This window comes from Geodermatophilus sp. SYSU D00698 (assembly GCF_054050335.1).
Genome location: NZ_JBJGZD010000019.1, coordinates 1 through 103713, shown reverse-complemented (window position 1 = coordinate 103713; position 103713 = coordinate 1). Strand labels below are relative to the sequence as shown.

Here is a 103713-nt window from a genome sequence, read left to right as displayed (position 1 = left end):
CCGGAGACGTCCTGCGTGCGGTCGCGCAGCAGGCCCAGCGGCTGGGGCACCGCGGCGGGGGCGCCCCCCCCCCCCGCCCCCCCCGCGCGACGGTAGCCACGACCGAACCCCCGCGCCTCGAAGATCACCTGAGCCGGGGTGGCCAGCTCGAGGGGGAAGACGAGGCCGGTGACCATCACCGCGCCGGGGACCTCGGTGAAACCGCGCAGGAGCCCGTCCACCCACCATGGGTGCACGAGAGCGTCGTCATCGGTGTACGCGACGATCCTCGTCCGCGCCTCCAGGAGTGCCCGGTTCCGCGCCCAGTCGAGCCCGGCGCGCGGCTCGCGGACGTACCGGGCGAACGGGAAGCGCTCCACCACCTGCCTGGTGCTCTCGTCGCGGGAGGCGTTGTCGATCACGAGCACCTCCGCCACAGGGGTGCTCAGCTCGCCGATGGAATGCAACGTGTGCGCCAGGTCCCCGGGTCGGTCCCGGGTGCACACGGCCACGGTGACGTCAGCACCGCTGAGAGCCGCAGCCGGACGGCCCGGAGCCGCTCCTCGACCGGGATGCCCGACCTCCCGCAGGGCGACCTCTGCCAGGCGCGGCAGGACGTCGTCCGGGTCGCCAGGGACGGTCAGCTCAGCCACGGGCGCCCCGCCGGCCCACACGAGCGCGTGGACGCCCTCAGGAGCGACGGCGGGAGGCGTCAGCTGCCGGTGCGGCGTGACCTGCCGTGTGTCCAGGTCGACGCTGACGACCGTCAGGGTCCGGAAGTAGCGGCCCCGGGGGCCCGTGCGCATGCGCGGGTTGGTCGGCCCCGGGAGCCACCGACGCGCCGTCCGGCGAAGGCCCATGAGACCGCCGGTCAGGCGGGCACGACAGCGGCCGGCGGTTCCGGCCCCTCGATGCGGCCGAACCGCCCGCCGCCGAGGTCCTGAGCCCGGACGTGGTCGATGGCGACGCTCACCGAGGTGACGCCTACACCGGCGAGCAGCTCGAGGCCCAGGAGGAACTCGGCGCGCCTCGTCGCCCCGGACTCCACCACGACGAGCGCGTTTCCGGCGAGCTTGGCGGCCACGGCGGACTCCGACCGCTCGACCAGCGGAGGACAGGCGAGGACGACGTGGTCGAAGGGCTCCTTCAACGCCTCGAGCAGCTTCCGCATGGCGGGCGTGCTCATCCGCTGCGCCGACGAGGCGTCCACCCGGCCCGCCGGGACCTCGAAGACCTTCTCGCCGGGGACCAGCGTCACGACGTCGTCGACCGTGGCCGTGCCGCCCAGCACGTCCGCCACACCAGGAGCAGACGGTCCCGCGTCCGCGCGGCGGCCGGACCGATCACGACGCCCGTCGTCGGCGCGGAGGTCGACGTCGACGACGACGACGTTCGAGCCGATCTCGGCGAAGGCTGCAGCAAGCTGCCGGGCGACGCCCTGGGCGTCGGAGGCCCCGGTCACGCCGGTCACCGCGATGGTCTCCCGCACGTCGGAGCCGAACAGCAGGTTGGCCCGCAGCTGCCGGAACGCCTCTAGCCGCGCGTCGGTCCGCGCCACGTGCCGGGACCGCTTCTGCGGGGCGGGCATCGAGGTGAGGGTGACCAGTCGGGGCGACGGCGGCAGGTCGGTCGTGGACCGGATCCGGGTGGACAGCGCGTCGGCCACCACGACCGCGGCCACGCCGAGGACCAGCCCGACGGCGATGCCGATGAGCAGGTTGTTGCGGGGGCGAGGTGCCTCCGGCGCCTCCGGCGTCTCGGCACCCTGGACCACGGTCAGGCGCACCGGCGACGTGGGGCCCAGAGCGTCGAGCAGCGGGGCCTCCGTGGTCAGGGCGGTGGCCACCGCGTCGGCCCGCGCGACGACGGCGTTGGGGTCGCTGCCCGAGGCACCGACGTCGATGAGCGAGGTCCCCTCCCGAGGTGTGGCGCTCACGGAGGCGCGGAGGTCGTCGGCATCGGTCCCGTCCCCGAGTCCAGCTGCGGCACGCTCGAGGACCGTCCTGGTCTCGGCGAGATCCGCATACGTGAGCGCGCGCTGGGTGGCGAACGACTGCCCGGTCGAGAGGTCCGTTGGGCTCTCGTCACCGCTCACGGAGACGTAGACCGTCGCCTGAGCCGTGTAGACGGGAGTCGTCGCGAGCGTGAACGCCAGGCCGGCCAGGGCACCGAGCACGGTGAGGGCCGCGATCACCCACCAGCCGCGTCGCAGGACCCGCAGGTAGTCCTGCAGCGTCACGCCACCACGTCCTGCGGGAGAGGGGGCTCTGTGGGGATCCGCGCCCCGTACACGGTCACAGCGCCCAGCATTCGTCCGAGACGCTAACAGAGCATCACCCCGACGGGCGGGATGACGGGGTCAGGTCCAGACCCGGACCCAGTCGACGTAGGTGTCCGCCACACCGCCGATCGGGGCGAGGTCGACCGGCCACCCGCCGCCGAGGGCCAGGTCGAGGAGGAAGAAGAACGGCTCGGTGGTGCGGGTCAGCGAGTCCGCGGACGCCACGACCTGGCCGTCGATGGTGAAGGTCGCGCCGTCCGGGGTGATGCGTGCGCCGTAGGTGTGCCAGGCGATCGCCCAGTCGGTGAAGCCGTTCGGGCTGGTGCAGGACGGTGCGCCGGTCCCCGGCTCCCCGGCCTCCTCGCTCCCCCAGTCGTGCACCGTGTGGCAGCTGCCGAGCGTGTCGTGCCCGTACAGCTCCACCGCGTCCACCTCCGTGGAGGTGTCGCTGGGCCGGGCGGCGCTCTCCGCGTCCAGCATCCAGAAGGCCGGCCAGGTGCCGGGACCGGGCGCGCCCAGGATGCGCGCCTCGAAGTAGCCGTACTGCGCGATGAACCCGGCGCCGTCGACGTCGGTCGAGGCGAGCAGGCCGGCGACGTTGTCGGTGCCGTCCCGGTCCCCGGCTCCCTGCGCGGGCTGGGTGCGGATGCGCAGGTACTGCTCGTCGAGGGTCGTGAGGGTGCCGTCGTCGGAGGCCGGGTCGGCGAAGGGGGCGTCGCCGAACTGGCCGCTGCTGGAGGCGTCGGGCTTGACGGCGGCGTAGTCGGCGCCGGCGCCGGTCGCGCTCACCGACAGCGGCCGGTCGAACTCCTCGGCCCACTGCAGGGTCATGCCCTCCGGAGCGACGCTGTCCGGGGTGAGGTCCCGGCCGGCCCGGTTGTAGAGCTGCACGTACAGCGACGTGGGGAGGTCCTCGTCGGTCGCGGCACCGTCCGGCACGGGGTCCACCCGCACCGTCACGGGCCCGCGGGGTGCCGAGGCGAGGTCCAGGGGGAGCACGGCGAGACCGTCCTCGTCCGCTGTCGCGCTCGCCACCACGTCGACCGCGTTGGTCCCGGTGCCGGAGACGCCGGTCCAGACGCGCGCCTCGACGGTCGTGCCGGGGTCCGCGGCGACCACGACGTCGGTCCGACCGTCCACGGCCGAACCGACGGCGGGGCAGACCAGGCCCAGCCGCCCGCTCGCGGCCTCACCGACGGGCTCCGCCTCCGTGTCGCACCGCTCCACCGCGGGGGGAGTGGCCGCGTAGGCGACCCCGTCCTGCGGCCAGCGTGGCGGGGTCGTGCCGGCGTCGTACACCGCCAGCTCGCGCAGGCCCACCGGGGCGTCCCCGTCGGGCCGGTCGAGCTCCAGGCGCACGCCGCTCACCATCCGCGGCGCCACGGCGATCGTCGTCGCCTCTCCCCCGCCCCGGGCGATCGCCGGCACGCGCACGGCACTGCCGTCGTCGAAGCGCAGGACGCCGCTGAGCGACTCACCCCCTGGTGCTGACGGACCGAACACCTGGACGCTCGCGATCTCCCGCGGCGAGTTCCACGACAGCGAGACCCAAGGTGCGTCGTCGTCCGCATCCGCGGTCCACTCCTCCCCCGTGTCCCCGTCGGCCGGCGTCCCGTCCGTCAGGGCCTCCACCGGCCGGTCCGCAGGAGTGGAGGCGGTGGCGACCACAGCTCGATCGGCGCCGCGTCGAGGTGGATCGTCGGCCGACCCGTCCACGGAGAGACCGGCCAGGGCCACGGAGGTGGCGCCGTCCGGCACGCCGGCGATCGTCACCCGCACCCGGGACGCCGTGCGCTCGGGGAAGGTGACGGAGGCATCGCCCTCGTCGTCGGTGGTGACCAGCAGCGAGGCGCCGCCGTCGAAGGTCAGGAGAGCGCTCGCGGGCCCGGTCTCCCCTCCACCCGGCCCGAGGACCTCGACGTGGTCGAGAGACGTCGGCTCGGGGTACGTGAGCTCGACCCAGGCCCCGACGGTCTCGGAATCGGTGCGCCAGTACACGTCCCGTTCGGCGTCGTCGTCCCCGGGGTCAGGGGCACCGGCCACCAGGGCCGAGGGATCGGTTCCCGAGGAGGCGGTGACGCGAGGAGGATCGGCCCCGCGGACGACGACCAGGACGACGGCCGCCACGGCGGCCACGACCGCGACGGCGGACAGGACGAGGACCTGCTTCCTCGACGGCACGGGACCTCACCATGACTTCGACCGGACCGGGCCAGGAGTGGCGGCGTCCGAGGGGTTCGACGACCTCCGGCAGTGACGCTACCCGTCCCCGCCGGGTGCGCCCCGGTCACGGGACCGGTGGTCCCCGCGCGGCGATCGGCGCGTCCTGCGAGCATGGGCGCTCGACTCGGAAGCTGGAGGTGACGTGCGGGACCTCCGCGACGTGCCCCGCGCGGTGCGCGCCCGGAAGGAGCGTCTGCAGTGGACCGCGCGTGATCGGCTCGCCGGCGTCGGACGCCGCGTGGCCGAGGGCACGGTCGCCCTGACCTTCGACGACGGCCCGCACCCGTCGTCGACCCCGCTCGTCCTGGACCTGCTGGGTGAACTCGGGGTGCGGGCCACCTTCTTCTGCGTCGGCCGCAACGTCCGGGCACACCCGGACCTCGTGCGCCGCGTCGTCGCGGAGGGACACCAGGTGGGCTCGCACAGCTGCACGCACCCGCATCCGGCGGGCGTCCGCCTCGGCGCCCTGGCCGAGGAGTACCGCTCCGGTCGGTCGGCCGTGGCCGAGGTGCTGGGCCGCGACGTCGCCCTGTTCCGGCCTCCGAACGGCCATCTGACCCTCACCAGTGCGTCCATGGTGCGGTGCCAGGGTCTGGCGCCGTGGCTGTGGACCGTCGATCCGCAGGACTGGCGTCCCGGCGTCACCGCCGGGGACATCGCCGGCATCGCGGGGGCGGCGGGCAGTGGGGACGTGGTGCTCCTGCACGACTGGGTGGAGAAGCCCACGGACGTCCGCGCTCTGGACAGGTCTGCGACCATCCGGGCGCTACCCGCGGTCGTGCGGGCTGTACGCACGCGGGGACTCGAGTTCAGGTCGCTGCCATGACGCCCGGGGAGAGGGAGGACGTGACTGCGGCGCCTCCAGGTGCGACGGGGGCACCCCGGGTCTCCGTCATCTGCATCTTCTACAACGGCGAGCAGTTCCTCGACGAGGCGATCCGCAGCGTCATGGCGCAGAGCACAGGCGACTTCGAGTTCCTGCTGTGCGACGACGGCTCGACCGACGGCAGCACGTCCATGGCCCTCGGGTGGCAGGCCCGCCACCCGGGGCAGGTCCGCTACCTGCAGCACCCCGACCACGCGAACCGGGGGATGAGTGCGACGCGGAACCTCGGCCTCGACGCGGCGCGTGGAGAGTTCATCGCCTTCATCGACGCCGACGACGTCTGGCGCCCGGAGAAGCTGACCGAGCAGATGGCGATCATGGACGCTCACCCGGGACTGGGGATGGTCTGCGGGACGGTGAACTACTGGTGGTCCTGGGCCGGCGGGGAGGACGTCCTCGTCCCGACCGGTCACGTCCGCAATCGCGTCGTCCCACCGCCGGAGGCCTCTCTCGCGCTGTACCCGCTGGGAACGGCGTCGGCTCCCTGTCCGTCGGACATGCTCCTTCGACGTGAAGCCGTGCAGTCGGTGGGCGGCTTCGAGGCGCACTTCACCGGCGCCCGGCAGATGTACGAGGACCAGGGGTTCCTCGGCAAGCTCTACCTCTCCTGGCCTGTCTGGTTCTCCGACGCCGTCTGGCTCGACTACCGCCAGCACCCGGACAGCTCCGTCGCCAGCGTGACTCGAGCGGGGCGCTACCACGAGGTCCGCCAGTACTACCTCGACTGGTTCGAGCGCCATCTGGACAGCAGGGCCGAGCCGGCCCCTCCCGCGGTCAGAGCCGCACTGGCCCGAGCCCTACGGCCCTACCGGAGACCGGTCCTCCATGCTCTCGCCGCCGCACCTGCTCGCCTCACACGACTACCGCGCGCGGCGATGAGGCGTGCGCGAGCAGCCCTTCGGGGACACCAGTAGCGCCTCAGTCAAGACGCCGAACGCGATAGGGGAGCCCCAGGACGAGGACACGGTCGCGGTGATAGCCCTCTTCCCCGTGCAGGGTGAAGGAGACGGCAGTGATCTCGTAGTGGACGTCCTCGTGCTCCGTCCCCAGCCACACCCCCACCGTGTAGTCACCGATCGCGAGGATGGGAGGCACCTCGAGTACGGCCTCGTGCCGACCGGGTGGGAACCTGACCTCCTGGGAGTGGCTGAGCACCTCGTCGAAGACGCGGACACCGTGTTGGTTGGTCAGGATCACCGCCAGGTCCAGACCGGCCAACATCTCCTCCATCTCGAAACGGACGACGATCCGGAAGGGCTCGTCCCTGAGGAGAGGCCGAGCGATCCCGTCGAGTGCGACGACCTGGACCTGCAGGAGCCGTCCCACGTCGCCACCCGGTCCCAGTTGGCCACCACCAGCTGAGGCGACCCCGGAGGTGAGGTAGTCCCGCACGATGGGCGTAGTCGGGCCCTGGTCCTTGATCCGGCCCGCCTCCAACCAGATGGCACGGCTGCACAACTTGCTCAGGGCAGCCAGGTCGTGACTGACGAAGAGGACCGTGCGCCCCTCGGCCTCCGCCTCCGACATGCGGTTCATGCACTTCCGCTGGAACTCTGCGTCCCCGACCGCGAGGACCTCGTCCACGACCAGGACGTCGGGCTCCAGGTGCGCGGCCACCGCAAAGGCCAGCCGCAGGTACATCCCACTGGAGTAGCGCTTCACCGGGGTGTCGAGGAAACGCTCGACACCCGAGAAGTCGACGATCTCGTCGAAGCGACGGGCCGTCTCCGCGCGGCTCATGCCGAGGACTGCGGCATTGAGGAAGACGTTCTCCCGCCCCGTCAACTCGGGGTGGAAGCCGGTGCCCACCTCCAGTAGCGCCGCCACCCGACCGCGGGTCCGCGCCTCCCCGGTGGTGGGCGCGGTGATCCGCATCAGGACCTTGAGCAGCGTGCTCTTGCCGGCTCCGTTGCGGCCGACGATCCCGACGGCCTCTCCGTCCGCCACGGTGAAGCTCACGTCGCGGAGCGACCACAGCTCCCGGCTCTCGTCCCGTCGCCGGCGCACTGCCGCGACCAGGGTCTCGCGCAGGTTGCGCTGCTCCCCCAGCAGGTAGCGCTTGCTGACCCGGTCGACCTGGACCCTGTCCACGTCAGATCACGTCCGCGAAGGCCCGGGAGGCCCGCAGGAAGTACCGGACCCCCAGGACGGCGAGTACGAGCGAGACCGCGGCCGACAACGCCACGACGGCTCCGGGCCAGGGCCCGCCGACGAGCACGAAGCGACCGAGCTCGAGGACGCCGACGACCGGGTTGAGCGCGTACGCGTAGCGGGCGAGCCCTTCGAGGGACGCGGCCGAGTAGGCGACCGGACTCAGGAACAGCAGGACCTGGAGAGCGGTCGGGACGACCTCCCGGGCATCGCGGTAGCGGACGTTGACCGCCGCCAGGAAACAGGTGGGGCCGAGCGCCGTGAGGGCCAGGAGCAGCAGCCACACGGGGAACAGCAGCAGTCCCGCCGTCGGGACGACTCCGAGGACCACGCAGACGACAGCGAGGAGGAGCAGCCCGACGAGGAGGTCGACGAGGGGCGGCAGCAGGGAGGCCAGCGGTGCGGTCAGGCGCGGGAAGTAGACCTTGGTCACCAGCGACGTGTTGCCCACGAGCACCTCGCTTCCGCGCCCGATGCACTGGGAGACGTACGTCCAGCCGAGCAGACCGGCCAGCGCGAAGGCCACGTACGGGATCCCCGAGGTGCCGACCCCCGCCAGGCGGTCGAACACGAGCGTGAACGCCGCCACCGTCACGAGGGGTTGCAGGACCACCCAGGCGGCACCCAGGACGGCCTGCTTGTACCGGACCCGGAGATCTCGCAGAGCGAAGAAGCCGATGATCTCGCGGGCACGCCACAGCTCGCCCCAGTCGACGAGACGCCCGTGGGCGGCGTTGACCGTCCACGCCGGTCGCGGGTCGGCGGACACGTCCGCGCACGCTACCCACCGCGCGTGCTGCAGACGCGCAAGCACTCGACCTCCCACCCGGGAGGGGTGGGACCTCGTCCACGACAGGGTGCGCCCCCGTCCTCGCTGTTAGCGTCCGGGGTCGCGACGGCGTTGGGGGGACGCGGACGATGACCGAGGCTCAGGGGCCGCCTTACGCCCGCGTCGTGCACGTCGACGTCGACGCGACTCCACGGCCCACGACCGGATTGCCGTCCGGCACCCGCGCGCTGGTCGTGCTGTGGGCCGGGGACCGCCCTGTCGGCCAGGTCCTCGTCGGTCCGGACGAGGACGGTGACGCGGCGCTGCAGCGGGCGCTGGCCTCCCCCCGCCCCGAACCGTCCGCCGTGGCCGGCGCCACCCCGGCCACCTGCACCGTCGTCATCTGCACGCGGGACCGGCCCGGGGACCTCGAGCGGTGCCTCACCAGCCTCCCGCGTCAGACCCGTCCGCCCGACGAGGTCATCGTCGTCGACAACGCGTCCCGGGGGACGGCCACCCGCGAGGTCGCCGAGCGGGCCGGCGTCCGGTACGTGCGCGAGGACCGACCGGGACTCGACGTCGCGCGGAACACCGGGCTCCTCGCGGCCGGCTCGGAGGTCGTCGCCTACACCGACGACGACACGGAGTTGCACCCCCGCTGGCTCGAGCACCTCGTCGCCGCCTTCGACCGGGACGACGTCCTCGGGGTGACCGGACTGGTCCTGCCCGCTGTCCTGGACAGCGAGGCGCAGTGGGAGTTCGAGACCCGGTGGGGCTTCGGGAAGGGGTTCTCCCGGGTCGACTTCGGGCCGGAGTTCCACCGTCGGACGCGGGCGTACGGCATGCCGGCCTGGGACGTCGGCGCCGGCGCCAACATGGCCTTCCGCCGGTCGGTCGTCGGCGCCGTCGGACTGTTCGACGAACGCCTCGACGTCGGTGCCGCGGGGTGTTCAGGGGACTCGGAGTACTGGTACCGGATCGTCGCCGCCGGCTGGACGTGCCGTTACGAGCCCTCCGCTGTCGTCTTCCACCACCACCGCCGCGAGATGCCCGCGTTCCGCAGCCAGGTCTTCCACTACATGCGCGGGCACGTCGTCGCACTCCTGGTGCAGTACGAGCGCACCCGGGAGGTCGGGAACCTCCGTCGCGCCTTCCTGCACCTGCCCGTCTGGTACCTGCGCGGGCTGGCGGTGCGGCTCCTCCGCCCGGCGAAGGCCAGCCCGACCTGGGTGCAGGAAGTGCTGGGTTCAGCGTCGGGCGTGGCGTACTACCTGTGGGTCACGTTCCTCCGCCGGCTCGTGCCAGGAGCCCGGAGCCCCGGCGCATGACCGTCCCGGAGCGCGACCGCCCCACCGTGACCGTCGTCGTCACGACGTACCAGCACGCACACCTCCTCGGTGCGGCCCTCGAGAGCATCGCCGCGCAGACCCGACGGGCCGACGAGGTGGTCGTGGTCGACGACGGATCCACCGACGACCCGGGATCCGTCGTGGCGCAGTGGCCGGGGACGACGTTCATCCGGCAGGAGAACCGCGGCTTGTCAGCCGCCCGCAACACCGGCCTGCACGCGGCGACGTCGTCCCACGTGCTCTTCCTCGACGCGGACGACCTGCTGACCCCCGTGGCCGTCGCCGCCGGCCTGCACTCCGCGGGGCGGCACCCCGGCGCCGCGTTCGTGTACGGAGCGCACCGGCGGGTGGACGCCGCTGGAGCGCCCCTGGGCGAGCGGCGCTACAGCCCGGCCGGCCCCGATCCCCGGGCCACGTTCCTGCGCGGCAACGCCGTCGCGATGCACGCCACCGCGCTCTACCGGCGCGAGGTCCTCGTCGCCGCCGGCGGCTTCGACGAGCGGTTGACGCGGTGCGAGGACTACGACGTCTACCTCAGGCTCGCCGTCGACCACGAGGTCGCCTCACACCCCGTCGAGACGGCCCTGTACCGGTGGCACGGCGGCAACATGTCCATCCACGGGGCGACGATGCTCGCCACGGTCCTCGAGGTCCACGCCCGCCACCGGCCCGGTCCCGAGGAGCCGGCGCACCTGCTGCGGGCGTGGGAGGAGGGACGGCGTACCTGGCGGACCTACTACGCGCAGGAGGTCCTGTCCCGCCGCGACCTGTCCCGGCCGGCCGCAGCCCTGGCCGCGGCGCGGTTGTCCCCACGCACCGTCGGCCGCGCGGTGGTCCGCACCGTAGTCCGCCGTGCCGCTCCACGACTGCCCGTCACCGTGCACGACACGATCGCCCGGCACGTCCCGGCCCTGCGCCTGCGGCCCCGCGGGCCCGTCCGCCTGGGCGACCTGGACCGTCCCCACCCGGTCAGTCTCGACTTCGGCTGGGACCGCGGGACGCCCGTCGACCGGTTCTACGTCGAGCGGTTCCTCGAGCAGTCGAGAGAGGACGTCGCCGGGCGCGTGCTCGAGGTGGGCGACGACGCGTACTCCCGCCGCTTCGGCGGCGACCGCGTCGAGGTGCAGGACGTCCTGCACGTGCACGCAGGCAACCCGGTCGCGACGATCGTGGGCGACCTCAGCGCGGCCGGCGTCCTCCCTGAGTCCGTCTTCGACTGCATCGTCCTGACGCAGACGCTGCACCTCGTCTACGACCTGCGGACAGCCGTCGAGCGGCTGCACGCCGCCCTGCGTCCGGGCGGCGTCCTGCTGCTCACCGTCCCGGGCATCAGCCAGATCGATCGTGGGGAGTGGGGCGGACAGTGGTACTGGGCGCTGACCCCGGCCGCGGCGCGCCGCCTCCTGGGCGACGTCTTCGGTGACGAGCTGGTGGCCGTCGAGGGGCACGGCAACGCCTTCGCCGCGGTGGCCTTCCTGCAGGGCCTGGCCGTGGAGGAGGTCGGCACCGACCGCCTCCTGCCGCACGATCCGGCCTATCCGGTCGTGGTGACCGCGCGTGCGCAGCGCGCGCCCGGGGAGGACGGGCACGCGCGGTGACCGACGTCAGGAACGGGCTGCTCACCGGCGTCCTCGTGCGGCGGACGCTGACGACCGTCGCGCTGGCCGACGTCGTCCTGCTGCTGCTCACGGGCGTACACGAGGAGCTCAAGGCCGACCAGCCGCTGGTCAAGCCGCTGGTGCTGTTCTCGCTCGTCCAGGAGGCGACCGTCGGCGCCTGGTGGTCGTCGGCCGTGCTCGCCGCGGCTGGAACGGGCTTCGTCCTGCTGGCGGTGACGCGCTGCTGGGGGCAGCAGCGGGTCCCACGGGTCGCCGTGCCGGCTGCCGGCGGCCTGCTGCTCCTCGGACTGTCGGTGGACGAGGTGGCCAGCGTCCACGAGCGGATGCTCATCGCCGACACCGCAGGGGCGAACCGGGCCTTCGAAGGAGCCGGACCCTGGGTCGTCCCCGCTTTGCCGCTGCTGGCGCTCGTCGTCTGCGGCATCCGTCACCTGAGCGGCCGCGCAGTGCGACCCGCCACGTGGCTGAGCTGGTCCGGGACGCTGTGCCTGTCCACGATCCTCCTGCAGGAGGAGCTCGAGTTCTCACTCGACTTCGACGCCGCCCGCCCCACCTGGCTGACCCTCCTGGAGGAGGGAACGGAGCTGCTGGGGTCGCTGCTCCTGCTCGCCGGCGCGCTCGTGCTGCTCCGGGCCCTGCCGGCAGAGGCCTTGGCGACGCTGGCCCGGGGCGCCCGACGGCAGCGGCTCGGCCTCGCGGCCCTCGGTGCGACGCTGCTGGTGCTCGGCGCCGTCACGGCCGACCTCCTCGTGGACCGGTCGACCGCGGAGGACCAGCTGGGGCTGCCGCAGTACTGGACGGGCAGCGTCGCGACGGGCGCGCTGGCGGCGTCGGTCCTCGGCTGGGCCCACCGCTCGACCTCCCGCTCGCGCGCCGCGGACGCCCTGGCGCTGGTAGCCGTCCTGCTGGCGGTCCTCCACGGCATGGGCGGCTTCACATGGGTGCAGCGGCTGGCCGGGACCGACCTGCCCGCACGGCTGGCGATGGGATCGCTCCTGCTGCTACCGGCCCTGCTCCTCGCTGGGCATGCACTGGTCCCAGCCCTGTCGACCGTGCTCGCTGCGGCCCTGACCGTCACCGGTCAAGGCGCAGCGTCGGCGATCGAGGTCGTCGCCTTGTGTCTCAGCGCCGTCGCTTGGACGTGGGCGACGGGCACGCAGGAGGAGCAACGGGTCGTGGAGTCCCCTGACCCGTGACGACCGGGTCAGGATCCTCCCCGGGTCCTGAACCAGTCGACCGTGCGCGCCAGCCCCTCCTCCACCGGTACCGCCGGCTCCCAGCCGAGCACCTCCCGCGCCAGGGTGATGTCGGGCTGCCGGACCGTCGGGTCGTCCTGTGGACGCTCGATGAACTCGACGGCGGACGTCGAGCCGGTCACCTCCACGACCAACTTCGCCAGGTCCAGGACCGACATCTCCCCCGGGTTGCCGATGTTCATCGGGCCGGGGTGGTCCGACCGGAGCAGCCGGACGATGCCCTCGACCAGGTCGTCGACGTAGCAGACGGAGCGCGTCTGGCTGCCGTCGCCGGCCACGGTCAGAGGTTCCCCAGCCAGCGCCTGACGGATGAAGGTGGGGATGGCGCGACCGTCGTTCGGCCGCATCCGCGGACCGAAGGTGTTGAAGATCCGGACGATCGCGGTGTCCACGCCGTGGTAGGTGCGATAGGCCGTCGTCAGCGCCTCGGCATACCGCTTGGCCTCGTCGTACACGCCACGGGGTCCCACCGGGTTGACGTGCCCCCAGTAGCTCTCCGGCTGCGGGTGCACCTGGGGATCGCCGTACGTCTCGCTGGTCGATGCGAGGAGGAAGCGGGCGCTCTTCGCCCGGGCGAGGCCCAGCGCGTGGAGCGTGCCGGCGCTGCCCACCTTCAGCGTCTCGATCGGCAGCCGCAGGTAGTCGATGGGCGAGGCAGGGCTGGCGAAGTGCAGGACGGCGTCGACCGGGCCCACCACGTGCACGAAGTTGGTGACGTCGTACTTGACCAGCCGGAAGCCATCCCGGGTGAGCAGGTGATCGACGTTCTCCGGATTCCCGGTGACCAGGTTGTCGAGGGCCAGCACCTCGCACCCGTCGTCGAGCAGCCGCTCGCACAGGTGGGACCCCAGGAAACCGGCACCTCCGGTCACGACGACACGCGTCATTGCACGCTCCCCGTCCGCGTGGACGACCCGCCGGTCGACCGATCCGCCCCATTGTCAGAAGTCAGCAGGTCACGGGCAACATCGTTCGCCGACGTCCGCCCCGACCGAGAGGGACGGGCTAGCCTGCAACGCATGCCACGGGGGCGCTGGCTGGTCACGGGTGGGGCCGGCTACATCGGTTCGCACGTCGTTCGGGCGTTGCTCCGATCGGGACGGGACGCCGTCGTCGTCGACGACCTCTCCACCGGCACCACCGGACGGGTGCCGCCGGAGGTGGACCTGGAGCCGATCAGTGTCCTCGACTCCGCGGCGCTCACCTCGCTGCTGGAGCGGGTCCGTCCGGTCGGCGTCGTACACCTGGCCGGGAAGAAGTCGCCCACCGAGTCCGTCGCCGATCCCCTGCTCTACGCCCGGGAGAACGCAGGCGGGGTTGTCAGCCTCCTCAACGCGCTGCGGGCGACGGGCGGGACACGCGTCGTCTTCTCGTCCAGCTGTTCGGTGTACGGAACCCCGGATCTCGACATCGTCGGCGAGGACGCCCAGACCGTGCCGGAGAGCCCCTACGGCGAGTCCAAGCTCTACGGCGAGCGGGTGCTGAATGCCGCCGCGGCCGCGTACGGCTTGGGCGTGGTGAACCTGCGCTACTTCAACGTCGTCGGAGCGGCCGCGGCCGAGCTGCGCGACACCGGCGCCTACAACCTGGTACCGCTGGTCTTCAGGGCGCTGCAGAGAGGCGAACGGCCGCGGGTCTTCGGCGGGGACTACCCGACTCCCGACGGCACCTGCGTGCGAGACTACGTCGACGTCCGCGACCTCGCCGATGCCCACGTCCGCGCAGCTGAGGTCCTCGAGGAGGACCTGCGGACCGCCACGTACAACGTCGGCCGCGGTCAGGGCAGCAGCGTGCTCGAGGTCCTCGACGTCGTCCGCACCGTCACCGGCCGGCCGCTCGAGCACGACGTCGTCGAGCGCCGGCCGGGCGACCCGGCGCGCATCGTGGGCAGCGTCGAGAGGATCGCGCACGAGCTCGGCTGGCGCGCCCAGCACGATCTGACGGACATGGTCGCCAGCGCCTGGGCGGCCGACCGGCCGTCTCCGGTCGACCGGTCGTGACCGGACCTGGCACCCCCGTCGGCGCCGTGCCGGCACCGGACGTCCGCCTGCACCGCCTGACCGGACTGCGGGCAGTCGCTGCGTTCGCCGTCTTCGCCTTCCACGCGCGGCAGGTGTTCTTCGAGGACGGACCGGCCGACTGGCTCGCCCGGTACGTCATGGCGTCCGGCTTCACCGGTGTGGCCTTCTTCTTCGTACTCAGCGGGTTCGTGCTGACCTGGTCGCATCGCCCCGGGGACAGCGCACCGGCCTTCTACCGTCGCCGGTTCGCCCGGGTGGCACCCGCGTACTGGGCAGCGTGCATCGTGGGTGCCGCTGTCGCGGCGACGGAGCAGGACGACCGGCGGATCGCAGCGGTGGTCGAGTCACTGCCGTCCCTGGCCGCGGTGCAGGCGTGGATCCCGGACCGGGCCGTGTTCTTCGGCGGGAACGCGGTCGGTTGGACCATCTCCTGCGAGGCCTTCTTCTATCTGCTGTTCCCGGTGCTCGTCGTCCTCCTGCCGCGCACCCCGACGCGCCGCCTGCTCGCAGCATTGGTCCTGCTCGTCCTCACCGCCACCCCCGCCCTAATCTGGCTCGCGGCCACCGGTGAGGTCCCCGAGTACCTGGGCATCGTCCCGGTCCAGCGTCTCACCGAGTTCCTGCTGGGCATGGTCGCTGCCGCGGCGCTGCGCACGGGATGGCGGCCGCCAGTCCGGTTCGGCACCGCCGCTCTACTCGCCGCTCTGTCCTACCTCGCCGTGGCGGTCATCCCCTACGCATACCTCGTCGTCGCAGGGCCCTACGCGCTCCTGGTTGCCGCCGCCGCCGCACGGGACCTGGAGGGAGGCCGACCTGGCGTCGGAGGGAGGTGGGGCAGACGCCTCGGCGAGTGGTCGTTCGCCTTCTACCTCGTGCACCAGATCGCTCTCCGCGCCGTCGCCCCACAGATCCTGTTCGTCCGTGAGGCTCCGGAGCTCGCGTTGCTCGCGACGGTCGGGTGCTTCCTGCTCGCCCTCGTCGGCTCCATCGCGCTCTACCGGATCGTCGAGGCACCGCTGGAGCGACGGCTACGGGGCACCCGTCCCCGACCGGAGATGGTCGACGCCGAGGGCCGCAGGGACGCCGACCCGGACGACGTCGCACCGCCGGCGAGAGCCTGACCTCCTCACTCGTGCGCCAGAGCCCCGGTGACGGCCGCGCCCGCTCGTGACCAGTTCAGTCGTGCGGCGGCTCGAGGGTGCGGGCGACACAGGCGTTGGCCAGCGCGTCGCCGCTGAGCTGCGGGAACGCGCCGGCGCACCAGGCCCGGACGTCGTCGCCGCTGCCGAAGCCGGCGTCGACGATCGTGATCCAGAACAGGTCGCCGTTGGCCGCGGCGGACCGCCGGCCGAAGTCGAAGCTGGTCAGCACGTGCACCTGCGAGTCGGCGGCCAGCGAGAGGAGCGACCGGCTCTCGGCGAGGATGTCGACGGCGAAGAACTGGTGGCTGCCGGTCGCGGTGGTCTGCAGCGGGTCGGTGATGCCGACGTTCTTCGACGCCACCTGCGCCACCCACCGGCCGTCGAGCGCCAGGGACGCCCGCGACTCCTCGCGCAGCGACTCCAGCTCCGCCAGCGCCTGCTCCTCCGGCGACGCCGTCGGTGTCGCCGGGGCCGGGGCCGGAGCACTCGAGGGCGCCGCACCGCCGTGCTCGATGCCCTTGTCCACCCCCTCAGCGGGGTCCACCGGCTCCGACGCCGCCACCGGCGGAGACGGCGCGTCGTCCCCGGCCAGGCCGGACCAGGCCGCCACCCCTCCCCCGACCACCAGCGAGGCGGCCAGGACGCCGATCAGCACCCCGCGGCCCCGGCCACCACGCGACGCGGGCGCGGGCGGCGGGGGTCCCCATCCTGCCGGGGCCCCGCGCTTGGTCAGGTCGACCGGCGGCTGCACCACCGGCACCGGCCCTGACGGCGGGGGTAGGCCGCGGCCGTCCCACGACGAGGGGACCGGCACGCCCACGGGCGGCCAGACGTCGGTCACCGGCCCGCGCGGCACCGGCGGCGGGCCGGGCGACCACACCGGCGTCGTCGCCTCCGGCCACCCGGGGTCCGCACCCCGCTCGAGGTCCTCTCGCGCCACCAGGCCTCCCCCCGCACCGGTGCCAGAGACGTCACGGAACCGGCGCGTCTCGGCCCGCGCAGGGTAGCCGCCCGATCGGGTGAACGGGGTCCGTCTCAGCCGGCCTCTACCGGACCGGTCCCGGCCCGCCGCCGGCGCAGCCACAGGACGCCCAGGACGGCCAGCAGGCCCGCGACGACCACCACGAGGGGCGACCCGGCCCGCGCCGCCCACGCCGACAGCCCCGGCACCGAGGCACCCACTCCCACCTGAAGCGCGGTGGTGGGCACGAGAGCCAGCGCGCTGCCCGCCGCGTAGGCCCGGAACCGCACGGCGGACAGTCCCGCCGCGTGGCTCACCACGGCGAACGGCGCCACCGGCAGCACCCGCGCGACGAGGACGGCGAGGAGGCCCCGGCCGGCCACCGCGCGGTCGGCGGCGGCCAGCCGCGGCCCGGCCAGTCGCACCGCGGTCGCGCGTCCCAGGGACCGGGACAGGGCGAAGGCGGTCAGCGCGCCGAGCAGCCCACCGGCATAGGCCACGGCCGCGCCGACCCAGAACCCGAGGACGACGCCGAGCAGCACGCACAGCGCCGACCGGGGCACCGGGCCGACCAGCAGGGCCCCCTTCGCGAGAGCCAGCAGGACGAGCCCCGCCACACCGGCGCCCTCGACCCAGCGGCGCACCGCGGCGACGTCCGGGAGATCCACGGTCAGCGCGAGGACCGTCGCGACGGCGAGGACGGCGAGCAGCGCGCCCGCCCGCACCCACGCCGTCCGCACCCGCCCATGGTGCCGCGCCGGGCCGTCGCCCCGGGTCTGCACACTGGGGGGACCGCCCGCCACCCCCGTCCGAGGAGCCCGATGCGCCCGCCCGCCTGGCCCCGCCCGGCCGTCCTGCTCGCGCTCCTCTGCCTGGTCCTCGCCGCCTGCTCGGGCTCCCCGGACACCAGCGCGGAGCCGAGCCGCAGCCCGTCGAGCACCAGCCCCGCGCCGGCGGAGACGACCGAGCCGACGACGCCGTCCGCGGACCCGGTCGCCCAGCAGGTGGACGCCGCGCTGGCCGGCATGGACCGCCGGGCGCAGGTGGCGCAGCTGTTCGTCGTCGGCGTGCGGCTGGAGGACCTCTCCCCCGGCGACGCCCTGGTCGCCGACGGCGTGGGCGGCGTCTTCCTCGCCGGCCGCTCTCAAGCCGCGGCGGCCGACATCGCCGCCGTCACCGGGCGCTGGACGGACTCCGCGCCCGGGCCGCGGCCCTGGGTCGCCGTCGACCAGGAGGGCGGGCAGGTGCAGTCTCTCCAGGGCCCCGGCTTCGACCGGCTGCCGCCCGCGGCCGAGCAGGGGCAGCTCCCGCCCGAGCAGCTCGCCGCCCTCGCGGGCACGCTCGGCGCCCAGCTCGCGGCGGCCGGGATCAACCTGGACCTCGCGCCGGTGGCCGACGTCGTCCCGGCCGGCACCGAGGCCGCGAACGACCCGATCGGCGCCTTCGGCCGCCAGTACGGCAACACCGCGGCCGACGTCGTCCCCGACGTGCGCGCCGTCGTCGACGGGCTGGCCGCCCACGGCGTCACCGCGACGCTCAAGCACTTCCCCGGCCTCGGGCTGGTCGACGCCAACACCGACGAGGCCGCCGGCGTCACCGACGACGTGACCACCGCGAACAGCGAGCAGGTGGCCGCGTTCGGCGAGCTCGCGCGCTCCGACGCCGACCCGTTCGTGATGCTCTCCTCGGCCACCTACCCCCGGCTGGACCCCGGCGCGCCGGCCACCTTCTCGCGGCAGGTGGTCACGACGCTGCTGCGCGGGTTCCTCGGCTTCGACGGCGTGGTGATCACCGACGACGTCGGCGCGGCGACGGCGTTCGAGGACGTGCCGCCCGGCGATCGCGCCGTCCGCTCCCTCGAGGCCGGCGGCACGCTCGTGCTCACCGTGACCGAGGACGTCTACCCGGAGATGCTCGACGCCGTCCTCGCCCGCGCCGAGGCCGACCCGGAGTTCTCGGTCACCGTCGACGCCGCCGTCCGCACCGCACTGACCGCGAAGGCCGAGGCCGGCCTGCTGGGCTGACCGGACGGGCGCTCACGAGGCCCGGCGTCCCCTCGGCGGGGCCTGGTCGTCATCGTCGTCGCGGACCGACCGGTCCTCCCGGGACTCCCGCCGGTCGGCCGAGCGGATCACCTGACCGACCACCACCGCGACGGTGATCGCGAGGACGGCCCAGACCACCAGCGCCCACACCCACCACGGCACGTCTCCCCCAGCCGACGGACGGCCCCCGTGGCCATGCGGGATGACTACCCGCGGAGCACGTGGCAACGCACTCGGTCGCGACGCACGCCTGACGCGCCTCCCGTGATCTCCACCGGACGCGTTGCTCACAACAGGATAGGCCGGGTACACATGATGCGGACCGCGTCTCCAACCACCGGGACGGGATCGCCCGTGCAGCGGGCACACGACCGGGAAGGCGGCAGTGGGGGACCCAGGCAGGACCGGGCGGCTCGGCAGCACCCCGGAGCAGCGGCACATCGACGAGATCGCCTCGGCCCTGCGCGGTGAACTGGCGATGCAGGCCGCCGGCATCGGCACCTTCGACTGGGACCTCCGCACCGGCGTCCTCGACTGGGACGAGCGCCTCGTGGCGCTGTTCGGGTACGACGGCGCGGGCTTCGACCGCAGCATCGAGGGCTTCACCGCCCGGCTGCACCCGGACGACCGCGACGAGGTTATGGCCGCGCTGCAGGCCGCCGTCGACGAGTGCGGCGACTTCAGCGCTCTCTACCGCATCGCCCTGCCCAGCGGCGTCACCCGCTGGATCTCCGCCCAGGGCCGCGCCCTGAGCGGACCGCACGGGGGAGCCACCCGGCTGCTCGGTGCCGCCTACGACGTCACCGACCAGCGCGGCGAGTCCCTCGGCGTCGCCCAGGTCCTCGAGGCCATGCCGGCCGGCTTCTACTCGCTCGACCCCGACTGGCGCTTCACCCACGTCAACGCCGAGGCCGAGCGGCTGCTGGGCCGCCGTCGCGAGGACCTGCTCGGTGAGGACATCTGGGCGGCCTTCCCCGCCGCCGTGAGCTCGGTGTTCGAGGAGAGCTACCGGCGCGCGGTGGAGACCCGTCAGCCGGTGTCCTTCGACGCCTACTACCCCGCCCCGCTCGACGGCTGGTACGAGCTGCGCGCCTGGCCGACCGCGGAGGGCCTGTCGGTCTACTTCATCGAGGTCACCGACCGGGTCCGCGCCCAGGGGGAGCTCCGCCGCGCCGCGGAGCGGACGCTCACCGTGGCGCGCATCAGCACCGAGCTCGCCGGGTCGATGGACGCCGAGGTCGCCACCGGCCAGGTGCCCCGCATGGTCGTCCCCGCGCTCGCCGACGCGTGCATCGTCAGCGTCCTCGACGAGCACGGCCACACCCGGGGCGTCAGCTCCTGGCACGCCGACGAGGCGTCGCGGGAGCTGCTGCAGGACTACGCCCGGTCCCGCGCGGCCGCGCTGCCCGGCATCCCCGCGGTGAGCCGGATGCTCAGCAGCGGCGAGCCGCTCCTGCTGTCCGGCGAGGAGGCCCTCGCCACCACTCTGGAAGGCGAGCCGCGCAGGCTGCTGTCCCGGCTGGCGCCCAGCGCGGCGGTGGCCCTGCCCCTGCGGGGCCGCGGCCACACCCTGGGCCTGCTCTCGCTGCTCTACACCGACGGCCGCGTCCCGACCGCGGACGAGGTCGCCACCCTCCGCGACGTCGCCGAGCGTCTCGGGATGGCCCTCGACAACGCCCGCCTCTACGGCGCCCAGCGGCACCTGGCCCTGCAGCTGCAGCGCTCCATGCTCACCGCGCCGCCCGAGCCGGACCACGCCGAGATCGTCGTCCGGTACTTCCCCGCCGCCGAGGCGGCCGCCGTCGGCGGCGACTGGTACGACGCATTCCTGCAGGCCGACGGCGCCACCACGCTGGTCATCGGCGACGTCGCCGGCCACGACGCCGCCGCGGCCGCGACGATGGGCCAGCTGCGCAGCCTGGTCCGCGGCATCGCCGTCGCCACCGGCGCCGGGCCGGCCGCGGTGCTACGCGACCTGGACCGCGCCATGGAGCTGCTGCGGTTCGGCACCCTCGCCACCGCCGCCGTCGCCCGCCTCGAGCAGACGCCCGGGGAGGTCGGGGGCGGCACCACCCGGATGCGCTGGTCCAACGCCGGGCACACCCCGCCCATCGTGCTCACGGCCGACGGCGAGGTGCGCGTGCTGGCGCCCGAGCGGGCCGACGTGCTGCTCGGCGTGGACCCGGAGCGGCCGCGCACCGAGTCCGTCGTCGAGCTCGACCGCGGCACGACCGTGCTGCTCTACACCGACGGCCTGGTCGAGCGGCGCGACGCCGACCTCGACGCCGGCACCGCCCGGCTCACCGCCGCCCTGGCGGAGCTCGGCGACCGGCCGCTGCAGGAGCTGTGCGACCTGCTGGTCGAGCACATGGTCGACGGCCACCCGGACGACGACGTCGCGCTGGTCGCCGTCCGCCTGCACCCGCAGGACCGGCCCCGGCCCGCCGTCGCCGGACCCAACGACGTGCCCGGTGCCGTACCCCCGGACCCGGCCACGCCCGCCTGACCTGCCGCTCTAGTGTCGGTCCGGTGATCGTCGTGACCGCCGCGGGCGGACCCACCGGCACCGCGGTCGTCCGGGCGCTGCGGGCGCGCGGCGAGCGGGTGCGCGCCGTCGTCGCCACCCCGCGGCCGCGGCCGGAGCTCGAGGCGCTGGGCGCGGAGGTCGTCGCCGCCGACCTCGCCGGGGACCCGGCACCGGCACTGGCCGGCGCCGACGGCCTGTACCTGGCCTGGCCCAACTTCGACCCGCGCGAGGCCGACGGCGCGCCCGCCGTGCTGCGCGCCGCCGCGCGGGCCGGGGCGGCGCGGCTGGTCTACCACTCGGTGCTCCGGCCGCAGGTCCGGTCGATGCCGCACCACGCCGCCAAGGACCGCGTCGAGGAGGCGCTCGACGACGCCGTCGCCGGGACCGGCGCCCGCTGGCGGGTGCTGCAGCCGTGCGCCTACGCCGACAACCTCGACGCGCAGGTGGCCGCCGCGGCGGAGACCGGCGAGCTGCGCAGCCCGTGGGGCCTGGAGCGGGCGCAGTCCTTCGTCGACCTGCGCGACGTCGCCGAGGCCGCCGCCGTGCTGCTCACGGGGGACGGTCTGGACAGCGGCACCTTCGAGGCGGCCGGCCCCGAGGAGCTCACCGCGCCCGACGTCGCCCGGCTCGTGGGCGAGCACCTCGGCCGGGAGGTCACCGCCGTCGACGCCGCCCCGCCCGAGGACGACGGCTCCTACGCCCGCCGCTGCCTGACGACGATGTTCGCCGAGTACCGCGCGCACGGGTTCACCGGCAGCCCGCGGGTGCTCACCGCGCTGCTCGGCCGCCCGCCGCGCACGTTCGCCGAGCACCTCCGCGGGTAGCCCCGCGGCGGCGGTCAGCGGGTGACCGTCGGCGCGTGGCCGTTCTGCCGGGCGGCCAGCCGCTCGCGCTGCGGGACGACGGTGTACTTGGGGTCCCGCGCGCTGGCCATCCCCGCCTCGAAGACGCCGAAGCGGGTGAGCAGCGAGCCGGCCGCCAGCAGCAGCCCGGACACCACCGCACCGGCCCGACGGCGCCCGGCGACGACGGTCAGCGCCGCGCCCGCAGCCGTGCACGCCCTCGCCGCGCGCAGCAGCGTCCCGGGCCGGCCCTCGTGGTACGGCTCGCTGACGATCCCGTGGTCGGTCTCCACCCGGTGCATCACGGCCAGCTCGATCGCCGCGCCGGCCACCGCGGTCCGCCGCGACGGACCGGCCTCGGCCACCGGCGTGAACACCATGGTCATCCCACCGCCGGCCGCCATTGCCGAGCCGCCGAAGACGAACGGCAGCTGCCGGTGCGCCGCGTGCCAGGACGGCACCGCGGTGTTGGCCAGCAGCACCCCGGTGTAGGTGGCCAGCGGCCCGCCGAACAGCGCCGACACCACGCCACCGAAGCGCTTGAGCCGCGGGAACCAGCCCAGCAGCTCGACCGCCGCCGTCGCCCCGGCCGCCGCGCCGAACGGCGCGAGGATGTAGGAGCCGACCGACAGCGGCGAGGTCGGCTTGAACACCCGCAGCATGTGCAGGAACCGCTCGGGCCGGCCCAGGTCGTGGATGAGGAAGACCACCGACGCGATCGCACCGCCGCCGGCGGTGTACCGGCCGACCCGGGTCAGCACCGGCCGGCCGGTGACGTCGGCGACCGCCGCCAGGATCGACGACGACCCCGCCATGCCGCCGAGGAACAGGTACAGCGGCACGTCCGGCGACTTCCACACCGGCGGCTTGATGATCGGGCGGCCGTAGTAGGAGGTGAACGTGGCGTCGTCCACCATGGCGACCTCGCCACCACCGCCGCGCCGCCCGCCTCTGCGCCGCCGCTTGCCCCGGGCCTCCGCCGCCGGGCCGTCGGCCCGCCGCCAGCCCGCACCCGGTGTCGTGAGCCCCTCCGTCACCGGGGCCTCCGCCCGACGAACGACGAGATGACGACGCCGGCGATCATCGCCGCGCCGGCCGCCGCCGCGCGCCACATCGCCGGCAGGTCACGGGTGGTGACCACCGGGTCCGGCGGCAGGCCGTAGACCTCCGGCTCGTCGAGCAGCAGGAAGAACGCGCCCGCGCCGCCGACGCCGTCGTCCTCGTCCCGGCCGTAGAGCCGCGCGGTCTCCACGCCCTGCGCCTTCAGCGTGGCGAGGCGGGCGTCGGCGCGGGCCTGCAGCTCGTCGAGGTTGCCGAACTGGATCGACTGGGTCGGGCACGCGGTGGCGCACGCCGGCTGCAGCCCGTCGGTGAGCCGGTCGTAGCACATCGTGCACTTGAAGGCCCGGCCGTCGCCCTTGCGGGTCTGGATGACGCCGTACGGGCAGCCGATGACGCAGTAGCCGCAGCCGTTGCAGATGTCGCCCTGGACGACGACGGTGCCGAACTCGGTCCGGAACAGCGCCCCGGTCGGGCAGACGTCCAGGCAGCCGGCGTGCGTGCAGTGCTTGCAGACGTCGGAGCTCATCAGCCACCGGATCTGCTTGTCGGTGCCGCTCTGCCCGGTCTGCGGGTCGAACTCGCTCAGCGCCTCGGCGTTGAGCACGCTCGACTGCTGGACGTGCGCCAGGCTCTCGTCCGGGCGCCCCGCCACCGGCGAGGGCCCGGAGTCCCGCCGGTCGTCCCCCGGGCGGCCGAAGGTCGGCATCGGGAGGTCGACGGTGCGGGACTGCTCGATGAACGCCACGTGCCGCCAGGAGTTGGCGCCCAGCTGACCGGTGTTGTCGTAGGACATCCCGGACAGCCCGATGACGTCGCGCACGCCGTGCGAGTCGTCCATCGGCAGCGTGTTCCACTCCTTGCACGCCACCTCGCACGCCTTGCAGCCGATGCACACCGAGGTGTCGGTGAAGAAGCCCACCCGCGCCGGGTGGTCCGGGTCGTAGCCGGCCTGCCCGGTGACGTCCGGCACCGGCCCGTAGAGCCGGTTCTCCGGGTCGCGCCCGGTGAACGCCGCGCTCGCCGAGCTGATCGGGGTCATGCCGGCCTCCTCACTGCTGGGATCCCTCGCCGGCCTCGGCGGCGACCGGGTCACGGCCGTTGAGCCCGACCCGACCGGACGCCACGCCCGCGCGCCGCCGGTAGCCCTCCACGAACTCGATCAGCTCGGGACCGCGCGGGCGCCGTCCCGGGACGATGTCGGCGGTGCTGACCTTGTCCTCCTGGATGTGCGTGTTCGGGTCGAGCACGATGCCGAGCAGGTCGTTGGCCGAGTCGCCGGTGGAGATGCCGCTGTAGGACCAGTGGTAGGGCATCCCGATCTGGTGCACGACCTGGCCGTTGCGCAGCCGGATCGGCCGCATCCGCTCGGTGACCAGCACCTTCGCCTCGATCGCCGTCCGCGTGCTGACCAGCGTGGCGTACTCGCCGTTGACCAGCCCGCGCAGCGCGGCGAGCTCGGGGCTGACCTCGACGAAGAACTCTGGCTGGAGCTCGGACAGGTAGGGCAGCGTCCGGCTCATCCCGCCGGCCGTGTGGTGCTCGGTGAGCCGGTAGGTGGTCACCTGGAACGGGAAGACCGGGCTCAGCGGCGGGTTCTCCCGGTTCCACGGGCCCTCGATGCGCTCGATCGTCGGGTTCGCCTGCTGCTTGTAGAAGGCGTTCTCGACGACGGACTCCGCCGGCTCGTAGTGCGTCGGCAGCGGCCCGTCGACGACGCCCGCGGGCGCGTACAGCCAGGCCTTCCCGTCCCCCTGCATGATGAACGGGTCGGCGCCGCCGATCGCGTCCTGCGCCCGGGCCCCCTCCGGGGGCACGTAGTCCGGCCGCTTGGTCGCCTCGAAGTCCGGGTTGTCGGCGCCGGTCCAGCGGCCGGCCTCCTCGTCCCACCAGACGAACTTCTTGCGCTCGCTCCACGGCCTGCCGTCGGGGTCGGCCGAGGCGCGGTTGTAGAGGATGCGCCGGTTGTACGGCCACGCCCAGCCCCACTCGGAGGCGACCGGGCCCTGCTCGCGGCCGGGCCTGCGGCGGGCGGACTGGTTGACCTCGTCGGCGTAGACGCCGGAGTAGATCCAGCAGCCGCACGACGTCGACCCGTCGTCCTGGAGCTCCATGTACCCGGAGACGGCGCGCCCGTCGGGCCCGACGCCGTTGATCTCCCGCAGCACGTCCTCGGCGCTGGGCTCCTGGTCGGGACCGTGCGTCGGGTAGTCCCAGGTGAGGTCCAGCAGCGGCCGGTCGCGCGGGTCGGTGGACCCGGCGAGCCGCTCGCGCAGGATGCGGCCGAGGTGGAAGTAGAACCACAGGTCGCTCTTCGCGTCGCCCGGCGGGTCGACGGCCTTGTGCCGCCACTGCAGCAGCCGCTGGGTCTGGGTGAAGGTCCCCTCCTTCTCCGCGTGCGACGCCGCCGGCATGAAGAAGACCTCGGTGGCGATCGTCTCCGGGGCGAGCTCGCCGGTCTCGATCTCCGGCGACTCCTTCCAGAACGTCGCCGACTCGATCATCTGCAGGTCGCGGACGACCAGCCAGTCCAGGTTGGCCAGCCCGAACCGGTTCATCCGGCCGTTGGGGTGGCCGACCGTGGGGTTCTCGCCGACCAGGAAGTAGCCGGAGATCTTCCCCTCGATCATGTCCTTGATCTGGCGGTAGGAGCTGTGGTCGCCGTCGATCAGCGGCATGTAGCCGAAGGCGAAGTCGTTCTCCGGCGTCGCGGCGTCGCCCCACCAGGCCTTGAGCAGGTTGACCATGTAGGTCCGCTTGTTGCCCCAGAAGCCGGCCTTGCCGGCGGCGTCGGCGCAGTACTCGTCGAGGGACTGGTGCTGCATCGCGTGCGGCATCGGCAGGTAACCGGGCAGCAGGTTGTACAGGGTCGGGACGTCGGTCGAGCCCTGGATGCTGGCGTGCCCGCGCAGCGCCAGGATGCCGCCGCCGGGACGGCCGATGTTGCCCAGCAGCGTCTGCAGGATCGAGCAGGTGCGGATGTACTGCGCGCCGACGCTGTGCTGCGTCCAGCCCACCGAGTACACCCACGCCGTCGTCCGGTCGCGCCCGCTGTTCTCGGTCACCCAGCGGGCGACCTGCAGGAACACCTCCGGCTCGATGCCGCAGACCTCGGCCACCATCTCCGGGGTGTAGCGGGCGAAGTGCCGCTTCAGGACCTGGAAGACCGTCCGCGGGTGCTGCAGCGTCTCGTCCCGCTTCGGCTTCGCCGCGATCGGCGGGCCACCGCTGCCGGCCGCCTGCGCCTTGTCGGTCTTCCTGACCTGGGGGTGGTCCTCGAGCTCGTCCTGCGCGGCGGCCCCGGCCGGGTCGTCGGAGCCCGAGTGCGGCGGCTCCTCCGGCTCGTACTGCCAGCTGGACTCGTCGTAGGTGTTGTTCTCCGGGTCGAAACCGGAGAACAGGCCGCCGAGGTCCTCGGCGTCGACGAAGTCCTCGCTCACCAGTGCCGCGGCGTTGGTGTAGGCGACCACGTACTCCGTGAAGTACAGGTCGTTCTCGAGGACGAAGTTGATCAGCCCGCCGAGGAACGCGATGTCCGTGCCGATGCGCAGCGGCACGTGCAGGTCGGCGATCGCGCTGGTCCGGGTGAACCGCGGGTCGACGTGGACGACCTTCGCGCCGCGCGCCTTGGCCTCGCTCACCCACTGGAAACCCACCGGGTGGCACTCGGCCATGTTCGAACCCTCGATGACGATGCAGTCGGAGTTCGCGAGGTCTTCCTGGGAGTTCGTGGCACCGCCACGACCGAACGAGGCACCCAGACCGGGCACCGTGGCGGAGTGCTATATGCGCGCCTGGTTCTCGATCTGGATGGCGCCCAGGGCGCTGTACAGCTTCTTCATGAGGTAGTTCTCCTCGTTGTCGAGGGTCGCCCCTCCGAGGCTCGCCAACCCCATGGTGCGGTTCACGCGCTTGCCGTCGTTCTCGTCCTGCCAGCCCTTGCGCCGGGCCTCGAGGACGCGGTCGGCGATCATGTGCATCGCCGTGTCGAGGTCGAGGTCCTCCCACTCCGTCCCGTACGGCCGGCGGTACTTGACCGTCGTCACGCGGGTCGGGCTGGTGACCAGCGACTTGCTGGCGCTGCCCTTGGGGCAGAGCCGGCCGCGGCTGATCGGCGAGTCCGGGTCGCCCTCGATCTGGACGATCTGCTCGTCCTTCACGAAGATCCGCTGCCCGCAGCCCACGGCGCAGTACGGGCAGACGCTCTGGACGACGCGGTCGGCGGTGGCCGTGCGGCTCACCACGCCCTCCGTCGCCTTGCTCCGCGCGGCCCTGCCGCGTCCGAGCGGATCGGGGCCGGTCAGCTGCCGGAACACCGGCCAGGCGTCGAGCCAGGTCTTCACGCTGTGGACTCTGCCACTCCCGGCGCGATCCGGCGCGTGGAACGCCGCGGTACCGGTCGTGCCGGTACCGCGGCGTCCGGCGGGTCAGCGCACGTGCACGAACTCGCTGTGGCTGAGCAGCAGCCCCTCGGGGCCCGGGGCGTCCGGGTCGGTCAGGCAGAACTGCACGTAGGCCTCGCCCCGCGCCAGCGGGCCGAGACCGGCACGCACCCCGCCGTCCCACGCCGGCTCGGTCTGGTCGACCTCGAAGGTGCCGACGCGGCTCCTGCCGTCGCAGGTGAAGGCGTTGCGGTGGCTGTCGCTCCACGCCGCGGAGACGCCGCTGCTGCCCTCCTGCTCCAGGCGCGGGTCGGCCGTGCGGTCGGCGGTCTGCTTGACCGACACCCACAGGCCGAGGTCCTCGCCGGCGGCGCACCGGTAGCGGACCTGGACCTGCGCCACGGTGCGGTCGCCGCGGTCGACCTGGACGACGCCGACGACGTCGGCCTCGTGGGCGGGCCTCGGCGCCGCGGCGGCGGGGGCGGCGAGGGCGAGGACGGACGTCGCGGCGAGGGCGGTGCCGGCGACGAGGGGGCGCAGACGCACGGGATCTCCAGTGGTCTCGGGAGCGGGACGGCGGCGCAAGATGCCAGACCCCGCGGCACGCGGCCAGGGGTTCGCGCGCGGCGCCGTACCGCCCGGTACCGGGAGGGACTACCGCCCGGCCAGGTACTCGCGCGCCAGCCGGGCCGGCGCCCTGGCCAGCCAGGCCTCGGTGACCAGCTCCCCGAGCTCGGCGACGTCGATCGCGTCCAGCCGCACCAGCACGGCGGCGTACCCGTCGAAGTGCGGCGTCGTCAGGTAGACGGCGGGGTCGTCGGCGACCAGCGCCTGCTTGACGCCCTCGTCGGCGACGGCGGCGCCGAGGACCGGGCCCTCCGGCGCGGCGTCCCCCAGCTGCTCGACGTCGGCGCGGCGCAGCGGGCGCTCCCAGACGAAGGCGCGGTCGCGGACCTTCCACGCCGGCCGGCCGTAGGAGGTGCCCTCCGTGGTCCCGGGCAGCGCGAGGGCCAGGCGCCGCACGTCCGCCCAGGTGGCCACGGACCCGACGCTAGCGCTCCCGGGTCGGCCCGGGGCCGCGCCCGGCGCCCGCTACCCGCGCGGCAGCGCCACGCCGCGGGCGGCCAGCCGCTCCCGCAGGCGGTCCGCCTCCCGTCGTCGGTGCTCGGCGCGCCGGCGCAGCACCGCCACCTGCACGGCGTCGGTGGTGCGCTGCGCCCGCAGCTCGAGCACCGCCGCCGTCTCCAGGTGCAGCGCCATGCGCCGCAGCTCGCCGGACAGCTCCGCCGCCGGCCGTGGCAACCCCGGGTCGGTCCCCGCTGAGGTCATGGGAGGCATGGTGGAACGCATCCGTCCCCGCCGCACCCGGAGCGGCACGCCGGGCCGGCCGCCCCGGACGGGGGACGGCGTCCCCGGACCCGTCGGTCCCCGGGTCGATACTGGCCGCGTGGAGGGTCCCCGGCTGCACTGGATCGGCCACTCGACCGTCCGCGTCGAGCTGGCCGGGTCCACGGTGCTCACCGACCCGGTCCTCACCCGCTCCCTCGGCCCGCTGCGGCGGGTCGCCCCCCTCCCGCCCCCGGCCGCCTGGGCCGGCGCCGATCTGGTCCTGGTCAGCCACCTCCACGCCGACCACCTGCACCTGCCCAGCCTGCGGCTGCTGGCCGACGACGCCCGCGTGGTCGTGCCGCGCGGCGCCGGCGCGTGGCTGCGCTCGCGCGGCGTCCGCTGGGTGGACGAGCTCGCCCCCGGGGAGTCGCTGGTGCACCGCGGGCTGCGGGTCACCGCCGTCCCCGCGGTGCACAGCGGCCACCGCTGGGGCCCCCGCCTGACCCACGGCCCGGAGACGGTCGCCGTCGGGCACCTGCTGGAGGGCGCCGGGTCCAGCGTCTACGCCTGCGGCGACACCGACCTGTTCGAGGGCATGACCCGCATCGGCGACCGTGGGGTCGACGTCGCGCTGGTGCCCGTCTGGGGCTGGGGTCCCACGCTCGGTCCGGGCCACCTCGACCCCGGGCGGGCCGCGGAGGCCGTGGCGCGCGTGCGCCCGCAGGTCGCCGTCCCGGTGCACTGGGGCACCCTCGCCGTCCGCGGCGGCACCACGCTCCCCGGGCTGGCCGGGCGCTACCGCCGGCTGCTGACCGAGCCGCCGCTGGCCTTCGCCGAGGCGGTCGCCGCCCGCCGGCTGCCCACCAGCGTCGTCGTCCCCGAGCCGGGCCGGCCGGTCACGCTCCCCACCGTGGCGGACGCCGCATGAGCACCACCCTCGCCGCCGCCTGGACCGACGGGTCGCTGGGCTATCCCCTGCTGTTCGGCGGCGTGCTGCTCGGGTCGATCGTCCCGGTGGTGCCCACCGGGCCGCTGGTCGGCGCCGCCGCCGCGTTCGCGGTCACCGCGCACGAGCTCAACCTGGTCGCGGTGCTCGTCGTCGCCACCCTCGGCGCCTGGCTCGGCGACGTCACCACCTTCGCCGTCTGCCGGTCCGGCGGGCCGGCCGCGGTGCGCTGGGTCGCGCGGGGACAGCACGCCGACCGCATCGAGGAGGTCCGCGAGCAGTTCCGCCGGCACGGCTGGCAGATCGTCGTCGCCGGGCGGCTGCTGCCCGCCGGGCGCATCCCCGTGCTGCTGGCCGCCGGCGCGCTGGCCTACCCGTGGCGGCGGCTGCTGCCCGCCTCGCTGCTGGCCGCCTCGCTGTGGGCGGTCGCCTACGCGCTGCTCGGCGTGGCCAGCGGCGGGATCTTCGACAGCCCGCTGGTCGCCACGCTGGTGGCCACGCTGCTGGTCCTCGTCGTCGGCGCGGTGCTCAACCTGGTCGGGTCCCGCCGCCGGCGGCACACCGAGCCCGAGCGGCAGCCGGAGGACGAGGGCAGCCCGACGTCGTGCGGCCCCGCGTGAGCCGGCCGGACCAGCGCGGCCGGGTGCTCGGCCGCGGCCGTGCACCGGCCCGGGTGCTGCTCACCTGGCTCCTGACGACGCTCGCCCTCGTCGTCCTCGACCGGTGGCTCGCCGGGTTCGCGATGGCCGCCTGGTGGCAGCCGCCGCTGACCGCGCTGCTGCTCGGCCTGCTCGCCGGCGTGGTCTGGCCGCTGGTCATGCGCGTGGCGCTGCCGCTGGCGCTGTTCACCCTCGGTCTGGGCAGCTTCCTGCTGCTGGGCGCCGGGGTGCTCGCGGTCTCCTTCGCCGTCCCGGGCGTCGTGGTCACCGACCTGGGCACCGCCACCCTGGTCGTCGTCGCCATGGCGGCGGTGACGGCGGTGGTGAGCAGCGCGCTGGCGATCGACGAGGACGAGGTGTTCTTCCGCCGCGCCCGCCGCCGCGCCGGCTCCGCCTCGGCCGCCGGGCCCTGCCCGCCGGGCGTGCTGTTCCTGCAGATCGACGGGCTCGGCGCCGACACCGCCCGGCGCGCGGTCCGCGACGGGTCGATGCCCACCCTGGCCGCGTGGCTGCGGTCGGGCAGCCACGCGCTCACCTCGTGGCACACCGACTGGAGCTCGCAGACCGGCGCCTCGGTCTGCGGCATCCTGCACGGCTCCAACCACGACGTCCTCGGGTTCCGCTACTACGAGAAGGACCGCGACCACGTCGTCGCGGTCTCCCACCCGGCCGACGCCGCCGAGGTGGAGCGGCGGCACTCCGACGGCCGCGGGCTGCTGGCCGGCGGCGGCGCCAGCCGCGGCAACCTGTTCACCGGCGACGCCCCGCACGTCAGCCTGACCATGAGCGCCCTGCCGCTGGTGGTGCCGCGGCGGTCGGGACGGCGGCGCGAGCGGGTGGGCGCCGGCTACTACGCGTACTTCGCCAACCCGGTGAACGCGCTGCGCACGCTCGGCGTCTCGCTCGCCGACGTCTACCGGGAGCTGTCCGCGGCCGCCCGGCAGCGCCGCGCCGACGTGCGGCCCCGGGTCAGCCGCGGCGGCCTCTACCCGCTGGCCCGGCCCGGGACGACGGTCATCGCCCGCGACGTCGTCGTCGCGGCGATCCTCGAGGACATGATGGCCGGCCGCCCGGCCGTCTACGCCGACTTCCTCGGCTACGACGAGGTCGCCCACCACAGCGGCGTCGAGCGCTTCGACACCCTCGAGGTGCTGCGCAGCATCGACCAGCAGGTGGGCCGGCTGGCCCGCGCCGCGGAGCTCGCGCCGCGGCCCTACCACGTGGTGCTGCTGTCCGACCACGGCCAGACCCAGGGCGAGGCCTTCGCGCAGCGGTTCGGCGAGACGATCGAGTCCTTCGTCGGCCGGCACTGCGGCGGCACGCCGGACCCGGCGCGGCGCGGGCCCGAACCGCACGACAGCCGCCGCCCGGCCGAGGGCTGGCAGGTGACCACCGCGCTGGCAGAGGTGGCGTCGGGGCCGGGGTTCATCGCCCGCCGGCTGCGCGAGCGGGTCGAGTCCGCCGGCGCGGGCGAGCACGCGCACCGGACGCCGTCCGGGGAGCCGGGCCGGGTGGCGCGGGTGGCGCCGGGCGTGGTGGTCGTCGTCTCCGGCCACACCGCCGGCGTCTCCTTCCCGGACCTGCCCGGACGGGTGCCGCTGGAGGAGATCGAGCACCACTGGCCCGACCTGCTGCCGGCGCTGGTCGACCACGACGGCGTGGGCTTCGTGCTGGTGCACTCCGAGGAGCACGGGCCGGTCGTCCTCGGCCGCGACGGCCTGCACCGGCTGGCCACGGGCGTCGTCGTCGGCGAGGACCCGCTGGCCGGCTACGGCGAGCACGCGCCCGTGCTGGTGGCGCGGGTGTCCGCGTTCCCGCACTGCCCCGACGTCATGGTCAACAGCCGCTACGACCCGGACACCGACGAGGCCTCGCCCTTCGAGCCGCACGTCGGGTCGCACGGCGGGCTCGGCGGCCCGCAGCAGCGCGGGTTCCTCGCCCACCCCCGGGTCCTGACGCCCCCGGGCGAGATCGTCGGGGCCGAGCACCTGCACCGGGTGCTGCGCGGCTGGCTGACCGAGCTCGGGCACCCGGAGCCCGACGGCGCCGGCGCGCAGGTGGGGCCGGACAGCCCCGCGGCCCTCCGGGACCCCAGCCGCGTCTGACGGCGGAACGCCCGGCTACGGCTCCGTGAACACCTGCCGGGTCCCGTGGCGGCGAGCCGAGGGCCTCCAGGACAGTGGGGCGATGCGACCCGACGCCGCCACCTGGTTCTCCGGCCGCACGTCCGCCGTCCGCTCGGTCGCCGACGTCGACGTCCTCGGCCTGCTGCGGGCCAAGCGCCGCGGCGGCCACCGGGTGAGCCTGGTCCTGCCCGCGCGCGACGAGGAGGCCACCGTCGGCGGGATCGTCGCCGGCCTGGTCGAGCACTGGGTCCGGCTGGTCCCGCTGGTCGACGAGGTGCTCGTCGTCGACTCCGACTCCACCGACCGCACCGCCGAGGTGGCCCGCGCCGCCGGGGCCGACGTCGTCGCGGCCGCGGACGTGCTGCCCGCGCACGGCAGCCGGCCCGGCAAGGGGGAGGCGCTGTGGAAGTCGCTCGCGGCCACCAGCGGCGACCTGCTGGTCTTCCTGGACGCCGACCTCCTCGGCGACGTCACGCACTACGTCCCGGGGCTGCTCGCGCCGCTGGTGACCGATCCGCAGGTCGGCTACGTCAAGGGCTGCTACGCCCGGCCGCTGGAGGTCGACGGCCGCGTCACCCCCGCCGGCGGCGGCCGGGTCACCGAGCTCACCGCGCGCCCCCTGCTCAACGCCCTGTGGCCGGAGCTCGCGGGCTTCGTGCAGCCGCTGGGCGGGGAGTACGCCGGCCGGCGCGAGGCGCTGGAGCAGGTGCCGTTCGTCTCCGGCTACGGCGTGGAGGTGGGCCTGCTGGTCGACCTGCTCGGGCTGCTCGGCCTGCACGGGCTGGCGCAGGTCGACCTGGGCGTGCGCCGGCACACCTCGCAGGACCAGGAGGCGCTGGGCCGGATGGCCGGCCAGGTGGTCTCGGCGGTGCTGGCCCGCAGCGGCCGGTCCGGCGCGGGCGGGCTGCTCACCCAGTTCCGCGCCGACGGCAGCGGCTTCCTGCCGGTCAGCACGCCGGTCGCCGTCGACGAGCGGCCGCCGATGGTGACCGTCCCCGAGTACCGGGCCGCCCGGGCCGGGGCGGTCTGAGGTCCTGCCGGCAGTCGTGCTCTGCCCCGCATCGGGGGCAGAGCACGAAGGGAGCCTCGCGCTCTGGTCCACATCGGGGGCAGAGCACGACCGGGCGCCGATCAGCCGTGGACGAGCAGGCCCCGGATCGTCTCGCCGGCCGCCTGGTCCCGGTAGCCCTGGTTCAGCTCGTCCAGGGGGTACCGCCGGGTGACCAGCCGGCCCAGCTCCAGCCGCCCCTCCTCGGCCATCCGCGCCAGCATCGGGATGTCGCGGAAGGGGTTGCACGAGCCGAACAGCGAGCCCTGCACGCGGTGCTCGAACACCGTGGTCATCTGCCCGTTGAGGTCGACGTGGCCCTCGCGCGGGTGGTCGGCCAGCGCCGTGAGCACCAGCGTGCCGCCCTTGCCGAGGCACGCCGACGCCCCGGCCATCACCTCGGCCGACATCTTCCCGACGGTCACGACCACCACGTCGGCGCCCGTGCCGCGGGACAGCGCGCGGGCCAGCTGCGCGGCCTCCCGGGCGTCGGCCACGGTGTGCGTGGCACCCAGCGTCTCCGCGAACTCCCGCTTCATGGCCACCGGGTCGACGCCGATCACGTGCACCGCGCCCGCGTGCACCGCGCCCTGGACGGCGTTGACGCCGACCCCGCCGAGCCCGACCACCACGACGACGTCACCCGGGCGGGTGCCGCCGGAGTAGACCGCCGACCCCCAGCCGGTGGGCACGCTGCAGGCGAGCAGCGCCGCGGTGTCCAGCGGCAGGTGCGGGTCGATGCGCACGCAGGAGAACTCGCTGAGCACCGTGTGCCGGGCGAACGCGCCGACGATGCAGAACCCGCCGAGGGGCTCGCCGTCCAGCCGGAAGGGATAGGTGCCGGTGGGCAGCTGCCCGATCGCGATGGTGGCGCCCGCGTCGCAGATGTTGGAGCGGCCGGTGGCGCAGTACCGGCAGTGCCCGCAGGCGGGCAGGAAGCTCGTGACGACGTGGTCGCCGGGCGCGACGGAGGTGACGCCTGGCCCGACCGCCAGGACGACGCCGGAGCCCTCGTGGCCGCCGACGATCGGGTACCGCCCGCCGGGGTTGGAGTGGCGCAGGTGCTCGTCGGAGTGGCACAGCCCGGCGTAGGCCATCTCGACGAGGACCTCACCGGGGCCGGGGTCCACGACCTCGAGGTCGACGATCTCGTACTCGGTGCCCGCCTCGCGCAGTACCGCTCCCCTGGTCCTCACCGGTCCCCGGCCCTCCTCTGGCCCGGCACCCGCCCTCGCGGACGCCGTCGTCTCGGCGCCCAGCCAACCCCACGCCGCGGCGGTGCCCCACGCCGGGGTGGCACCCGGTGCCACGTGCGGTTCGTCCACCGCGCCCGGGCGGGGTGCGGCAGGATCGCCGGGTGCCCGCTCCCCGGCCCGCCGCCCCGCCCTCCCCCGGCACCGCGACCGGCGACCCCCGGCCCACCACCCGCTGCCCCGGCTGCGGCTCGGTCCTCGTGCCGCTGCCCGGCGAGCCCGCCGCGCGGCCGGGTGCCTCGGCCGCCTGCACCCGGCTGTTCGAGGAGACCGTGCGCGGGCTCCGGGACGATCCGGCGCCCGACGGCACCGCTCCCCCGGCGCTGGCCCTGGCCGAGGCCGCCTACGGCGCGCAGCACCCCGACCCGGCCGATCCGCCCGCGCTGCGCGCGGCCCTGGCGGCCCTCGGGGTCGGGCCGGCCGACCCGCTCCCGGCCCGCCCGCGGGAGTGGACGACGACGATCGCGGACGTCGCCGCCGACCTCGACGTCATCGACCTGACCGTGCTGGTGGAGACGTGGGCGACGGCCGTGGCCGACGACTGGCGGCACGCCCCGACCGGATGATGTCGTTCCGTTTCGGCGAGATCGGCAACGCAGCGTTGCTACCCTTCGCACCGTGAGTGATCAGTCCCGTCGGGCCCAGAAGAAGGCCCTCACCCGCGCGCACGTGCGCGAGACGGCGCAGCGACTGTTCGCCGACCGCGGCTTCGACGCCGTGACGATCGCCGACGTCGCGGCCGCGGCGGACGTCGCGGTGCAGACGGTCTTCAACCACTTCACGACCAAGGAGGAGCTCTACTGGGCCGACCGAACGCCGTGGGTCGACGGGCCCGCGGCCGCCGTGCGGGAGCGTCCCGCGGGGGTCCCCGCGCTGACCGCGCTGCGCGCGCACCTGGTCGCCTCGGTGGGGCACTACGTCGAGCGGCTGGCCGACCCGACCGGGCGCTGCGCCGTCACCGACCTCGACCGCTCCCCGGCGCTGCAGGCCTCCGAGCGGGAGCTGCACCACACCGCCGAGGCCCGGCTGCGCGAGGCCCTCGTCGAGGCCTGGACCGGCCCCTGCCCCGAGCACCCGGTCCCCGCCGACCCGCGGACGACGGCCGCGGTGGTCGCCGCCACGTGGCTGGCGGTCTCGCGGATCCTGGTCACCCAGCCGCGCTCGCCGATGCCCGCGCCCGAGCAGGCGGCGGAGGTGGCCGCGGCCACGCGCGCGCTGGCGGAGCGGCTGCTCTCCGGCTACGAGGCGGGCCTGGTGAGCTCCGCGACGGCGGACGAGTCCGCCCGCGCCCTGCGCGCCGTCTGACCCGGTCCCGGCCGCCCGGCCGTGGCCGGCCTCAGCGGCGGGCGGGCTCCGCGGCCGGGACCACGATCGGGAGCAGCACGTCGTCGACGACCTGCTCCACGCGGTCGGCGACCATCCCGCCGTCACCGGCCGCGGTGAGCCGCTGCCACCAGAAGGCCTCGAGCACCGAGCGCAGCAGCGCCAGCCGCTCGGCCGGCACCTCCTCGCCCCGTGCCGCCCAGCGCTCGCCCAGGACCTCGACGGCCTCGGTCAGCGGGCGCACCAGGGCGGCCTCGAGCCCGGCGCGCAGGTCCTCGTCGTGCCGGGCGGCACCGACGAGGCTGGCCACGGCCCGCTCCTCGCGGGACAGCGGCCGGCGCCACGAGGCGACCAGCGCGACGAGGTCGGCGTGCAGGGAGCCCTCGTCCTCGGGGACGCGGACCAGCGTGAAGCGGCTGACCGCGGACCTCGCCAGCGCCGCCATCGACGGCCAGCGCCGGTAGATGCCGGCCTTGCCCGCACGGGCCCGGGCCGCGACCCGGTCGCTGTTGAGCCGGCCCCAGCCCTCGTCGGCGAGGATGTCGACGGCGACGGCGACCAGTTGCTCGGACAGCTCGGCGCTCAGCGGGCGGCCGGGGGTGCCGCTCACGAGCCAACTCGTTCGCACGACATCAGGTTGCGCACGGTCTCATCCTGACCTGTCAGTGGAGTGACCACAACGACCGCGGCCGTATCGTCACCCGACCGGACCGTCGGGACCCCGTCTCAGGCGCCCGCGGCGCCCTCGACGTGGACCCGGAGGGTGGCGCCGTCGTCGCTGACCCAGCCCCGGTCGCGGGCCTGCTCGACCATCCGGTCGAAGCGCTCGCCCCAGTCGGCGACGTCGGCGTCGGGCTCGGCGGCGGCCCGCAGCGCGGCGGTGTCGAGCAGGCCGGTCCCGTCGTCCTGCAGCCGTCCGAGGCCCGCCTCGCGCAGCACCTCGTCGGCCTCCTCGTCGGTCACCTGGCCGAGGGCCAGCTGCAGCTTGCTCAGGTCGTCGGTGTCGACCACCCGCACCTCGGGGCGCTCGTCGGCGCCGCCCACCACCTCGACGATCACGGGTCCTCCGTTCACACGTGCCAGGGGAAGCGGGAGAAGTCGGGATCGCGCTTCTCCAGGAAGGCGTCGCGGCCCTCGACGGCCTCCTCGGCCGCGTAGGCCAGCCGGGTGGTCTCCCCGGCGAACAGCTGCTGACCGACCAGGCCGTCGTCGATCAGGTTGAACGAGTACTTGAGCATCCGCTGCGCGGTCGGGCTCTTGGCGACGATCCGCCGGCCCCAGTCCAGCGCGGTGCGCTCCAGCTCGGCGTGCGGGACGACGCGGTTGACCATGCCCATGCGGTGCGCGTCCTCGGCGGAGTACTCCTCGCCGAGGAAGAAGACCTCGCGGGCGAACTTCTGGCCCACCTGGCGGGCGAGGTAGGCCGAGCCGAAGCCGCCGTCGAAGCTGCCGACGTCGGCGTCGGTCTGCTTGAACCGCGCGTGCTCGGCGCTGGCGAGGGTGAGGTCGCTGACCACGTGCAGGCTGTGCCCGCCGCCGGCCGCCCAGCCGGGGACGACGCAGACGACGACCTTCGGCATGAACCGGATCAGCCGCTGCGCCTCCAGCACGTGCAGCCGGCCGCTGCTGCGGCCCACCTCGTGCTCGTAGCCGTGGCGCCCGCGCACCCGCTGGTCGCCGCCCGAGCAGAACGCCCAGCCGCCGTCCTTCGGGCTCGGGCCGTTGCCGGTGAGCAGCACGCAGCCGACGTCGGTGGTCAGCCGGGCGTGCTCGAGCGCGGTGATGAGCTCGTCGACGGTCTGCGGGCGGAACGCGTTGCGCACCTCGGGCCGGTCGAAGGCGATCCGGACGACGCCGGCGTCGACGGCGCGGTGGTAGGTGACGTCGGCGAAGTCGAACCCGTCGACCGGCTGCCACGCGGCGCTGTCGAAGATCTCCGAGACGTCGTCGCGGGCGCTCATGACGTGAACCTATCCGGGCGTCCGCGACCCCGCCTCAGCCGCCGAGCAGACCGCCCAGTCCGCCGGTGACGCCGCCGGTGACGCCGCCGACGACCCCGCCCACGGCGCCCGTGGCACCGCCGACCAGGCCACCGACCGCCTCGGTGCCACCGCCGACCACGCCGCCCACCGTGTCGGTCAGACCGCCGACCACGCCCCCCACGGCGTCGCCGCCGGGGTCCGCCGGGACCGGGGCCGGCGCCGTCGGGACGGGGGCCGGTGCGGCCGGCGCGGGGGGAGCCGGGGCCGCGGGCGCCGTCGTGCCGCCGGACGGGGCCGGGCCGCCCGACGAGCCGGAGCCGGCAGGGGCGCCGCCCGCGGTGCCGGCCGGGGCCGGGGCGGCGGGCGCCGGAGCGGCGGGGACGGCGGGAGCGGGGGCGGCGGGCGCGGCGGCACCGGTCGTCGCGGCCGCGACCGAGCCGGCGATGCCGGTCAGCCCGGCGGAGGGCCCGGTGCCCGCGGTGGCGCGCTGCGACGAGGCCGTGGTGCCGAAGCCCGGGAAGAGGAAGCCGTCGGGCGTGCCGGGGACGCCGAAGGACGGCGTCAGCCGGGCATAGGCCGGGGGCTGCGCGACCGCGTCGCCGCCGGAGTAGACGCCCGTGCCGCGGTCGCCGGCCACGGCTCCCGAGACGTCCGCGCCGGCCGTGGCCATCAGCGGTGAGACGACGATCCCGGTGACGGCGAAGGACATGAGCACGCGCCACCAGAAGCGCTGCCCCGCGGTCTCGGGAGCCGGCTCGGCGGCGGCCGCCGGGTCCCCTGCCACGACGTCCTCCGTTGCGCGGTGCCGCGCGCCCATGGGTCGACCCCTCTCCGTCGAGGTGGTGAGACTGCCCTCACACGTCCGGTACAACGAAGTACCAGCCCGGTGGTTGCGCCGGCCAGCCGAGTCCCGCGCACGGGGGACCCGCCGCCGCTAGCGTCGGACCCGTGCCCGACGGCGCCGCCCTGCGCGTGGGCACCCTCAACCTCGCCTCCGGTCGCGGCGCCGACGGCCGCGCGCTGGCCCCGACCACGCTCGCCGCGGCGGTCGCCGGGTTCGACGTCGACGTGCTCGCCGTCCAGGAGGTCGACGTCGGCCAGCCCCGCTCGGGCGGCACCGACCAGGCCGCGGTGCTCGCCGGCGCGCTGGGCGCGGTCGACTGGCGGCACGCGGCCACGCTCACCGGGACGCCGAGCCCGTTCCGCGGCACGTGGTCCGCCGCCGACCCGCCCGGGCTGCGCGGGCCGGAGCGCGCGGCGGACGGCCCCGCGTACGGCGTCGCGCTGCTGGTCCGCCGCCCGGTGCGGGACTGGGCGGTGCTCGGGCTGGGGTCCGGCCGCGCCCGGCTGCCGCTGCGGGCGCCGGACCCGGCCACCGGCCGGCCGCGGCTGTGGTGGGTGCCGGACGAGCCGCGGGTCGCCGTCGCCGCCTGCCTGGACGGGCTGACCGTGGTGGCCACCCACCTGTCGTTCTCGCCGCCGACGGCGGTGCGGCAGCTGCGCCGGCTGCGGCGCTGGGTGGCGTCCCTGCCCGGGCCGGTGGTCGTCGCCGGCGACCTCAACCTGCCCGGCGGGCTGCCGGCGCGGCTGCTCGGCGCGACCGCACTCGTGCGGGAGGCGAGCTTCCCGGCGCACGGGCCGCGCCTGCAGCTGGACCACCTGCTCGCGCTGGGCCGGGTGACCGCCCGGGACGCCGCCGCCCACCGGCTGGGCGTGGGCGACCACCGGGCACTGACCGTGACGGTCGGCTGAGCTCAGGCGGCGAGCAGCGGCCGCAGCCGGTCCATCGAGGCGGCCAGCCCGGGGTGCAGCGCGACCTGGTGCAACGCGGCCAGCGGCACCCACGCGACGCCGGTGCTCTCGCCGTCGAGCCGCAGCCGCGACGGGTCGAGGTCGCCGACCGGGCGGGCCAGGACGGTCGTGTAGGCCCAGCCGCCGTGGTCGTCGACCGAGCGGGCGCCGAGCACGAGGTCGGCGGCGGCCAGCCCGAGCTCCTCCTCGACCTCCCGCAGCGCGCCCTGCTCGGGCGTCTCGTCCACGTGCAGCGCCCCGCCCGGCGTCCCCCACGTCCCGCCGTGGTGCGACCACAGGGCGCGGTGCTGCAGCAGCAGCTCGGGGCCGTCGCCGCCGTCGCGGTGCACCAGCAGGCCGGCCGCGCCGGCCCGGCCCCAGTGCCGGTGGCCCAGGGAGCAGGTGGTCCAGCCGTCGGTGGGGGTCAGACGGATGGTCGGCACACCGACCAGTGAACCGCAGCCGGGCCGCGGGCCGGGAAACCGCACTGGCAGGATCCGGGAGGACGACCGGCGACGACGACGGAGGCACCCCGCATGGCGACCACGACGACGATGGCCGAGGTCCCGGGCCTCATCGGGCAGGAGCTGGGCACCAGCGACTGGCTCGAGGTCACGCAGGACCGGGTGGACACCTTCGCCGACGCGACCGGCGACCACCAGTGGATCCACGTCGACGTCGAGCGGGCGAGGGCCGAGAGCCCCTTCGGCGGGCCGATCGCGCACGGCTACCTCACGCTGTCGCTGCTCGTGCCGCTGTTCGCGCAGGTCTTCGCGGTCACCGACACCGCCATGGGCGTCAACTACGGCCTGAACAAGGTGCGCTTCCCCTCGCCGGTGCCGGTCGGCTCCCGCGTGCGGCTGACCGCCACCCTCAAGGACGTCGAGCAGGTCGCCGGCGGGCTGCAGCTGACCTTCTCCGCCGTCGTCGAGCGCGAGGGCAGCGAGAAGCCGGCCTGCATCGCCGAGCCGGTCTACCGCTACTACGGCGGCTAGCCACCAGCGCATGCGGATCGCCGTCTTCACCGGCAGCCGGCCCGGGCCGGAGTCGCACCGGAGGGCCGCCGCGCACCTGGCCACGGGCCTGGCCGAGGCCGGCGTCGGGGTCGTCTACGGCGGCGGGCACGTCGGGCTGATGGGTGTCGTCGCCGACGCCGCCCTGGCCGCCGGTGGCGAGGTGGTCGGGGTGATCCCGCAGCACCTCGTCGACGACGAGCTGGCCCACCCCGGCCTGCCGCGGCTGGAGGTCGTGGCCTCCATGCACGAGCGCAAGGCGCGGATGGCCGAGCTCTCCGACGCCTTCGTCGCGCTGCCCGGGGCCGCCGGCACGCTCGAGGAGCTCTTCGAGGCCTGGACCTGGGGGATGCTCGGCCTGCACGCCAAGCCGGTGGTGCTGCTCGACGTCGACGGGTTCTGGCAGCCGCTGCTCGCCCAGCTGGGCCGCATGGCCGACGACGGCTACCTCGAGCGGCGCCGGCTCGACGCGCTCGGCGTGGTCACCGACGCGGCCGGGCTGCTCGCCTTCGTCGAGGGCTACCAGCACCCGCCGCGGAAGTGGGCGCCCACCCCGCCCTAGGACCAGGTCGGAGCGGCGATGCCCTGCGCCTCGGCCTCCAGCTGCCAGGCGCCCTTGCCGTCGATCGACTCGCGGATGACGTCGGCGTGGCCGGCGTGCCGGGCCTGCTCCTCGATCTGGTGCAGGAGCAGCCAGCGGACGGTGAACACGGTGCCCTCGGGCAGCCAGCGCGCGACGCCGTCGGGGACCGCGACCACCCGGTCCAGGTCGCGCTCGGCGCGCACGGCCTCCTCGGTCTCGCGCGCCACCTCCGCCTGCCGGTGCAGCAGGACCTCCACGGTCTCGCCGGGGGCGACGGTGAACCCGGCCATCCACTCGGCCTGCGGATCGCCCTCCACCGCGTGCGGACGGCGCCCGACCCGCCCGGTGAGATTGGCTCGCTCGCCCTGGGTCACGTGCTTGAGCAGCGCGGACAGCGACAGCTCGCTGGCGCTCGGGGTCGCGCGGGCCTGCTCCTCGGTGAGCCCGTACAGGGCGTTGCGCAGCGCGGTGCGCTGGTCGGCCAGCAGGCGCAGCAGCAGCTCGCGCTCGTCGGGTGCGGTCACCCGGCCATCCTGCGCCGGGATCGGGCGGCGGGACAGCGCCCGGCTGGCCGCCGGCCGCGGCGCTGCCTAGCGTCGCCCCCGTGGAGCGCTGGGACGTCGTCGTGGTCGGGGGCGGCCCGGCGGGCGCGGCGGCGGCGCTGGCCGCGCGGCGCGACGGCGCCTCGGTGCTCGTCCTCGACCGGGCCGACTTCCCGCGCGACAAGGTCTGCGGCGACGGCATCGCCCCCGAGGCACTCGACGTGCTCGCCGGGCTGGGCGCCGGCGCCGCCGCGCTGACCGCCGGCTACGCGCCCGCGCCGCGGCTGTCCCTGCGCTCGCCCGGCGGAGCGGCGGCGGAGCGGGCCACGCACCGGCCGTCGTCGGTGGTGCCGCGCGCGGTGTTCGACGCCCGCGTGCTCGCCGCGGCCCTCGACGCGGGGGCGGTGTTCCGGCGGCACGCCGTCCGCCGGGTCGCGCCGGGACCGGACGGCGTCGACGTCGACGGGGTGCTCACCGCCGGGGTGCTGGTCGGGGCCGACGGCGCGGAGTCCGTCGTGCGGCGGGCGCTGGGCCTGCCGCGGAACCCCGACGACCGGATGGCGGTGGCGCTGCGCGGCTACGCGCCCGAGCTGCCCGGCCAGGGCGGCACCCAGGTGCTGGTGACCACCGAGCAGCGCTGGCCTGCCTACGCGTGGTCGTTCCCGCTCGGCGACGGGCGGGCCAACGTCGGCTACGGCGAGCTGGTCTCCGGCGGGGCCACCCGGGCGGCGCTGGTGGAGGGGCTGCACCGGCTGCTGCCCGGGGTCGAGCCCGAGGGGCTGCGGGCGCACCGGCTGCCGCTGTCCACCGGCCGGCCGCGGCAGCCCGACGGGCGGGTGCTGCTGGCCGGCGACGCGGCGTCGCTGGTCAACCCGATGACCGGCGAGGGGATCTTCTACGCGGTGCTGTCCGGGGCGCTGGCCGGGGCGGCCGCGTCGGCGGGGGCGGCCGCGGGCGCGGTGCACCGGAGGGCGCTGCGGCGGCGGCTGGGCGCGCACCACCGGTCGGCGTCGGCGGCGTCGTGGGTCAGCCGGTGGCCCCGGGTGATGGACGCGGCGTTCCGCGCGGCGGCGGGCGACCAGCGGGTGTTCGACGACGTCGTGGCGCTGGGCCTGGCCGACGGCCGGCTCACCGCCCGCACGCTGGCGGCCGCGGCCCGGCACCTGCGCTGAGCCGCCGCTACGCGGGGGCGACCTCGACGCGGCCGCGACCGGCGCGCTTGGCGCGGTACAGGGCCCGGTCGGCGGCGGCGTAGAACTCGCGCATCCCGACCGCGGCGCCGCGGGCGTGCGCCACCCCGACGCTCACCGACATCGCCAGCAGGCTGCCGTCGGGGAGCGCGAGCGGCGTGGACAGCACCGTCCCGAGCACCGACTCGGCGCGGGCGACGGCGACCTCGGCGGTGCACCCGGGCAGCAGGACGGCGAGCTCGTCGCCGCCGAGCCGGGACAGGACGGCGTCGCCGGCGCGGATCTGCCGCCGGATGATCCCGGCGAGGTGGACCAGCGCGTCGTCGCCGACGGGGTGGCCGTGCTGGTCGTTGATCTGCTTGAACGAGTCGACGTCGAGCAGCAGCAGGGCGGTGCCGTCGGCGCCGGCCGGGCCGGTGAGCGCGACGGCGAGCGCATCGTCGAAGACCCGGCGGTTGACCAGGCCGGTGAGGGTGTCCACGGTGGCCTGCTGCTCCAGGGCCTCGACCAGCCGCTCCTGCACCGCACCGGCCCGTTCCAGCATCACGGCGACCACGGCGAGCACGGTGCCGAGGAGGAGGGCGTCGCTGACCGCGTTCTCGACCGGCACCAGGTGCAGCAGCACGGTGGCGTTCGCCGCCACGGCCAGGGCCGTGACCAGCGTGACGGCCGCCCGGCGGAGGTGGGCGGCCGCCCACAGCACCGGGAACGCGAGGAAGGCCTGGGCGCCGGCCGACGGGTCCTCGGTCACGAGGTTCAGCCCCGCGACCAGCAGGACCCCGGTCACCGCGAGCAGGGGGAACACGCCACAGCGGTCGAGCCGCTCGGGCGCGAGACGACGGCACACGACGGCGCTCGCGACGAGGACGGCGACGACGATCCAGCACGCCGCCAGGGTCAGCGGCGAGGCGGCGTTCGCACCGAAACCGTTGACCGCGGCGAGGGCGCCCGCGGAGATGCCCAGCACGAGGACCAGCGAGCGGGCGGCAGCGCGCGGCTGCCGGGCTCTCAGTCCCCGGTGGATGGCCACACCCGCTCTTCGGCAGCAACGGCCCCCGGGATGAGCCGACCCACCCACAGGGGTGAGAGGAACCCGGCGGGGCCGCGGGACGCGCCGGGCACCTCCGCGGGGTCAGTCGCGCCGGTGCGCCTCGGCGGCCGCCGTCCGCACCACCGCCCGGAGCCGGTCGGCCAGGCCGGGCGGGCAGCAGTCGGGGTCGACGAGGACGTCGTCGGCGCCGGCCGTGAGCAGCCGCGCCCGGGTGGCCCGGTCGGCGTCGTCGCAGAGCACGAGGACGGCGGTCCCCGGCACGGCGCCCAGCTCCGCCACCCGGTCGACGGCGTCCCGGCCCCGGCCGGTCACGAGCAGGACGGCGTCGGCCTCCGGCGCGGCCGCCCCCGGCACGACGACGGGGAGGCCGTCGCGCAGCAGGACGCCGCGCAGCGCCCGGCTGCGGGCGTCGTCGGGCGCGGCGAGCAGCACGACGGGCTCCCGGCCCCGCCCCGCGGACCGGTCCCCGGCGGCCTGCAGGACGGCGCCGGCGGCGGCGACCGCGCCGGCCAGGTCCTCGGGCGGCACCGGACGGGCGAGGTGGTGGCCCTGCAGGTGGTCCACGCCGAGCTCGACCAGCCGGGCCGCCTGCACGCCGGTCTCCACGCCCTCGGCGGTGACCTCCAGGCCCAGGCAGTGCGCGAGCGTGACCATGGCCGTGAGGATCGGCTGGTCGTCGGCGCCGTCGCCGATCTGCTGCACGAACGAGCGGTCGATCTTGATGCCGTCGACGGGCAGGGCCTGCAGCCGGCCCAGGGAGGAGTAGCCGGTCCCGAAGTCGTCGATGGCCACCCGGATGCCCGCCGCCCGCAGCTCGTCGAGCTGGCCGACCACCCGGGGCCCGGCCTCGAGGAACACGGTCTCGGTCACCTCGAGCAGCAGCTGCCCGGGGCGCACGCCGGTGCCGGCCAGGACGCCGAGGACCGCCGTCGCGAAGTCCGGCTCCCGCAGCTGCACCGGCGAGACGTTGACCGACACCGACCGGCGCCGGTCCGCCGCCAGCCAGCCGGACAGCCGCAGGCACGCGGTGCGCAGCACCTGCTGGCCGAGCGCGCGCACGAGCCCGCTGCGCTCGGCGACGGGCAGGAACTCCGCCGGCAGCGCCAGGCCGCCGGGGCGCGGCCAGCGCACCAGCGCCTCGACCCGGGTGGCCGCGCGGGTGCGGACGTCGACCAGCGGCTGCAGGTGGACGACGAACCCGTCGTCCTCGAGCGCCTGCCGGAGGCCGGTCTCGACGTCGGCGCGGGCGAGGACCGCCGTCGACATGGTCGGGTCGAAGACCGCGTGCCGCCCCTTGCCGGCCTGCTTGGCGGCGTACATCGCGATGTCGGCCTGCTGCAGCAGCACCTCGGCGGGGACGTGCTCGCCCCCGGCGCTGCGGGCCAGGCCGATGCTGCCGCTGGGCACCAGCTGCCGGTCGCCGAACCGGACCGGGGCGTCGAGGGCGGCGCTGATGCGCCGGGCCACCTGCTCGCCGTGGTCGGCCTCGGCCAGGACGACGGCGAACTCGTCCCCGCCGAGGCGGGCGACCGTGTCCTCGGGCCGGACGCACCGCGTGAGCCGCTCGGCGACCTCGACCAGCAGCCGGTCGCCGGCCTGGTGGCCCAGCACGTCGTTGACGTCCTTGAAGTCGTCGAGGTCGATCAGCAGCACGCTCACGCCGGCGGGCGAGCGCGCCTCGAGGGCGTGGGCCAGCCGGTCGGCGAACAGCGCCCGGTTGGCCAGCCCGGTGAGCGGGTCGGTGAAGGCCAGCCGGCGCAGCTGCTCGGCCTGCGCGGCCAGCTCCGCGGCGGCCCGGGCGGCCGCCAGCTCGGCCGCCTTGCGCTCGGTGACGTCGGTAGCGGTGCCGTGGACGCGCACCTCCGCGCCGTGTGCGTCCCGCTCGACGGCGGCGCGGCAGGCCACCCAGCCGGTGCTGCCGTCGGCGCGCAGCACCCGGTGCTCGAGGCCGTACTCCTCCCGGCCGGCGCGGACGTCGGCGAGCAGCCGCACCAGCTCGGCCCGGTCCTCGGGGTGCACCCGCGCCAGGTAGCCCTCGACGGTGGGCACCAGCGCGTCCGGCGGCACGCCGAAGATGCGGTACATCTCGTCGGACCAGGTCACCGTGTCGGTGACGACGTCCCAGTCCCACCGGCCCAGCCGCGCCACCCGCTGCGCCTCCAGCAGCCGCCGCTCGCTCTCCTGCAGGCGCGCCTCGATCGCCACCCGCTCGCTGATGTCCTGCGCCGTGCCGACCAGGAGCACGGCGTCGCCCGCCTCGTCCCGGGTGACCGACCCGCGGGCGCGCACCCAGATGAGCGCGCCGTCGCCGCAGACGACCCGGTGGTCGAAGTCGAACACCCCGCCCGCGCCGAGCGCGGAGAGGATGGCCTGCTCGGCGCGGCCCCGGTCGTCGGGGTGCACCATCTGCATGCAGAGCTCGAAGGTCGGCGTCACCACGGCGGGGTCGAGCCGGTAGACGGCGAACAGCTCGTCGCTGAAGGTCACCGCGCCGGTGCGGACGTCCCACTCCCAGCTGCCCATCGCGGCCAGCCGCTGCGCCTCGGCGAGCCAGCGCCGGCTGCGGGCCCGCGCGAGGACCGGGTCCTCGGGCGCGGGGTCCTCGGGCGTGGGGTCCTCGGGCGCGGGGTCCTCGGGCGCGGGGTCCTCGGGCGCGGGGTCCTCCGGCGCCACGCCTCCGCTCATGCCACTCCCCGGACCGGTCCGACTCGGATCTCGTGCGGAGGGGCAGGCTAAGGGACGGGAGGGGCGCGCAGCACCCGGTCGGTGCGCGCGAGCGGAGGGCGTGGGATTCGAACCCACGATGGGTTTGACCCCATAGCGGTTTTCAAGACCGCCGCCATCGGCCACTAGGCGAGCCCTCCCCCGAGCTCCTGACCTGCGGACACGTCCGCGGGACGGGAGCTTGGGGTGTTGACGCTACCCGCGCCAGCCACGGGACAGCCACGGGCCGGAGACGATGCGCCACTGTTCGCCACTGCCCGTGTGCTGTTCACCACTTGGTGGGGGATCCGGCCGGATCCGACTGACACGTGCGACGGCGTCCACACGGTGCGCCGCATGAGCAACAGCAAGGGCGCCCTGACGCCCCTCCACAGGCCCCGCCACCTCGTGTGGCTGACCATCGTCGACGTCCTCGCGGACCTCGGCATCGACCGCGGCACGTTCGACAAGTGGCGGAAGCGCGGCGTCGGCCCGCGGATGAAGCAGCTGCCGAACCGCACCTGGCGCATCCGCGGTGACTGGTACGACGCCTGGCTGGCGAACCTGCCCGGCGAGGACCCGTACTTCGACGGCGGCGCGGCGGTGGCCGCGTGAGCCGCCGGCGGGACTGGTCGCCGACCGGCGTCCTCGTCCCCTGCGGCCGGGTCAAGCTGTACCGGCGCACGGTGCCGGCCGACTCCAACCCGGAGAAGGTCATCGTCCGCATCACCGGTCAGCAGGGTGAGCGCAAGGAGTCGTTCCCCACCAAGACCGCTGCGAAGGGCTACTTCAACCGGCTGACGGCCGCCGTCGTCAACGGCGAGGACTTCGATGCTGGCAGCTTCGCTCCGGCCGGCTGGGGTGCACCGGCCCCGGTGCAGGCCCCCTCACCGGGGACCACCGCGCGCTCCGAGACGTGGCTGGAGTACGCCTGCCGCCACATCGACGAGATGGCCCAGGAGGGCAGCAAGGCGAAGACGAAGAAGTCGCGGAACGAAGCGCTCAAGGTGGCGGTGTGGACCCTGGTGGACGACACGCCCGACCACCCCGGCCGGGACGCGCTCAAGGCGTACCTCGAGGTGGAGCTGCAGGCGGTGCGCGTCGACCCGGCGCTGCCGCCGTCAGCGAAGACGGCCGAGCGCGCCAGGGCGCGCGAGGAGCGGCTGGCTGCGCTCGCCGAGCAGGTGTTCGCCCGTCGGGGCGTCTTCCTGCCGCGGGCCGAGGTGCTGGCGGCCGGACGGTGGCTCCGCGAGCACTCCCGGACGGTGGCGAGCACCACGCCTACCGACGCGGACGCGGTGCTCACGGCGTACAAGTTCAAGCTCGACGGCGGTCCCACGGCGGGGACGACCCGCAACCGGATGCGGAACGTCCTCCACAAGGCGCTGGAGGACGCCGTGGTCGCCGGGCTGCTCGACGCCAACCCGATGGACCGGCTCAGCCTGCGCAACTACGCCTCGGCGCGGGTGCGCACCATCGACCGCAACGTCGTGATGGACCCCGTGATGGCCGAGGCGTTCCTCGCTGCCGTCGAGGACCCCTACCTGGCCCTGGTGGCGCTGATGGTGCGCGAGGGGCTCCGCCCCTCCGAGGCAGTCGCGGTCCGCGACTCCTGGCTGACTCTGCCGCGCGACGGCTGGGGCGAGGTCGAGCTGGAGCACGCCGTCGTCGCGACCGGGGGGAAGTGGTCGGAGGAGGAGACGGCCTACGACGAGAACCCGCTGAAGTGGTCCGACCACACCGACAAGCCCGAGACGCGCGTGGTGCCTCTCAGCCCGGAGACTGTCGCGGACCTGCGGGCACACCTGGTCAAGCACGGCGTCGGTGAGGACGGGCGCCTCTTCAGCGCGACCCGCGGTGGCCCGGTCAACCCCTCGCTCATGGGCCGTGTGGTCACCGCGGCGCGCGAGGCCACGTTCGCCGACCCCGCTGGCCCGTTCTACGTGCCGAAGAAGACGCACGCGCTGCGGACCCTGACCGCGTACCTCTGCCGGCACACCGCCGCCAGCCACGCGCTGAACGCCGGCGTCCCCGTCAAGGACGTCGCGGACCGTATGGGGCACGACGTGCCGGTCCTGCTCAAGGTGTACGCGTCCGTCATCGACGCCGACCGGGCCATCGGCAACGAGCGGATGGACGACTACCGGGCGAAGCACCGGGCCGCTGCCCGGAAGCTGGCCGGCTGAGGGGCAGCACTGGCTACTCGGTACTACAGCCGCACCTCGCTGACCGGCGCAGGTGGTGGCCCGCGCTGGGCGGCGACGCCGCGTCGATGGGGCTGTGAGGGTTGTGACGGTCATGAGCCGACTGCTGCCGCGGCGCCCACAGGCACCGTCCGGCCATGACCGCGCTGACCACGAATCCCCATGACCGCGACCCGCTCACCGCGGCCGTCTTCGCCGCGCTGCGCCGTCTGCCGGTGCAGCGCGGCGCCGGCGCGGTCGGCACCCGGCTCGCGGCACTCGATGAGCCGACCGGCGGCCAGACACCGGTCACCGAACTGGCGGGTACGCCTCCGGGAGCTCAGCCGCTTGGTCGCTGACTGCACCGGCGGCCCCCGCGGTCAGCGGCGCGAACAACCGCTCCAGCTCACGCAGCACCGCCGGCGCCAGCCCGTCCTCCACCTGCTCCGCCATCGCGGCTCCCTCCGTCAACCGACACGGTGGGCGCGGGGCAGGCAGGCAGAAGGCCCCGTCCATGCGGACGGGGCCTTCTGCGGCGGGCCGTGGCGTCAGGCTGCCCGGTGCGCGCGTCCCCGACGACCCGCAGGGCTTGCTCGCCGGGTAGCAGCCGCCCGCAGTCCGGCGGGCGACGCGTGCAGGTCGCGGAGCGGGCCACCTCGGCGACCGTGCGCGCTGTTCTCCCTGGTGGGGCCGGGAGTCTGTCGTTACGATCACCGCCCGCCGCCCCACCGGGCGGCTGTGAGCCTAATCGCAGTCCGCCAGAGAGGACCCCCTGTGACCAGAGGTCAGGAGCACGTCAACCGCAGCCACGGGCAGAAGATCCGCCGCACGAACGAGGCCGTCGCTGCGCTCACCGAGGGACACGAGCAGGTGGCTGCGGTCCTCGGCCAGCACGACCGGGACATCAAGTTCCTGAAGGCCCGGGTGGCGGAGTTGGAACGCGAGCGGTCGCGCAAGTAGGTCGCCTCGTCGGCCCACCGCAGAAGGCCCCGACCATGCGGTGGGGGCCTTCTGCGGTGGGCCGTGGTGTCAGGCGGCCCGGTGCGCGCGTCCCTGATGGACCCGCAGACCGTGCTCGCCGCGCAGCAGCCGCCCGCAGTCCGGGCACGCCACGGGCGCTGCTTCGGCGACTCGCTCGTGCACCTGACGCACGTGCGCTGCCAGGTCCAACGAGGACCCGAACACCTTCGGGCAGCCGTACGCGCAGACCTGGGTCCCGGGCCGGCCGTGGGCGGTGGCGACGTGCCGCTTCAGCCCGCCGGCGCTGGTGGTGCGCCTGTCGCAGCCGGACTCCGGGCAGGTGTAGACGGTGACCTGCTGCGCGGGGCGCCGGGAGGTGGACCCGACGACGCCGTGCCGGTGCCGACGGTGCACTCCCAGCGCGGCCGGGGTGGGGAACGAGCTGCCGCACTCCCGGCACGCCCGCGCCGCCGCAGCGGTGAGGTCGATCGGCTCGGTGACGTGCAGAACGCCGACGTGGCGCAGGTGCAGCCGGACCCGGGACGGGTCGAACCCGCGCCCCCGGCCGGTGGCCGGGGCGATCTCGATCCGCTCGACCAGGTCGCCGATCAGCGCGCGCCGCTCCGACTGGGGCATCGCCTCCCACCGGTCGACGAAGTCGACGTCCACCTCGGCGACCGTTGCCGGGACCTCCCGCAGTTGCTCCAGCTCGGCGATCTGGGCGTCCAGCGCCTTGACGTCCCGGCCGATGTCCGCACGCAGAGCCGCCGAGCGCGCGGCGCGCATCTCCTGGCGCAGGTCGGACATCTGCCGCTGCAGCTCGGCCAGCAGTGCCCCGACATCGGTTGCGTCCGCCGACGCCGCCGCGCGGGCGCGCCCGTATGCCTCCCGCAGCGCCTCCTGCCAGCGCGGGTCGGCCGCGATGCCGAGCACGGTCAGCTCGACGAGCCGGTGCAGCCACCGGGCGCTGATCGCGTTGCCCGCGCACCGCCGCGGGTCGGCCTCGGCCAGGTTGTTGCTGGTCCGGCAGGCGTAGGAGGCCGAGTTCGAGGTGACCACGCCCGGTCCGTACATCCGCCGGCCGCACGGCTCGGCGTCGACGCGGTGCGCACGGCAGACGACCAGTCCGGCCAGCAGCGCCTCCGTCGCCGGGCGGCGACCCCCTCGGGGACCAGCCAGGCAGGTCTGCAGCCGGTGCCACCGGTCGTCGGTGACGACCGGTGGGTGCGGCCGGTGCCGCCGGCCGTCGACCTCCAGGATGCGGAACCGCTCCTTGCCGACGCCGACCACATCGAAGCCCTGCAGCATCGGGTTGAGCAGGATGCGCTTGAGCCCGGTGACCGTCCACGCGATCGGCTCGACCGAGCCGTCCGGCAGCCGGCGCGACCCCCGCGGCGAGGGCACCTGCTGCTCGTTGAGCCAGCGGACCACCGCCGCGACCGACCAGCCCAAGTCGACGATCTTGTCGATGGCGGCCCGCAGGTGCGCCACCTCGGCCGGGTCGAGCTCGAGGGTCTTGTAGCCGTGCGCGTCCAGCACCGGCACCCTCTTGCCGTCCGCGGAGGTGGTCATCGCCTTGCGGAAGCCGTAGGTGATCGCGCCGCCGCGCCAGCCGCCGCGCTCCTTCGCCAGCGCCTTGTTCTCCCGGATGCGTGCGCTGGACAGGTCCGAGGACTGCTGGGCCAGCATCGCGAACAGGTGGGTGCTGAGCTGCTGGGTCGGGTCGGCGGTGTCCAGGTTCTGCCCAACGCAGTACAACCGGACCCCTGCCTCCCGCATCTCGCGCAGGGCGACGAGGATGGCCTCCAGGTTGCGGCCGAACCGGTCCATACGGTGAACCAGCACGACGTCGTACTTCGACAGGTCGGCCAGGATCCGGCGCAGCAGTTTGTGCTTCCCGTCCCCGCGCCAGGCCGACACCACCTGCCGGTAGACGTCGCCGCCGTCCTCGGCCAGCCGCAGGTCGCAGACGTAGCTGCCCGGCGGCAGCCCACCCAGGTACTGCCGGTGGGCGTTGTGCTGGACCTCCATGCTCTTGGTGTCCTCGTCGTGCCGGCTGCGCCGCTCCAGCAGCGCGATCCGCACCGGTCGGCCGAGGAACCGGGCCAGCTCGATCAGCGGCACGTACCCGGTCATCGTGCGCTCCGCGGCGATCTGGGTGAACGTGCTCACCGCCGGGCCTCCCGACGGAGCTTCGCCGCCGCCATGCCGGCCCGGGTCCGGCGGGCGTGCTCGGCGCGCTCGTGCTGCCGGTGAACGTCCAGCATCCGGTTGACCAGCACGTCCTGCGAGGACGCCGCAGCGACATCCTCCTGGTCCGCGGACAGCCGACACACCGGCAGCGTCTGGACCGGCGGCACCGTTCGCCGCTGGACCTGACCGACGTCCGCCCGCATCCGCAGCAGCGCGAGCTGGAACCTCGCCTGGGCCTCGCTCTCCACGTGCCCGGGCGTCGCCACCCGGACCCCGTGGGTTGCGAGCACCTCCTGGACCTCCACCAGCCGGGCCAGCCGCCGGGCCAGACGGTCCATGCCGGTGACCACGACGATGTCCGCCGAGCAGACGGTGCTCAGCGCCCGGGCGCTGATCCCCCACGACCGGGACTCCGCGACGACCTGGACCTCGGTCCACCCGTGCTCGTGGGCGGTCTGCCGCATCGAGGCGACCTGCCGGTCGAGGGCCGCGGGGTCCTCGCGGGCGACGCGGGCGTACAGCACGATGTGGTGCGGCTTCGCCGCGGTGATCTTCGACATGGCAGTCTCCTTCGCTCGGTGCCGGAACGGGGGGCACCGTGCGCGCCAGACCGCGGACGGCAATCACCGAGCACAGATCTGCGGCGGAGGACACACCAGTTGGCATTTCCCCACGTGCAGTTGCGGCCTGACCTGCGCAAACGTAGAGTCAGCACGACTTCCGCCTCGCCCCTCGCAGGGCACCGGCGCCGCCCCCAGTGGCGAGGACTCGGGTCGACGGCAAGCCTGACGCGGTGGCGCTTCTCGTCCTCGGACCGGCCTGGTCCACCGATGCCGAGCCGTTGATCGACGCCGGACGGTTCCCACTCGGCGTCGAGACGGCCACCCTCACCAACGCCGCCCGGCTTGTGCCCCTGGTCAACAGCGGTACCGCGCACGCGCGGTACTACCTGCTGCACGCGGCGATCGCGGCCACTGCTCCGGCCCGCGCCGGGGACGCAGCCGGCATCGAGGCCACCCGGATGAAGATCCGGCGTGCCGAGATCGTGCAGGCGGCCGTCGCGGTGCGTCATGCCACCTCGAAGGATCACGTCACCGCGGTTCCCTACCGGGACGCGCACGGCGCGCGGGCCGTCGAGCCGGCCGTGGCCGCGGGACTCGTGGACGTGGGTGCGCTGCTGGACAGCTACTCCCGCGCGCGCAACGGCTTCTTCGCCGCCTACCGCGGCGCCGAGATCGAAGCCGGGCTGCTCGACCCCCGCAACGGCACGGTGCTGCCGGGGCCGGTGCCGCTACCGCTGTCCGAGCTGCCCGGGGTCACCTCCTTGCTTGACGCGGCCGACCAGGACCGCCTCGACGTGGCCGCCATCGACGGGCTCCTTCCCGACGCGTGCCTGTGCCAGGTTCGGCACGGCCCGGAGTTCCGTGTGCTCGACCGGCTGCTGCTCGACGCCGAGCACGGCCCCGGTGGCCGGGGCGTCCCGCCACCGATCCGAGCCGCGCGGCGGCGCACCGCGGCCAGCGCCCGGCTTCTCATGCACGCACTCGACGGTCGGGCCGCCGGTTCGGCGCCGGGCGCCGCGATGGCCGACCTCTGCTACCGCTCAGCCGATGAGCTGACCGCCGTCCTCGGCGACCAGCTCGCCGAGTGGGCCCTTGCCTGGCGAGGCGCGCTGCTGCGCAACGCCAGCGTCACCGCCTGGCGCTGGATGTGGTGGTGGCTCACCGACCAGCTCGCCCAGCAGCCGCGCTCCGAGGATGGGCTGGCCCGCGCTCTCGCGGACGCGCTCGTGGCCGGCGCCGGCGAGGACTGCACCGTGGCCGACCTGCTGCAACGGCTGCCGCAGCATCGCGACGGCGCCCGCCTGCTCGACGTGGAGAACGACCTTCTGCACCCCGACGGGCCGAGCAGCGAGAGCTGGGACCCCTGGGACTACCTGCAGGTCCTCGCGCTCGGCGCCCGCCGGCTGCCCGAGGTCGACGGCCCCGCCCGTCGCCCCTTCCTGGAGCACGGCGAGCTGTCCCCCGCCGTCTTCGGGACGTGGCTCGCCGATCGCCACGACATGCCGCTGTCCCAGCTCGCCGGTGACCTCACCGACCTGTTGCTGCGCCAGGCGGAGAAGATCAGCCAGGCGCGCATCCGGTGGGAGAACAGCCGGCTGCGGATCCCGACCCGGCTGCGGCGCGTCGGCGAGGTCCTGTTCCTCGCCGGCGCCGAAGGCAGCGCCGAACCCGGTCTGCGGCTTGAGCGGCTGCGGCAACTGCTCCAGGAACTGGGCTACCTGACCCAGAACGGTGACCTCCTGACGTGGGGTTCTCCGGCGCAGCAGCGGTGGACCACATGACCCGCCCGCCGCTGCAGGCCCTCACCGCGGGCAGCGGCCCACCGGCTCTGCTGCGGTCCCGCGTCATCCTGCCCGCCGACGAGGTCCTCGTCGTCACCTACAACGCCGACTTGCGCTTCTTCGAGCGGGTTGGGCTGCCCGAGGCCCGCGCGGCCGGGGCCCGCGTCACCGTCATCCGCGACATCGCCGCCGAGCAGGTGTCCGCCGACGCCGTCCGGCACGCCGGCGTGCACTACACCGACGTCCCCGTCCGCTGCCGCTCCGACGGCGAGTTCCATCCCAAGCTGCTCGTCGTCACCGGTCCTGACCGGACCCTGGTCGCCGTGGGCTCCGGCAACGCGAGCACCAGCGGCTGGCACCACAACGGGGAGCTGTGGACCATTCTCGTCGCCGACCCCGACGACTGGCCGACCACCTTCCACGACCTCGCCGGGTGGCTGACCGACCTGCCCCCGCTGCTGTGGATCGACGACTTCGGCCGCGACCGGCTCGCCGCGGTCGCCGCCGCCCTCACCGCCCACCCGGCCACCACGACCGGGCCGCGCCTGCTACACAACCTGCGCACGCCGCTGATCGACCAGCTCCCCGCGCCCACCGGCCCCGTCACCCACCTCACCGTGGCCAGCCCCTTCCTCGACACCCGCGCCCGGGCCTTGCACCGGCTCACCGGCCACCTCGACCCGCAGGCCGCGACTCTCGCGCTCACCGAGAACGCCCAGGCCGACGCCGCCACCCTCGCCGCCTGGGCCGCCCGTCCCGGCGCGGAGATCCGCCCCATCGACGCCGACGGGCGGTACTTCCACGGCAAGCTCGTCCAGTGGAACGACGACCACGGCCGGCACACGCTCACCGGCAGCGCGAACGTCACCGCCGCCGCACTGCTGCGCAGCACCGCACAGCCCCACGGCAACTGCGAGCTGGCACTGCTCAGCGACCTGGCCGCCGACGTGGACCTCACCCCCGACCTGGGTGAGCCGCTGACCGATGCCGACGCCGTGCAGGAGCAGCTCACCGACGAACCACCCCCCTCCGAGCGCGACACCGCCACACCCCGCCTGCTGCGGGTCCTGCTCGACCGGCCACTCGTCCGCGTTACCCTGGTCGCCGACGGGCCGTCCACCGGGTGGGCCCTCAGCACCCGCGACGGTCGCCGCTGGCCTCTCGTCGCCGATCCCGCCGACACCGGGCAGATCCACCAGCTCACCGCAGACGCCGACCTCGCCGCCGGCGCCCTGTGCTGGGTCGAGGCCGAGGGGCACGCCCGGCTTGGGCCGGTCCGGGCCACCGATCCCGACGCCGTCACCTCCCGTCCCGGCCCGCGCAGCCCTCTGGAGGACGCCGGCCTGGACCGCGTACTCGCCGACCGGCGCCTGTCCGAGCGGCTCTTCGAGGCGCTGCTGGCCCTGGCCGCCGCCCGGCCGGCCGCGCTGCCCGCAGATCTCGGCAGGGCCGTCACCGGGACGCTGCGCTGGCGCCGTACCGCCGAGCGGGCCGTCGGCTCCGCCCTCGTCGCCCAGGCCCTCGGCCCGGCACGCCGGCCCGCCGATGCCGCCGATCCCGACGCCGACGCCGACGACAGCGCTGCCGTTACCACCGACCCCGGCGACGCGGTGTCCGAGTACGACGAGAACGACGACGCGAGCCTGCTCGGCGACGACGAGCCCGACGTCGACACCGGGCTGCTCGACCCCCTGCAGCAGGCCACCGACCCGGTCAGCACACTGCTCGCCGACCCCATCACCGCCGCGCGCCTGGCCCGGTCCATCGCGCGCCGCGTCCCCCAGGCCGCCGACTGGGGACCGGTGGCCCTGCTGGGGCTGCTCGACCTGACCCTCATCGTCGCCGCCGCCGGCGGCTGGCCCGACCGCGAGCGCGCGGCCGACGCCGTCGGCGACGTCCTCGACCTCGTCCTCGACGCCCCCGCCGGCGACGACGACGTGCAGGCCGCGTGCGCCGCGGCCACCCTGGTCGCCCTCGCCGTGCTCGCCAGCGTCGTCGACGACTGGGACGACCCCGACGACTCGGCCGCCGCCGCCTACGAGCGGCGCCGACTGCGCGCGCGACTGACCCCAGAGGCCATCGATCCCGACCGGGTCGCCCACTACGCCGCCGACCTCGCCAACGGCCTCGGCCGCCTGCTCACCGTCGACGCCATCCTGGACGCCGCCGAACACCTGCTCACCACCAGCACAGCGGACCGCGTACTCGAGGGCATGCTCCGCCAGGACGACGGCCTCCAGCGGCCGGTCCGACGGCTGCTGCAGGTCGAGGCGCCCCGCAGCCCGTACCCCACCGCGATGCGGCTGCTCAGCCGCATCGCCCACCTGCACCCCATCGCCGTCCTCGCGACCGGGCCCGCCGGCACGGTTCACGCCGCCTGGTCGTCCCAGACGCTGCTCCTTCAGCGCAGCACCCCGACCGGGACGCCGATCAGCGGCAGCCAGCACCGGCTCCCCGTCGGCCCCGGCGCCTACACCACCAGCCCTCCCCCGACCGCCTTGCGCCGGTGGCACGGACCCATCCCCGACGACCTGGCCGCACATCTGCGCAGCCACGAGCTCATCGCCGGCGAGCGGGCGTCCACCCCACTGGCGGCCGCGCGCCCGTCCGGTCCTCCTCCGGACTGACTGGCGCCGCGACCGGGCCCCCTCAACCCCACCCCGGGCGTTCCCCGGCGGCTGCCGTACCGCAGGACGGACCCGCGACGATCCTCGCGATCTGCCGGGCTGTCCGAGGCTTCCTTCACGATCTTGGTCGGTCGCGCCAGCCGGCGGGACCCTACGCACCGATCGTGCCCGGTCCGCCCTCGCGTGGGCCGAGAGAGGAGCCGGGTGTACTCCGGTCAGCGCACCAGGACCTTCCGCCTGCCAGGGGGCGTCCTGGTCACGGTGGTCCCGCTCAAGGGTGCCGCCAACGAGGCTCTGCTCAGGGCCGCGGCGACCCACGCCAGCCTGTACCTGCTGGTCGGGCTCGTCCCAGCGGACCCCGAAGACCCGTGGAACGTCGACCCTCCGAACTGGGCCATCTATGTCGGCATGTCCGCCGAGTTGCAGGTGCGGCTCCGCGCCGGGGTCTCGCTGCGGCAGTGGGCCACGATGCGCGGACTCAACCCGCGGCTGGCCATCCTCATCCGCCGGGAGCGCCGTCCGCTGTCGGCCGACGTCACCGTGCTTGCCGAGACGCTGCTCATACGGGATCTTTTCACGGCCGACCGCTGGGTCATGCTGAACTCTGTCGCCAGCTGCCCCACCGTTGCCCGCCGACTCCCGCGTCACCAGGTGGCCTACACCCTGCACCTGGTCACCACGCTGCTCGACTTCCTCAACGGGAGGGTGCTGCCCCGTGGCACCGGTTCCATCCCCATGTTCGGACCGTCCGCGGGAAGCATCCGCGAGCAGCTGGTCCGCCTGGTACGCACCTGCGCCCGCCCGATGACCTCCGCCGAGGTCGTCGCGGAGGCGACCGCCCGCGGGATCCCGATCGACCACCACGGGCAGCCGACGCAGACCGCACGGAGGGACCTGACGACGAGGGAGCGGCGGGGCGCCCGTGGCCCGGTGCGGGTGCACCACACCTACGTGCGCGGGCCCTCCGGCCGGCGCGAGGCGCTCTTCTACCTGCCGGGCGTCGCACGCCGCGACGCGCTGCGGCAGTGGCAGGGACAGCGGGACATCGGCGTGCAGCGGCCGCGACCCACCCGCCGACGCTCCCGGCGGCCGTAGCGGCCGCCCTCCAGGGGGCCGGCACCTCGGCGCCGGCCGGGGCGTCCCGCCATCCGGCGTAAGTCGCCCCAGCTTGTGGCCGGTCAGTCGCTGCGGGCCCGCACCGGACGCGCGGAGCTCACCGACCTGCGACTGCTCGACATCCCGGGCCGAGCGGCCAGCCTCGTCGGTCACCGCGGTCACCCCGTCATGGTCAGGAGGCCGCATCGCCTCCGGCACTCAGCCCTCGCCGCCAAGCCGGTCCGCGCAGCCGGATGACGACCGCGTCGCGATGACGCGGCCGGGCGGCCCCGGGTGTCGCACCCGGGGCCGCCCGCGGTCCCGAAAGTCAGGGCCGTGCCGCCCAGCTCGCCGGGAGCACCGGCGACGTCAGCGGGAGGCCGTCCTTGAGCCTGAAGCACGTCAGGCAGTTGGCGTCGGCCACGGCGCCGTCGTGTGCCCAGGTCAGAAGGGCGTCGAGGAAGACGCCTTCCAGCACGCTCCAAGCGCCGGGGTGCCGGGCGGCGAGGGCGTCCTCGACCCCGAGCATCGAGGACACCCAGGTCCCCTCGTCCGGCCCGGAATGGGCCTCTGCGCGGATGTAGCGGGCCGCTGCGACCCGCCAGGTCGCCGCGAGCCGGTGCAGGTCGCGGCGCCGGTGGTCGTCACTGCGTCCGGTGACCGGCGACGCAGCGGACAAGATGGAGTTCGACGACACAGGCCCTCCAGTGGGCATGGCCGCAGCGGCAGAGGACAGTCCCCCGCCCGTCCTGCGGGGGCGGGCTGACATCCGCCTCGTGGCGGACCCTGTGCGCTGCTCCTCGACCCACAACCTCCGCGGCTCAGGCACTGCGTCCACCCCCGCCGAGCACCCAGAGCGCGGCGACCACGCCGCCAGCCCAGATCCCCTCCGCGAGGCCGGTCACGGCAGCCCACTCGTCGTCGGTGAGCCTGTACGGGCCGCACATCTCGTACAGCACCTCGAGGAACTCGGCCGCCTGCGACGTCAGCAGCCAGCTCGATCCACTGCAGCTGACGCCGAGAGCCCTGCAAGGGCAGGTCCGTCCCTCGACCGTCAGACCGCAGCTGTAGCAGGTACTGCACACCGCGGGCGGGTCGACCGCGACGACGTCGCGGATGTCGACGCAGCCGGCCGCGACGGCCAGGCACTGGGGATCGCAGGCGGCGACGGCCGCGCCGTCGCCGAGGGAAACCAGGAGCATGGAAGCCTCCGAGTCGGCCGGCTGCCCGCCGGCGAGGAACCGCTCGAAGATCTCGCAGCGGCGCCGGCACGGTGCGCCACCGGCGGCCGAGCGCACTCGACTCAGGACCTCGTCCGGGAACGACGCCTCCACAACGCCGAGCGGCGCCACCCGGGTGTCGGGTGGCGCCGCATCGAATGAGGCGGTGTCAGGGGACGTCCGAGGGCAGCGCCTCCTTCGGGTCCACACCGGCGACGGCCACGTAGTGGCCACGCCGGGGTGAGGCGACCTGCATCTGCCGCTTCATCTGCATCAGCAGCTGGCGCACGGCGTCGTCGGTCAGGCCGGTGGCCTCGGCGATGGTCTTCGGCCCGCCGCCCTCGGGGTGCGCGTCCAGCCAGGCGAGCACGAGCTGCCGCGACTCGGACAGCTGGCTGCGCTCGTCGGTGCCGATGACGCTCCACCGCAGTGTCTCCGGGTCGCGCTGGACGACGAACTCGGACTCCTCGGCGTTGCGCGGCCGGATGCTGAGGAGGCCCTGGCCCGCGGCGACGTGGCGGCTGAGCACCGCGTTGCCGTCGGTCACCGCGGTCATCCCCTGGCTGCCGCTGATCTTCTGCATGACGTCCTCGCCCCCGTCGCCCTTGCGGGTGTGGTGGACGGCGACGAACAGCGTCTTCGGCCACTGCGTGGCCAGCTGCGCCAGCGGCGCGAGGGTGGCGTACTCCTCACGGTGCCGGTTGACGCCGCGCGTCTCGGGCGCCACCGCGGTGTAGGTGTCGATGACGACCATGCGGGGGTCGTCGGCGCGGCGCAGCCACCGCTCGGTCTTCTCCTCGAGTCCGCCGCCGAGGGGCGGGCTGCTGTACGCGATCGTCAGCCCGGAGGACGGCTGCCGGCCCTCGTGCATTGAGATCATCCGGTCGCGGAACGAGCGCCTGCCCCCCTCCAGACCCAGGTACAGCACGTCGCCCGGCTCGACCGGGTAGTGGCCCCAGGCCGGCAGCCCCTGTGTGATCGACACAGCCAGGTCCTGCAGCAGCATGGACTTGCCCACCTTCGGGTCCCCCGCGACGAGGAACAGGCCGGCCGGGATGATCTCGCCGACGACCATGTCCACCGGCGGCAGGTCCGCCGCCATGAGGTCCGCGGCCGTCTCCAGCTCGAAGTCCAGCTCCGGGTCGAACTCCAACATCGTGATCTCCTGATGCGTTGCACCGCCTAACGCGGCGGGCCGCCCGTTGCGGCCGCGGAGACCGGTCCCGGCGACCGCAGCGCCGTCAATCAACCGGCCGACAGCGCCCAACGGGACACGCTCACGACGCTCACTTCCCTGACGTTGCGCTGTCACGTGAACGGTGTGAGGACCGTGAGCGGGGTCCTTGACGCGTCGAGGTCGTCTTGAGAAGATCACGAGGTCTGGTCGAGAACCACACGAGGAGCGACAGCATGACCCACAGCACGGGGCGCCGCGACTACCACGAGGTCGGCGACATCCCGCCGGACTTCGTCGACTACCTGAAGAGGGGCGTGCACACCGGCCGGGGCACCGGCCACCAGATCGCGACGACGAACACGATCATCAAGGGTCTCGCGGCCCACCCCCGGATGAAGAGGCTCATCGCGGAGGACCGGATCTGCTACTTCGCCGGGGCCAAGTCCGGCCGGAAGGCCCGCAACGTCGACCTCGTCCTCGGTCCCCCTGGACCGGGGGCGCGGTTCGACGACACCGTCGGCATGCTCCTGGGGATGCCCACCACGCCGATCATCTCGGGCGAGTACAAAACGATCATGACCGAGCACGGCAAGAACGCCGGCAACCGGCGAACCGACTTCACCAGTCACGCCCACGACGCCCGCCACCACGTCCCGGACGCCTTCGTCTTCGCCGTCTGCCCCGTCAACGCGGCCGACCAGTACTTCAGCTACACCGCCCACCAGTGGCGCAGCCACGGCGACGGCCGCCTGCAGGCGGCCCGCGCCATCGACACGCTCTCGGCCTGCCTCGGGCCCCAGGGCGTGGACCTGCTGTGGACCCCAGTCGTCGTCGCCAACAACGACGAGGACCCGACCAGCCGCGACGCGCACTGGCTACGCGGCTACCCCCAGCCCCCGGACGGGGACGAGCTCGGCTGGGGCCACTTCAAGGAGACGCTGGCGCGGGCCTGCGTCGACCGGGTCGGCTAGGCGCCGCCGGACATCGAGGCCTTCGACCGCCGCCCGGTGCCGCTCCTCGCCTCGCGGCGGCGTGCCATCGCGCGCCGACCGCGAGCGAGGAGCTCGCGCTCTCCGGGGTCGAGGTCTGCCAGCACGACGGCGTCGACGTCCGCGACCACGCCCCACAGGTCGCCGTCGCGCAGCCGGGCGTCGGCGCCGGCCGCGGCGACGGCCTCCAGGCCCGGCCGCATCCGCTGGACGGCGGCCGGCGTGGGCACCGGGAGCCGGTCGGCTTCCTTCGGCTCCAGCTTGAGCAGGCCACCGCCGTAGGCGCGGCCGACCAGTTCGGCCCCGAGCAAGGTGAGACTGTTCAGGGCCGCTAGCGGAAGGAGCGCGCCGGTGCCGTCGTCGATGCCCGGCGCCAGCCGCAGCCCGTGGACCGAGTTGGTGTGGCGCAGATCGGCCTCGTTCCAGACCAGCCGCGGCGCCTGGTGGTTCATGTAGGTGATGAACAAGTGCGGCGCCGGGACGAACGGCGTCTGCCACCACGTCTTGCGGATGCGGCACTTGTACGCGTCGTTCACCTCGGCTGCCTCTCCGGTCAGGATGCGGGCGCGAGCCGCTGCGGACGGGGCCTCGCCGGGCCGGAAGAGCCAGACCTGCGCTCCCGCCGCCCGGCGCGCCTGCCAGTCGTCCTGCGCGAAGGTGAGGCCCTTCAGGTGCTTCGACCCGGGTGGAGCGAACCGCAGGACGTCACGCCCCTCCTCAAGGCCCAGCTCGATCCGCTGAGACTCCGTCAGGAGGAACCACTTGTTGTTGCCGGTCACCATGCCCAGCGTGGGGTCGCCCCAGGCCAGCAGCTCGGTCCACCCGTCACCGTCGGCGGCCGCCGCGTAGGTGCTGAGGACTTCCGTGTCCAGGAGGGCCGTGGTCCACCGGTCCGCCGGTACCGGCGAGGCGACCCACTCCAGCTGATCGGCGCTCTTCAGGTATTCGGCGTTCACGGCATGGTGCAGCTCCAGCTGTCGGGCGGGCCCGTGACCCTTGCCCTCGGCCAGCAGCAGCACGACCTCCTCGCTGACGCCGGGGAACACCCGCTCCTCGAAGGCCACCAGCCGCACCCGGCCGTAGCTGTCGAGCAGGTGCTTGCGGACCGGGGCTGCGTAGTTGACCGTGAGGAGCTCTCCGGGCAGAACCAGGCCCAGCTTGCCGCCGGGCTCGAGCAGCTGAGTGGTGCGGACCACGAAGGCCGCCCAGGAACTGGCCAGTGCCGTCAGTTCGACCTCGGAGGCCAGCGCCACCATCCGGCCGGCGGCCCGGGCGTCCCTCGCGAACTCCTGGTAGCGGACGTACGGCGGATTGCCGAGCCCAGCGGAATAGCGGGCCGCGTGCTCGGTCGTGAGGAAGTCGCCCACGTCCACTTGCGCGGCGAAGCCCGCCTCCCCCAGCAGCCGCTCCGCGGTGCGCGCCGAGTCCGCATGCAACTCCACGCCGTGCAGTTGATCGGCATCTGGCAGGCGTCCTCCGCGCCGGGCGGTCAGCGCCTCGGCCGCCGCCAGGAGGAACGACGCCTCCCCGCAGGACGGCTCCAGCACACGCTCGTCACCTCGCTCGATAGCCCAGTCCGCGACGAAGGCGGCCAGCTCGGGAGGGGTGAAGAACGCACCTCGGGCCTTCCGCGCGGCGCTGGTGTCGACGTCGGCAGAGGAAGGGGCACTCACACTCGCGAGTGAATCACGGCCGTCCGACAGCTCCGCCTCCCGACGCAGCTGACGACGGTCGTTCGCGTCACGGTCACCAGAAGCACCACGGGTTCTCGACATGGCCGAACAGTGCCGGTCTCCGGCTCGATCGCATTCGCCTGGCTGGGGACCAGCGATGGGGTCCACAGATCCCATTTCCACCTTGACCGGAGTGGCCCCCACAGCTCTCGCTCGCAGGCCAACATGACGCTCGACGACCCGGTCGTCCCGGAGCCGCCCTGGCCGCACTGGTGCTGACGCTCCGGTCTACTCGCCCTGCGCTACCTCATGCGGAGATGGTCGAAGAGTGCGGCGAGGTCGCCTTCTTGGCCGGGGCCGAGCAGCAGGTCGGTGTCGGTGAGCTCGTCTTCCGACGCAGGGAAGGCCAGGGTCGCTAGCCCACGGTCGTTCAGCCGCCGCGCCATGTCGAGCACCTTCGCGCCCAGGCGGCTGTCGACCACGTCGTCGATGGTGTCCCCGCCGTCGCGCCGCGCAGCCATCAGGTACGTCACGGTGCAGTCGGCGTCGGCCGACAAACCCAGGCGATGCGTGCGGTCCAGGGACTGCAGCAGCATCCCGGCGTTGAACGTGCGATCGACATGGATCTGGTGGGTGGTCGTGTGGTGCAGTGAAACCCCCTCCGACAGCGTGTGCGGAGTCGCCAGAAGCACCTGGCAGCCGGGATCTTCCCGGAACCGTTCGATCTCGCTCTGACGCTGCACTCGGTCGAAATCACCGCAGACCACGGCCGGCTGGTGCGGGGCGAGCAACTGCTGCAGACGCCGCACGTGGTGGCGAAAGTTCGCCCAGACGAGGACCTTGCGTCCGGCTGCCTCGTGCGCGTCGACGAGCTGGGCAACGCGCACGAACTTCGTCGGCACGAAGGACTCCGGCAGATCGCGCACGAGCCGCTCCAGGTCCAGATCGGCGCGGTCGGCAATCATCGCCAGCTCTCCCCCGGCGCCGAGGACCGCCGTCGGATCGGTGGCGGCCTGCAACAGCAGCATGACGATCCGCCCGGCGCGGCTGAAGTCGTGGCGCAGGTCCGGGTCTCGCAACACCGCCCGCGCCGCGGCGTCCACCATCGCCTCGTAGATCTGGTCGTGCGCTGCCGACAGAGGCACGTGCTCGGTGAAAGGAACCAGCGGGGGGAGGCCCAGTTCGTCCTTCGTCACCCGGCTGTAGGCCGACATCAGCGAGTCGGCGTCCCGGGCAGCGAGAGCGAACCCGTGACCGGGATAGGCCAGGTCGAGCACCCGGGCCAGGTCAATCGGCGAGTTGGGCTGCGGTGTACCGGTCAGCACGCTGCGCCGGTGCGCGACCCCGGAGAGCTCAAGGGCGGCCGCGCCCCGGATTCCGGTCGGGCCGGCCTTCACCCGGTGCGCCTCGTCGAAGACGACGAACGTGCGGCGCCGCCGGCAGAACGCCACGAGGGCATCGAGACGGTCACGGTTCTCCAGCTGCTCGTAGTTGGTCACGAGCACCTCCGCTGCCCCGGCGTGACCGCGGCCGACATGCACACGGGGCGCCATCCCGGGTGCGTACATGCCGGCCGGTTCCGTCTGCCAGGCCTCGTGCGCGGAGATCGGGGCGAGGACGAGCATCTGCTCGACGTCGCCCCGCTGCTTGAGGATGCTGTAGACGAGGTAGGTCATCCCCGTCTTGCCCGCCCCGGGCACTGAGAAGTTGGCCCCGCCACCCAGCGCGACGAGCCGGGCGACGTCGCGCCGCTGCGGTGCCGTGGGCTCCCGGACGATGCCCAGGTCCGCGGGAGCGCCTACCCCCTCCGGCCATCCCGCCTGCTGCTGCGGAGTCTGCGACAGAACATCCAGGCGAACGCCGCTCTCGGCCAGCCGATGCTGCAGATGGGCGGTGAGCGAGGCGTCGAAGGTGAAAGGCAGGTCCTCGCCGGCGAAGTACCACAGCCAGCCGGCGACGTCTCGCAGCGGCAGGGTGACGTGGGTCAGCGTCACCTCGAGGGCGACGTGCGCCAGGGCGTCGGACATCTCGGCGAACACCTCGGCGGGCACGTCGCTGCGAGGCACGGTGACCCGCTCGGGGCCGGACAGGTACAGCTCAGCCACGGCTCGCCACCTCCAGCCGCCCGCGGACCGCGGCAGCGACTGCGCCACCGCCGACCCTGCGGCCGCCGACGTCGGCCACGCCGTCGCGTAGCGCGAGCGCGGTCAGCTCCAGCAACCGGGCACCGAGCGGATCGCGCGGATCGGCGATCTGCAGGTGCGTGCCGCAGACCTCGGCGAGACCGGGCGGCGCGTCCTCGTCCAGCGGATCGGGGAGCACGTCGCGGCCCCCCGCACGATGCAGGATCGCCTCGGAGCACGGATCGAGTCGGCCGACAGCCGACGCAGGCATGCCCAGCAACCACCCGGCCAGGCTCAGCCACCCATAGCGCTCGGCGTGCCGCAGGTCCCCACAGCGGCGGAGCTCCACAATCCGCGCCGTCCTCACGCTTGCGACACGGGCGGCTGGGTCCAGCGCTTTGGCCACGTCGGGACCGAAGCTGGTCTCGAGGAACGCCACGGTGGCCTCGGGGGCGCAGGGGGTCACCGGCGTGCTCACAGTCGCACCCCCGCAGTCGACGCCGTGTCCCGGAGCACCGTTGCTCGGTACGCCGGCGGGCAGTGCACCGTGTTGAACGGCGGGCGGTAGGCGGCGATCATGCGCCGCTCGATGCGGTCGAGAGCCGCCGGCGGGCAGTCGTCACGCAGGGGCAGGACCCACAGGCCGGTGGCGAACCGCGAGATGGCGTGGTGGCCTTCCACGCGCTGCACCACTCCGCCGACGGCCCGTCGGCACTGGCCGATGTACAGGCATGCGCCGGCGTCGTCGACCGCGACGTAGATGCACACGGGCACCGCCAGCAGTCGGTCGGCCATCCGGCAGTGGCCGTCGGCGTCGTGCTCGAGGGCGTAGAGGTCAGCCGCGGCCAGCGGGTGACACAGCCGGCCCATGTGCTGACGCCATGCGCGGACGTCCCGTTCTCCGAACGTCGCGGCCAGCTCGGTCTCCGGCACAGCGGCGCTCATGCCTCGTCCTCGTCGTCGTCGAAGTCGAAGCTGCTGCCCCCGCCCCGCCGAGCGGCGGCGAGGAACTGTCCGTGCTGCAGCATCGCGACGATCTTCTTGGCCTGCTTCAGCAGCGTCCGGGCGTACTCCTCGGGCAGGCCGGCCTCGGCGAAGTGCTTCCCGACGTCCTCGGTCGTGTCCAGGAACGGCACGGTGCTGTTCGCGGCCCGGGCGACCGCGTCGCGCAGATGATCCATTGCCAGCTCGAACGGGTCCTGCTTCGGCGACGGTGGAGGTGTGTCGTCGCCCCCTCCACCGGCGGGCTGCCAGCCCATGCGCTCGCCACGGAGGAACCGCTCGGTGACGGTGCCGCGGGTCCGCTCCACCGGGCGGGCGTGGTCGTCACTGTCGGCGTAGTCGGGGTCGATCGTGTTCTTGGGCAGCCTGCCTGCGAGCGCGGCCTGCACGATCTCGGCGAGCTGCTCGGCGCCGGCCTGCTTGTGCCGGGAGAGGACCTGGCGCATGACCAGGTCGGGGGTGGTCAGGGTGTTGCCACGGGTGCCACCCAGGCCGTTGATGGTGAGCTGCCAGGGGCTGGCCTGCTCGCCGGGGACCGTGGCCAGCACGGCCGGGTTGGTGGCCTGCCCGACGATGCTGAGGAACAGCAGCGCGCGGGTGGCCGGCCCGAAGGTGCCGTAGGACTTGTCGTCGGGAGTGTCGTCGATCCCGAGGCCGTCGGCGTACTCCTTCTCGGCCTGCGCCAGCAGCTCCTTCACCGGCCGGTTCAGCTGCTTCCACCAGGGGTCGGTCGCGCCGCTAGGGTGCTTGGCCACGACCGTGAACATCGGGTGGCGGCTGGCCCGATCGACGGCGGCCCGGGCCCTGTTGTAGCCCGCCTTGTCGTCGGACACGGAAATGCCCAGGAGCGGCATCGCGACGGAGGCGGCGACCGCGGCGCGGTTCTCCCGGATCTTGGTGCCGTGGGTGGACATCGAGTGCGCGATCAGCGACTTCTTGACGTCCTGCTCGGCGGTCGTGTCGGTGCAGACGAACGTGGCGATCGTCTTGGCGGCCAGCCGCAGCGGGTGGTCGGCGTCTTCGGGGTCGGCGGCGTACCACTCGGGCACGGTGTTGGCGTAGACCGCCTGCAGCTCGTCACGCGACAGCGCCATCGTGTAGCCGTGCGCCCGCCCGGAGCGGGTCAGGATGCGCCGCATCGTGTCCAGCGCGACCTGCATGGCCTGCGTGGCCGGGGACCAGTCCAGCTGCGCGGCGGTCTTGATGTGGGTGCGGCGGATGTAGCGGTGCACCACCTCCATCGACGTGGAGCGCTCAGTGGGGGTGTCCAGGCGGGGGCGGTAGCCGACCACAAGGCGGACGGGCATGACGCTGGTGCGGATCACGGTGCGCTGGGCCATCGTCGCGCTGGCCAGCCACTCCTCGATGGCCTCCCGCGAGGCAGTCTGCGGGCGCCAGTACTTGTCGCCGAACTGGGACTTGCGGCGCACGTTGGCCACGTCCGCGGCGGTCCACTCCCGCAGGGCGGTGCCACCGTCGGGCGAGTACAGGTGATCCGCCCAGGCCTCGGTGTCGCTCATGCCGAGGGTGGTGCACACCCGCAGCGCGCGACGCAGCATGGCCAGCCGGCGGTTCCCGTCATCCTGCTTGAGCACCCAGGTGCCGTGGCCGTGCCCGTCCTGGATGCGGGTCGGCGTCGTCAGGGCCGGCTCGTGTACGCCCTGCAGGCCGACCCAGTTGATGTCCTGCAGGTCCTTCGAGTCGGTGATGCTGCCGGTGAAGCCGAGTGCTCGGGCGGAGGCGTCCACGCCGTGGATGAACTCCGCGGCGTCGGCAACTTCGATCACCGGAGCGCCGGTCGCCTCGTCGTCGCCGACCGCCTCCAGGTAGGGCAGCTGCTGGGCGCGGGCCTCCGTGGTGGTGCGACCGTTGTTCGGGTCGTGCGTCAGTGCCAGCGGGTTGGCCCAGAAGTCGACGTAGAGGATCTCGCCAACCTCAGTGGAGATCGACCGCACGCGCCCGCTGGCGAGGCTGCGGACGTTCTCCTCCGGCCACGCGTCGGCAGCCTCCACCGCGCGCAGCAGCCCCTCGGGGACGTCGGCCGGGTCACCGTTCCGCGCCTCGGCGACGCGCTCGCGGAACAGCTGCGCCACCTTGCTGAGCGTGGCGTCGTCGATGCGCGTCTTCGGCACGGTGAACGGGAACCGGTCGGAGCCGTAGACGGGGAGGATCTCGTCGGGGTACTGCAGCCGGTCGAAGGCGTCCTCGGCGAAGGCGAAGTCGGTGCGTCGGGCCATGATGGGTACCTCTCTGCTCAGGCCCCGTCGGCGGCGCTGGGCGTCAGCACGTCCCTGACGTGGGAGCGCGTCTGCTCGGGCGACGGCGGCGGGGGCCGGACTAGGGCGGGTGCGGTGGTGCCGTGTGCGGTCGGTGCGGTGGTGCCGGGCGGATGGCAGGTGGTGGGGCCGGGTCAGTGGTCGAGGTCGTCGGCGAACAGCAGCGCGAACGCGTCAGCGAGCGGGGTGTTGCCGCGCTCCCGCAACCTCCGCAGGACTGCTGAGGGCGGCGCCTGCGGATCAAGGCCGATCGCGTAGGCCAGCGCCGTGGCGATCTCGTCATCCGGGACGCGCTGGCCATCGGGGCCGTAGAGCGCGGCACCCGAGATCAGCGTCCGCGGCGGCCCCGGCGGTCCTGCCGGCTGCGGTGCGCGCTCGATGCGCAGCTCGGTCGGACCGAGGACCACGAGGCGCATCCGGTCCCCGTCGTGCAGACCCACGTCGTTCAGTACCGGCCGGATGGACCGGCTGAACAGGTAGGGGTCGAGCTTCCAGGACGCCGGCACGGTGTGGGTGCCGTTGACCCGGATCGGCATCTTCTGCGCGCCCGGGTCGATGCCCAGGAGCGGGGCGAGGGGGCGGGGGAGGCGCAAGGAGCTGGCACGCAGGCTCTTGGCACTGACCGGCAAGGTGCACGACCAGCGTCCCCGGTCGGGGCCGGAGATCACGCGGAAGCACAGGTCGTCGAAGGCCGGCTCGCGGGCGGCCGGCGGGTCGGCGGGGCCACGACGGCGGAGGATGCCGGCGTCCTCGATGAGCTCGGGCAGCGTGCGGTAGAACTCGATGGACGACCGGCGGTGGCCGTGCTGCTCGGCGAGTGCGCGCAGGTGGTCGACGGCGACCTCGCCGTGGCGGTCGATCTCGTCGAAGATCAGCTGGCGCAGCTGGGGTTGCGGGGTAGCCCCGAACTCGGGGAGCCCGAACTCCGCGCGCCCGACCCTGACCAACTGCGGAGAGCCGCTGGTCAGAACGCCGTCGAGGCTGTGCGGACTGCGGTCGGCCAGCGCGCGGTGCAGGGCGCCCTTCGTCAGCGGGGCGGCATTGGCGCGCAGGACACGGATGATCGCCTCATGGTTGGTGACGCCGCCGAGCAGAGCGTAGCGGCCGCCGACCTCGACGAGGCCAAGCTCGTCGACCAGGTCAGCGGCGATGTCGTCGGCCTCCTCTGCCGAACCGGTGTGCGGCCGCAGCCGTTCAGCGAGCTCTTCGGCCAGTTCCGCGGGATCGTCGGTCACACCATCACCGGCCACCTCCTCGGTGACGGCCCTCAGCAGCGCGGCGGGAGTGTTGGAGCCGAGGGCCAGCCACCGGTGCGCGACGTGGAGCACGATCTGCGGTCGCTGGTCGTTGAAGACGAGCCCCTTCGCCAGTCCGAGCAGCAGGCCGGTGCCGAGGGAGTCCAGGGGGGCGAAGCCGCGCTGGATGAGGGCAGCCTCGGTGACCGGCAGGGGCAGCGTCGCGACCGCGAAGATGGCGTCGCGCACGACATGAGCCCACTCCGGCTGCGCCGTCGCCGGGGAATCAGCCGGCGGGCGGCCGGGCCGCCGCGTAGTGACTCCGGCCAGCGCCTCGAGCGCCTTCTTCTCCAGCTGCCGGATCCGCTCGCGGGTCACACCCCAGCTGTCACCGATGACGTCGAGAGTCTCGGGCGACTCGGCCAGGAGTCGGCGCTTGAGGATGTCCTGGTCACGCGTGGACAGCGCGTAGAACCGCTGCTCCAGGATCGCTGCGTAGGCCGGGTCGACCGGCTGCGCGTCGTCGGCGGGGCTCGTCTCCATGTGTTCCTCCGGGTCGCCGGAGGCGGCCGGGAGAACGACGAGCACGGATGCCGAGAAGACGTCCCCGAGGGGTCCGTCCGTCTCGCCGACCGCCACGACGTCCGTTCGTGTTGGCTTTGGCCGCTGCCAGGCTGACTTTGGCCGTACCCCACACGCCCGGGCACCTCGGTGATGGGCTGTGACGAGAGCAACATAGCAGAGGTCACGACGGTTCGTGAACCGCGCATTACAGGGTGTCCCCCATCTGGGTTGCCTCGGCTCCGCGCCTTCCTCCGTCCGGAGCTCTTTCTCCTCCGCCCTCGACTCTCCGGCATGCCGGGACGTTCTCGCATCGGCGTCCGAGCGCTCCCGCGTAGCCACGCCACAGCCACAACCGGGTCCGGAACAAGGACGAACGCTGCCCCGGGCGTGACGAACAGTGGAGAATGGCCGGGCGGCGCCAGCTGCACGAAGATGCAGGTCAGGGAACGAGTAGCTGGACGAAGTAGCAGGTCAGGAGCCCGAGCCGGGGACTACTCGCAGTGAGCCGAAGCGGTTTTCAAGACCGCCGCCATCGGCCACTAGGCGAGCCCTCCCGGCAGATGGAGGCTAACCCGCCCCGCCGGGCGGACCCACCCGGGAGGCCCCGCGGTGTGCGCCCCGCTGCGGCCGCGCCGGGCATGATCCGGGACCGGACGGTGTTGTCCCCCCGACCCGGTCCGCGGCTCCGTCGCGTCGACCCCGCCCCCGCACGCCGATCGAAGGACACCCCCTGCCCGAGACCGCTCCCCCGCCGTCCACCCGCCGCCGGGTGCGGCGCCCCGCCGTCGAGCGCCCTCCCGTCCCCACGACGGCGGACCGCGCCGCCGAGCGGGATGCCGCCCGTGAGGCCGCCCGCGCCGAGCGGCGCGCCCAGCAGCTGTGGGTCGAGGACGCCGCGCCGGAACTGCCCGTCCGCGCGACCCCGCCGCGGCGGGTCGTGTTCCACCTCGGCCCGACCAACTCGGGCAAGACCCACGAGTCGCTGCAGGCGCTGGCCGCCACCGGCTCCGGCGTCTACGCCGCGCCGCTGCGCCAGCTCGCCCACGAGGCCTACGCCAAGCTCGCCGCGGGCCTGCCCGAGGGCGCCGTCGGCCTGTCCACCGGCGAGGAGGAGGTCCACCCGCAGGCGGCGATCCTCTGCTGCACGGTGGAGAAGGCGCCGATGCGCGGCGAGCTGCTCGTCCTCGACGAGTCGCACTGGATCGCCGACCCCGACCGCGGCCACCACTGGGCCCGGCTGCTGCTCACCGGCGAGTACCGCGAGATGCACCTGATCGCGGCCGCCGAGGCCCACCCGCAGCTGGCGCCGCTGGTGTCCGACGCCGGCGACGTCGAGGTCGTCCACCACCGGCGGCTGTCCCGGCTCGACGTCCTGCGCGCGCCGGTGCGCACCCCGCGCGTCCGCCCGCAGACCCTCGTCGTCGCCTTCTCCCGCAAGACCGTCTACGCCGTCGCCGCCGAGCTCGACCGGCACCGGCCCGGGAAGGTGGGCGTCCTCTACGGCGCGCTGCCCCCGGCCACCCGGCGCGAGGTCATCGAGCGGTTCACCACCGGCGAGTTGGACGTCCTCGTCACCACCGACGTGATCGGCCACGGCATCAACGTCCCCGCGACGACCGTGCTGTTCGCCGAGACGACGAAGTTCGACGGCACCGAGCTGCGGCCGCTGCGCAGCTGGGAGGCCGCGCAGATCGCCGGGCGGGCCGGCCGCTACGGCCTGACCGGGCACGGGACGGTCGGCGTCCTGGCCGGCGTGCCCGGGCTGCGGCCGTCGGCGGCGCTCGTGACCGTCGGCGCCGAGGTGGCCCGCGGCGAGCGGGTCAGCGACCTGCCGGCCCGCGGGGCGCGGCTGCGCCCGGAGCTCGAGGACCTCGGCGCCTTCGAGGCGGCCGACCTGCCCGAGGCACTGGTCCGCTGGGAGGCCTGGGCGCACACGGCGACCCGCGACCGGGCGATGACCCCGGACGACGTCGGCGAGCTGGTGCTGCGGGTGCGGGCGCTGCTGCCGCTGCTGCGCGGGCCGCTCGGCGCCGTGGGCGACCTGCGCACCGTCTGGCGCCTTGTGCAGCTGCCGATCGACTACGAGCCGCCGCGGCGCACCCGCTGGCTGGTGCTCGCCCGCGCCGCGCTGCGGCACGCCGCGGGCCTGCCGGTGCGGCCCGAGCTGGTGCTGCCCGACGTCCCGGTCGGCGGGAGCGTCGAGGAGTTCGAGCAGGCCGCCGCGGCCGCGCGCGACGCCCAGGCGCTGCTGCGGCAGTTCCCCGGGGTCGCGGACCTGGACGCCGACGACGCCGCCTGGGTCGAGGAGGAGTGCGCCGAGGCGATCAGCGAGCTCCTGCCCGACGCCATCGCGGTCAGCCGGTCCAGCGCCTGCGCCGAGTGCGGCACCGCGATCGCCCCGTGGTTCTCCACCTGCCGCCCGTGCAGCGCGCCGCGCGGGCGGGGCCGGGACGGCCGCCCCCGCGCCGGCGGCCGGGACGGGCGGCGGGCTCCCCGCTCGGGCTCCCGCCAGGGCCGGCGCCCCACCCGCAGCGGCCGCGGCTGACGGGTCAGGTCGCCGGGTCGCCCGCGGTGACCGGCTCGTCGGGCCGCTCGCGCTGCACCGGCTCCCCGACGACGCCGTGCAGGTGGCAGGCGGCGACGTGCCCCGGTGCCGAGCCGACCGGCTGCAGCGCCGGGTCGACGTCCGGGCAGGGCTCGAAAACGTCGGGACAGCGGGTGCGGAACCGGCAGCCGCTGGGCACCCGCGCCGGTGAGGGGACGTCGCCGCGCAGCACGATCCGCTGCCGGGACCGCTCCAGCGCCGGGTGCGGCAGCGGCACCGCCGACAGCAGCGCCCGCGTGTAGGGCATCTGCGGCTCGGCGGCGACGGCGGCCGCGGGCCCGACCTCGACCACCCGGCCCAGGTACATCACCGCGATCCGGTCGGACACGTGCCGCACCGCCGACAGGTCGTGCGAGACGAACAGCAGCGTGAGGCCGAGCTGCCGCTGCAGCCGCCGCAGCAGGTTGAGCACCTGCGCCTGCACGCTGACGTCGAGGGAGGCGATCGCCTCGTCGCAGACCAGGAAGTCCGGCTCGCCGGCCAGTGCGCGGGCGATGCCGACCCGCTGCCGCTGGCCGCCGGAGAACTCGTGCGGGTAGCGGGCGGCCACCGCCGGGTCCAGGCCGACCAGCTCGAGCAGCTCGCGCACCCGCGCGGCCCGCGCCTGCCGCCCCGGGTGCAGGCCGTGGACCTCCAGCGGCTCGGCCACCGTCTGCGCCACCGTGCGCCGCGGGTCGAGGGAGGCGAACGGGTCCTGGAACACCATCCCGGCCCGGCGCCGCAGCTCGCGCAGCTCCTTCCTGCCCATCGCGGTGACGTCCGTGCCGTCGAAGGTGACCGTGCCGCCGGTCGGCGGGACCAGCCGCAGCAGCGCGTTGCCCAGCGTGGACTTCCCGCAGCCGGACTCCCCCACCAAGCCCAGCGTCTCGCCGCGGTACACGTCGAGGTCCACGCCGTCGACGGCGCGCAGCACGCCGGTGGTGCGGCGCAGCACCCCGCCCGAGCGGACCGGGAAGTGCACCTCCAGCCCCCGCGCGGAGACCAGGACCTCCCGCTTCGTCGTCGACGTCACGACGCCTCCCCCTCCGCACACCAGGTGGCCGCCCGGTGCGGCAGCCCCGCGCGCCCGGACCCGACGACGGCCAGCGGCGGCTGCTCGGTCTCGCAGCGGGCGTCGCCGCGCACGGGGCAGCGCGGCCAGAACACGCAGCCCGCGGGCAGGTCGGTGGGCGCGGGCGGCGTCCCGGGGATGGTGGCCAGGTCACCGCCGTCGTCGGCGGCGAGGTCGGGCAGCGCGCCGAGCAGGCCGCGGGTGTAGGGGTGCACCGGCCGCTCGAGGACGTCGTCGACCGTGCCGTCCTCCACGCAGCGCCCGCCGTACATGACCAGCACCCGGTCGGCGACGCCGGCGACGACGCCGAGGTCGTGGGTGATCCAGATGACGCCGGTGCCGTGGTCGGCCTGCAGCCGCTCGACCAGGTCCAGGATCTGCGCCTGCACGGTGACGTCGAGCGCCGTCGTCGCCTCGTCGGCGATGAGCAGCGACGGCGAGTTGGCCAGCGCGATCGCGATGACCACCCGCTGCCGCATGCCGCCGGACAGCTCGTGGGGGTAACGGTCCACCGCGCGGCCCGGGTCGGGCAGGCCCACCTCGCCGAGCAGCTCCACCGCGCGCGCCCGGGCCGCGGCCTTCGACACCGCCCCGTGCGCGCGGATGCCCTCGGTGAGCTGGCGGCCCACGGTGAGCACCGGGTTGAGCGAGGTCATCGGGTCCTGGAAGACCATGCCGACGCCGGGCCCGCGGACCTGCCGCAGCCGGTCGGGGGACATGGTGAGCAGGTCCTCGCCCCGCAGCAGCGCCCGGCCGGTCACCGTGGCCGTCCGCGCCGGCAGCAGGCCCATCAGCGCGAGCACCGAGACGCTCTTGCCGCTGCCGGACTCCCCGACGACGGCCACCGTCTCACCCGGCCCGACGGTGTAGCTCAGGCCGTTGACGACGTGCGCCGTCCCGCGCGGCGTGCGCAGGTCCACCCGCAGGTCCTCGACCTCCAGGACCGGTTCCACCGCGGGCTCGGGCAGGACGCTCACCGTCCGCCCCCGGCCATGAGGGTGCGCTGCCGCGGGTCGAGGACGTCGCGCAGCCCGTCGCCGAGCAGGTTGAAGCACAGCACCGTGACGACGATCGCCAGGCCCGGGAAGACCGTGTACCACCAGGCCTGCTCGATGAAGCCGCGGCCGTCGGCGAGCATCAGCCCCCACGACGGGTTGGGCCGGCGCGGGCCCAGGCCGAGGAAGGACAGCGCCGCCTCGGCCAGCACCGCGAAGGCCAGGCTGATCGAGGTCTGCACGATGATCGGCGGCGCGGCGTTCGGCAGCACGTGCCGGGTGATCAGCCGCCAGTCCGAGGCGCCGACCGAGCGCGAGGCCCGCACGTACACCTCCTCGCGCACACCGAGCACGCTGGCGCGGGTGACCCGGGCGAAGATCGGCACGTACACGATGCCGATCGCGAGGATCGCGTTGGCCGGCCCGGCGCCGCGGATGGCCACGATGGCGATGGCCAGCAGCACCGCCGGGAAGGCGAACAGCACGTCCATCAGCCGCATCAGCGTGTCGTCGACCCACCGGCCGTAGTAGCCGGCGAGCAGGCCGATGAGCGTGCCGACGACCAGGGCGAACGCGACCGACAGGAACCCGACCCGCAGCGACGTCGCCGCGCCCAGGATCACCCGGCTGAGGATGTCGCGACCGAACTCGTCGGTGCCGAACGGGTGGTCCCAGCTCGACGGCTGCAGCTGCAGCGACGGGTCCTGCTCGTTGGGACCGTCGGGGGCGAGCGTCTCGTCGAAGACCGCCATCAGCACGATCAGGAGCAGGACCACGGCCGAGACGGCGGCGGTCGGGTTGCGGGCCAGCAGGCCGAGCGTCTCCCGCCAGCGGGGGCGTGGCGGGGCCGCGGTCGGCAGCGGCTCGGCGGGCGGGGGGGCGGCCGGGGTGGCGCCCGGCGTCGGCAGCTGCGTCATCGGCGGGCGATCCTCGGGTCGATGCGGCTGTAGAGCAGGTCCACCAGCAGGTTGATGACGAGGAAGACCAGGGCGAACAGGAGGACGGCGCCCTGCAGCACGGGGAAGTCCCGGTCGCGCACCGCCTGGTAGGCCAGCTGCCCCAGCCCCGGCCAGGAGAAGACGATCTCCACGACGACGACGCCGGACAGCAGGTAGGCCAGCTGCACGCCGGTGACCGTGACCAGCGGCAGGAGGGCGTTGCGCAGCACGTGCCAGGTCAGCACCTGGCGGGTCCCGACGCCCTTGGCCTGCGCCGTCCGCACGTGGTCGGAGCCCAGCGCCTCGAGCATGCTCGACCGGACGAACCGGGTGATCACCGAGCCCGAGACGACGCCGGTGGCGACCGCCGGCAGCACCAGCCGCTGCGCCCAGCCCAGCGGGTCCTCGGTCAGCGGGACGTAGCCGCCCGAGGGCAGCCAGCCCAGCGTCCCGGCGAACACCAGGATCAGCATGATCGACAGCCAGAAGTCCGGCACCGAGATGCCGAACTGGCTGACGACGGTGGCCAGCCGGTCGACGAACGACCGCGGGTGCAGCGCCGAGAGCATCCCGAGCGGCAGCGCGATGACCAGCGCGACCAGCAGGGACGCGAAGGCCAGCGTCAGCGTGGCCGGCAGCCGCTCGGCGATCAGCGAGGTGACCGTCTCGCCGCTGCGGAAGCTGACCCCGAGGTCACCGGTGACCGCCCGCCCGGCCCAGGTGAAGTACTGCTGGACCAGGGGGAGGTCCAGCCCGCTGCGCTCCCGCAGGGCGTCGTAGGTCTCCTGGGAGAACCGCGTGCCGAGGGCCAGGCGGATCGGGTCGCCCCGCACGAGGTGGATGAGGGAGAAGACCAGGACGCTCACACCGGCCAGGACCACGATCGCCTGGCCGGCCCGCCGGAGCAGGTACCCGGTCAGGGCAGCTCCACGTTCTCGAAGTCGATCGCCGCGTCGGCCCGCACCTGGTAGCCGGTCAGCCCCGGCACCCAGGCCTGCACCTCGTCGGGGTTGTAGAGGTACAGGTAGCTGACGTCGTCGACGATGATCCGCGCGGCCTCGTCGTAGAGGCCCTTGCGGGCGGCCTGGTCCGGCTCCGTGGCGGCGCGGGTGAGCAGGTCGTCGACCTGCGGGTTGCTGTAGCCCTGGTAGTTGCTGCCGCCGGTGGACAGGTGCTGGTTCTCGTAGAAGTCGGCCGGGTCGATGTTGCCGATCCAGCTGAGCATGAAGGCGTCGAAGTCGCCCTGGGACTGCCGGTCCAGCCAGGTGGCGAAGTCCTCCTCCTGGATCTCCACCTGGATGCCGATCGGCTCGAGCTCGCTGGCGATCACCTGGGCGGCGGCCACCGTCTCCGGGTACTCGTCGGTGACCATCAACCCCATCGTCAGCGGCGTCTGCACGCCGGCCTGGGCCAGCAGCTGCCGGGCGGCCTCCTCGTCCGGGGTGAACGGCGCGTAGTCCAGGTACCAGGGGCTGCCCTCGGGGATGGCCGTCTGGTTGGGCTGCGCGGCGCCGAAGCGGGCGGCCTGGGTGATCTCGTCGCGGTCCAGCGCGGTGGCGATCGCCCGGCGCACGTCCCGGTTGTCGAACGGCGGGACGGCGTAGTTCATCGACAGGTAGAAGTACTCGACGCTGGTGACCGAGCCGAGCTCGACCGCCTCGTCGTCCTCGAGGTCCGCCACGTTCTGCGGCGGGACGTTGTCGGTCCACTGGACCTCGCCGTTGCGCAGCGCGGTCAGCGCGGAGCTGGGCTCGGCGATGTAGCGGAACTCGACGCCGTCGATGGCCGGCGCCCCACCCCAGTGGTCGTCGAAGGTGGTGAGGGTGGTGGCGTTGGCGTCGGAGCTCTCCAGCCGGAACGGGCCGGTGCCGTTGGCCTCGCTCTGCAGGTCGAACTCCTCGGCGGCGTTCTCCGAGACGATCGCCATGCCCTTGAACGACCCGATGAGCTCGAGCAGGTTCGGCGTCGGCCGGGTCAGGGTGACGACGACGGTCCGCGGGTCGGGCGCCTGCACGTCGGCGACCGTGGCGAAGCGGTAGGCGTTGGACAGGTCCTCGTCGATGATCCGCCGGTAGCTGTAGACGACGTCGGCGGAGTCGAACTCGCTGCCGTCGTGGAAGGTGACGCCGTCCCGGAGGGTGAAGGTCCAGGTCAGCCCGTCGGGGCTGGTCGTCCACGACTCGGCCAGGCTCGGCTGCATCGTGAGGTCCTCGGCACTGGGGACGACGAGGGTGTCGTAGACGTTCTCCAGCACCTGGAAGCTCGCGTAGGCGTTGGTGACGTGCGGGTCGAACTGGTCGGGCTCGGCGCTCACCGCGGCGACCAGGACGTCGTCGCCTCCCCCGCCGCCGCCTCCTCCTCCGGTGTCGACGCTCTCCCCGCCGCCGCAGGCGGAGAGGACGAGGGCCGCCGCGGCGGCGAGGGGCAGGAGCCGGTTCGTGCGCACGGGGACCTCCGCGGGGCTCGGTGTCGTCGCTCGGTGTCGTCTCCGCCCCGACCCTGGCCCTGTCCCGCCGTCCCCGCAGTTCGAGACGGTGATCGTTACGTTTCCTCGACCCGGCCGTCACCCCGCGCCGGTGGTGGCGGGCCCCGCGGGACGACCGCGGGTCGACGACGGACGCACACGCGGGTCGTCGCCGTTCCCCGCCCCGTGTGGAGGAGGATCCCGGCGTGTGCCGGCGGGTGGTCCCGGGCCTGTGCGGATGAGCACCCTGCTGGCCGGCGCGCGGCTGCTCGACGCCGGCGGCGTCACCGACGGCGGCTGGGTGCTGCTCGACGGCGACACGATCGCCGCCACCGGCACCGGCCCGCCGCCCGGGCACGCCGGCGAGACCGTCGACCTGGCCGGCGCGGAGCTCGCCCCGGGCTTCGTCGACCTGCACGCCCACGGCGGCGGGGGCGCGGCCTTCGACGACGGCCCCGACGCGATCCGCACCGCGCTGGCCGTGCACCGCGCCGCGGGCACCACGCGCTCGGTGCTCAGCCTGGTCGCCGCGCCGCTGGAGGCGCTGGAGGCGTCGCTGGCGGGCATCGCGGAGGTGGCCGCCGCGGACCCGACCGTGCTCGGCGCCCACCTGGAGGGCCCCTTCCTGGCCCCGGCCCGCTGCGGCGCGCACGACCCCCGCCACCTGCGGGCACCCACCCCCGACGCCGTCGACCGGCTGCTCACCGCGGCCCGCGGCACGCTCCGCCAGGTCACCGTCGCGCCCGAGCTGCCCGGCGCGCTGCAGGCGGTCCGCGACCTCACCGCGGCGGGCGTCGTCGTCGCCGTCGGGCACACCGACGCCGACGCCGCGCTCACCGCGGCCGCGTTCGACGCCGGCGCCCGGCTGCTCACCCACGCGCTCAACGCCATGCCGGGCCTGCACCACCGCGCGCCCGGCCCGGTCGGCGCCGCGCTGGCCGACCCGCGGGTCACCCTGGAGCTCGTCCTCGACGGCGTGCACGTGCACCCTGTCGTCGCGCGGCTGTTGATGGACGGCGCGCCGGGGCGGGTCGCGCTGGTCACCGACGCGACGGCCGCCGCCGGCGCCGGGGACGGCGAGCACCGGCTGGGCGGGCAGGCGGTCACCGTGCGCGGCGGCCGGGTGGTGCTGGCCGGCACCGGCACGATCGCCGGGTCGACGCTCACCCAGGACGCCGCGCTGCGCACCGCCCTCGCCGCCGGCGTCGACTTGGTCGCCGCCGTCACCGCGCTCACCGCCGCCCCGGCGCGGGCGCTGGGCCTCGGCGACCGGCTGGGCCGGCTGGCGCCGGGCGCCGCCGCGGACGTCGTCGCCCTCGGCGCGGACCGGTCCGCCACGGCCGTCTGGGCGGCCGGCCGGCGGGTGCGCTAGGGGCGCGGGCCCCGACCCGCGGGGACCTCCTCGGGGACGGCCGGGTCGGTCCGGGGCCGGTGGATCTGCGAGTAGACCTGCGCCCGCAGCTCGGCGAACCGCGGCGACGACCGCGTGTGCAGCTGGTCCCGCTGGTCCGGCAGGTCGATGACGAGGTCCTGCCGGACGACGGTCGGCGACTGCGACAGGATCAGCACCCGCTGGCCGAGGTAGACGGCCTCGTCGATGTCGTGCGTGACGAACAGCGTGGTCACGCGGAACCGGTGCCAGAGGTCCCGGATGAGGTCCTCCAGGTCCGCCCGGGTCTGGGCGTCGACGGCCGCGAAGGGCTCGTCCATGAGCAGGACACGCGGCTCGTAGGCGATGGCCCGCGCGATCGCCACCCGCTGCTGCATGCCGCCCGACAGCTGCCACGGATAGGCGGCGTGGGCCTCCGCCAGGCCGACGGCGGCCAGCGACTCCTCCACCAGCTCCCGGCGGCGGGCGGCGGTGAGCCCCTTCTTCTGCCGGAGCGGGAGCTCGACGTTGTCCCGCACGGTCTTCCAGGGGAACAGCGACCGGCCGTACTCCTGGAAGACGACCGCCATGTCCGGCGGCGGGCCGTCGACCTGCCGCCCCTCGAGGAAGACCTCCCCGGAGGTCGGCTCGAGCAGGCCGGCGATGATCTTGAGCAGCGTCGTCTTGCCGCACCCCGAGGGCCCGACCAGGCACACGAGCTCACCGGTCGCGACGGTGAAGGTCAGGTCGCGCACCGCCTCGACGGTGCGGGTCCGACCGTCGTAGACCTTGCGGATACCCCGGACGTCGAGGTCGGTCATGAGGTGCCTTCCGAGCGGAGGGGACGGGTGGTGGGAGGTCAGGGAGCGCGGTGCGCGCGGCGCAGGCCGTGGTACCAGGCCAGCACCCGGTTCTCCACGACCCGGAACAGCAGCGCGAGCAGCAGCCCGAGCAGGCCCAGCACGAGCATCCCGGCCCACATCTCGGTGATGGCGAAGGTCCGCTGGGCCTGGACGATCGCGAACCCGAGCCCGTTGGACGCGGCGAACAACTCGCTGATGACCATGAGGATGATCGCCACGGACAGGCCCTGACGGAGCCCGGCGAACACCTGCGGGCTCGCTGCCGGCAGCACGACGTGCCGCAGCCGCGCCATCCCGTCGATCCGGTAGGCGCGCGCGGTGTCGGCCACCACGGGGTCGACCGCGCGGACGCCCTCGACGGTGTTGAGCAGGACCGGCCACGTGCAGCCGAAGGCGATGACGGCCACCTTCATGCCGTCGCCGATGCCCAGGAACAGGATGAACACCGGCACCAGGACGGGCGGGGGGATGGCCCGGAAGAACTCCAGGACCGGCTCGAGCACCCCGCGGACCGTCCGCGACAGGCCGATGACCATCCCGAGGGCCACGGCGACGACCGCCGCCAGGGCGAAGCCGGCGGTCAGCCGCAGCAGGCTGGGCAGCACGTCGGCGGTCAGCCGCGGGCCCAGCCACTCGTCGCCGAGGGTCTCGACGATGCCCGACAGCGGCGGGAAGAAGTAGTCGGTGGAGTCCGCCGACAGGACCCACCAGACCGTGAACAGGACGGCCGGCAGGGCGAGGGTCGTGCCGATCCGGCGGAGGACGGTCACACCGGCACCTCGGCACGCTGCGACGGGTGCCAGGCGAGCGCCCGCCGCTCCACGGCCCGGAAGACCACGTTGACCAGCACCCCCAGGATCCCGGTGACGACCACGAGCGCGTAGGTCTGCGCGACCGCGCCGCTGCTCTGCGCGGTGTTGAGCAACTCGCCCAGCCCGGGCACGCCGATGACGAGCTCGGCGGTGACGGCGAGGATGAGGGCGACCGCGGCGCCCAACCGGAGGCCGGTCATCACGTACGGCAGCGTCGTCGGCCAGGTGACGTGCCGGGCCCGCGCCCAGGCGCCCAGGCCGTAGGCGCGCGCGGTGTCCCGGGCGATCGGGTCGACGTCGGCGACGCCGTAGAGGACCTGGACGAGGACCTGCCAGAAGGCGGCGTAGACGACGAGCAGCAGCTTGCTCTCGATGTCACTGCCGAACACGAGGATCGCCAGCGGGATCAGCGCGACCGACGGGATCGGCCGCAGGAACTCGATCGTCGAGTCCGTGAGCTCGCGCGCCGGCCGCGAGCTGCCGATCAGCAGGCCGACGACGACGCCGGCCACCGCCGCCACGGACAACCCGATCGCCCACCCGCGGAGGGTGTCCCCCACCGCGGTCCAGAACGCGCCGCGGCCGGTGAGCTCGGCCAGCGCCACGGCGATCTCGGAGGCGGGCGGGAAGTACCGGGACGGCACGAGCCCCGTCCGTGGCAGCAGCTCCACCAGGAGGACGAGGCCGGCCAGTCCGGCCAGTCCCAGCGCGGCCTGTGGCACCCGTCGCCGCCGGCCGCGCGGCGTGGGCGCCGCGCGGCCGGCCGCGGGGACCGCCGGGACGTCCTCCCGGGCCGCCGCGGGTGCGCCGCTCACGGCAGGAGCGCGTCCAGGTCCGGAGCGTCGTCGAGGAGGCCGTCCTGGACGCCCAGTTCGGCGAGCCGCTCGACGGACTCGCGGTTGACCTCCGGCCCCCACGCCGGCAGGACCATGGTGTCGATGACCGCCTGGTCGATCTCGGTGTACTCGGAGAGCACCGCCCGGGCCGCCTCGGGGTTGGCCGAGGCGTACTCCAGCGACCGCTCCATCGCGGCGGTGAAGCGCTCCACGACGTCGGCGTTCTCCGCGGCGAAGGGCCGGCTGGTGAAGTACCCCGCGACGGTCAGGTCGTCCGCGGCGTCGACGAAGTTGGACGCGACGACGACGGCGCCCGCCCGGGTGCCGATGGTCAGGAACGGCTCGGTCCCCCAGATGGCGTCGACGTCACCCTGCTCGAGGGCCGCCGGCATCTCGCTGAACGGCAGCTCGACGTAGTTGATCGTGGCGGGATCGCCGCCGGCCGCGCGGACGGACACGTTGATCGTCGTCGTCCCGATGTTGCCCAGCGTGTTGACCGCCACCGTCCGGCCGGCCAGGTCGGCGGCGTCGGTGATCCCGCTGTCGGGCCGGGTGAGGACGGCGCTGTAGTCGGCACCCTGCTCGCCGGTCGAGGCGGCGCCGGCGACCACGACCTCCAGCGGCAACCCCTGCGAGGCGGCCGTGAGCAGGGAGGTCATGTTGCTGAAGCCGAACTGGTACTCCTGGTTGAGGACCGCCGGGACGATCGCCGCCCCGCCCTGCGCGGTCTCGAGGGTCAGGTCGATGCCCTCCTCCTCGAAGAATCCCTGCTGCACACCCAGGTAGATCGGCGCGACGTCGACGATCGGCACGACACCGACCGTGACAGGCGTCGGCCCGCCGTCCGCGGACCCGCCGCTCGCACTCGCCGACGGCTCGGCACCCCCGCACGCGGCGAGGAACAGCACGGGAACGGCCAGCAGAGCGGCCACGTGGCGACGCATCGGGTCTCCTTCACCTCAGGGGCCTCCCGGACAGCTCTCACCGGGCTGTTGCGCACCGAGGGGTCTCGGGGTGGAGGTCTGTGCCCGCAAGTTCGCAGGGTGGCGCGCGCCCCGTCAATCACTCTCGTCACGCTCTGTATCTATCGAGTGAACTAGGGTGAGCCGAGTCACACTTAGCGCCCTGTCAGCACTCACACCGAGGTGCCTCATGACCGACGCCACCCACCGCACCCGCATCCCCCGTGACCGCGAGCACGACTACACCCGCGAGATGGCCGACAAGCGCCAGGCCTTCGTCGCCGAGCGCACCGGAACCGGCCTCGACCACGTCCGCCGGTACTCCTTCGACCCCGCCGTCCTGCCCGGCAACATCGAGAACTTCACCGGCGTCGCCCAGGTGCCCATCGGGCTGGCCGGCCCGCTGACCCTGCGCGGCGAGCACGCGCAGGGCGACTTCTTCGTCCCGCTGGCCACGACCGAGGGCACGCTGGTGGCCAGCTACAACCGCGGCATGCGGGTGCTCGCCGAGAGCGGCGGCATCCGCACCACCGTCGTCGACGACCACATGCAGCGGGCCCCGGCGTTCATCCTCGACGACGCCCTGCAGGCCCGGGAGTTCGGCCGCTGGGTCGACGAGCACCTCGACGAGATCCGCGCCGCCGCGGAGTCCACCACCCGCTCGGGCCGGCTGACCTACATCGGCCAGCACCAGATCGGGCCGCTGCGGTACCTGCGGGTCAACTACACGACCGGCGACGCCGCCGGGCAGAACATGACCGGCAAGGCGACGCTGGCCGCCTGCGAGTGGATCCGCGCGAACCACCCCGACCACCCGCGCTTCGTGCTCTCCGGCGCGATCGACACCGACAAGAAGCACTCGCAGATCAACATGCTGATGACGCGGGGCAAGCGCGTCGTCGCCGAGGCCACCATCCCGAAGGAGGTGCTGCGTCGGCTGACCGGCGTCGACACCCGGGAGCTGTTCGAGTACCGGCAGATCGGCATGGCCGGGTCGTTCATGTCCGGGGCGGCCTACAACGGCGCGCACGCGGCGAACGGGCTGACGGCGCTGTTCATCGCCACCGGCCAGGACGTGGCCAACGTCAGCGAGTCGCACTCCGGGGTCACCTACACCCAGCTGCTGGAGAACGGCGACTACTACTGGTCGACCACGCTGACGTCGCTGATCGTGGCCACCTACGGCGGCGGGACCGGGCTGCCCACCCAGCGCGAGTGCCTGGAGCTGCTCGGCTGCTACGGCGCCGGCAAGGTGCAGAAGTTCGCCGAGATCTGCGCCGGCGTGGTGCTGGCCGGCGACGTGTCATTGACCTCGGCGATCCTCGCCGGCGACTGGGTCACCAGCCACGACGCGCTGGGCCGCAACCGCTGACCCGGCTCAACGGATCTGGACGCCGGAGATCGCCCGTGCGATGACCAGCCGCTGGATCTCCGAGGTGCCCTCGAAGATCGTGTAGATCTTCGCGTCGCGGGCCATGCGCTCGACGGGGTAGTCGCGCGTGTAGCCGTTGCCGCCGAGGATCTGCATGGCCTGCTCGGTCACCCGCACCGCCGTCTCGCCCGCGACCAGCTTGCTCATCGAGCCCTCGGCGGAGGTGAACGGCTGGCCGGTGCGCGCCATCCACGCGGCCCGCCAGACCAGCAGACGGGCGGCGTCGATGGACGTCTTCATGTCGGCGAGCGCGAAGGCGATCGCCTGGTTCTCGACGATCGGCCGGCCGAACTGCACCCGCTGCCCGGCGTAGTCCAGCGCGTACTCGTAGGCCGCCCGCGCCACCCCGACCGCCTGGGCGCCGACGCCGGGCCGGGTGCGCTCGAAGGTGGCCATCGAGGGCTGGGTGCGGCCGCTCCGCACGCCCTCCCGCGCCCGCGCCAGCCGCTCCTCGAGACGCTCGCGGCCGCCGAGCAGGCAGTCGCCGGGGACCCGGCACCCGTCGAGCACGACCTCGGCGGTGTGCGAGGCGCGGATGCCGTGCTTGAGGAACTTCTGCCCCTGGGTGAGCCCCTTCGTGCCCGGCGGGACGACGAAGCTGGCGTGGCCGCGGGCCTTGAGCTCCGGGTCGACGACGGCCGTGACGACGTGGACGTCGGCGATTCCGCCGTTGGTGGCCCAGGTCTTGGTGCCGGTGAGCACCCACTCGTCGGTCGCCTCGTCGTAGACCGCGCGGGTGCGCATCGCCCCGACGTCGGAGCCGGCGTCGGGCTCCGAGGAGCAGAACGCGGCGACCTTCGGCTCGGCCTCGGTGCCGAACATGGCGGGGATCCACTCGCCGACCTGCTCGTCGGTGCCGTTGGCGCGCACGGACGCGGCCGCCAGCGTGGTGCCGACGATCGCCAGCCCGATCCCGGCGTCGCCCCAGAAGAGCTCCTCCATGGTGAGCGGGATGCCGAGGCCGGACTCGTCGAACCACTGGGTGGCGAAGAAGTCGAGCGAGTAGATCCCGGTCTTCGCCGCCTCCTGGAGGACCTCCCACGGGAAGGCCTCGCGCTCGTCGTACTCGGCGGCCGCGGGACGGATGACGTCCGCCGCGAACCCGTGCAGCCACCGCTGCAGCTCGACCTGGTCCTCGGTGAGCGAGAACGACACGGCCACGGTGCACCTCCTCCGGTCAGAGCGGGCGGACGGTGCCCACGAGGTGGTCGGACCCGTTCTGCGCGCCGCGCACCGCGAGGTCCCAGCCGCCGCCGGCCGGCGCGGCCGCCAGGGTGACCGTCGAGGGCAGCAGCAGCGGCTTGCGGAACCCGACGTCGACGGTGAGCGCCCCGGGCAGCCGGCCCGACAGCGCGGCCAGCGCCCGCGCCTCCACCCACATCCCGTGCGCGATCGCCCTCGGGAACCCGAAGGCGCGGGCGGTGAGGGCCGAGAGGTGGATCGGGTTCACGTCGCCGGAGACCCGGGCGTAGCGGCGGCCGGCGTCGCCGGGCACCCGCCAGCGGACGGTCCCCGCCGGCAGCTCCCCGACCGCGACGTCGACGTCGGAGGGAGGTGCCCCCTCCGGCGCCCGCGCCCCGCGGGCGAGGTAGGTGGAGCGGCCGCGCCACACCTCGGCGCCGCCGGCCGACACCGACGCGCACAGGTCGACGGTCGCGCCGCGCGGGTGGACGGCGAACCGCTCGGCCCACACCTCGAGGTCGAGGGCCTCCCCCTGCCCGACCGGGCGCAGCACGTCGATCCGGTTGCGGACGTGCACCAGGCCCGGCAGCGCCAGCGGGAAGGCGCGGTCGCTCATCAGCGCGACCTGCAGCGGGAAGGCCAGCACGTGCGGGAACGTCACCGGCAGCGCGTCGGCCTGCGGGAACCGGCACACCCGGGCGTAGGCGGCCACCCCGGCCGGGTCCACGGTCACGCCGCGGCGGGCCAGCCGGGTGTCCGGCAGGTCGCCGCCGCGGCCCCGCGCGGTGAGCGCGGCCCGCACGAACAGCGGCGCCATCGACGGCGCCGACCCGAGCACGGTGACCATCAGGCGCCCAGCACGGACTGGCCGCACACGCGCACGACCTGCCCGTTCACGCCGGCGGCCGTGGGCGAGGACAGCCAGGCGATGGTCTCGGCGACGTCGACGGGCAGGCCGCCCTGCTGCAGCGAGTTGATCCGGGCGCCGACCTCGCGGGTGCCGAAGGGCATCCTCGCCGTCATCTCGGTGACGATGAAGCCCGGCGCGACGGCGTTGATCGTGGCGCCGCGCGCGGCGAACTCCGGCGCCCACGCCCGCACCATCCCGATGACGCCGGCCTTGCTCGCCGCGTAGTTCGTCTGCCCGCGGTTGCCGGCGATGCCCGACTGCGAGCTGACCGCGACCACGCGGCCGCCCGGCCGGAGCAGGCCGTCGGCGTCCAGCAGCGCGCGGGTGAGGTCCAGCTGCGCCTGCAGGTTGACCGCCATGACGGAGTCCCACCGGGCGGCGTCCATGTTGACCAGCAGCTTGTCACGGGTGATGCCGGCGTTGTGCACGACGACGTCGACCCCGCCGTGGCGCCCGCGCAGGTGGCTGACCAGCCGCCCGGCGGCGTCGGGGGCGGTGACGTCGAGCTGGAACGCCGTCCCGCGGACCTCGTTGGCCACCGCGGCCAGCGACTCACCGGCCGCCGGCACGTCGACGGCGACCACGTGCGCGCCGTCGCGGGCCACGACCCGGGCGATCGCCGCCCCGATGCCGCGCGCGGCCCCGGTGACCACGGCGACCTTGCCCTGCAGCGGGCGCACCGGGTCCTCGTCCGCGGGCACGTCGGCCGCCGACACGGTGAGCACCTGGCCGTCGACGTAGGCCGACCGGCCGGAGAGGAAGAACCGCACGGCGCTGCCGGCCGACGCCTCGGCGCCCTCCGGCACGACCACCAGGTTGGCCGTCGACCCGGCGCGCAGCTCCTTGGCCACCGACCGGACCAGCCCCTCCAGGGCCTGCCGGGCCGCGGCCTGCGCCGGGGAGTCCGCGGCCGCGGGCGGGTCGGCGAGCACGAGCACCCGGCCGGTGGGCCGCAGCCGCTCCACCGCCGGGGCGAGGAAGGCGTGCGCCGCGGCCAGCTGCCCGGGCCCGGTCAGGCCGGTGGCGTCGAGCAGGACGGCGGCGGGCCGCTCGCCGCCGTCGTCGCCGGCCGGGACGGTCACGCCGGCGTCGCGGAGGACGGCGGCGAGCGTCCCGCCCAGCCGGCCCTCCCCCGCCGTCCCGACGACGGCCGGGCCGGGCAGCAGCGGCTGCCCCGGCTCGTACCGGCGCAGCACGGCCGGCCGGGGCAGGCCGAGCTGCTCGACGAGGGAGGACCCGACGCCGGAGTTGGCGAAGGTCGTGTACCAGTCGCTCACGGGGTGCAGCTCCTTCAGGACTCGAGGATGGCGACGACGCCCTGGCCGCCGGCCGCGCAGACGGAGATCAGCCCGCGCTTCCCGGGGCCGGCCTCGTGCAGCTGCTTGGCCAGCGAGGCGACGATCCGGCCGCCGGTCGCCGCGAACGGGTGCCCGGCCGCGAGCGAGGAGCCGTTGACGTTGAGCTTCGACCGGTCGATCGACCCGAGCGGGGCGTCGAGGCCGAGGCGCTCCTTGCAGAACGCCGGGTCCTCCCACGCCTTGAGCGTGGCGAGCACAGTGGAGGCGAAGGCCTCGTGGATCTCGTAGAAGTCGAAGTCCTGCAGCGTCAGGCCGTTGCGGGCGAGCATCACCGGCATCGCGTAGGCCGGCGCCATGAGCAGGCCCTCGCCGCCGTGCACGTGGTCGACGGCGGCGGTCTGCGCGTCGACGAGGTGGGCGAGCACCGGCAGGCCGTGCTCGGCGGCCCACTCGTCGGAGGACAGCAGGACGGCCGAGGCGCCGTCGGACAGCGGCGTCGAGTTGCCGGCGGTCATGGTGGCCGCGGGGTCGTCCTTGCCGAAGACCGGCTTCAGCTTCGCCAGCTTCTCCACGGTCGTGTCCGGGCGCAGGTTCTGGTCGCGGGTGAGACCCAGATAAGGGGTGACCAGGTCGTCGAGGAAGCCGCGCTCGTAGGCGGCGGCGAGGTTGCGGTGCGAGCGGACGGTGAGCTCGTCCTGCTCCTCCCGGCCGATCTCCCACTCCCTCGCGGTGATCGCCTGGTGCTCGCCCATCGCGAGGCCGGTGCGCGGCTCGGCGTTGCGCGGGATCTCGGGCACGAGCGAGCCGGGGCGGATGCGCGAGAGCGCCTTGAGCCGCTGGCCGATCGTCTTGGCGTTGTTCAGCTCGATGAGCACCCGGCGCAGGTCGTCGCCCACGGCCAGCGGGGCGTCCGACGTCGTGTCCACGCCGCCGGCGATGCCGGACTCGATCTGGCCCAGCGCGATCTTGTTGGCGACCAGCACGGTGGCCTCGAGGCCGGTGCCGCAGGCCTGCTGGACGTCGTAGGCGGGGGTGGCGGCCGACAGCCGCGACCCGAGCACCGACTCGCGGGTCAGGTTGAAGTCGCGCGAGTGCTTGAGGACGGCGCCGGCGACGACCTCGCCCACCAGCTCGCCCTGCAGCCCGAAGCGGGCGACCAGGCCGTCCAGCGTCGCGGTGAGCATGTCCTGGTTGGACGCCTGCGCGTAACGGGAGTTCGAGCGGGCGAACGGGATGCGGTTGCCGCCGAGGACGGCGGCCCGCCGGGTCCGGTGCGAGCTCATCGGTGACCTCCGGGGGTCCCAGGAGCGCCGTTCGTACGCGAACGGCTGACGGAGTGGCCGGTACCGACGGTACACGGTACCGTCGGTTACATGAAAGCCGAGACGGCCTCCCGGCGGCGCGACCGCCGGGACTCGCGGTGGGACGAGCACCGCCGCGCGCGCCGCGAGCAGCTGGTGGACGCCACCGTCGCCGCGGTCGGGAAGCACGGCGCCGGCGTCGGCATGGACGAGATCGCCGCCGAGGCCGGCACCAGCAAGACCGTCGTCTACCGGCACTTCGCCGACCGCAGCGAGCTCTACGTCGCCGTCTGCAACCGGGTCGCGGCGCAGCTGACCGAGAAGCTGCGCGCGGCGATGACCAGCACCGACCACCCGCGCCGGATGGTGGCCGCCGCCGTCGAGACCTACCTGGCGTTCCTGGAGGCCGACCCGGAGCTCTACCGCTTCGTCGTCGCCCACCCGCTGCTGGACAGGCCGGTCGACGCCGACCCCGTCAGCACGCTGTCGGACCTGGTCGGCGACCAGGCCGCCGCGCTGGTGGCCGTCGCCCTCGAGCGGGCCGGCCGGGACCCCGCGGCCGCCGCGCCCTGGGGGCACGGCCTGGTAGGGCTGGTCCGCGCCGCCGCCGACTGGTGGCTGCGTGCCGACCGGCCGATGCCCCGGGCGGACCTGGCCGCCCACCTCACCGACCTCGCCTGGGCCGGGCTCTCGAGCCTCGCCCCCGCTGGACCGACCCCCGAGGAGAAGAAGTGACCTCCACCCTCCCCCGCACCGTGGACCCGGCGCGCCTCCAGGAGGTGCTCGACGGACGGTGGGCGCACGTGCGCCGCGACGCCCGCGAGCAGCTCGGCGACCCGAAGTGGGCCCCGGTGTACGGCGAGTCGGTGCAGGAGGCCCGCGAGCGGATCACCCGGCTGGCCGGCGAGCTCGCCGCCACCGGCCGCGTCGGCCTGGGCTTCCCCGAGGAGTACGGGGGCGAGGCCGACGCCGGCGGCTCGGTGACCTCCATCGAGATGCTGGCCTTCGGCGACCTGTCGCTGATGGTCAAGGCCGGCGTCCAGTGGGGCCTGTTCGGCGGCGCCGTCCAGCTGCTCGGCACGCGGCGGCACCACGACGCCTACCTGCCCGACATCATGAGCTTCGCGCTGCCCGGATGCTTCGCCATGACCGAGACGGGCCACGGCTCCGACGTCCAGCAGCTGCGCACCACCTGCACCTACGACGCCGGGACGCAGACCTTCGACCTGCACACCCCGCACCAGGCCGCGCGCAAGGACTACATCGGCAACGCGGCCGAGGACGGGCGGATGGCCGTCGTCTTCGCCCAGCTGGTGACGCAGGGCGAGCCGCGCGGCGTGCACGCCTGGCTGGTGCCGATCCGCGACGAGGACGGCAACCCGTTGCCCGGCGTCACCATCGGCGACGACGGCCCGAAGGCGGGCCTGCTCGGCGTCGACAACGGCCGGCTGTCCTTCGACCACGTCCGCGTGCCGCGGGAGATGCTGCTCGACCGCTACGGGCAGGTGGCCGAGGACGGCACCTACACCTCCGGCATCGAGAACGAGACCCGCCGCTTCTTCACCATGCTCGGCACGCTGGTCCGCGGCCGGGTGAGCGTGGGCGGCTCGGCCGGCTCGGCGACCAAACTGGCCCTCGACATCGCCGTCCGCTACGGCGACGTCCGCCGCCAGTTCGCCGCCCCCGGCCGCGACCGGGAGATCGTGCTCAACGACTACCTGGTCCACCAGCGCAAGCTGCTGCCGGCCCTGGCCACCTCCTACGCGCTGGCGTTCGCCCAGGAGGAGCTGGTCAGCACGATGCACGACGTCCAGACGGCGGTGCACGAGCACGGCGAGGCCGTCGACGAGGCCGCCCAGCGGGAGCTCGAGGCGCGCGCGGCCGGGCTCAAGGCGGCCAACACCTGGCACGCCACCCGCACCATCCAGACGTGCCGCGAGGCGTGCGGCGGCGCCGGCTACCTGGCGGAGAACCGGCTGCCCCAGCTCAAGGCCGACACCGACGTGTTCACCACGTTCGAGGGCGACAACACCGTCCTGCTGCAGCTGGTCGCCAAGGGCCTGCTCACCGGCTACCGGGACGCCTTCGGCTCCCTCGACGGCTGGGGCAGGGTCGCGTTCGTCGCCGACATGGTCCGCGAGACCGTCCTCGAGCGGACGGCGGCCCGCGGACTGATCGCCCGGCTCGTCGACGCCGTTCCCGGCCGGGACGAGGACGTGCCGCTGCGCGACCGCGGCTGGCAGCTGAAGGTGTTCGAGTTCCGCGAGAAGCACACCCTCGAGGGCGCCATCCGCCGACTCCGCCGGAACGCCGCCGACGAGGGCATGGAGCCCTTCCAGGTCTTCAACAGCGTCCAGGACCACGTGCTGCGGACGGCGTCCACCCACATCGACCGGGTGGTGCTCGAGGCGTTCGTCGCCGGGATCGAGCGGACGACCGACCCGGACGCGAAGGCGCTGCTCGAGGCCCTGTGCGACCTCTACGCGCTGTCGACCATCGAGGCGGACAAGGGCTGGTTCCTCGAGCACGGCCGGCTCACCCCGGCCCGGTCGAAGGCGCTGACCGCCACGGTGAACGCCCTGCTCGCCGAGCTGCGGCCGCACATGGTCACCCTCGTCGACGGGTTCGCCATCCCGCAGGAGTGGAAGGCCGCCGCGATCCTCGAGGAGGAGGCGGACCGGCAGGAGGCCATGCACCTCGAGGACAGGGCCGCCGAGGACGCCCGGCTGCGGGCCGCCGTCGTCACCCCGGACGACAGCGCCACCTCGCTGGAGGTAGCGCCCGCTCAGTAGCGGGAGCCCGGGTCAGCTGCCGGCGGGCAGGGCGCCGTTGACCGTGATCGCGTCGACGGCGCCGTGCCCGACCTCCCAGCGGTCGAGCAGCTCCTGGTAGACGCCGTCGTCGGCCAGCCGCTGCAGCGCCTCGGTGAGCACGTCGCGCAGCCCCGTCCGGTCCGGGGCGACGGCGATGCCGTACAGCCCGGGCTCGTACTGGGTGTCGGAGACCAGCTGGTAGCTGTTCTGCGTCCGCGGGTCGGTGGTCACGTGGACCGCCGGCGGGTAGTCGGCGACGACGGCGTCGGCGCGGCCGGTGCGCAGCTCGAGCAGGGCGTCGTCGTTGGTGGGCAGCTCGTGCAGGTCGATGCGCTGCGCGCACGAGACCTGGGCCCGCTCCAGCAGCCCGACCTGCACGGTCCCGGCCTCGACGGCGACGCTGCGGCCGCACAGACCGGCCAGCTCGTGGATGCCGAGCGGGTTGCCGCGCGCGACGACGATCGAGGAGCCGGCGCGGAAGTAGTTGACGAAGTCGGCCTGCTGCTCGCGCTCGGCGGTGTCGGTGACCGCGCTCATGACCAGGTCGAACCGGTCGGCGGCGAGGTCGTCGAGGAGCGTGTCGAACGGCGCGGCCTCGAAGCGCACCTCCACGCCGAGCAGGTCGCCGAGCGCGGCGCCGAGGTCGGGCTCGAAGCCGACGATGGTGCGCCCGTCGAGGCCGAACGACGACGCCGGCGGGTAGGACGGGTCGTTGGCCACCGTCAGGACGCCGGCCGCGCGCACGTCGGCGGGCAGCGCGGCGTGCAGCTCCTCGTCGACGGCGACGGCGGCGGCCGGGCCGGCGGCGGTCTCTGGGGCGGCTGCCCCGCACCCGGCGGCGACCAGGGCGAGGGTCAGGGAGAGGGCGGGGACGGCGGTGCCGGCGACGGCACGGCGGGTGCGGGTCACGCGAGGACCTCCTGGGCGGGCGCGGACGCCGGGCGGGCCGCGCAGGTGAGTTCCGGCCACGGGCGGGGCCGGGAGAACAGCCAGCCCTGGGCGCGGTCGCAGCCGACCGCCCGCAGCCAGGCGGCGACCTCGGGCGTCTCGACGCCCTCGGCGCACACCGACAGCCCCAGGCCGTGGGCGAGCTCGACCAGCGACCGCACGACGGCGGCGTCCTCGGCCGAGACGTCGACCCCGGTGACGAAGGCCCGGTCGACCTTGACCTCGGCCAGCGCCAGCGAGCGCAGGTGCGACAGGCTGGCGAAGCCGACGCCGAAGTCGTCCAGCGCCGCGCCGAACCCGTGCGCGGCGAGCTCGGCCAGGCAGGCCGAGGCGGCGGCGAGGTCGGCGGGCAGCGCGGTCTCGGTGACCTCGAGGACCAGCTTCGCCGGCGGCACCCCGGCCGCGGCGGCGAGCCGGGCGACGGTGGCGGCGAACCCGGGCGCCTCGAGGTTGCGCACCGAGACGTTGACCGAGACGGTCCAGTCCTCGCCGGCGGCCGTCCAGGCGGCGCAGTCGGCCAGCGCCTGCCGGAGCACCCACTCGGTGAGCGCGCCCATGACGCCGGACTGCTCGAGCGCCGGCAGGAACTCGCCGGGGCCGATCAGCCCGCGCTGCGGGTGCTGCCAGCGCAGCAGCGCCTCCACGCCGACGGTGGCGCCGGAGGCCAGGTCCACCTGCGGCTGGTAGTGCAGGCGCAGGTCGCCGTCCTCCAGCGCGCGCCGCACGTCGTGCTGCAGCGCCGGCGAGTGCGGCGAGGGCACGGTGGCGCGGGGGTCGAAGACGACGACGCCGGTCGCGCCGCGCTTCCCCTGGTACATGGCGGCGTCGGCGCAGGTCATGAGCGTCTCGACGTCGGTGGCGTCGGCCGGGTGCATGGCGATGCCGCAGCTGGCCTCCACCGCCAGCGGCACGCCCTCGACCACGGTCTCCACCGACAACGCGTCGCTGACCCGCTGCACCAGCTCGCGGGCGGCGCCGGCGTCGTCCATGCCGGGCAGCAGCAGGCCGAACTCGTCGCCGCCGAGGCGGGCCACGGTGTCCTCCGCCCGCACGGTGGCCGACAGCCGCCGGCCCACCTCGCGCAGCAGCTGATCGCCGGCGTGGTGGCCGAGGGTGTCGTTGACCTCCTTGAACCGGTCGAGGTCGACGAGGACGACGGCGGCCGGGGCGCCCCGGCCCACCTCGGCGGCCACCCGCCGGGCGAACAGCTCGCGGTTGGCCAGGCCGGTCAGCGGGTCGTGCAGCGCGTCGTGGGCGGCCTGCGCGGCCTGGCGGCGCAGCCGGCGGGTGGTCGACCAGGAGATCCCGGCGAGCACGAGGTAGAGGGCGCCGAGGCCGGCGCCCAGCCGCCAGTAGGTGCGGGTGGTGGCCGCCTCGACCTGGGCGGCGACGGTGTCGTAGGGCAGCAGCAGCTCGAGCACGCCGACCGAGCGGCCGGAGGTGTCGGCGACGATGGGCTGCAGGACGCGGATCATCCGGCCCACGGCCAGGCCGTCGTCGTCGAGGAGGGCGACGTCGGTCCCGCCGGCGGCGGCCGTGGCGAACGCGGCGCCGCCGGCGGGGACGACGTCCTCGCCGGTGGGGTAGTCGGGCAGCGCGGTCTCGGGACCGGTGGCGCCGTCGTCGGCGAAGACGACCGCGCCGGCGAAGTCGCGCAGCCGCAGCCGCAGGATCGAGCCGCGGAAGACGGCGAGGTCGGTGGCCGCCTGCAGCCGCTCGCGCTCGGCCCCGGTCAGCCCGGTGCCGAGGTCCTGCCCGCGCAGCGCCGGGGCGATGGTCATCTCCTCGACCACCGCGGCCTGCGCGTGGCCGTACTCCAGCGCGCGGTCGACGGCGTCCTGCCGGATGCCCGCCGCGAGGACCGCGCCCAGCACGACCACCGGCACCAGGCTGGCCGCGGCGTAGGCGGCGAACAGCCGGGTGCCGGCCGCCGTCGCGCTCCGGGACCTGCTCATGGCTGCCTCATCGGACGGACCGGGCCGCCGGTCGAGCGCCGTCTCACCCGTCCGGGGGGCCAGGTCCCGGGCGGCGCGGGGGCGGGCGGGAGGATGGACCCCCGTGAGCACCCTCGCGGCGGCCACGGAGACGCTGCGCGTCCCGGCCGCGGTCGACCTCGCCGCGATCGTCGTCGGCGCGCTGACCGGCGGGCTGCTGGCCGCCCGGGAGGGCTTCGCCGTCTCCGGTGTCCTGCTGCTGGCGGTCAGCGGCGGCCTCGGCGGCGGGCTGATCCGCGACGTGCTGCTCGCCGAGGGGCCGCCGGTGGCGCTGACCAACCGCGCCTACCTGCCCGCCGTGGCCATCACCGCGGCGGTCACCTTCTTCTTCTCCGGCTGGCTGTCCCGGCTCACCGCGCTCCTGGTGGTGCTCGACGCGCTCACCCTCGGCCTGTTCACCGTCATCGGCGCGCAGAAGGCCCAGCTCGCCGGCCTGCCCAGCGCCTCGGTGGTGTTCATCGGGACCCTGACGGCGGTCGGCGGGGCGGTGATCCGCGACGTGCTGCTCGCCCAGCGCGCCGACATCGTGCAGCCCGGGCCCTACAACGCCGTCGCCGCGCTGCTCGGCGCCACGCTGCTCACGCTGCTGGCCGGGCCGCTCGGCGTGGACCCCATCCCGGTGGCGCTGCTGGTGATCGCCTTCGTGGCGGCGCTGCGGGTGCTGTCGGTGTGGCGCGGGTGGGAGGCGCCGGTCGCCGTGGACCTCCCCGGCCGCGCCCGCAGCCGGCTGGCGGCCCGCGACCGGTCCCGGCGGCCGGACGGGCGCCGCCGGGTCCTCCGCCGCCGGATGCGGTGAGCCGGAGCCGCCCGGCAGGATGAGCCGCATGCCCGAGCGGGAGCACGACGTCGTCCTCTTCGGCGCCACCGGCTTCGTGGGCCGCCTGGTCGCCGCCTACCTGGCCGAGGCCGCGCCGCCCGGCCTGCGCGTCGCCCTGGCCGGCCGGTCGAAGGAGAGGCTGACCGCCGCCGCGGCCGGCCTGCCGGAGACGGCCCGCCACTGGCCGCTGCTCGAGGCCGACAGCAGCGACCCGGCGTCGCTGGCCCGGATGGCGGAAGGCACCCGGGTGCTGGCCACCACGGTCGGCCCCTACCACCGCTACGGCCTGCCGGTGGTGGAGGCCTGCGCGCGGGCGGGCACGCACTACGCCGACCTCACCGGCGAGGTGCTGTTCGTCCGCGAGGCCATCGACCGCTGCGACGCCGTCGCCCGGGAGACCGGCGCCCGCCTCGTGCACGCCGCCGGCTACGACTCGATCCCGTCGGACCTGTCGGTGTTCCTGCTGGCCGAGCGGGCCCGGGCCGACGGCGCGGGCGGGCTCACCGACGTCCGCCTCGTCGCCACCGTCCGCGGCGGGTTCAGCGGCGGCACGGTCGACTCGATGCGCGCGCAGGTCGAGGCGATGGCCACCGACCGAGCGGTGCGGAGGGTGATCGCCGACCCGTACGCCCTCTCCCCCGACCGCGCCGCCGAGCCGGACACGAAACAGCCGCCGGACGCCATGCCGCCCGCGCTCGCCGCCGAGGGCCGGTGGACGGCCCCGTTCGTGATGGCGCCGTTCAACACCCGGATCGTGCGCCGCAGCAACGCGCTGCAGGACTGGGCCTACGGCCGGGGCCTGCGCTACGGCGAGTCGATGAGCACCGGCCGCGGGATCCCCGGCGCGTTCGCCGCCGCCGGCGTCACCACCGGTCTCGCCGCGGCGCTCGGCGCGATCGCCTTCCCGCCCACCCGGGCCCTGCTCGACCGGGTGCTCCCCGCGCCCGGGAGCGGGCCGAGCGAGTCGGTGCGGGAGAGGGGCTTCTTCCGGATGGTCGTCGACGCCGACACCGAGGGCGGCCGCCGCTACCGGGCCACCGTGGCCGGGCAGGGCGACCCCGGCTACAAGGCGACGTCGGTGATGCTCGGCGAGGCGGCGCTGGGGCTGGCCCTCGACGAGGACCGGCTGCCGGACCGGGCCGGGTCGCTGACCCCCGCGACGGCGCTGGACGGCGTGCTGGTCGACCGGCTGCGCGCCGCCGGGCACACCTACGAGGTCACGGCCCTCTAGGGAGGGCCTCCCTCCAGCACGTCCCGGCCCGTGGGCGGCACGTGGCCGCGGTGCGGTCCGGAGGACCGCGGTGTCATCCCTCGACGCGGACGGCGAGCAGCGCGACGTCGTCCTCGGCGCCGGGCAGGACCATCCGCCCGAGCAGCCGGTCGCACAGCTCCTCGAGCGGGAGGTCGCCGAACTCACCCAGCGCGGCGGTGAGGGCGGCGGTCCCGGCGTCGAGGTCGCGGTCCCGCCGCTCGACCAGACCGTCGGTGTAGAGCAGCACCGTGCTGCCCACGGGCAGCTCGCAGTCGTGGTCGGCGCGCGGGCGGCGCGGGTCGACGCCCAGCAGCAGGTCGGCCGTCCCCTCGTCCAGCACGCGCACGCCGCCGCCGGGCAGGACGACGACCGGCGGTGGGTGCCCGGCGCTGGACCAGCGCAGCCGGACGCCCCCGCCGTCGGTGCGCTCCAGCCGGGCGAGGACCGCGGTGGCCATCGCCCCGAGGGCCAGCCCGGCCGCGGCGCGGTCGAGCCCCGCGAGCACCTCCGCCGGTGACCCCCCGCCGGCGTAGCCGATGCCGCGCAGCAGCCCGCGCAGCTGGCCCATCGCCGCGGCGGCGTGCCGGTCGTGCCCGACGACGTCGCCGATCGCGAGGACCACCGCGCCGCCGGCCTCGACGAACGCGTCGTACCAGTCGCCGCCGATCTCGGCGCCCTCCGACGCCGGCACGTACCGGACGACGATCTCGCAGCCCTCGGGCCGGGGCGGCGCGGTGAGCATGCTGTGCTGCAGGGCGTCGGCGAGGTCGCGCTGCTGCTCGTAGAGGCGGGCCGCCTGCAGGGCCAGTCCCGCCCGGCGGCCGACCTCGATCGCGGTGTCGATCTCGCCCGGCGTGTGCGGCCCGCGCGCGGCGTCGTTGGCGGTGCCCAGGGCGCCGATGACCCGCCCCCGCGCCACCAGCGGCACGACCAGCGCCGAGCGGGGCGCCAGCCGCAGCAGCGTCTCCTGGTCCGCCGGGTCGGGCAGCGAACGGGCGATCCGGGCGGCGTCCAGCTCCGGGACGACGAGCGGGCGGCCGGTGCGGGTGACCACCCGTGCGGCGTGCTCGTCGCTCATCCCGGTCGCCATCGTGTGCACGTAGGCGGCGACGTCGTCCCGGCGGGCCGGGTCGCGGTGCGCCCAGGCCACCTCGTGCAGCCGGCCCTGCTCCTCGGTGACGACGATCCAGCACCAGTCCCCCAGCGCCGGCACCACCAGGTCGGCGAGCTGCCCGAGCTGCTCACCGATGTCGAGGCTGCCCGAGAGCACGCGGCCGGCGTCGGCCAGCAGCTGCAGCCGCTGGTTGGCCCGGGACATGGCGCGCACGGCCTCGGCGCGCTCGGCCTGGGACCGCAGCCGGGAGACGCTCAGCGCGATCTGCGCGGTCAGCGCGTCGAGCAGCTCGACGTCGTCGTCGACGAAGACGTGCTCGGTGTCCCAGAGGACGACGAAGCTGCCCAGCAGCCGGCCCTCGACCCGCAGCGGCAGCGCGGCGAGCGCGCGCAGGCCGAGCGCGGCGCCGACCTCGGCCATCTGCGGGAACCGGGCCACCGCCTCGTCGAGGTCGGCGAAGACCAGCCGCTCGCCGTGCCGGGCGGCGTACTGGGTGGGCAGCGTGTCGTCGAGCTCGACCACCATGGCCTCGGGCGGCAGCTCCACGTCGGCCTCCGCGGCGGCGCTCGCCACGGTGTCGGCCAGGCCGCGGGCGAGGTGCAGCCGCAGCGCGCCGTCGCCGTCGAACGCGGCCAGCGCGCTGGAGGACGCCCCGAGCACCCGGGCGCCCCGCAGCGCGATCTCGGCCAGCTGCGACAGCGCGGTCGCGTTCGCCAGCTCCGCGGCGACCTCGGCGACAGCGGCGGCCCGCTGCACCGCCGCCATCCGGCGGGTGGCCTGCTCGCGGGCCTCGGTGGCGTCGAGGACGGTGCCGAGGACCCGCACCCGCTCGCCGCGCAAGTCGCGCACCACGCGGCCGCGGGACACCGTCCAGCGCACGCTGCCGTCGGCGTGCAGGGCGCGGGCCTCGACGGCGTACTCGCCGGCGCCGGACAGCGCGGAGGCCATCGCCGCCCGCACCGCGGCGTGGTCGTCGGGGTGGATCCGCTCGGCGAGCATCCGGTCGACGTCGGCGATGTCCAGGGGCCCGTCGAGGCCGTGCACCGCCGCGCACCGCTCGTCCCAGTGCAGCGCCCCGCTGCGCAGGTCGTACTCCCAGATGCCGATCTCGCTGGCCTCGAGGGCGACCTCCAGCCGGGTGCGGGACACGCCGATGGCGGAGCGGGCGGCCGAGAGCTCCAGCTCGGCCACCACCGCGGCGGCCAGGTGCTCCAGCAGTGCGACGTCGTCGGGCTGCCAGGTGCGCGGCTCGGGGTCGTGGACGGCGAGCGCGCCGACGACGAAGCCGGACGCGGACAGCAGCGGCGTGCCCAGGTAGGCCACGACCTCGCCGGAGGTGACGGCGGGCAGCGCGGCCAGCACGGGGTCGGCCCGCGCGTCGGACACCGCGAGGGCCCGCCCCTCGCGCACGACGCGCTCGGAGAAGGCCCCGGTGAGCAGGGCCCGCCCGCCGACCACGCCGGGTGGCAGGCCGTGCCCGCCGACGACGGTGTCCCGCTCGATGAACAGGGTGACCTTCGCGTGGTCGACGTCGAGCAGTCGCGCGGCCAGCCCGGACAGCCGGTCGTAGGCGGCGGGGTCCGGCACCTCGAGGAACAGGCGGCGGGCGGCGGCGACGCGGTGCGGGTCCTGCAGGACGTCGTCGGGCGCGGACGGCAGGGGGACGGTCACGGCCCTCCTGTCCCTCGCGCGACCGGGCGGTCGCAGCCGTCCATGGTGCCACGGGCGGCGGCCGGGCGGACGGCGCCGTCCGCAGTGGCGCCGGAGTCCCCCGCCCGGGTGAGGGACGCCGCCGGAGGGGTCGGGCGGACGGCGTCCGCGGCCGATCCCCTCGCCATGACGGGGATGCTGACGCGGCGGCTGCCGGACTGCCGCCCCCTGCTCGCCGATCCCGAGGACCTCACCCTGGTCTTCCAGCCGATCGTGGACCTCGCACGGGCCCGCGTGGCCGGGTACGAGGCGCTGTCCCGGTTCCCGGGCACCGCCGGCCCGGAGGTGTGGTTCACCGCGGCCGCGGACGCCGGGATCGCCGCCGAGCTCGAGGCGCTGGCCCTGCACAAGGCCCTGGCCGCCCTCCCGGACCTGCCCGCGGACACCTTCCTCACCGTCAACGTCGGTCCGCACCTGCTCGGGACGGCGCCGGTGCAGGAGGCGCTGGCCACCCGCCCGGACCTGCACCGCGTCGTCGTCGAGCTGACCGAGCACGCGCCGGTCGACGACCTGGGCGCGCTGCGGCTCCAGGTCGCCGCGCTGCGGGCGCGGGGTGCGCTGGTCGCCCTCGACGACACCGGCTCGGGCTGGTCGGGCCTGCAGCAGCTGGCCGCCCTGCGGCCGCAGCTGGTCAAGCTCGACCGGTCCCTGGTCGCCGGCGCCGACGCCGACCCGGTGCGGATGGCGCTGGCGGAGATGGTCGGCGAGTTCGCCGGCCGCATCGACGCCTGGCTGCTCGCCGAGGGCATCGAGACCCGGAGCGAGCTGGCCGCCTTCTGCCGGCTCGGCGTGCCGCTGGCCCAGGGGTGGCTGCTCGGCCGGCCCACGCCCGGGTTCGCGCCGCTGGACCCGGACGTCGCCGCGCTCGTCCGCGGCTGCGCCGCCCGCGCGCGGACGGCGTCCACCGTCGCGGGCCTGCTGCGGCCGGTGCGCCAGTGCGAGGTCACCGAGGCCTTCCCCGGCGTGCCGCCGGTCGTCCTGGTGGGCCCGCAGGGCGAGCCGCTGGCCCTGCGGCTGACCGACCCGCGCACCGGGCAGGCTCACACCGCCCCCGTGTCGCTGCGTGCCGAGCCCACCGACGACGTCACCGCCACCCTGCAGCGGGCGCTGACCCGCTCGCCGGCCCAGCGCTTCGACCCGGTGGTCTGCACCGACGCGGCCGGCGCCGTGGTGGGCCTGCTGCGCGTCGAGGACCTGGCCTCCGCGGCCGCCGCCCGCTGACCGCACCCCGGACCACCGGGAGGAACCGCCCGGTGGAGACCTCCACCCGCGGGGACGTCGTCCCCGGCGGCACCGCCTCGTCACCGCCCGGGCACGGGTCGCCGACGGCGGGCCGGCCCCGGGGACCTGCGGCACGCGGCTCCCGCCGTGTCACGGGGGCCACCCCTCCCCGGGACGGGTGGTACCGGCGGGTCCGTAGGGTCGTGATCAGGCCCGTGCACTGGCCAGATGCCCCGTCGGCGTGTCACGGTGCCCCGGGCCGGACCCCGACGGGGACCGGTCCGTCCCGGGCGCCCGCCCGGGACCGCCGCCGCGGACCCGCGGCCGGCACCCCACCCGGCGGCCCGCCGAGACCGCGCGGGCCCCGACGTCTGAGAGGAACCCCGTGAACAAGGCCGAACTCGTCTCCGCCATCGCGAAGCGCGCCGACGTCCCCAGCTCCACCGTCGACGCCGTGCTGAGCGGCCTGCAGGAGGAGCTCGTCGAGGCGATCACCCGCGGCGAGAAGGTGGCCGTCTCCGGCCTCATCACCGTCGAGCGGACCCAGCGCTCGGCGCGCACCGGCCGCAACCCGCAGACCGGTGAGTCCATCGAGATCCCCGCGGCCAACACCGTCAAGGTGACCGCCGGCTCCAACCTGAAGAAGGCCGCGAGCAACGTCCCGGTCTGACCCGCCGGGCCCCCCGCCGGGGCGGCGCCTGCCCCCTGTGACCCCGCCCACGTCCCGTGGGTCAGGATGCGCAGGCAGGCGCCGCCCGAGGGCGGCGGTGCCGGGACGGAGGAGCACGTGGCGAGCGGACTGACCCTGGACACCGACCCGGCCGAGGTCGGCCTCGACGCCGGCCGGCTGGAGCGCCTGGACAGGCGGCTGGCCCGCTGGGTCGACGACGGGCAGCTGCCCGGCTTCCTCGTCACGGTGTCGCGGCACGGCCGGCTGGCCCACGTGGGGCGGTACGGCTCCCGCGACGTCGAGAACGGCCTCCCGGTCGAGGAGGACACCCGCTGGCGGATCTTCTCGATGACCAAGCCGGTGACCTCGGTGGCGGCGATGATGCTGTACGAGGAGGGGGCCTTCGAGCTCACCGACCCGATCGCGAAGTGGCTGCCGGAGTTCGCCGAGACCCGCGTGTACGTCGCCGGGTCGGCGCAGAAGCCGGTCACCCAGCCGCAGGTCGAGCCGATCCGGGTCCGGCACCTGCTCACGCACACCTCCGGGCTCACCTACGGCTTCCACCACGCCCACCCGGTCGACGCCATGTACCGCGCGATGGGCCACGAGTGGGGCACCCCGCCCGGCGTCGACTCGGCCGAGGCGTGCCGCCAGTGGGCGTCGGTGCCGCTGGTCTTCCAGCCCGGGGCGGAGTGGAACTACGGCGTCTCCACCGACGTCCTGGGCCGGCTCGTGGAGGTCGTCTCCGGCCAGACCCTCGACGTCTTCTTCGCGGAGCGGGTCTTCCGCCCGCTGGGCATGACCGACACCTCCTTCGGCCTGCGCGAGGACGACGACGTCGACTCCCTGGCCCGGCTCTACGCCGCCGTCCCCGGGCAGCCCGGCGGCCCGGCCACCTCCTTCGCGCCGATCGACGCCATGGGCGAGGCGGCGCACCGCAAGCCGACGTTCCTGTCCGGCGGCGGCGGGCTGGTCTCGACGGCGGGTGACTACCTGCGCTTCTGCGAGATGCTGCGCCGCGGCGGCTCCTACGACGGCGGGCGACTCCTGGGCCCGCGGACGCTGGCGCACATGGTGCGCAACCACCTGCCCGGCAACGCCGACCTGGAGACGTTCGGGCGGCCGCTGTTCGCCGAGACGCCGCTGCGCGGGGTGGGCTTCGGGCTGGGCTTCTCGATGGTGCTGGACCCGGCGCGCTACGGCGGCGTCGCGAGCGTCGGCGACTACAGCTGGGGCGGGGCGGCGTCGACGGCGTTCTACGTCGACCCGGTCGAGGACGTCGTCGTCAGCTTCTACACGCAGCTGCTGCCCTCGAGCACGCTGCCGATCCGGGCCTACCTGCGCGCCCTGGTCAACCAGTCGATCGTCGCCTGAGGCGGGGGGGGGGGGGGGGGGGGGGGGGGGGGGGGGGGGGGGGGGGGGGGGGGGGGGGGGGGGGGGGGGGGGGGCGGGGGGGGCTCGCGG

General features: G+C 74.8%; 88 protein-coding genes, 1 tRNA gene and 1 pseudogene. 38 read left to right on the top strand and 52 right to left on the bottom strand.

Annotated features, from left to right (window positions below):
- The 3 genes from ACI8AB_RS17140 to ACI8AB_RS17130 form a co-directional block, all read right to left on the bottom strand.
- The coding region (locus ACI8AB_RS17140; RefSeq protein WP_456951106.1) for a glycosyltransferase at positions 1-785 on the bottom strand (785 nt) is incomplete at its 3' end.
- Between the two features lie 65 nt (positions 786-850).
- A complete protein-coding gene (locus tag ACI8AB_RS17135; RefSeq protein ID WP_456951105.1) occupies positions 851-2218 on the bottom strand; it encodes a Wzz/FepE/Etk N-terminal domain-containing protein in 1368 nt (455 codons plus the stop codon).
- A gap of 120 nt (positions 2219-2338) precedes the next feature.
- On the bottom strand, positions 2339-4441 hold the full coding sequence (locus tag ACI8AB_RS17130) for a glycoside hydrolase family 16 protein (RefSeq protein WP_456951104.1): 2103 nt from the start codon (positions 4439-4441) through the stop codon (positions 2339-2341).
- A gap of 214 nt (positions 4442-4655) precedes the next feature.
- On the opposite strand from ACI8AB_RS17130, the gene ACI8AB_RS17125 reads away from it, so the two are divergent.
- Positions 4656-5309, top strand: a complete 654-nt coding sequence (locus ACI8AB_RS17125) for a polysaccharide deacetylase family protein (RefSeq protein WP_456951103.1) — start codon at positions 4656-4658, stop codon at positions 5307-5309.
- The gene (locus ACI8AB_RS17120) at positions 5306-6283 is read left to right on the top strand and encodes a glycosyltransferase family 2 protein (protein WP_387988532.1); all 978 of its coding nucleotides are present in this window, start codon (positions 5306-5308) and stop codon (positions 6281-6283) included. The genes ACI8AB_RS17125 and ACI8AB_RS17120 overlap by 4 nt, the downstream gene beginning before the upstream one ends.
- Positions 6284-6287: 4 nt before the next feature.
- On the opposite strand, the gene ACI8AB_RS17115 is transcribed toward ACI8AB_RS17120, so the two are convergent.
- Both ACI8AB_RS17115 and ACI8AB_RS17110 read right to left on the bottom strand, forming a co-directional pair.
- A complete protein-coding gene (locus tag ACI8AB_RS17115; RefSeq protein WP_456951102.1) occupies positions 6288-7460 on the bottom strand; it encodes an ABC transporter ATP-binding protein in 1173 nt (390 codons plus the stop codon).
- Between the two features lies 1 nt (position 7461).
- Positions 7462-8289, bottom strand: a complete 828-nt coding sequence (locus ACI8AB_RS17110) for an ABC transporter permease (RefSeq protein ID WP_456951101.1) — start codon at positions 8287-8289, stop codon at positions 7462-7464.
- Between the two features lie 149 nt (positions 8290-8438).
- On the opposite strand from ACI8AB_RS17110, the gene ACI8AB_RS17105 reads away from it, so the two are divergent.
- Genes ACI8AB_RS17105 through ACI8AB_RS17095 form a run of 3 tightly spaced genes read left to right on the top strand, consistent with a single transcriptional unit; the run spans position 8439 to position 12453 of the window.
- Positions 8439-9617 carry a glycosyltransferase family 2 protein gene (locus tag ACI8AB_RS17105; RefSeq protein WP_456951100.1) on the top strand — a complete coding sequence of 393 codons (1179 nt, stop codon included), beginning with the start codon at positions 8439-8441 and terminating at the stop codon, positions 9615-9617.
- Complete coding sequence (locus tag ACI8AB_RS17100) at positions 9614-11236, top strand: glycosyltransferase (RefSeq protein ID WP_456951099.1); 1623 nt, start codon at positions 9614-9616, stop codon at positions 11234-11236. The genes ACI8AB_RS17105 and ACI8AB_RS17100 overlap by 4 nt, the downstream gene beginning before the upstream one ends.
- Positions 11233-12453 (top strand): hypothetical protein, encoded by a 1221-nt coding sequence (locus ACI8AB_RS17095; RefSeq protein ID WP_456951098.1) that lies wholly within the window; start codon positions 11233-11235, stop codon positions 12451-12453. Before ACI8AB_RS17100 ends, ACI8AB_RS17095 begins: the two co-directional genes overlap by 4 nt.
- A gap of 8 nt (positions 12454-12461) precedes the next feature.
- Here the strand turns inward: ACI8AB_RS17095 and ACI8AB_RS17090 are convergent, their stop codons facing one another.
- Complete coding sequence (locus tag ACI8AB_RS17090; RefSeq protein ID WP_456951097.1) at positions 12462-13400, bottom strand: UDP-glucuronic acid decarboxylase family protein; 939 nt, start codon at positions 13398-13400, stop codon at positions 12462-12464.
- A gap of 132 nt (positions 13401-13532) precedes the next feature.
- Here ACI8AB_RS17090 and galE point away from each other — a divergent pair, with 132 nt between their 5' ends.
- Positions 13533-14513, top strand: coding sequence for a UDP-glucose 4-epimerase GalE (gene galE, locus ACI8AB_RS17085; protein ID WP_456951096.1), 981 nt, complete (start codon positions 13533-13535; stop codon positions 14511-14513).
- Positions 14510-15655 carry an acyltransferase family protein gene (locus ACI8AB_RS17080; RefSeq protein ID WP_456951095.1) on the top strand — a complete coding sequence of 382 codons (1146 nt, stop codon included), beginning with the start codon at positions 14510-14512 and terminating at the stop codon, positions 15653-15655. The genes galE and ACI8AB_RS17080 overlap by 4 nt, the downstream gene beginning before the upstream one ends.
- A gap of 55 nt (positions 15656-15710) precedes the next feature.
- Here ACI8AB_RS17080 and ACI8AB_RS17075 read toward each other — a convergent pair whose 3' ends face one another.
- Positions 15711-16616, bottom strand: coding sequence for a hypothetical protein (locus tag ACI8AB_RS17075; RefSeq protein WP_456951094.1), 906 nt, complete (start codon positions 16614-16616; stop codon positions 15711-15713).
- 95 nt (positions 16617-16711) lie between these two features.
- Entirely contained in the window at positions 16712-17377 is a 666-nt protein-coding gene (locus ACI8AB_RS17070; protein WP_456951093.1) for a TVP38/TMEM64 family protein, read from the bottom strand.
- A gap of 81 nt (positions 17378-17458) precedes the next feature.
- On the opposite strand from ACI8AB_RS17070, the gene ACI8AB_RS17065 reads away from it, so the two are divergent.
- Positions 17459-18661 (top strand): glycoside hydrolase family 3 N-terminal domain-containing protein, encoded by a 1203-nt coding sequence (locus ACI8AB_RS17065; RefSeq protein ID WP_456951092.1) that lies wholly within the window; start codon positions 17459-17461, stop codon positions 18659-18661.
- 12 nt (positions 18662-18673) lie between these two features.
- Here the strand turns inward: ACI8AB_RS17065 and ACI8AB_RS17060 are convergent, their stop codons facing one another.
- Positions 18674-18844: a hypothetical protein gene (locus ACI8AB_RS17060; RefSeq protein WP_456951091.1), complete on the bottom strand. Its 171-nt coding sequence runs from the start codon at positions 18842-18844 to the stop codon at positions 18674-18676.
- Positions 18845-19067: 223 nt separating this feature from the next.
- On the opposite strand from ACI8AB_RS17060, the gene ACI8AB_RS17055 reads away from it, so the two are divergent.
- Positions 19068-21188, top strand: a complete 2121-nt coding sequence (locus ACI8AB_RS17055) for a SpoIIE family protein phosphatase (RefSeq protein ID WP_456951090.1) — start codon at positions 19068-19070, stop codon at positions 21186-21188.
- A gap of 23 nt (positions 21189-21211) precedes the next feature.
- Positions 21212-22033, top strand: coding sequence for an SDR family oxidoreductase (locus ACI8AB_RS17050; protein ID WP_456951089.1), 822 nt, complete (start codon positions 21212-21214; stop codon positions 22031-22033).
- Positions 22034-22047: 14 nt separating this feature from the next.
- On the opposite strand, the gene nrfD is transcribed toward ACI8AB_RS17050, so the two are convergent.
- From nrfD to ACI8AB_RS17020, 6 genes and pseudogenes are all read right to left on the bottom strand, one after another.
- Positions 22048-23088, bottom strand: a complete 1041-nt coding sequence (gene nrfD / locus ACI8AB_RS17045) for an NrfD/PsrC family molybdoenzyme membrane anchor subunit (RefSeq protein ID WP_456951088.1) — start codon at positions 23086-23088, stop codon at positions 22048-22050.
- Complete coding sequence (locus ACI8AB_RS17040; protein WP_456951087.1) at positions 23085-24152, bottom strand: 4Fe-4S dicluster domain-containing protein; 1068 nt, start codon at positions 24150-24152, stop codon at positions 23085-23087. The genes nrfD and ACI8AB_RS17040 overlap by 4 nt, the downstream gene beginning before the upstream one ends.
- Positions 24153-24162: 10 nt before the next feature.
- A pseudogene (gene fdh / locus ACI8AB_RS17035) lies at positions 24163-27453 on the bottom strand (formate dehydrogenase).
- A gap of 84 nt (positions 27454-27537) precedes the next feature.
- A complete protein-coding gene (locus ACI8AB_RS17030) occupies positions 27538-28038 on the bottom strand; it encodes a hypothetical protein (protein WP_387988549.1) in 501 nt (166 codons plus the stop codon).
- A gap of 108 nt (positions 28039-28146) precedes the next feature.
- Positions 28147-28533, bottom strand: a complete 387-nt coding sequence (locus ACI8AB_RS17025; protein WP_387988550.1) for an MmcQ/YjbR family DNA-binding protein — start codon at positions 28531-28533, stop codon at positions 28147-28149.
- A 51-nt stretch (positions 28534-28584) separates the two neighbouring features.
- Positions 28585-28821, bottom strand: a complete 237-nt coding sequence (locus ACI8AB_RS17020; RefSeq protein ID WP_387988551.1) for a hypothetical protein — start codon at positions 28819-28821, stop codon at positions 28585-28587.
- A gap of 118 nt (positions 28822-28939) precedes the next feature.
- Here ACI8AB_RS17020 and ACI8AB_RS17015 point away from each other — a divergent pair, with 118 nt between their 5' ends.
- The 4 genes from ACI8AB_RS17015 to ACI8AB_RS17000 all read left to right on the top strand — a co-directional run bounded on the left by ACI8AB_RS17015 (position 28940) and on the right by ACI8AB_RS17000 (position 33582).
- A complete protein-coding gene (locus tag ACI8AB_RS17015) occupies positions 28940-29749 on the top strand; it encodes an MBL fold metallo-hydrolase (RefSeq protein WP_456951086.1) in 810 nt (269 codons plus the stop codon).
- Positions 29746-30387 carry a DedA family protein gene (locus tag ACI8AB_RS17010; protein ID WP_456951085.1) on the top strand — a complete coding sequence of 214 codons (642 nt, stop codon included), beginning with the start codon at positions 29746-29748 and terminating at the stop codon, positions 30385-30387. Before ACI8AB_RS17015 ends, ACI8AB_RS17010 begins: the two co-directional genes overlap by 4 nt.
- On the top strand, positions 30384-32531 hold the full coding sequence (locus ACI8AB_RS17005; protein ID WP_456951084.1) for a phage holin family protein: 2148 nt from the start codon (positions 30384-30386) through the stop codon (positions 32529-32531). The genes ACI8AB_RS17010 and ACI8AB_RS17005 overlap by 4 nt, the downstream gene beginning before the upstream one ends.
- Positions 32532-32613: 82 nt before the next feature.
- A complete protein-coding gene (locus ACI8AB_RS17000; RefSeq protein ID WP_456951083.1) occupies positions 32614-33582 on the top strand; it encodes a glucosyl-3-phosphoglycerate synthase in 969 nt (322 codons plus the stop codon).
- Positions 33583-33683: 101 nt separating this feature from the next.
- Here the strand turns inward: ACI8AB_RS17000 and ACI8AB_RS16995 are convergent, their stop codons facing one another.
- Positions 33684-34796: an NDMA-dependent alcohol dehydrogenase gene (locus ACI8AB_RS16995; RefSeq protein WP_456951082.1), complete on the bottom strand. Its 1113-nt coding sequence runs from the start codon at positions 34794-34796 to the stop codon at positions 33684-33686.
- 161 nt (positions 34797-34957) lie between these two features.
- Between ACI8AB_RS16995 and ACI8AB_RS16990 the strand changes: the two genes are divergently transcribed.
- Together ACI8AB_RS16990 and ACI8AB_RS16985 are read left to right on the top strand one after the other, a co-directional pair.
- Positions 34958-35419 carry a DUF5946 family protein gene (locus ACI8AB_RS16990; protein ID WP_456951081.1) on the top strand — a complete coding sequence of 154 codons (462 nt, stop codon included), beginning with the start codon at positions 34958-34960 and terminating at the stop codon, positions 35417-35419.
- 52 nt (positions 35420-35471) lie between these two features.
- Positions 35472-36158 (top strand): TetR/AcrR family transcriptional regulator, encoded by a 687-nt coding sequence (locus tag ACI8AB_RS16985; protein ID WP_456951080.1) that lies wholly within the window; start codon positions 35472-35474, stop codon positions 36156-36158.
- 31 nt (positions 36159-36189) lie between these two features.
- Here the strand turns inward: ACI8AB_RS16985 and ACI8AB_RS16980 are convergent, their stop codons facing one another.
- The 4 genes from ACI8AB_RS16980 to ACI8AB_RS16965 form a co-directional block, all read right to left on the bottom strand.
- Positions 36190-36786, bottom strand: coding sequence for a TetR-like C-terminal domain-containing protein (locus ACI8AB_RS16980; protein ID WP_456951079.1), 597 nt, complete (start codon positions 36784-36786; stop codon positions 36190-36192).
- A gap of 116 nt (positions 36787-36902) precedes the next feature.
- On the bottom strand, positions 36903-37235 hold the full coding sequence (locus ACI8AB_RS16975; RefSeq protein ID WP_456901540.1) for a hypothetical protein: 333 nt from the start codon (positions 37233-37235) through the stop codon (positions 36903-36905).
- Between the two features lie 11 nt (positions 37236-37246).
- The gene (locus tag ACI8AB_RS16970; protein WP_456951078.1) at positions 37247-38137 is read right to left on the bottom strand and encodes a 1,4-dihydroxy-2-naphthoyl-CoA synthase; all 891 of its coding nucleotides are present in this window, start codon (positions 38135-38137) and stop codon (positions 37247-37249) included.
- 34 nt (positions 38138-38171) lie between these two features.
- Entirely contained in the window at positions 38172-38942 is a 771-nt protein-coding gene (locus ACI8AB_RS16965; protein WP_456951077.1) for a hypothetical protein, read from the bottom strand.
- A gap of 164 nt (positions 38943-39106) precedes the next feature.
- Between ACI8AB_RS16965 and ACI8AB_RS16960 the strand changes: the two genes are divergently transcribed.
- A complete protein-coding gene (locus ACI8AB_RS16960; RefSeq protein WP_456951076.1) occupies positions 39107-39910 on the top strand; it encodes an endonuclease/exonuclease/phosphatase family protein in 804 nt (267 codons plus the stop codon).
- Between the two features lie 2 nt (positions 39911-39912).
- Here the strand turns inward: ACI8AB_RS16960 and ACI8AB_RS16955 are convergent, their stop codons facing one another.
- The gene (locus ACI8AB_RS16955) at positions 39913-40392 is read right to left on the bottom strand and encodes an NUDIX domain-containing protein (RefSeq protein ID WP_456951075.1); all 480 of its coding nucleotides are present in this window, start codon (positions 40390-40392) and stop codon (positions 39913-39915) included.
- 93 nt (positions 40393-40485) lie between these two features.
- Between ACI8AB_RS16955 and ACI8AB_RS16950 the strand changes: the two genes are divergently transcribed.
- Entirely contained in the window at positions 40486-40944 is a 459-nt protein-coding gene (locus tag ACI8AB_RS16950; RefSeq protein ID WP_456951074.1) for a MaoC family dehydratase, read from the top strand.
- 10 nt (positions 40945-40954) lie between these two features.
- The gene (locus tag ACI8AB_RS16945; RefSeq protein WP_456951073.1) at positions 40955-41524 is read left to right on the top strand and encodes an LOG family protein; all 570 of its coding nucleotides are present in this window, start codon (positions 40955-40957) and stop codon (positions 41522-41524) included.
- On the opposite strand, the gene ACI8AB_RS16940 is transcribed toward ACI8AB_RS16945, so the two are convergent.
- Entirely contained in the window at positions 41521-42069 is a 549-nt protein-coding gene (locus tag ACI8AB_RS16940; RefSeq protein ID WP_456951072.1) for a mycothiol transferase, read from the bottom strand. The two genes, ACI8AB_RS16945 and ACI8AB_RS16940, sit on opposite strands and share 4 nt — an antisense overlap.
- Positions 42070-42149: 80 nt before the next feature.
- Between ACI8AB_RS16940 and ACI8AB_RS16935 the strand changes: the two genes are divergently transcribed.
- Positions 42150-43259, top strand: a complete 1110-nt coding sequence (locus ACI8AB_RS16935; protein ID WP_456951071.1) for an NAD(P)/FAD-dependent oxidoreductase — start codon at positions 42150-42152, stop codon at positions 43257-43259.
- A 7-nt stretch (positions 43260-43266) separates the two neighbouring features.
- On the opposite strand, the gene ACI8AB_RS16930 is transcribed toward ACI8AB_RS16935, so the two are convergent.
- The 3 genes from ACI8AB_RS16930 to ACI8AB_RS16920 all read right to left on the bottom strand — a co-directional run bounded on the left by ACI8AB_RS16930 (position 43267) and on the right by ACI8AB_RS16920 (position 47192).
- On the bottom strand, positions 43267-44307 hold the full coding sequence (locus tag ACI8AB_RS16930) for a GGDEF domain-containing protein (protein WP_456951070.1): 1041 nt from the start codon (positions 44305-44307) through the stop codon (positions 43267-43269).
- Between the two features lie 102 nt (positions 44308-44409).
- Entirely contained in the window at positions 44410-47013 is a 2604-nt protein-coding gene (locus tag ACI8AB_RS16925) for an EAL domain-containing protein (protein ID WP_456951069.1), read from the bottom strand.
- 92 nt (positions 47014-47105) lie between these two features.
- Positions 47106-47192, bottom strand: a tRNA-Ser gene (locus tag ACI8AB_RS16920).
- A gap of 196 nt (positions 47193-47388) precedes the next feature.
- Between ACI8AB_RS16920 and ACI8AB_RS16915 the strand changes: the two genes are divergently transcribed.
- From ACI8AB_RS16915 to ACI8AB_RS16900, 4 genes are all read left to right on the top strand, one after another.
- A complete protein-coding gene (locus tag ACI8AB_RS16915; protein WP_456951068.1) occupies positions 47389-47646 on the top strand; it encodes a helix-turn-helix transcriptional regulator in 258 nt (85 codons plus the stop codon).
- Positions 47643-49217: a tyrosine-type recombinase/integrase gene (locus ACI8AB_RS16910; protein WP_456951067.1), complete on the top strand. Its 1575-nt coding sequence runs from the start codon at positions 47643-47645 to the stop codon at positions 49215-49217. The genes ACI8AB_RS16915 and ACI8AB_RS16910 overlap by 4 nt, the downstream gene beginning before the upstream one ends.
- 155 nt (positions 49218-49372) lie before the next feature.
- Positions 49373-49573: a hypothetical protein gene (locus ACI8AB_RS16905; RefSeq protein WP_456951066.1), complete on the top strand. Its 201-nt coding sequence runs from the start codon at positions 49373-49375 to the stop codon at positions 49571-49573.
- A 415-nt stretch (positions 49574-49988) separates the two neighbouring features.
- Positions 49989-50174, top strand: coding sequence for a hypothetical protein (locus tag ACI8AB_RS16900; RefSeq protein ID WP_456951065.1), 186 nt, complete (start codon positions 49989-49991; stop codon positions 50172-50174).
- Between the two features lie 69 nt (positions 50175-50243).
- On the opposite strand, the gene ACI8AB_RS16895 is transcribed toward ACI8AB_RS16900, so the two are convergent.
- Both ACI8AB_RS16895 and ACI8AB_RS16890 read right to left on the bottom strand, forming a co-directional pair.
- A complete protein-coding gene (locus ACI8AB_RS16895; protein WP_456951064.1) occupies positions 50244-52346 on the bottom strand; it encodes a recombinase family protein in 2103 nt (700 codons plus the stop codon).
- Positions 52343-52927 (bottom strand): recombinase family protein, encoded by a 585-nt coding sequence (locus ACI8AB_RS16890; protein WP_456951063.1) that lies wholly within the window; start codon positions 52925-52927, stop codon positions 52343-52345. The genes ACI8AB_RS16895 and ACI8AB_RS16890 overlap by 4 nt, the downstream gene beginning before the upstream one ends.
- A gap of 233 nt (positions 52928-53160) precedes the next feature.
- Between ACI8AB_RS16890 and ACI8AB_RS16885 the strand changes: the two genes are divergently transcribed.
- From ACI8AB_RS16885 to ACI8AB_RS16875, 3 genes are all read left to right on the top strand, one after another.
- Positions 53161-54711, top strand: coding sequence for a hypothetical protein (locus ACI8AB_RS16885; RefSeq protein ID WP_456951062.1), 1551 nt, complete (start codon positions 53161-53163; stop codon positions 54709-54711).
- Positions 54708-57338, top strand: coding sequence for a hypothetical protein (locus ACI8AB_RS16880; protein WP_456951061.1), 2631 nt, complete (start codon positions 54708-54710; stop codon positions 57336-57338). Before ACI8AB_RS16885 ends, ACI8AB_RS16880 begins: the two co-directional genes overlap by 4 nt.
- A 204-nt stretch (positions 57339-57542) precedes the next feature.
- Complete coding sequence (locus ACI8AB_RS16875) at positions 57543-58433, top strand: hypothetical protein (protein ID WP_456951060.1); 891 nt, start codon at positions 57543-57545, stop codon at positions 58431-58433.
- Between the two features lie 328 nt (positions 58434-58761).
- Here the strand turns inward: ACI8AB_RS16875 and ACI8AB_RS16870 are convergent, their stop codons facing one another.
- The 3 genes from ACI8AB_RS16870 to ACI8AB_RS16860 form a co-directional block, all read right to left on the bottom strand.
- Positions 58762-59130: a hypothetical protein gene (locus ACI8AB_RS16870; protein WP_456951059.1), complete on the bottom strand. Its 369-nt coding sequence runs from the start codon at positions 59128-59130 to the stop codon at positions 58762-58764.
- Positions 59131-59254: 124 nt separating this feature from the next.
- Positions 59255-59785: a hypothetical protein gene (locus tag ACI8AB_RS16865; protein WP_456951058.1), complete on the bottom strand. Its 531-nt coding sequence runs from the start codon at positions 59783-59785 to the stop codon at positions 59255-59257.
- A 37-nt stretch (positions 59786-59822) separates the two neighbouring features.
- The gene (locus ACI8AB_RS16860) at positions 59823-60809 is read right to left on the bottom strand and encodes an AAA family ATPase (protein WP_456951057.1); all 987 of its coding nucleotides are present in this window, start codon (positions 60807-60809) and stop codon (positions 59823-59825) included.
- Positions 60810-61063: 254 nt separating this feature from the next.
- Between ACI8AB_RS16860 and ACI8AB_RS16855 the strand changes: the two genes are divergently transcribed.
- On the top strand, positions 61064-61801 hold the full coding sequence (locus ACI8AB_RS16855; RefSeq protein ID WP_456951056.1) for a hypothetical protein: 738 nt from the start codon (positions 61064-61066) through the stop codon (positions 61799-61801).
- Here the strand turns inward: ACI8AB_RS16855 and ACI8AB_RS16850 are convergent.
- The 6 genes from ACI8AB_RS16850 to ACI8AB_RS16825 form a co-directional block, all read right to left on the bottom strand.
- Positions 61798-63492 carry an N-6 DNA methylase gene (locus ACI8AB_RS16850; RefSeq protein WP_456951055.1) on the bottom strand — a complete coding sequence of 565 codons (1695 nt, stop codon included), beginning with the start codon at positions 63490-63492 and terminating at the stop codon, positions 61798-61800. The genes ACI8AB_RS16855 and ACI8AB_RS16850 overlap by 4 nt on opposite strands.
- Positions 63493-63794: 302 nt before the next feature.
- Entirely contained in the window at positions 63795-65597 is a 1803-nt protein-coding gene (locus ACI8AB_RS16845) for an SNF2-related protein (protein ID WP_456951054.1), read from the bottom strand.
- Positions 65590-66093, bottom strand: coding sequence for a hypothetical protein (locus tag ACI8AB_RS16840; protein WP_456951053.1), 504 nt, complete (start codon positions 66091-66093; stop codon positions 65590-65592). The genes ACI8AB_RS16845 and ACI8AB_RS16840 overlap by 8 nt, the downstream gene beginning before the upstream one ends.
- Positions 66090-66560 carry a hypothetical protein gene (locus ACI8AB_RS16835; RefSeq protein ID WP_456951052.1) on the bottom strand — a complete coding sequence of 157 codons (471 nt, stop codon included), beginning with the start codon at positions 66558-66560 and terminating at the stop codon, positions 66090-66092. Before ACI8AB_RS16835 ends, ACI8AB_RS16840 begins: the two co-directional genes overlap by 4 nt.
- Positions 66557-68854: a hypothetical protein gene (locus tag ACI8AB_RS16830; RefSeq protein WP_456951051.1), complete on the bottom strand. Its 2298-nt coding sequence runs from the start codon at positions 68852-68854 to the stop codon at positions 66557-66559. The genes ACI8AB_RS16835 and ACI8AB_RS16830 overlap by 4 nt, the downstream gene beginning before the upstream one ends.
- Positions 68855-69027: 173 nt before the next feature.
- On the bottom strand, positions 69028-70767 hold the full coding sequence (locus ACI8AB_RS16825) for a sigma factor-like helix-turn-helix DNA-binding protein (protein ID WP_456951050.1): 1740 nt from the start codon (positions 70765-70767) through the stop codon (positions 69028-69030).
- Between the two features lie 694 nt (positions 70768-71461).
- On the opposite strand from ACI8AB_RS16825, the gene ACI8AB_RS16820 reads away from it, so the two are divergent.
- Positions 71462-73237: a helicase-related protein gene (locus tag ACI8AB_RS16820; protein WP_456951049.1), complete on the top strand. Its 1776-nt coding sequence runs from the start codon at positions 71462-71464 to the stop codon at positions 73235-73237.
- Positions 73238-73241: 4 nt separating this feature from the next.
- Here the strand turns inward: ACI8AB_RS16820 and ACI8AB_RS16815 are convergent, their stop codons facing one another.
- Genes ACI8AB_RS16815 through ACI8AB_RS16795 form a run of 5 tightly spaced genes read right to left on the bottom strand, consistent with a single transcriptional unit; the run spans position 73242 to position 78727 of the window.
- Positions 73242-74309, bottom strand: a complete 1068-nt coding sequence (locus ACI8AB_RS16815) for an ABC transporter ATP-binding protein (RefSeq protein ID WP_456951048.1) — start codon at positions 74307-74309, stop codon at positions 73242-73244.
- Complete coding sequence (locus ACI8AB_RS16810) at positions 74306-75325, bottom strand: ABC transporter ATP-binding protein (RefSeq protein WP_456951047.1); 1020 nt, start codon at positions 75323-75325, stop codon at positions 74306-74308. Before ACI8AB_RS16810 ends, ACI8AB_RS16815 begins: the two co-directional genes overlap by 4 nt.
- The gene (locus ACI8AB_RS16805) at positions 75322-76260 is read right to left on the bottom strand and encodes an ABC transporter permease (protein ID WP_456951046.1); all 939 of its coding nucleotides are present in this window, start codon (positions 76258-76260) and stop codon (positions 75322-75324) included. The genes ACI8AB_RS16810 and ACI8AB_RS16805 overlap by 4 nt, the downstream gene beginning before the upstream one ends.
- Positions 76257-77189 carry an ABC transporter permease gene (locus ACI8AB_RS16800; RefSeq protein WP_456951107.1) on the bottom strand — a complete coding sequence of 311 codons (933 nt, stop codon included), beginning with the start codon at positions 77187-77189 and terminating at the stop codon, positions 76257-76259. Before ACI8AB_RS16800 ends, ACI8AB_RS16805 begins: the two co-directional genes overlap by 4 nt.
- Before the next feature lie 8 nt (positions 77190-77197).
- Positions 77198-78727, bottom strand: coding sequence for an ABC transporter substrate-binding protein (locus tag ACI8AB_RS16795; RefSeq protein WP_456951045.1), 1530 nt, complete (start codon positions 78725-78727; stop codon positions 77198-77200).
- Between the two features lie 256 nt (positions 78728-78983).
- On the opposite strand from ACI8AB_RS16795, the gene nagA reads away from it, so the two are divergent.
- Positions 78984-80117: an N-acetylglucosamine-6-phosphate deacetylase gene (nagA, locus tag ACI8AB_RS16790; protein ID WP_456951044.1), complete on the top strand. Its 1134-nt coding sequence runs from the start codon at positions 78984-78986 to the stop codon at positions 80115-80117.
- Here nagA and ACI8AB_RS16785 read toward each other — a convergent pair.
- Genes ACI8AB_RS16785 through ACI8AB_RS16770 form a run of 4 tightly spaced genes read right to left on the bottom strand, consistent with a single transcriptional unit; the run spans position 80114 to position 83569 of the window.
- Positions 80114-80935 (bottom strand): ABC transporter ATP-binding protein, encoded by an 822-nt coding sequence (locus ACI8AB_RS16785; protein ID WP_456951043.1) that lies wholly within the window; start codon positions 80933-80935, stop codon positions 80114-80116. The genes nagA and ACI8AB_RS16785 overlap by 4 nt on opposite strands.
- Positions 80936-80973: 38 nt before the next feature.
- Positions 80974-81747 (bottom strand): ABC transporter permease, encoded by a 774-nt coding sequence (locus ACI8AB_RS16780; protein WP_456951042.1) that lies wholly within the window; start codon positions 81745-81747, stop codon positions 80974-80976.
- The gene (locus ACI8AB_RS16775) at positions 81744-82604 is read right to left on the bottom strand and encodes an ABC transporter permease (protein ID WP_387990460.1); all 861 of its coding nucleotides are present in this window, start codon (positions 82602-82604) and stop codon (positions 81744-81746) included. Before ACI8AB_RS16775 ends, ACI8AB_RS16780 begins: the two co-directional genes overlap by 4 nt.
- The gene (locus tag ACI8AB_RS16770; protein WP_456951041.1) at positions 82601-83569 is read right to left on the bottom strand and encodes an ABC transporter substrate-binding protein; all 969 of its coding nucleotides are present in this window, start codon (positions 83567-83569) and stop codon (positions 82601-82603) included. The genes ACI8AB_RS16775 and ACI8AB_RS16770 overlap by 4 nt, the downstream gene beginning before the upstream one ends.
- Before the next feature lie 208 nt (positions 83570-83777).
- On the opposite strand from ACI8AB_RS16770, the gene ACI8AB_RS16765 reads away from it, so the two are divergent.
- Positions 83778-84959, top strand: coding sequence for a hydroxymethylglutaryl-CoA reductase (locus tag ACI8AB_RS16765; RefSeq protein WP_456951040.1), 1182 nt, complete (start codon positions 83778-83780; stop codon positions 84957-84959).
- A gap of 6 nt (positions 84960-84965) precedes the next feature.
- Here ACI8AB_RS16765 and ACI8AB_RS16760 read toward each other — a convergent pair whose 3' ends face one another.
- From ACI8AB_RS16760 to ACI8AB_RS16745, 4 genes are read right to left on the bottom strand one after another with little or no spacing between them, the layout of a single operon-like run.
- The gene (locus tag ACI8AB_RS16760) at positions 84966-86180 is read right to left on the bottom strand and encodes an acyl-CoA dehydrogenase family protein (protein ID WP_456951039.1); all 1215 of its coding nucleotides are present in this window, start codon (positions 86178-86180) and stop codon (positions 84966-84968) included.
- 16 nt (positions 86181-86196) lie between these two features.
- Positions 86197-87048: a MaoC family dehydratase gene (locus ACI8AB_RS16755; RefSeq protein WP_456951038.1), complete on the bottom strand. Its 852-nt coding sequence runs from the start codon at positions 87046-87048 to the stop codon at positions 86197-86199.
- A complete protein-coding gene (locus ACI8AB_RS16750) occupies positions 87048-88388 on the bottom strand; it encodes a 3-oxoacyl-ACP reductase (RefSeq protein ID WP_456951037.1) in 1341 nt (446 codons plus the stop codon). Before ACI8AB_RS16750 ends, ACI8AB_RS16755 begins: the two co-directional genes overlap by 1 nt.
- Positions 88389-88402: 14 nt before the next feature.
- Complete coding sequence (locus ACI8AB_RS16745; RefSeq protein WP_456951036.1) at positions 88403-89692, bottom strand: acetyl-CoA C-acetyltransferase; 1290 nt, start codon at positions 89690-89692, stop codon at positions 88403-88405.
- A gap of 90 nt (positions 89693-89782) precedes the next feature.
- On the opposite strand from ACI8AB_RS16745, the gene ACI8AB_RS16740 reads away from it, so the two are divergent.
- The gene (locus tag ACI8AB_RS16740; RefSeq protein ID WP_456951035.1) at positions 89783-90445 is read left to right on the top strand and encodes a TetR/AcrR family transcriptional regulator; all 663 of its coding nucleotides are present in this window, start codon (positions 89783-89785) and stop codon (positions 90443-90445) included.
- A complete protein-coding gene (locus ACI8AB_RS16735; RefSeq protein ID WP_456951034.1) occupies positions 90442-92502 on the top strand; it encodes an acyl-CoA dehydrogenase family protein in 2061 nt (686 codons plus the stop codon). The genes ACI8AB_RS16740 and ACI8AB_RS16735 overlap by 4 nt, the downstream gene beginning before the upstream one ends.
- Before the next feature lie 12 nt (positions 92503-92514).
- Here ACI8AB_RS16735 and ACI8AB_RS16730 read toward each other — a convergent pair whose 3' ends face one another.
- Entirely contained in the window at positions 92515-93432 is a 918-nt protein-coding gene (locus tag ACI8AB_RS16730; protein WP_456951033.1) for an ABC transporter substrate-binding protein, read from the bottom strand.
- Positions 93429-95426 carry a putative bifunctional diguanylate cyclase/phosphodiesterase gene (locus ACI8AB_RS16725; protein WP_456951032.1) on the bottom strand — a complete coding sequence of 666 codons (1998 nt, stop codon included), beginning with the start codon at positions 95424-95426 and terminating at the stop codon, positions 93429-93431. Before ACI8AB_RS16725 ends, ACI8AB_RS16730 begins: the two co-directional genes overlap by 4 nt.
- Positions 95427-95529: 103 nt before the next feature.
- Between ACI8AB_RS16725 and ACI8AB_RS16720 the strand changes: the two genes are divergently transcribed.
- Both ACI8AB_RS16720 and ACI8AB_RS16715 read left to right on the top strand, forming a co-directional pair.
- Positions 95530-96261 carry a trimeric intracellular cation channel family protein gene (locus ACI8AB_RS16720; protein ID WP_387990493.1) on the top strand — a complete coding sequence of 244 codons (732 nt, stop codon included), beginning with the start codon at positions 95530-95532 and terminating at the stop codon, positions 96259-96261.
- A gap of 28 nt (positions 96262-96289) precedes the next feature.
- A complete protein-coding gene (locus ACI8AB_RS16715) occupies positions 96290-97513 on the top strand; it encodes a saccharopine dehydrogenase family protein (protein WP_456951031.1) in 1224 nt (407 codons plus the stop codon).
- 73 nt (positions 97514-97586) lie between these two features.
- Here the strand turns inward: ACI8AB_RS16715 and ACI8AB_RS16710 are convergent, their stop codons facing one another.
- Positions 97587-100319: a SpoIIE family protein phosphatase gene (locus ACI8AB_RS16710; RefSeq protein ID WP_456951030.1), complete on the bottom strand. Its 2733-nt coding sequence runs from the start codon at positions 100317-100319 to the stop codon at positions 97587-97589.
- 165 nt (positions 100320-100484) lie between these two features.
- Here ACI8AB_RS16710 and ACI8AB_RS16705 point away from each other — a divergent pair, with 165 nt between their 5' ends.
- The 3 genes from ACI8AB_RS16705 (at position 100485) to ACI8AB_RS16695 (ending at position 103623) form a co-directional block, all read left to right on the top strand.
- Positions 100485-101579: an EAL domain-containing protein gene (locus ACI8AB_RS16705; protein ID WP_456951029.1), complete on the top strand. Its 1095-nt coding sequence runs from the start codon at positions 100485-100487 to the stop codon at positions 101577-101579.
- A 241-nt stretch (positions 101580-101820) separates the two neighbouring features.
- Entirely contained in the window at positions 101821-102249 is a 429-nt protein-coding gene (locus ACI8AB_RS16700; RefSeq protein ID WP_456951028.1) for an HU family DNA-binding protein, read from the top strand.
- Between the two features lie 117 nt (positions 102250-102366).
- Entirely contained in the window at positions 102367-103623 is a 1257-nt protein-coding gene (locus tag ACI8AB_RS16695) for a serine hydrolase domain-containing protein (protein ID WP_456951027.1), read from the top strand.
- Positions 103624-103713 lie beyond the last annotated feature (90 nt).

Bases quoted from the DNA above. Each gene is read 5' to 3' on its own strand.
- ACI8AB_RS17120 (WP_387988532.1), top strand. From the start codon at position 5,306: ATGACGCCCGGGGAGAGGGAGGACGTGACTGCGGCGCCTCCAGGTGCG.
- ACI8AB_RS17105 (WP_456951100.1), top strand. From the start codon at position 8,439: ATGACCGAGGCTCAGGGGCCGCCTTACGCCCGCGTCGTGCACGTCGAC.
- ACI8AB_RS17100 (WP_456951099.1), top strand. From the start codon at position 9,614: ATGACCGTCCCGGAGCGCGACCGCCCCACCGTGACCGTCGTCGTCACG.
- ACI8AB_RS17090 (WP_456951097.1), bottom strand. From the start codon at position 13,400: ATGACGCGTGTCGTCGTGACCGGAGGTGCCGGTTTCCTGGGGTCCCAC.
- galE (WP_456951096.1), top strand. From the start codon at position 13,533: ATGCCACGGGGGCGCTGGCTGGTCACGGGTGGGGCCGGCTACATCGGT.
- ACI8AB_RS17065 (WP_456951092.1), top strand. From the start codon at position 17,459: ATGCGCCCGCCCGCCTGGCCCCGCCCGGCCGTCCTGCTCGCGCTCCTC.
- ACI8AB_RS17040 (WP_456951087.1), bottom strand. From the start codon at position 24,152: ATGACCCCGATCAGCTCGGCGAGCGCGGCGTTCACCGGGCGCGACCCG.
- ACI8AB_RS17020 (WP_387988551.1), bottom strand. From the start codon at position 28,821: ATGACCTCAGCGGGGACCGACCCGGGGTTGCCACGGCCGGCGGCGGAG.
- ACI8AB_RS17010 (WP_456951085.1), top strand. From the start codon at position 29,746: ATGAGCACCACCCTCGCCGCCGCCTGGACCGACGGGTCGCTGGGCTAT.
- ACI8AB_RS17000 (WP_456951083.1), top strand. From the start codon at position 32,614: ATGCGACCCGACGCCGCCACCTGGTTCTCCGGCCGCACGTCCGCCGTC.
- ACI8AB_RS16970 (WP_456951078.1), bottom strand. From the start codon at position 38,137: ATGAGCGCCCGCGACGACGTCTCGGAGATCTTCGACAGCGCCGCGTGG.
- ACI8AB_RS16950 (WP_456951074.1), top strand. From the start codon at position 40,486: ATGGCGACCACGACGACGATGGCCGAGGTCCCGGGCCTCATCGGGCAG.
- ACI8AB_RS16945 (WP_456951073.1), top strand. From the start codon at position 40,955: ATGCGGATCGCCGTCTTCACCGGCAGCCGGCCCGGGCCGGAGTCGCAC.
- ACI8AB_RS16925 (WP_456951069.1), bottom strand. From the start codon at position 47,013: ATGAGCGGAGGCGTGGCGCCGGAGGACCCCGCGCCCGAGGACCCCGCG.
- ACI8AB_RS16915 (WP_456951068.1), top strand. From the start codon at position 47,389: ATGAGCAACAGCAAGGGCGCCCTGACGCCCCTCCACAGGCCCCGCCAC.
- ACI8AB_RS16905 (WP_456951066.1), top strand. From the start codon at position 49,373: ATGACCGCGCTGACCACGAATCCCCATGACCGCGACCCGCTCACCGCG.
- ACI8AB_RS16890 (WP_456951063.1), bottom strand. From the start codon at position 52,927: ATGTCGAAGATCACCGCGGCGAAGCCGCACCACATCGTGCTGTACGCC.
- ACI8AB_RS16880 (WP_456951061.1), top strand. From the start codon at position 54,708: ATGACCCGCCCGCCGCTGCAGGCCCTCACCGCGGGCAGCGGCCCACCG.
- ACI8AB_RS16860 (WP_456951057.1), bottom strand. From the start codon at position 60,809: ATGTTGGAGTTCGACCCGGAGCTGGACTTCGAGCTGGAGACGGCCGCG.
- ACI8AB_RS16855 (WP_456951056.1), top strand. From the start codon at position 61,064: ATGACCCACAGCACGGGGCGCCGCGACTACCACGAGGTCGGCGACATC.
- ACI8AB_RS16835 (WP_456951052.1), bottom strand. From the start codon at position 66,560: ATGAGCGCCGCTGTGCCGGAGACCGAGCTGGCCGCGACGTTCGGAGAA.
- ACI8AB_RS16830 (WP_456951051.1), bottom strand. From the start codon at position 68,854: ATGGCCCGACGCACCGACTTCGCCTTCGCCGAGGACGCCTTCGACCGG.
- ACI8AB_RS16805 (WP_456951046.1), bottom strand. From the start codon at position 76,260: ATGACGCAGCTGCCGACGCCGGGCGCCACCCCGGCCGCCCCCCCGCCC.
- nagA (WP_456951044.1), top strand. From the start codon at position 78,984: ATGAGCACCCTGCTGGCCGGCGCGCGGCTGCTCGACGCCGGCGGCGTC.
- ACI8AB_RS16785 (WP_456951043.1), bottom strand. From the start codon at position 80,935: ATGACCGACCTCGACGTCCGGGGTATCCGCAAGGTCTACGACGGTCGG.
- ACI8AB_RS16770 (WP_456951041.1), bottom strand. From the start codon at position 83,569: ATGCGTCGCCACGTGGCCGCTCTGCTGGCCGTTCCCGTGCTGTTCCTC.
- ACI8AB_RS16765 (WP_456951040.1), top strand. From the start codon at position 83,778: ATGACCGACGCCACCCACCGCACCCGCATCCCCCGTGACCGCGAGCAC.
- ACI8AB_RS16755 (WP_456951038.1), bottom strand. From the start codon at position 87,048: ATGGTCACCGTGCTCGGGTCGGCGCCGTCGATGGCGCCGCTGTTCGTG.
- ACI8AB_RS16745 (WP_456951036.1), bottom strand. From the start codon at position 89,692: ATGAGCTCGCACCGGACCCGGCGGGCCGCCGTCCTCGGCGGCAACCGC.
- ACI8AB_RS16740 (WP_456951035.1), top strand. From the start codon at position 89,783: ATGAAAGCCGAGACGGCCTCCCGGCGGCGCGACCGCCGGGACTCGCGG.
- ACI8AB_RS16725 (WP_456951032.1), bottom strand. From the start codon at position 95,426: ATGAGCAGGTCCCGGAGCGCGACGGCGGCCGGCACCCGGCTGTTCGCC.
- ACI8AB_RS16715 (WP_456951031.1), top strand. From the start codon at position 96,290: ATGCCCGAGCGGGAGCACGACGTCGTCCTCTTCGGCGCCACCGGCTTC.
- ACI8AB_RS16705 (WP_456951029.1), top strand. From the start codon at position 100,485: ATGACGGGGATGCTGACGCGGCGGCTGCCGGACTGCCGCCCCCTGCTC.